At 56.7% G+C, this 115,343-nt stretch carries 104 protein-coding genes, 1 tRNA gene and 1 other RNA gene (2 of these 106 cut by a window edge); 42 read left to right on the forward strand and 64 right to left on the reverse strand.

Annotated features, from left to right (window positions below):
* The 3 genes in view from PGH32_RS13785 to PGH32_RS13795 are tightly spaced (each overlapping or abutting the next) and all read right to left on the reverse strand, a layout consistent with a single transcriptional unit that may run on beyond the window.
* Positions 1–380, reverse strand: the 5' portion of a protein-coding gene (locus PGH32_RS13785) for a DUF2509 family protein (RefSeq protein ID WP_337894331.1). 43 nt of this gene lie to the left of the window's left edge; 380 of the gene's 423 nt are visible here — the first part of the coding sequence; its start codon is at positions 378–380; its stop codon lies beyond the left edge, outside the window.
* On the reverse strand, positions 377–925 hold the full coding sequence (locus PGH32_RS13790) for a prepilin peptidase-dependent protein (protein WP_314425957.1): 549 nt from the start codon (positions 923–925) through the stop codon (positions 377–379). The genes PGH32_RS13785 and PGH32_RS13790 overlap by 4 nt, the downstream gene beginning before the upstream one ends.
* Positions 916–1,383, reverse strand: a complete 468-nt coding sequence (locus PGH32_RS13795; protein ID WP_314425954.1) for a prepilin peptidase-dependent protein — start codon at positions 1,381–1,383, stop codon at positions 916–918. Before PGH32_RS13795 ends, PGH32_RS13790 begins: the two co-directional genes overlap by 10 nt.
* Before the next feature lie 269 nt (positions 1,384–1,652).
* Here PGH32_RS13795 and ddpX point away from each other — a divergent pair, with 269 nt between their 5' ends.
* Positions 1,653–2,222, forward strand: a complete 570-nt coding sequence (gene ddpX / locus PGH32_RS13800; protein ID WP_337894332.1) for a D-alanyl-D-alanine dipeptidase — start codon at positions 1,653–1,655, stop codon at positions 2,220–2,222.
* A gap of 38 nt (positions 2,223–2,260) precedes the next feature.
* On the opposite strand, the gene thyA is transcribed toward ddpX, so the two are convergent.
* The 4 genes from thyA to rppH form a co-directional block, all read right to left on the reverse strand.
* Complete coding sequence (gene thyA, locus PGH32_RS13805) at positions 2,261–3,055, reverse strand: thymidylate synthase (RefSeq protein WP_337894333.1); 795 nt, start codon at positions 3,053–3,055, stop codon at positions 2,261–2,263.
* Positions 3,052–3,930, reverse strand: a complete 879-nt coding sequence (lgt, locus tag PGH32_RS13810) for a prolipoprotein diacylglyceryl transferase (RefSeq protein ID WP_314425946.1) — start codon at positions 3,928–3,930, stop codon at positions 3,052–3,054. Before lgt ends, thyA begins: the two co-directional genes overlap by 4 nt.
* Positions 3,931–4,085: 155 nt before the next feature.
* Complete coding sequence (gene ptsP / locus PGH32_RS13815) at positions 4,086–6,332, reverse strand: phosphoenolpyruvate--protein phosphotransferase (protein ID WP_314425943.1); 2,247 nt, start codon at positions 6,330–6,332, stop codon at positions 4,086–4,088.
* Positions 6,333–6,344: 12 nt separating this feature from the next.
* Positions 6,345–6,872, reverse strand: a complete 528-nt coding sequence (gene rppH / locus PGH32_RS13820) for an RNA pyrophosphohydrolase (RefSeq protein ID WP_314425942.1) — start codon at positions 6,870–6,872, stop codon at positions 6,345–6,347.
* A gap of 684 nt (positions 6,873–7,556) precedes the next feature.
* On the opposite strand from rppH, the gene mutH reads away from it, so the two are divergent.
* From mutH to PGH32_RS13835, 3 genes are all read left to right on the forward strand, one after another.
* Positions 7,557–8,243, forward strand: a complete 687-nt coding sequence (gene mutH, locus PGH32_RS13825; protein ID WP_337894334.1) for a DNA mismatch repair endonuclease MutH — start codon at positions 7,557–7,559, stop codon at positions 8,241–8,243.
* A gap of 144 nt (positions 8,244–8,387) precedes the next feature.
* A complete protein-coding gene (locus tag PGH32_RS13830; RefSeq protein ID WP_314425936.1) occupies positions 8,388–8,603 on the forward strand; it encodes a YgdI/YgdR family lipoprotein in 216 nt (71 codons plus the stop codon).
* A gap of 220 nt (positions 8,604–8,823) precedes the next feature.
* The gene (locus tag PGH32_RS13835; protein ID WP_314425934.1) at positions 8,824–9,864 is read left to right on the forward strand and encodes an NADP(H)-dependent aldo-keto reductase; all 1,041 of its coding nucleotides are present in this window, start codon (positions 8,824–8,826) and stop codon (positions 9,862–9,864) included.
* Positions 9,865–10,006: 142 nt separating this feature from the next.
* Here PGH32_RS13835 and lplT read toward each other — a convergent pair whose 3' ends face one another.
* Together lplT and aas are read right to left on the reverse strand one after the other, a co-directional pair.
* Positions 10,007–11,224, reverse strand: coding sequence for a lysophospholipid transporter LplT (gene lplT, locus PGH32_RS13840; RefSeq protein WP_337894335.1), 1,218 nt, complete (start codon positions 11,222–11,224; stop codon positions 10,007–10,009).
* Positions 11,217–13,343 (reverse strand): bifunctional acyl-ACP--phospholipid O-acyltransferase/long-chain-fatty-acid--ACP ligase, encoded by a 2,127-nt coding sequence (aas, locus tag PGH32_RS13845; protein WP_337894336.1) that lies wholly within the window; start codon positions 13,341–13,343, stop codon positions 11,217–11,219. Before aas ends, lplT begins: the two co-directional genes overlap by 8 nt.
* A gap of 342 nt (positions 13,344–13,685) precedes the next feature.
* Here aas and PGH32_RS13850 point away from each other — a divergent pair, with 342 nt between their 5' ends.
* Positions 13,686–13,952: a hypothetical protein gene (locus PGH32_RS13850; protein WP_314425928.1), complete on the forward strand. Its 267-nt coding sequence runs from the start codon at positions 13,686–13,688 to the stop codon at positions 13,950–13,952.
* A gap of 173 nt (positions 13,953–14,125) precedes the next feature.
* Positions 14,126–14,365: a hypothetical protein gene (locus PGH32_RS13855; protein WP_337894337.1), complete on the forward strand. Its 240-nt coding sequence runs from the start codon at positions 14,126–14,128 to the stop codon at positions 14,363–14,365.
* Positions 14,366–14,483: 118 nt separating this feature from the next.
* Here the strand turns inward: PGH32_RS13855 and PGH32_RS13860 are convergent, their stop codons facing one another.
* From PGH32_RS13860 to PGH32_RS13885, 6 genes are all read right to left on the reverse strand, one after another.
* Positions 14,484–15,887: an efflux transporter outer membrane subunit gene (locus tag PGH32_RS13860; protein WP_443112780.1), complete on the reverse strand. Its 1,404-nt coding sequence runs from the start codon at positions 15,885–15,887 to the stop codon at positions 14,484–14,486.
* Positions 15,877–19,005 (reverse strand): efflux RND transporter permease subunit, encoded by a 3,129-nt coding sequence (locus PGH32_RS13865; RefSeq protein WP_337894338.1) that lies wholly within the window; start codon positions 19,003–19,005, stop codon positions 15,877–15,879. The genes PGH32_RS13860 and PGH32_RS13865 overlap by 11 nt, the downstream gene beginning before the upstream one ends.
* Positions 19,006–19,014: 9 nt before the next feature.
* Positions 19,015–20,139, reverse strand: coding sequence for an efflux RND transporter periplasmic adaptor subunit (locus PGH32_RS13870; RefSeq protein WP_443112781.1), 1,125 nt, complete (start codon positions 20,137–20,139; stop codon positions 19,015–19,017).
* Between the two features lie 195 nt (positions 20,140–20,334).
* The gene (locus PGH32_RS13875) at positions 20,335–20,523 is read right to left on the reverse strand and encodes a toxin-antitoxin system HicB family antitoxin (RefSeq protein ID WP_314425923.1); all 189 of its coding nucleotides are present in this window, start codon (positions 20,521–20,523) and stop codon (positions 20,335–20,337) included.
* Between the two features lie 439 nt (positions 20,524–20,962).
* Complete coding sequence (locus tag PGH32_RS13880; protein WP_337894339.1) at positions 20,963–22,678, reverse strand: penicillin-binding transpeptidase domain-containing protein; 1,716 nt, start codon at positions 22,676–22,678, stop codon at positions 20,963–20,965.
* Between the two features lie 394 nt (positions 22,679–23,072).
* Complete coding sequence (locus PGH32_RS13885) at positions 23,073–25,346, reverse strand: molybdopterin guanine dinucleotide-containing S/N-oxide reductase (RefSeq protein ID WP_314425918.1); 2,274 nt, start codon at positions 25,344–25,346, stop codon at positions 23,073–23,075.
* A gap of 227 nt (positions 25,347–25,573) precedes the next feature.
* Here PGH32_RS13885 and galR point away from each other — a divergent pair, with 227 nt between their 5' ends.
* Complete coding sequence (gene galR, locus PGH32_RS13890; RefSeq protein ID WP_314425916.1) at positions 25,574–26,575, forward strand: HTH-type transcriptional regulator GalR; 1,002 nt, start codon at positions 25,574–25,576, stop codon at positions 26,573–26,575.
* A 122-nt stretch (positions 26,576–26,697) separates the two neighbouring features.
* On the opposite strand, the gene PGH32_RS13895 is transcribed toward galR, so the two are convergent.
* Both PGH32_RS13895 and lysA read right to left on the reverse strand, forming a co-directional pair.
* Positions 26,698–27,183 (reverse strand): GNAT family N-acetyltransferase, encoded by a 486-nt coding sequence (locus PGH32_RS13895; protein WP_314426372.1) that lies wholly within the window; start codon positions 27,181–27,183, stop codon positions 26,698–26,700.
* Between the two features lie 723 nt (positions 27,184–27,906).
* Positions 27,907–29,160 carry a diaminopimelate decarboxylase gene (lysA, locus tag PGH32_RS13900; RefSeq protein WP_337894340.1) on the reverse strand — a complete coding sequence of 418 codons (1,254 nt, stop codon included), beginning with the start codon at positions 29,158–29,160 and terminating at the stop codon, positions 27,907–27,909.
* A 126-nt stretch (positions 29,161–29,286) separates the two neighbouring features.
* Between lysA and PGH32_RS13905 the strand changes: the two genes are divergently transcribed.
* Positions 29,287–30,207 carry a LysR family transcriptional regulator gene (locus PGH32_RS13905; RefSeq protein ID WP_314426366.1) on the forward strand — a complete coding sequence of 307 codons (921 nt, stop codon included), beginning with the start codon at positions 29,287–29,289 and terminating at the stop codon, positions 30,205–30,207.
* Here the strand turns inward: PGH32_RS13905 and PGH32_RS13910 are convergent.
* On the reverse strand, positions 30,204–31,367 hold the full coding sequence (locus tag PGH32_RS13910; protein ID WP_337894341.1) for an MFS transporter: 1,164 nt from the start codon (positions 31,365–31,367) through the stop codon (positions 30,204–30,206). The two genes, PGH32_RS13905 and PGH32_RS13910, sit on opposite strands and share 4 nt — an antisense overlap.
* 464 nt (positions 31,368–31,831) lie before the next feature.
* On the opposite strand from PGH32_RS13910, the gene PGH32_RS13915 reads away from it, so the two are divergent.
* Complete coding sequence (locus tag PGH32_RS13915; RefSeq protein WP_337894342.1) at positions 31,832–32,458, forward strand: serine protease; 627 nt, start codon at positions 31,832–31,834, stop codon at positions 32,456–32,458.
* A 16-nt stretch (positions 32,459–32,474) separates the two neighbouring features.
* Here the strand turns inward: PGH32_RS13915 and PGH32_RS13920 are convergent, their stop codons facing one another.
* The 9 genes from PGH32_RS13920 to prfB all read right to left on the reverse strand — a co-directional run bounded on the left by PGH32_RS13920 (position 32,475) and on the right by prfB (position 43,817).
* Complete coding sequence (locus PGH32_RS13920; protein ID WP_314426359.1) at positions 32,475–33,167, reverse strand: amino acid racemase; 693 nt, start codon at positions 33,165–33,167, stop codon at positions 32,475–32,477.
* An 18-nt stretch (positions 33,168–33,185) separates the two neighbouring features.
* Complete coding sequence (gene fbpC / locus PGH32_RS13925; RefSeq protein ID WP_337894343.1) at positions 33,186–34,256, reverse strand: ferric ABC transporter ATP-binding protein; 1,071 nt, start codon at positions 34,254–34,256, stop codon at positions 33,186–33,188.
* An 11-nt stretch (positions 34,257–34,267) separates the two neighbouring features.
* The gene (locus PGH32_RS13930) at positions 34,268–36,337 is read right to left on the reverse strand and encodes an ABC transporter permease (protein ID WP_314426355.1); all 2,070 of its coding nucleotides are present in this window, start codon (positions 36,335–36,337) and stop codon (positions 34,268–34,270) included.
* Positions 36,338–36,399: 62 nt separating this feature from the next.
* A complete protein-coding gene (locus tag PGH32_RS13935) occupies positions 36,400–37,431 on the reverse strand; it encodes an ABC transporter substrate-binding protein (RefSeq protein WP_337894344.1) in 1,032 nt (343 codons plus the stop codon).
* A gap of 40 nt (positions 37,432–37,471) precedes the next feature.
* Positions 37,472–38,779: an MFS transporter family glucose-6-phosphate receptor UhpC gene (uhpC, locus tag PGH32_RS13940; RefSeq protein WP_314426351.1), complete on the reverse strand. Its 1,308-nt coding sequence runs from the start codon at positions 38,777–38,779 to the stop codon at positions 37,472–37,474.
* Positions 38,780–38,869: 90 nt separating this feature from the next.
* Positions 38,870–40,408: an MASE1 domain-containing sensor histidine kinase gene (locus PGH32_RS13945; RefSeq protein WP_314426348.1), complete on the reverse strand. Its 1,539-nt coding sequence runs from the start codon at positions 40,406–40,408 to the stop codon at positions 38,870–38,872.
* Entirely contained in the window at positions 40,408–41,037 is a 630-nt protein-coding gene (locus PGH32_RS13950) for a response regulator transcription factor (RefSeq protein WP_337894345.1), read from the reverse strand. Before PGH32_RS13950 ends, PGH32_RS13945 begins: the two co-directional genes overlap by 1 nt.
* Before the next feature lie 151 nt (positions 41,038–41,188).
* On the reverse strand, positions 41,189–42,709 hold the full coding sequence (lysS, locus tag PGH32_RS13955) for a lysine--tRNA ligase (protein WP_314426344.1): 1,521 nt from the start codon (positions 42,707–42,709) through the stop codon (positions 41,189–41,191).
* 9 nt (positions 42,710–42,718) lie between these two features.
* A protein-coding gene (gene prfB / locus PGH32_RS13960) for a peptide chain release factor 2 (protein WP_314426341.1) occupies positions 42,719–43,817 on the reverse strand; the annotation gives its coding sequence in 2 pieces (ribosomal slippage) (positions 42,719–43,741 and positions 43,743–43,817; 1,098 coding nt in all).
* Positions 43,818–43,954: 137 nt separating this feature from the next.
* Between prfB and PGH32_RS13965 the strand changes: the two genes are divergently transcribed.
* Complete coding sequence (locus PGH32_RS13965; RefSeq protein ID WP_314426339.1) at positions 43,955–44,578, forward strand: LysE family translocator; 624 nt, start codon at positions 43,955–43,957, stop codon at positions 44,576–44,578.
* A 561-nt stretch (positions 44,579–45,139) separates the two neighbouring features.
* Here the strand turns inward: PGH32_RS13965 and recJ are convergent.
* Genes recJ through xerD form a run of 3 tightly spaced genes read right to left on the reverse strand, consistent with a single transcriptional unit; the run spans position 45,140 to position 48,504 of the window.
* The gene (gene recJ, locus PGH32_RS13970; protein WP_337894346.1) at positions 45,140–46,861 is read right to left on the reverse strand and encodes a single-stranded-DNA-specific exonuclease RecJ; all 1,722 of its coding nucleotides are present in this window, start codon (positions 46,859–46,861) and stop codon (positions 45,140–45,142) included.
* Between the two features lie 2 nt (positions 46,862–46,863).
* Entirely contained in the window at positions 46,864–47,565 is a 702-nt protein-coding gene (gene dsbC / locus PGH32_RS13975) for a bifunctional protein-disulfide isomerase/oxidoreductase DsbC (RefSeq protein ID WP_314426334.1), read from the reverse strand.
* 45 nt (positions 47,566–47,610) lie between these two features.
* Positions 47,611–48,504, reverse strand: a complete 894-nt coding sequence (gene xerD, locus PGH32_RS13980) for a site-specific tyrosine recombinase XerD (RefSeq protein WP_314426332.1) — start codon at positions 48,502–48,504, stop codon at positions 47,611–47,613.
* Between the two features lie 100 nt (positions 48,505–48,604).
* Between xerD and fldB the strand changes: the two genes are divergently transcribed.
* The gene (gene fldB, locus PGH32_RS13985; RefSeq protein WP_314426382.1) at positions 48,605–49,123 is read left to right on the forward strand and encodes a flavodoxin FldB; all 519 of its coding nucleotides are present in this window, start codon (positions 48,605–48,607) and stop codon (positions 49,121–49,123) included.
* Positions 49,124–49,205: 82 nt separating this feature from the next.
* Here fldB and PGH32_RS13990 read toward each other — a convergent pair whose 3' ends face one another.
* Entirely contained in the window at positions 49,206–49,619 is a 414-nt protein-coding gene (locus PGH32_RS13990) for a protein YgfX (RefSeq protein WP_314426329.1), read from the reverse strand.
* A complete protein-coding gene (sdhE, locus tag PGH32_RS13995) occupies positions 49,600–49,866 on the reverse strand; it encodes an FAD assembly factor SdhE (protein ID WP_314426327.1) in 267 nt (88 codons plus the stop codon). Before sdhE ends, PGH32_RS13990 begins: the two co-directional genes overlap by 20 nt.
* 210 nt (positions 49,867–50,076) lie before the next feature.
* On the opposite strand from sdhE, the gene ygfZ reads away from it, so the two are divergent.
* Positions 50,077–51,063, forward strand: a complete 987-nt coding sequence (gene ygfZ / locus PGH32_RS14000) for a tRNA-modifying protein YgfZ (protein WP_314426324.1) — start codon at positions 50,077–50,079, stop codon at positions 51,061–51,063.
* A gap of 35 nt (positions 51,064–51,098) precedes the next feature.
* Here the strand turns inward: ygfZ and trhA are convergent, their stop codons facing one another.
* Positions 51,099–51,752, reverse strand: a complete 654-nt coding sequence (gene trhA / locus PGH32_RS14005) for a PAQR family membrane homeostasis protein TrhA (RefSeq protein ID WP_314426322.1) — start codon at positions 51,750–51,752, stop codon at positions 51,099–51,101.
* 210 nt (positions 51,753–51,962) lie between these two features.
* On the opposite strand from trhA, the gene PGH32_RS14010 reads away from it, so the two are divergent.
* Complete coding sequence (locus PGH32_RS14010; RefSeq protein ID WP_314426319.1) at positions 51,963–52,571, forward strand: HD domain-containing protein; 609 nt, start codon at positions 51,963–51,965, stop codon at positions 52,569–52,571.
* Between the two features lie 25 nt (positions 52,572–52,596).
* On the opposite strand, the gene PGH32_RS14015 is transcribed toward PGH32_RS14010, so the two are convergent.
* The 8 genes from PGH32_RS14015 to PGH32_RS14050 all read right to left on the reverse strand — a co-directional run bounded on the left by PGH32_RS14015 (position 52,597) and on the right by PGH32_RS14050 (position 63,456).
* A complete protein-coding gene (locus PGH32_RS14015) occupies positions 52,597–53,340 on the reverse strand; it encodes an SDR family oxidoreductase (protein ID WP_337894347.1) in 744 nt (247 codons plus the stop codon).
* A gap of 69 nt (positions 53,341–53,409) precedes the next feature.
* Complete coding sequence (gene gcvP / locus PGH32_RS14020) at positions 53,410–56,283, reverse strand: aminomethyl-transferring glycine dehydrogenase (RefSeq protein ID WP_337894348.1); 2,874 nt, start codon at positions 56,281–56,283, stop codon at positions 53,410–53,412.
* A gap of 117 nt (positions 56,284–56,400) precedes the next feature.
* Positions 56,401–56,787, reverse strand: coding sequence for a glycine cleavage system protein GcvH (gene gcvH / locus PGH32_RS14025; RefSeq protein ID WP_123331097.1), 387 nt, complete (start codon positions 56,785–56,787; stop codon positions 56,401–56,403).
* Positions 56,788–56,883: 96 nt separating this feature from the next.
* Positions 56,884–57,981: a glycine cleavage system aminomethyltransferase GcvT gene (gene gcvT, locus PGH32_RS14030; RefSeq protein ID WP_314426311.1), complete on the reverse strand. Its 1,098-nt coding sequence runs from the start codon at positions 57,979–57,981 to the stop codon at positions 56,884–56,886.
* A gap of 1,133 nt (positions 57,982–59,114) precedes the next feature.
* Positions 59,115–60,317, reverse strand: a complete 1,203-nt coding sequence (ubiI, locus tag PGH32_RS14035; protein ID WP_337894349.1) for an FAD-dependent 2-octaprenylphenol hydroxylase — start codon at positions 60,315–60,317, stop codon at positions 59,115–59,117.
* Between the two features lie 13 nt (positions 60,318–60,330).
* Positions 60,331–61,509 carry a 2-octaprenyl-6-methoxyphenyl hydroxylase gene (ubiH, locus tag PGH32_RS14040; RefSeq protein WP_337894350.1) on the reverse strand — a complete coding sequence of 393 codons (1,179 nt, stop codon included), beginning with the start codon at positions 61,507–61,509 and terminating at the stop codon, positions 60,331–60,333.
* Complete coding sequence (gene pepP, locus PGH32_RS14045) at positions 61,506–62,822, reverse strand: Xaa-Pro aminopeptidase (protein ID WP_314426305.1); 1,317 nt, start codon at positions 62,820–62,822, stop codon at positions 61,506–61,508. The genes ubiH and pepP overlap by 4 nt, the downstream gene beginning before the upstream one ends.
* Before the next feature lie 55 nt (positions 62,823–62,877).
* On the reverse strand, positions 62,878–63,456 hold the full coding sequence (locus PGH32_RS14050; protein ID WP_314426302.1) for a YecA/YgfB family protein: 579 nt from the start codon (positions 63,454–63,456) through the stop codon (positions 62,878–62,880).
* 172 nt (positions 63,457–63,628) lie between these two features.
* On the opposite strand from PGH32_RS14050, the gene zapA reads away from it, so the two are divergent.
* The 3 genes from zapA (at position 63,629) to PGH32_RS14065 (ending at position 64,865) form a co-directional block, all read left to right on the forward strand.
* Positions 63,629–63,958: a cell division protein ZapA gene (gene zapA, locus PGH32_RS14055; protein WP_105592351.1), complete on the forward strand. Its 330-nt coding sequence runs from the start codon at positions 63,629–63,631 to the stop codon at positions 63,956–63,958.
* 42 nt (positions 63,959–64,000) lie between these two features.
* A non-coding RNA gene (gene ssrS / locus PGH32_RS14060) (6S RNA) lies at positions 64,001–64,185 on the forward strand.
* Positions 64,186–64,277: 92 nt separating this feature from the next.
* On the forward strand, positions 64,278–64,865 hold the full coding sequence (locus PGH32_RS14065; protein WP_337894352.1) for a 5-formyltetrahydrofolate cyclo-ligase: 588 nt from the start codon (positions 64,278–64,280) through the stop codon (positions 64,863–64,865).
* Positions 64,866–64,947: 82 nt separating this feature from the next.
* Here PGH32_RS14065 and serA read toward each other — a convergent pair whose 3' ends face one another.
* Both serA and rpiA read right to left on the reverse strand, forming a co-directional pair.
* Positions 64,948–66,186, reverse strand: coding sequence for a phosphoglycerate dehydrogenase (serA, locus tag PGH32_RS14070; protein ID WP_123331111.1), 1,239 nt, complete (start codon positions 66,184–66,186; stop codon positions 64,948–64,950).
* A gap of 345 nt (positions 66,187–66,531) precedes the next feature.
* On the reverse strand, positions 66,532–67,191 hold the full coding sequence (gene rpiA, locus PGH32_RS14075; protein WP_337894354.1) for a ribose-5-phosphate isomerase RpiA: 660 nt from the start codon (positions 67,189–67,191) through the stop codon (positions 66,532–66,534).
* A 201-nt stretch (positions 67,192–67,392) separates the two neighbouring features.
* On the opposite strand from rpiA, the gene PGH32_RS14080 reads away from it, so the two are divergent.
* Positions 67,393–68,292 carry a LysR family transcriptional regulator ArgP gene (locus tag PGH32_RS14080; RefSeq protein WP_314426296.1) on the forward strand — a complete coding sequence of 300 codons (900 nt, stop codon included), beginning with the start codon at positions 67,393–67,395 and terminating at the stop codon, positions 68,290–68,292.
* Between the two features lie 65 nt (positions 68,293–68,357).
* On the opposite strand, the gene PGH32_RS14085 is transcribed toward PGH32_RS14080, so the two are convergent.
* The 7 genes from PGH32_RS14085 to tkt form a co-directional block, all read right to left on the reverse strand.
* Positions 68,358–69,095, reverse strand: a complete 738-nt coding sequence (locus PGH32_RS14085; protein ID WP_314426379.1) for an oxidative stress defense protein — start codon at positions 69,093–69,095, stop codon at positions 68,358–68,360.
* A 137-nt stretch (positions 69,096–69,232) separates the two neighbouring features.
* Positions 69,233–69,853: an arginine exporter ArgO gene (gene argO, locus PGH32_RS14090; RefSeq protein WP_314426294.1), complete on the reverse strand. Its 621-nt coding sequence runs from the start codon at positions 69,851–69,853 to the stop codon at positions 69,233–69,235.
* A 243-nt stretch (positions 69,854–70,096) separates the two neighbouring features.
* A complete protein-coding gene (gene mscS / locus PGH32_RS14095; RefSeq protein ID WP_337894355.1) occupies positions 70,097–70,969 on the reverse strand; it encodes a small-conductance mechanosensitive channel MscS in 873 nt (290 codons plus the stop codon).
* Between the two features lie 181 nt (positions 70,970–71,150).
* On the reverse strand, positions 71,151–72,230 hold the full coding sequence (gene fbaA, locus PGH32_RS14100) for a class II fructose-bisphosphate aldolase (protein ID WP_123331122.1): 1,080 nt from the start codon (positions 72,228–72,230) through the stop codon (positions 71,151–71,153).
* A gap of 82 nt (positions 72,231–72,312) precedes the next feature.
* Positions 72,313–73,476 carry a phosphoglycerate kinase gene (gene pgk / locus PGH32_RS14105; protein WP_337894356.1) on the reverse strand — a complete coding sequence of 388 codons (1,164 nt, stop codon included), beginning with the start codon at positions 73,474–73,476 and terminating at the stop codon, positions 72,313–72,315.
* A 21-nt stretch (positions 73,477–73,497) separates the two neighbouring features.
* On the reverse strand, positions 73,498–74,544 hold the full coding sequence (epd, locus tag PGH32_RS14110) for an erythrose-4-phosphate dehydrogenase (protein WP_314426286.1): 1,047 nt from the start codon (positions 74,542–74,544) through the stop codon (positions 73,498–73,500).
* Between the two features lie 555 nt (positions 74,545–75,099).
* The gene (tkt, locus tag PGH32_RS14115) at positions 75,100–77,091 is read right to left on the reverse strand and encodes a transketolase (protein ID WP_314426284.1); all 1,992 of its coding nucleotides are present in this window, start codon (positions 77,089–77,091) and stop codon (positions 75,100–75,102) included.
* A gap of 289 nt (positions 77,092–77,380) precedes the next feature.
* Here tkt and PGH32_RS14120 point away from each other — a divergent pair, with 289 nt between their 5' ends.
* Positions 77,381–78,139, forward strand: a complete 759-nt coding sequence (locus tag PGH32_RS14120; protein WP_337894357.1) for a M48 family metallopeptidase — start codon at positions 77,381–77,383, stop codon at positions 78,137–78,139.
* 406 nt (positions 78,140–78,545) lie between these two features.
* Positions 78,546–79,817: an OprD family outer membrane porin gene (locus tag PGH32_RS14125; RefSeq protein ID WP_337894358.1), complete on the forward strand. Its 1,272-nt coding sequence runs from the start codon at positions 78,546–78,548 to the stop codon at positions 79,815–79,817.
* A gap of 75 nt (positions 79,818–79,892) precedes the next feature.
* Here the strand turns inward: PGH32_RS14125 and speB are convergent, their stop codons facing one another.
* Positions 79,893–80,813, reverse strand: coding sequence for an agmatinase (gene speB / locus PGH32_RS14130; protein WP_123331133.1), 921 nt, complete (start codon positions 80,811–80,813; stop codon positions 79,893–79,895).
* Between the two features lie 279 nt (positions 80,814–81,092).
* Between speB and PGH32_RS14135 the strand changes: the two genes are divergently transcribed.
* From PGH32_RS14135 to PGH32_RS14145, 3 genes are read left to right on the forward strand one after another with little or no spacing between them, the layout of a single operon-like run.
* Entirely contained in the window at positions 81,093–81,395 is a 303-nt protein-coding gene (locus PGH32_RS14135; protein ID WP_337894359.1) for a DUF4258 domain-containing protein, read from the forward strand.
* Positions 81,373–81,795, forward strand: coding sequence for a hypothetical protein (locus tag PGH32_RS14140; protein WP_314426273.1), 423 nt, complete (start codon positions 81,373–81,375; stop codon positions 81,793–81,795). Before PGH32_RS14135 ends, PGH32_RS14140 begins: the two co-directional genes overlap by 23 nt.
* A 1-nt stretch (position 81,796) precedes the next feature.
* Positions 81,797–82,165, forward strand: a complete 369-nt coding sequence (locus PGH32_RS14145; protein WP_314426271.1) for a hypothetical protein — start codon at positions 81,797–81,799, stop codon at positions 82,163–82,165.
* A 137-nt stretch (positions 82,166–82,302) separates the two neighbouring features.
* Here PGH32_RS14145 and speA read toward each other — a convergent pair whose 3' ends face one another.
* Positions 82,303–84,279 carry a biosynthetic arginine decarboxylase gene (speA, locus tag PGH32_RS14150; protein WP_314426268.1) on the reverse strand — a complete coding sequence of 659 codons (1,977 nt, stop codon included), beginning with the start codon at positions 84,277–84,279 and terminating at the stop codon, positions 82,303–82,305.
* 863 nt (positions 84,280–85,142) lie between these two features.
* Here speA and metK point away from each other — a divergent pair.
* Positions 85,143–86,297, forward strand: a complete 1,155-nt coding sequence (gene metK, locus PGH32_RS14155; RefSeq protein WP_123331139.1) for a methionine adenosyltransferase — start codon at positions 85,143–85,145, stop codon at positions 86,295–86,297.
* An 826-nt stretch (positions 86,298–87,123) separates the two neighbouring features.
* Here the strand turns inward: metK and PGH32_RS14160 are convergent.
* On the reverse strand, positions 87,124–87,375 hold the full coding sequence (locus tag PGH32_RS14160; protein WP_337894360.1) for a hypothetical protein: 252 nt from the start codon (positions 87,373–87,375) through the stop codon (positions 87,124–87,126).
* Positions 87,376–87,766: 391 nt separating this feature from the next.
* On the opposite strand from PGH32_RS14160, the gene PGH32_RS14165 reads away from it, so the two are divergent.
* The 7 genes from PGH32_RS14165 (at position 87,767) to ruvX (ending at position 93,530) form a co-directional block, all read left to right on the forward strand.
* Positions 87,767–89,164, forward strand: coding sequence for a sugar porter family MFS transporter (locus tag PGH32_RS14165; RefSeq protein WP_314426265.1), 1,398 nt, complete (start codon positions 87,767–87,769; stop codon positions 89,162–89,164).
* A 69-nt stretch (positions 89,165–89,233) separates the two neighbouring features.
* Positions 89,234–89,746, forward strand: coding sequence for a SprT family zinc-dependent metalloprotease (locus PGH32_RS14170; RefSeq protein WP_314426262.1), 513 nt, complete (start codon positions 89,234–89,236; stop codon positions 89,744–89,746).
* Between the two features lie 120 nt (positions 89,747–89,866).
* On the forward strand, positions 89,867–90,580 hold the full coding sequence (gene endA, locus PGH32_RS14175) for a deoxyribonuclease I (protein WP_337894361.1): 714 nt from the start codon (positions 89,867–89,869) through the stop codon (positions 90,578–90,580).
* Between the two features lie 82 nt (positions 90,581–90,662).
* Positions 90,663–91,394 carry a 16S rRNA (uracil(1498)-N(3))-methyltransferase gene (gene rsmE / locus PGH32_RS14180; RefSeq protein ID WP_337894362.1) on the forward strand — a complete coding sequence of 244 codons (732 nt, stop codon included), beginning with the start codon at positions 90,663–90,665 and terminating at the stop codon, positions 91,392–91,394.
* 118 nt (positions 91,395–91,512) lie between these two features.
* Positions 91,513–92,457, forward strand: coding sequence for a glutathione synthase (gene gshB, locus PGH32_RS14185; RefSeq protein ID WP_314426255.1), 945 nt, complete (start codon positions 91,513–91,515; stop codon positions 92,455–92,457).
* A 90-nt stretch (positions 92,458–92,547) separates the two neighbouring features.
* Positions 92,548–93,111, forward strand: a complete 564-nt coding sequence (locus tag PGH32_RS14190; protein WP_314426252.1) for a YqgE/AlgH family protein — start codon at positions 92,548–92,550, stop codon at positions 93,109–93,111.
* A complete protein-coding gene (ruvX, locus tag PGH32_RS14195) occupies positions 93,111–93,530 on the forward strand; it encodes a Holliday junction resolvase RuvX (RefSeq protein ID WP_123331151.1) in 420 nt (139 codons plus the stop codon). The genes PGH32_RS14190 and ruvX overlap by 1 nt, the downstream gene beginning before the upstream one ends.
* 141 nt (positions 93,531–93,671) lie before the next feature.
* On the opposite strand, the gene PGH32_RS14200 is transcribed toward ruvX, so the two are convergent.
* Positions 93,672–94,664 carry a type IV pilus twitching motility protein PilT gene (locus tag PGH32_RS14200; RefSeq protein ID WP_337894363.1) on the reverse strand — a complete coding sequence of 331 codons (993 nt, stop codon included), beginning with the start codon at positions 94,662–94,664 and terminating at the stop codon, positions 93,672–93,674.
* 15 nt (positions 94,665–94,679) lie between these two features.
* On the opposite strand from PGH32_RS14200, the gene PGH32_RS14205 reads away from it, so the two are divergent.
* The 4 genes from PGH32_RS14205 to hemW all read left to right on the forward strand — a co-directional run bounded on the left by PGH32_RS14205 (position 94,680) and on the right by hemW (position 97,745).
* A complete protein-coding gene (locus PGH32_RS14205; protein ID WP_314426244.1) occupies positions 94,680–95,378 on the forward strand; it encodes a YggS family pyridoxal phosphate-dependent enzyme in 699 nt (232 codons plus the stop codon).
* A gap of 18 nt (positions 95,379–95,396) precedes the next feature.
* On the forward strand, positions 95,397–95,936 hold the full coding sequence (locus tag PGH32_RS14210; RefSeq protein ID WP_314426241.1) for a YggT family protein: 540 nt from the start codon (positions 95,397–95,399) through the stop codon (positions 95,934–95,936).
* A gap of 86 nt (positions 95,937–96,022) precedes the next feature.
* Entirely contained in the window at positions 96,023–96,616 is a 594-nt protein-coding gene (locus tag PGH32_RS14215; RefSeq protein ID WP_337894364.1) for an XTP/dITP diphosphatase, read from the forward strand.
* Entirely contained in the window at positions 96,609–97,745 is a 1,137-nt protein-coding gene (gene hemW, locus PGH32_RS14220; RefSeq protein WP_314426237.1) for a radical SAM family heme chaperone HemW, read from the forward strand. The genes PGH32_RS14215 and hemW overlap by 8 nt, the downstream gene beginning before the upstream one ends.
* Positions 97,746–97,842: 97 nt before the next feature.
* Here hemW and PGH32_RS14225 read toward each other — a convergent pair whose 3' ends face one another.
* The 3 genes from PGH32_RS14225 to trmB form a co-directional block, all read right to left on the reverse strand.
* Complete coding sequence (locus PGH32_RS14225; RefSeq protein WP_337894365.1) at positions 97,843–98,559, reverse strand: DUF2884 domain-containing protein; 717 nt, start codon at positions 98,557–98,559, stop codon at positions 97,843–97,845.
* A 100-nt stretch (positions 98,560–98,659) separates the two neighbouring features.
* Positions 98,660–98,986, reverse strand: a complete 327-nt coding sequence (locus PGH32_RS14230; protein ID WP_314426233.1) for a YggL family protein — start codon at positions 98,984–98,986, stop codon at positions 98,660–98,662.
* Complete coding sequence (trmB, locus tag PGH32_RS14235) at positions 98,986–99,705, reverse strand: tRNA (guanosine(46)-N7)-methyltransferase TrmB (protein WP_314426230.1); 720 nt, start codon at positions 99,703–99,705, stop codon at positions 98,986–98,988. Before trmB ends, PGH32_RS14230 begins: the two co-directional genes overlap by 1 nt.
* Before the next feature lie 296 nt (positions 99,706–100,001).
* Between trmB and mutY the strand changes: the two genes are divergently transcribed.
* The 3 genes from mutY (at position 100,002) to mltC (ending at position 102,535) form a co-directional block, all read left to right on the forward strand.
* Positions 100,002–101,093 (forward strand): A/G-specific adenine glycosylase, encoded by a 1,092-nt coding sequence (mutY, locus tag PGH32_RS14240; RefSeq protein ID WP_314426227.1) that lies wholly within the window; start codon positions 100,002–100,004, stop codon positions 101,091–101,093.
* The gene (locus tag PGH32_RS14245; RefSeq protein WP_314426224.1) at positions 101,093–101,365 is read left to right on the forward strand and encodes an oxidative damage protection protein; all 273 of its coding nucleotides are present in this window, start codon (positions 101,093–101,095) and stop codon (positions 101,363–101,365) included. The genes mutY and PGH32_RS14245 overlap by 1 nt, the downstream gene beginning before the upstream one ends.
* 90 nt (positions 101,366–101,455) lie before the next feature.
* Entirely contained in the window at positions 101,456–102,535 is a 1,080-nt protein-coding gene (mltC, locus tag PGH32_RS14250) for a membrane-bound lytic murein transglycosylase MltC (protein WP_314426222.1), read from the forward strand.
* A gap of 55 nt (positions 102,536–102,590) precedes the next feature.
* Here the strand turns inward: mltC and PGH32_RS14255 are convergent, their stop codons facing one another.
* Positions 102,591–103,421, reverse strand: a complete 831-nt coding sequence (locus tag PGH32_RS14255; RefSeq protein WP_314426220.1) for a phosphoenolpyruvate hydrolase family protein — start codon at positions 103,419–103,421, stop codon at positions 102,591–102,593.
* Positions 103,422–103,426: 5 nt separating this feature from the next.
* The gene (locus PGH32_RS14260) at positions 103,427–104,632 is read right to left on the reverse strand and encodes a Tm-1-like ATP-binding domain-containing protein (protein WP_443112782.1); all 1,206 of its coding nucleotides are present in this window, start codon (positions 104,630–104,632) and stop codon (positions 103,427–103,429) included.
* 316 nt (positions 104,633–104,948) lie between these two features.
* On the opposite strand from PGH32_RS14260, the gene PGH32_RS14265 reads away from it, so the two are divergent.
* On the forward strand, positions 104,949–105,557 hold the full coding sequence (locus tag PGH32_RS14265) for a TetR/AcrR family transcriptional regulator (RefSeq protein ID WP_314426215.1): 609 nt from the start codon (positions 104,949–104,951) through the stop codon (positions 105,555–105,557).
* A 45-nt stretch (positions 105,558–105,602) separates the two neighbouring features.
* Here the strand turns inward: PGH32_RS14265 and PGH32_RS14270 are convergent, their stop codons facing one another.
* The gene (locus PGH32_RS14270) at positions 105,603–107,753 is read right to left on the reverse strand and encodes an ornithine decarboxylase (RefSeq protein ID WP_337894367.1); all 2,151 of its coding nucleotides are present in this window, start codon (positions 107,751–107,753) and stop codon (positions 105,603–105,605) included.
* Positions 107,754–108,441: 688 nt separating this feature from the next.
* Here PGH32_RS14270 and PGH32_RS14275 point away from each other — a divergent pair.
* Positions 108,442–108,517, forward strand: a tRNA-Phe gene (locus PGH32_RS14275).
* A 124-nt stretch (positions 108,518–108,641) separates the two neighbouring features.
* Here PGH32_RS14275 and PGH32_RS14280 read toward each other — a convergent pair.
* The 4 genes from PGH32_RS14280 to PGH32_RS14295 all read right to left on the reverse strand — a co-directional run bounded on the left by PGH32_RS14280 (position 108,642) and on the right by PGH32_RS14295 (position 111,878).
* Complete coding sequence (locus tag PGH32_RS14280) at positions 108,642–109,571, reverse strand: alpha/beta fold hydrolase (RefSeq protein WP_337894368.1); 930 nt, start codon at positions 109,569–109,571, stop codon at positions 108,642–108,644.
* An 82-nt stretch (positions 109,572–109,653) separates the two neighbouring features.
* Positions 109,654–110,265, reverse strand: a complete 612-nt coding sequence (locus tag PGH32_RS14285) for a TetR/AcrR family transcriptional regulator (RefSeq protein ID WP_337894369.1) — start codon at positions 110,263–110,265, stop codon at positions 109,654–109,656.
* A 173-nt stretch (positions 110,266–110,438) separates the two neighbouring features.
* Positions 110,439–111,065 (reverse strand): helix-turn-helix domain-containing protein, encoded by a 627-nt coding sequence (locus PGH32_RS14290; RefSeq protein ID WP_337894370.1) that lies wholly within the window; start codon positions 111,063–111,065, stop codon positions 110,439–110,441.
* 87 nt (positions 111,066–111,152) lie between these two features.
* The gene (locus PGH32_RS14295; RefSeq protein WP_337894371.1) at positions 111,153–111,878 is read right to left on the reverse strand and encodes a LuxR family transcriptional regulator; all 726 of its coding nucleotides are present in this window, start codon (positions 111,876–111,878) and stop codon (positions 111,153–111,155) included.
* A gap of 655 nt (positions 111,879–112,533) precedes the next feature.
* Here PGH32_RS14295 and PGH32_RS14300 point away from each other — a divergent pair.
* The 3 genes in view from PGH32_RS14300 to PGH32_RS14310 are tightly spaced (at most 57 nt apart) and all read left to right on the forward strand, a layout consistent with a single transcriptional unit that may run on beyond the window.
* On the forward strand, positions 112,534–114,129 hold the full coding sequence (locus tag PGH32_RS14300; RefSeq protein ID WP_337894372.1) for an ABC transporter substrate-binding protein: 1,596 nt from the start codon (positions 112,534–112,536) through the stop codon (positions 114,127–114,129).
* Between the two features lie 57 nt (positions 114,130–114,186).
* Positions 114,187–115,152, forward strand: a complete 966-nt coding sequence (locus PGH32_RS14305) for an ABC transporter permease (protein WP_337894373.1) — start codon at positions 114,187–114,189, stop codon at positions 115,150–115,152.
* Positions 115,149–115,343, forward strand: the start of a protein-coding gene (locus PGH32_RS14310) for an ABC transporter permease (protein WP_314426169.1). Its footprint extends 720 nt past the window's final position; the window shows 195 of its 915 coding nt (coding positions 1–195); it begins with the start codon at positions 115,149–115,151; the stop codon falls past the right edge of the window. The genes PGH32_RS14305 and PGH32_RS14310 overlap by 4 nt, the downstream gene beginning before the upstream one ends.

Genomic DNA, 115,343 nt, shown 5'->3' on the forward strand with positions numbered 1-115,343 from the left:
CAGTAATCCAGCCAGCCATGCGGGATGGCGCTAACTTTGCCACCGGCAAGGCGGCTCACCCAGCGGAACAGAGAGAGGGTTCCGCTACCGCGGTCACCGCGCAGCAGCGTTCCTGACGGGTGGTTGAGTACGCAGGCTCGCCAGGCGTACTGCGGCTCACGCTGGCAGAACCAGCCATCCATACTGGGCCAGGCCAGGCGTGATCCCCACGCCAGTGCGGAGGTGGCATCGGTGTACTCCAGAATATAGTGCCGTTCATCGCTGACCAGGCTGAGGTTATCGCTCAGCTGTCGCCGCGTAGCATGCAGCATAACCGTCCCCATCAGCAGAATAATAATCACCATCAGCAGCGCGCCGCTGCCCCGCTGTGAATGCATCATAAATTCTCCGCCGCCAGCCAGTGCTCGGTGCGCTGAACCATCGCGGGCCAGGCGCTGGAATGCCCCTCCAGCAGCAGGCGGACCTGCTGCCGGTTACGAACCACCCGAAACTCATCAATAGCGATAACGCGGGGATCGTTCAGCTTTTCCCAACCGCCGCCTTCACAGCGATCGACGCCACGCTGCATTTCCAGATTTCCTGCTCTCAAACGAAAGCCGTAGTAATCGCTGTCTTCCCTTCCGGTGCTTTCCCACTGCCCGTTGCTGTTTTCATCCCAACGGACCAGCAGACAGCGACCACCGTTATGAATCTGCATCGCGCTTCCGCTACAGCGACCGTGGCAGTAACCCGCCCGCCGTGCCGCTTTCTCCAGCGTGTGCATTATCTGCTGCAGTTCTTCGTTTAGCTGAACCTGCATCTGCAGGCGCAGATTTTGCTGCTGCAAAAGCGGCAGCGTTCGCGCGGCTCCCAGCATCATTACGCTGCCGATGGCCATGGCCAGCAGCGTTTCAAGCAGAGTGAAGCCACCCGCATTCATCGACATCCGTCCTCCGACACGGAACAAATTCGCACCCGGCCCCGGGATGAGACGATGATCCTCCGCTCGCCGGAATCGCTGACAATGGTGATATTTCCGGGCCGGGCGGTATTTTTCACGCCGTAAAACCCCATTTCCGCCGTCACCGAACGAATGCTGACGCCGGGCCAGGGAGCCAGCAGGGTCAGCCGGGCCTGTTCGCGACACCGGTCGGGCATTCTCTCCGCACCCATGCACCAGCGCGGCCCCGGTTTCAGCCATACCAGCCGATCGGCGTTATGCCACCAGGCGTCGCTGCGCAGTCGCAGCAGCAGGCGCTGGATTTGCTGCGCGCTGTCATTAAGCTGGCGCAGCTGTTGCCAGTGCTGCCAGCCCTGCCACGATCCCAGGCTTAACACGGCGATAAGCGCGATCGCTATCATCATTTCCAGCAGGGTAAATCCTGCCGATTGCGTTATTTTCATCAGCCCAGTGTGGCGCCTGTTTCTCCTGCTCTGCCAGCGGCTTCTCGCCGGTGTGCGCGGCATCTTCCAGACAAATGCATCTGTTTCATCGGCATTCATTGGCGTTACGTGGGGCTGCGCATTTTCATCATTGAGAACACTACGCTCGCCGGATTTGCTTAGCTCCGGCGGAAAGAAAGACTAAGATGCATGGATGAATTGAGAACGTCACGGTAGAAAGCACCGGAAAAGATTAAGCATGTCAGCGCCGAACAGAACCAGGAGAAAAAATGGATGATATTCAACTGACCGACATTGCCACCTCGCTGCCGCAGGTGCAGATCGATTTAAAATATGCCACGGCGGACAACATTACCGGCCAGCCGATTTACTGTGAGCACCGCTGTCTGCTGCATCCGGATGCCGCCGCTGCGCTGGCGCGAAGTGCACATATCGCGGCCATTGCGGGCTTTACCCTGCTGATTTATGACGCATATCGACCGCAGAAAGCGCAGATGAATTTGTGGCAGGCCTGCCCCGATCCTGACTATGTTATTCCCGTAACCCAGGGGTCGAATCACTCCCGCGGGACCGCGGTGGACGTCACGCTGATTGATGAACAGGGCAATATTGTGGATATGGGCAGCGGCTTTGACGAGATGCATGAACGTTCACATCCCTGGCATCCTTCCGTCCCGGCGCGGGCATTGCGTCACCGGCTGATGCTGAGCGCGATTATGCTTGAGGGGGGATTTAAGGGAATTGCGACAGAATGGTGGCACTTTGAGCTGCCGGGAGCGGCAGAATATCCGCTACTGACGGATATTTTTGACTGCTATCCGCCACCGTCTGCGGCGTAAAACATTCCCCGGCATTATTCATACCGGGGATCGCGTTTTTACACGGCTACCGGCGCTTTGATTGCCGGATGTGGATCGTAGCCAACGATTTCGAAGTCATCGAAGCGATAGTCGAAAATAGAAGCGGGCTTGCGTTTGATTACCAGCTGCGGCAGCGCACGCGGCTCGCGGCTCAGCTGCAGGCGGGTCTGCTCAAGGTGGTTGCTGTACAGGTGAGTATCGCCACCGGTCCAGACGAAGTCCCCCACTTCCAGGTCGCACTGCTGCGCCATCATATGCACCAGTAGCGCGTAGCTGGCGATATTAAACGGCAGACCGAGGAAAATGTCGCAGGAACGCTGATACAGCTGGCAGGAAAGCTTGCCGTCTGCCACGTAAAACTGGAAGAAAGCGTGGCACGGCGCCAGCGCCATCTCGTCCAGCTCACCCACGTTCCAGGCGGAAACGATGATGCGGCGGGAGTCAGGATCGGTTTTAAGCTGCTCAACAACCTTGCTCAGCTGATCGATCTGACGACCATCCGGTGCGCCCCAGCTACGCCACTGCTTACCGTAGACCGGGCCAAGATCGCCATTTTCATCCGCCCACTCGTCCCAGATTGAAACGTTGTTTTCCTTCAAATACGCGATGTTCGTATCACCGTTGAGGAACCACAGCAGCTCGTGAATGATCGAGCGCAGATGACATTTCTTGGTGGTAACCAGCGGAAACCCGTCCTGCAGGTTGAAACGCATCTGGTGGCCGAAGACCGAAAGCGTACCCGTTCCGGTACGATCGTTCTTCGGTGTGCCCTGTTCCAGGACATGCTGCATTAATTCCAGATACTGTTTCATTTTTCCTCACGAAGCTGCTGCTGCGGGCGACGACGATACGCCCAAATCATCATAATCACGCCGGCCAGAATCATTGGCACAGAGAGGATTTGCCCCATGCTGATGCCGCTAAACAGGCCAAGCTGCTGATCGGGCTGACGGAAGAACTCAATAATAATACGGAAAGCGCCATAGCCAATCAGGAACAGGCCGGAGACGGCTCCCATCGGGCGCGATTTGCGGATAAATACATTCAGAATAATAAACAGCACGATCCCTTCCAGAATCAGCTCATAGAGCTGTGAAGGGTGGCGCGGCAGTACGCCGTAGGTCGCCAGCAGGGACTGCCATTCCGGGTGGGTGGCAACCAGCGCGATATCTTCGCTGCGTGAGCCCGGGAACAGCATCGCCCACGGCAGATTGGGATCCACGCGACCCCACAGTTCGCCGTTGATAAAGTTGCCGAGACGGCCGGCACCCAGCCCAAACGGGATCAGCGGAGCCATAAAGTCTGAAACCTGGAAGAAAGTACGTTTGGTGCGGCGGGCGAAGATCAGCATCACCACGATCACCCCAATCAGGCCGCCGTGGAATGACATGCCGCCATCCCAGACTTTAAACAGATACAGCGGGTTTTCGAGGAACAGCGGCATGTTGTAAAACAACACGTAGCCAATACGGCCACCGAGGAACACGCCGAGGAAGCCTGCATAAAGCAGATTTTCCACTTCCTCTTTTTTCCAGCCGCTGCCCGGCTTATTAGCCCGGCGAACGGCCAGCCACATAGCGAATATAAAGCCAACCAGATACATCAGCCCATACCAGTGTAGAGACACCGGGCCAACAGAGAAAATCACCGGATCAAATTGGGGGAAAGCCAGATAGCCGTTATTCATCTTTCACCATTTTAAAATTCTGTCCTGACGAGCAGGCGACGGAATATAGAGATGCGTGCGCACGCGGCGCCTGCCTGAGGCTGCGCATCATAGCATAACGTGAATTATTACGGCCCGGCGCAACTGTAAACTTTGTTAAGTACCGGGCCTGGTGTTTATTTTCCGCCCCGAATCAGGCCGCCCAGCCCTCTGCGCTCCATAAACGCGGCAATCAGGTGGCGCACGTCGCTGGTGTGAGGCGCTTCCAGACCGCGCAGTGCGAGTTCCTGAGCTTCTTCCCTGTCGATATGGCGCAGTAAATACTTTACGCGCGCTACGTTACGACCGTTCATGCTGAGGTGGTAATAGCCCATGCCAATCAGCATCACCACGCACATTGGATCGCCTGCCATTTCACCGCACAGGCACAGCTCGACGCCCGCGCGCGCCGCTTCCTGGCCGATACTGTGCAGGGCGCGCAGTACGGCCGGATGCAGGCTGTCGTAAAGGCTGGCCACCCGGGTATTGTTGCGATCCACCGCCAGCAGATACTGGGTCAGATCGTTCGTCCCCACCGAGACAAAATCCACGCGATCCCGCAGGTGGCTGAGCATAAAGATCATCGAGGGGACTTCGATCATCACCCCCAGACGCGGCCGCGGGATTGTATAGCCCAGCATTTCCTCGACCTCGCGCCCCGCTCTGTCGATCAGACGACGCGCCTCATCGATTTCATCCAGGCTGGTAATCATCGGCAGCAGGATGCTGAGATTACTGCTGGCAACGTTCGCCCGCAGCATCGCGCGCAGCTGGACGAGAAAGATCTCGGGCTGATCGAGCGTCAGGCGAATGCCCCGCCATCCCAGCGAGGGGTTTTCTTCACTAATCGGCATATACGGCAGCTGCTTGTCTGCACCGATATCGAGCGTGCGCAGCGTGACCGGCTTGTCGAGAAACAGCTGTAGCATCCCCTGATACTGGGCAACCTGCTCTTCTTCCGAAGGAAAACCACTCTGCAACATAAACGGAATTTCGGTACGGTACAGGCCCACGCCGTCGACCCGGCTGCCGAGAGTATGCTCATGCTCGGCGCTCAGGCCGGCATTCAGCATCACCTTGACCTGTTCTCCGCTTTTTAAGGCGCCGGGCTGCTCAACCAGATCCTCCGCCAGCTGGCTTAACTCGTTTTCTTCGCTGATAAGCCGCTGATACTCCTGTACCAGCACCGGCTCCGGATCGACCAGCAGCTCACCGCGATAACCATCAACGATAAGCAGACGGCCCTTCATCAGGTCCGGCTGAATATCAGCGCCCATCACCGTTGGAATACCCATGGCGCGAACCATAATCGCCGCATGGGAGTTCGCGGCGCCGTCGCGCACAACGACGCCCGCCAGCCGCTCATGCGGCAGCTCTGCCAGGGTTGTCGCCGTCAGCTCGTCGGCCACCAGAACAAAACGTTCCGGCCAGGTATTGGTCCCCTGAACGGTATCGTCGAGGTGAAACAGCAGGCGCTGGCCCAGCACGCGCAAATCACCGGCACGCTCGCGCAGGTAGCTGTCCTGCAGGCTGGCAAACTGCGCGGCAAACTTCTCAATGACCTTTTTTACCGCCCACTCGGCCACGGAGCCGGCATCAATTTCGGCCAGCAGATCTTTCTTCAGCCGCGCATCGCTGAGCAGGTGGGAATAGAGGTCGAAAATGGCCGCGCTTTCTTTGTGCATACTGGCGGTAAAGCGCTTACTGTAACGGCGGAATTCATTTGATGCTTCGGCCATCGCCAGCGCCAGCCGTTCGCGTTCGCGCACCGAATCCAGCGTTGAAGCCGCGGAAACCTGATCCAGTGAAGGCTGTGAAGAATCGACCCAGCCTTCAGCCACCGCCACGCCGGGAGCCGCCGCCAGCGCCTTAATGCGCGTCTGCCGGTACTGCCCGAACAGAACATTAAGCTGCGACTGAGAAAGGATCGCCGCCATTTGCGTGGCGAGCGTGACCAGGAAGGACTCTTCGCTCTCATCAAACTGGCGGTGTTCGCGCTGCTGAACGACCAGCACGCCCTGGAGCTGGCGACGGCTGATAATGGGTACGCCCAGAAACGAACGAAAACGCTCTTCTTTTACGGAGGGGATAAACTTAAAGCTGGGGTGCTTTTGCGCATCGGCAAGGTTAATGGGTTCAGCAAGGCGACCCACCAGTCCGACGATGCCCTCATCAAATGCCAGGGCGACAGTACGCCCACGCGGCTTTTTCAGCCCACGCGTAGCCATAAGGTAGTAGCAGCGACGTTCATGATCGGCCAGGTAGACTGAGCAAACCTCGATATCCATGGCCAGACAAATTTCGTTAACCAGAATATCCAGCGCCTCGGTAAGCCGGGGCGCTGCCGCCACTTTCTCAACTATTTCGCGTAGTTGTGTGAGCATAATCTACGTGGCTTAACCTCTCTTCCTTCGAAAGCCTTGCGTATTTCTCTGTGTGGTATTTTCCTGCAGGGGCATAACGACACCGGCAAACTCTTTCATCACGCGGCGATAAACATCACGTTTAAAAGAGACGACCTGGCGCACCGGATACCAGAAGCTGACCCAGCGCCAGCCGTCAAATTCCGGCGTACTGCTGGTTTGCATATTGATATCCGCGTCATTGCACATCAGCTGCAGAAGAAACCACTTCTGTTTTTGGCCGATACAAACCGGCTTTGTGTCCCAACGCACCAAACGTTTTGGCAATTTATATCGTAACCAGTTACGGGTGGATGCCAGGATGCGAACATCCTTACGGCTCAAACCGACTTCCTCGAAAAGTTCGCGGTACATCGCCTGTTCCGCCGTCTCGCCAGGATTAATCCCTCCCTGAGGAAACTGCCAGGAGTGTTGGCCATAGCGCCTTGCCCACACAACCTGTCCCTGCCTGTTACAAATTACGATACCAACATTCGGGCGGTAGCCATCATCATCGATCACCGGACTACCTCAAACTAAAACTGGATGTTCTGATTGTTTCACACTCCTTAAAGGCGGTAAACCACTGGTTTTGGCCCGAGAGTTCGCGCGTAACTGGGATAACTCATCCCGTAAGGCAAAGTTATAAACAGAAACCGGGGTAAAAAGGCGATCTTATTCACGTTTTCTGTGGATAGCTTTGTGCAGAACTCTGTTAACAGGTGGGGAAAACTTTCAGCGGCGCTTAAAGCCCCTTTCTAAAAAAAATAAATAACTCTATATTAATCATCATCTTTATCGCATTTTTTACGCTAATCCCAGCCCTGTCATGCTGTTGTCACAGCCGGGCACTTAGCAACTGGTGAAAGATCGAGCACCTTAAAGCTTATCCACAGAATATGTTGATTAGTTGGGCGAGAAAGGGGCTAAAGTTGCCAAATTCCCCTGCGTCAAGGCTGTAAATCGAAACAGTATTATATTTAAAAGCGAGTTATCCCATTTTTCTGTGGATAACTACGTATAAGATCCTGTTCATTGTCGGTGACAAGCCGGGTAAAACTTGCGGAAGGGTCAGCAGGCCGGGTCTTCCTGGACGATAAAAAACATGATTTATCATGCTATTATTAGGCTTACCCCCAGAAACAGCGTGATGCGACAGTACGCTAAAATCAAACGGTTATTTTTTACACAGATCTGGATATCACAATGACAGGCGATCCCTTCCTTGTTCCCCCTCCCGCCGACGAAACCGAACTGATGGCCAGAGCCGACGCGCTCGCCGGCTATACGCTGGGTGAACTTGCCCGACGAATAGACCTCCCGATCCCGCGCGATCTGAAACGAGACAAAGGATGGGTCGGGATGCTGCTGGAACGTTATCTTGGAGCCAGCGCGGGCAGTAAACCCGAACAGGATTTCGCTGAGATTGGCGTAGAGCTCAAAACGATTCCCGTCGATGCCGCAGGCCGCCCGCTGGAAACGACTTTTGTGTGTGTTGCTCCCCTGACCGGCAACAGTGGCGTCACCTGGCAGAACAGTCACGTTCGCCACAAGCTTGAACGCGTGCTGTGGATACCGGTTGAAGGCGATCGTGCTATTCCGCTGGCAGAGCGCCACGTCGGCGCGCCGCTGCTGTGGAGCCCGAATGAGGAAGAGGAGCTTCAGCTCCAGCGCGACTGGGAGGAGCTGATGGACATGATTGTGCTGGGTCAGGTTGAGCAGATTACCGCCCGCCACGGCGAGGTGCTGCAGCTCCGCCCCAAGGCGGCAAACAGTAAAGCGTTAACCCAGGGGATTGGTCGTCATGGGCAGCCCATCATGACCCTGCCGCGCGGTTTTTATCTGAAGAAAACCTTCACGACGGCGCTGCTCTCACGTCATTTTTTACTGTAATTTCCGTTTGAATTGCGGGAAATGACTGAAAAGTCAATAATACGCGCCAGCGATCGTCCATTTTCAGACTGATGAAATTATCACTACAGGGAAAATAGTTTATTACTACACTCAACACAGTAATAAACGTTAAGGGAGACAGGTATGAAGTGGATGTTAAGTATTGCGGTGGTGGGCATGGCTTTACTGCTCGGCGGCTGCAGTAGCGATTACGTCATGGCAACCAAAGACGGTAAAATGATCATGACAGAGGGGAAACCCAGCATCGATAAAGAAACCGGACTGGTGAAATACGTTGATGAATCCGGCCATGAAATACAGATTAACGGTGATGAAATCTCCTCCATCGTTGAGCGCTAATCGCAGATTTGCCATCTGGCTCTGATATTTCAGATGGCAAACGATATGCTTTCCTCTCTCTCACGGGTAATCCCCCTTCCCCCTCTCGCGTCTGACGGTTATAGTCGAAAACCGGGTTCTGATTCTGTCAGCGCAGACGTCGCAGTCTATTGCCAGGATCCCCTGTTGCGGACGCAGCTGATGTCCCTGACCTTTTAATAATGAAAAAAGGAAGCCTGCTATGCATTATCACCGTATCCCCCACAGCACACTTGAAGTCAGTTCTCTTGGCCTGGGTACCATGACGTTCGGGGAACAAAATAGCGAAGCCGACGCCCATGCTCAGCTCGATTTGGCGCTCAGCCGCGGCATTAACCTGATAGACACAGCAGAAATGTATCCGGTGCCGCCACGCCCGGAAACCCAGGGCCTGACAGAAAAATACATTGGCAGCTGGCTGAAAGCGCGCGGCTGTCGTGACAAAATTGTACTGGCGTCAAAAGTTGCCGGCCCGGTTCGCGGGGCTGATGCTTCTATCCGACCGAATCAGGCGCTGGATCGTAAGAATATTCGTGAAGCGCTGGATGCCAGCCTGAAAAGACTGAACACGGACTATATCGATTTATACCAGCTGCACTGGCCTCAACGTCAGACCAACTATTTCGGCAAGCTGAATTATCAGTACACCGATAACACCGCGCCGGTGACGCTACTGGAAACGCTGGAAGCGCTGACCGAGCAGGTGCGCGCCGGGAAAATCCGTTACATCGGCGTATCCAACGAAACGCCATGGGGCGTGATGCGCTACCTGCAGCTGGCGGAAAAACATGAGCTACCGCGTATCGTCAGCATTCAGAACCCCTACAGCCTGTTGAACCGCAGCTTTGAACTGGGGCTGGCGGAAATCAGCCAGCATGAGGGCGTGGAACTGCTGGCTTATTCCAGCCTGGCATTCGGTACGCTGAGCGGAAAATATCTGAATGGCGCGAAGCCGGCGGGTGCGCGCAATACGCTGTTCAGCCGCTTTACGCGCTACAGCGGTGAGCAGGCGCAGCTGGCAATCGGTGAATATGTTGCGCTGGCACAGCGCCACGGGCTGGATCCCTCGCAAATGGCACTGGCATTTGTCCGCCAGCAGCCATTTGTTGCCAGCACGCTGCTGGGCGCAACAACGCTGGAACAGCTCACCATCAATATCGACAGCTACGATCTGACGCTCGATGCAGAGATCGTCGACGAGCTGGAAGCAATTCATCGCCGTTATACTTATCCGGCGCCGTAATAAATCTGCACAAGTGTGTGCGGGGCCAGTCGGCCCCGCACATCCGCACATCCGCACATCAGCACATCAGCACATCAGCACATCAGCACATCACCACATCACCACATCACCACATCACCACATCATCATCGCAACACAGCAGTCATGGCGCAGCAACGGCCTTACGTTTCTGCGCCAGCTGCCAGCCCCAGAGCACGGCGATGGCCAACGCGAACAGGGCACCGAACCCCACCCCGGTTGGCACCGGCGGCGCTCCCAGTTTAATCGCCAGGGAATAAAGCCCCAGCATCACCAGCATCGCCGTATTTTCACCCAGGTTCTGCACCGCAATCGCGTTGCCCGCCCCCACGGTCTGCTTTCCGCGCATTTGCAGCAGCGCATTCAGCGGCACCACGAAGAAACCACCCAGCATGCCGATAATCGCCAGCAGCACGTAGGCGTGTAACGCCGTATGCTGAAGTGAGAAAGCCACCACGGCAACGCCGATCAATACGCCGGCAGGCATACAGCGCCCGACGGTTTTCAACGTAACCAGCTTCGCGGCGGCGGCAGCACCAAATACAATGCCCACGGCAACCATCGCATTCAGCATCGTCGGGGTTTTGTTATCGGTAATGCCCAGCGCCACCGGCACCCACAGCACCAGCAGGAAGCGCAGCGTGACCCCGGCTCCCCAGAACAGGCTGGTGCCCACCAGCGAGAAGCGGGTTTCGCCATCGCGCCACAGCACACGGCAGGCACGGAAGAAGCTGGCGGACATGGCGGCAGGCCGCCACGATTGCCCGCTGCGGGCGGCGGCCAGTTTCGGGATCATCAGGTTAGCAACCACGGCAAGCGCATAGGCTCCTACGCAGGCCAGCAGCGCGCTGGTCAGGTTGAGGTCGGCAAGATAGCCCCCCGCTACGGACCCAAGCAGAATCGCGGCAATGGTTGATGACTCCATCAGGCCGTTGGCTTTAACCAGCGTTTCACCGTCGGTCAGCTCACCGAGAATGCCATACTTCGCCGGAGAATAGGCCGCGGCGCCAATGCCGACCAGGCCGTAGCCGAGGAACGGATCCAGCCCCACGCAAATCGTCAGTGCACCCAGCAGCTTCAGGCCGTTGGCAAACATCATTACCCGGCCCTTGGCAAAACTGTCGGCCACCTGGCCCACAAAAGGGGCCAGAATGATGTAAGTGGCAACAAATACCATCTGTAACACCGGCTGGCTCCAGTCGGGATACACCAGCTGCTTCAGCACCGCCAGGGTGGCGAACAGCAGGGCATTATCGCCAAACGCGGAGAGAAACTGGGCGGCAATCACCGCCATCATTCCCTTCGACATTAACGGCTTTGTTCCGGCAGTCGGGCTATTCATGAGTTTCCTCTGGCCGCTCGGCCATTTCGCGCAGGGTAACAAAATCCGGTTTTCCGCTGCCCAGCATCGGTAGCTGTTTCAGCACCCGAATATCACGCGGGACGGCCAGCTCAGGGCTGCCCAGCTCCCGCGCCGCGCGCTGGAGCTTTTCGCGCGTCAGCTCGCTATCCGTCGTAAACAGCACCAGCGCTTCACCGCGATTGCCGTCCGGCCTCATGGTGGCCGCATGCTGCTTCTCATCCGAGGCCTTCAGCGCGATCAGCTCTACGCTTTCCAGCGATACCATTTCACCGGCGATTTTGGCAAAGCGCTTCACCCGCCCCTGGATCTGACAGAAGCCCGCCTCGTCGAAGCGGACGATATCACCGGTGTCGTACCAGCCGTTTTCCATCCGGCCTTCACCGTTATCTGCCTGCGGCGCTTCAAGAACCCCAGGACGCTCGACGCGCAGATATCCCTTCATGATATTCGGACCACAGAGCTGCAGCAGCCCGCCCTCTTCTATGCCCGGTACGGAGATCAGGCGAGAATCCATCCCCGGCAGGATGCGGCCCACGGTATGCGATCTCGCCGCCATGGGCACGTTGATAGCCACCACCGGCGCGCACTCGGTCACGCCGTACCCCTCAAGAATTCGAATGCCAAACTTCTCGAACCAGGCATCACGCGTGCTCTGCTGCAGTTTCTCAGCGCCGGCGACGACATAGCGCAGGCGGGCAAAATCATACGGCTGCGCAAAGCGGGCATAGTTACCGAGGAACGTTGAGGTACCAAACAGAACGGTGCAGTTACGATCGTAGACCAGTTCCGGCACGATGCGATAATGCAGCGGGCTGGGATAGAGGAACACCTGAGCGCCGGTCATCAGTGGCGTAAACAGCCCTACGGTCAGGCCAAAGGCGTGGAACAGCGGCAGGGCCGACATAAAGCGATCGCGCGGAGTAAAGTCGGCAATCGTGCGGATCTGCTCTACGTTCGCCAGCAGGCTTTTATGGGAGTGGACCACGCCCTTAGGATGGCCTTCAGAACCGGAGGTGAACAGGACCATCGCGGCATCTTCAGGCTGCTGCTTCACTTCTGCCAGTGAAGGTATCAGCAACCGGCTGAGGATCCACAGTTTGTCCTTCAGGGTGACCGTGTCTTTCAGATCCTCAAGGAATATCCACTTCACGCCCGGGATCCCTTCCGGCAGGTGCCACAGTTTGCCTTTATCAAGGAACTGTCGAGAGGTAAAGACGGTTTGTACCTGCGCCGCCGTCAGCGCGCTGGTTAGCCCCTTCACACCGGCGGTGTAGTTCAACATGGCAGGGATACGACCGCGCAGGGTGGCCCCGAGGATGGCCGCCGCGGTGACGGTGGCGTTGGGCAGCAACAGGCCAACATATTCGCCCTGCCGGGTGTAACGCTGCAGGATCCTGCCAACCCCTAACGATTTTTTCAGCAGGCTGGTGTAGCTGTCCGGTTTAAAGTTCACGTCTTCAATACAGGGCTTAAAGTAGCCGTAACGCACACGTGCCGCGAGAAAAGCCTGATAAAGGGTCTGGCGTGGACGAACCGCCATCCTTGCTTCCATCATAATGTGGTGCAGATGCTCACCTGCCAGTCGTCGACGGTCGCGGGCACGGGGGGCGTCCGGCATCGGTATTGTTGTGGCGGGTAAGACGGTAAGCGATATTTTTGGAAACAAACGGCGCTTGAATACCCCGGCCAGGCGGCCAAACGGCGTATATTCGGCACCTTCAATGCGCACCGGCACCACCGTCGCCTGCGATTTGGCCGCGACAAAACCTGCACCGTCATAAATTTTCATTAATGAACCGGTAACGGTGATCCGCCCCTCCGGGAAGATCACCACCGGGCGTCCTTGAGCAATCAGCTTCACCAGATGCTTAATCGACATGGGCTTGGTCGGGTCGAGCGGAACAAAATCAATAAAGCGGCTCAGCCAGCGCATATACCACTGTTCGCTGATTGAAGAATAAACGGCAAACACCGGTTTAACCGGCAGAAAAACGGCCAGCAGTACCCCATCAAGGAAGGACATGTGGTTCGGGGTGATTAACACCTTCTGTTGGTATAACCCCGAGAGGTCGCCCGTTAGTTGGGTCCGAAAGATCATTCGGAACAGTAATTTAAGCAAATTGATCAAGTTGCCGGCTCCGTGCAGGTTTCAAGTTGAGTGTAACAATGCAAGATATGGCAGCGTAACTCAACAAGTAACATGAAATCGATGCATGACTCCTGGAAGTTTCACCGTGCAAAGCTGTCAAAAAAAAGAATCAAACACCCCAGCCAAATAAAACAACAGGGGCCAGAAATTAATAAATAGCCCAATAAACTCCAGGAAAAACATAAAGGTATTATGATTAAAAAAACCTTTACTTACTTTCATAAGCAGCGATAAGATTAATTTGCTGCCACGCAGCAAAAATCAAAGGAATATTTAACAAGGAGATTTAAAATGAAAGAACTATATCAGAATGAAATGAATAATGTATCCGGTGCGGGTACGGGTGCTGGCGAAATTGACTGGTATCAGGCCACTAACTACGCCAATTATGAAAACTTTGGTGATTATTTGCAGTTCATGCAGGATCATCATATGAAAGCACTTGGCCTTGTTGATGTTCAAACCGATCTGCCAGTCAGAGGCTTAATGCCCGCATTTAATAAATGGTGTACTAGCCAGGGTTTATCAACAGAAGAAATGGCAAAAAACTACCTATAATGCAGTTAAACCTTGCCAGCAGCAGGTTCAATGCTGCCGATCTTTCGGAGATGGCAACACAACCTCTACTCACTCTGGCAGTAAAAAACCGCGACATAATTGATTACTATTAATACAGCAATCAAATAGCATGGATATATGCGGCCTTAAATGCAGCTAAAAAAGGGAATTAAATGAAAACATTAAACCAGCAACAAATGGATCACGTTTCAGGCGCAGGTTCAGAAGGAATCGGCTCAATAAACTACAAAGACTATGATAATTTCACAGACTATCTGATCTCTATGAAAAATAATAACATGGACGCATTAAGCGTTAACGTTCCAGGTTTGCGTTCCGCTTACCAAAACTGGTGCAAGGAGAATAGAGTCAGTGCTTGTTATACGGCATTAAAAAATGGCTGGCGCTATTAATTCCTGACCGATAGTAAAGACCCGGCTTATCTTAACGGATAAGCCGGGTCTTTTTTATCCTTCATCCTCAGGGAGATTCAGATATATATACGTTGGCGACTGAGGCCCGATATATTCATCATGACTTCCACCCCCCACCTAACGCTTTATAAAGCATGACCTGCTGGGTCAACTGGCCGAGCCGGGTTGTAATCAGCAGCTGCTGCGCACTGTATAGCGAGCGTTGCGCGACCAGAACATTGAGAAAATTATCCACGCCTTCACGATAACGAACGTTGGCTAAATCATAGTTTTTCTGACTGGCCAGTTCATCCAGCTGGCGTGCATTAAGCTCATCCTGATAAGTTTCCTGCCCGGCGAGAGCATCCCCTACCTCTTTAAATGCCGTCTGGATTGTTTTCTCATAGTCCGCAATTTCAATCCGTTTCTGCAATTTAGCAATATTCAGATTGGCAACATTCTGCCCACCGCGAAAAACAGGTAAATCCAGGGAAGGACTGACCGCCCACGCCGCAGTACCACCGGAAAGAAGATCGCTCAGTCTGCCTGATGTTGAGCCTCCCATGGCGGTCAGGCTGATACTGGGAAAAAATGCCGCTCGCGCTGCGCCAATATTTGCGTTCGCGGCTTTAAGCGTATGCTCCGCCGCAATAATATCCGGGCGGTTAGTCAGCAGGTCGGAGGGCAAACCGGCCGGTGTTGCGGGGAAATGCCACGTTTTTTGCACGCTGGCATTAGCCATCAGGCTGGCCGGCAAATCACGCCCAACCAGCAGCATCAGCGCGTTGGTATCCTGTCGAACCTGGCGACTGTAGGTGGCAACATCAGCCTGAGCAGTCCGTACCAGCGTTTCTGCCTGCACCAGATCCTGCTCGCTGCTGACGCCACCGTCATAGCTGCGTTTTGTCAGATCGTACGACTTTTGCTGGCTTTCCGCCGTATCACTTGCCAGATGGAGCAATTCATTATCGGCACACAGTGACAGGTAGCTCACGGCAACCTGTGAAATGAGGCTAATTCGCGCTGCGCGCTGTGTTGCATCCATGGCAAGATAGCGCTCAAGGGCACTGTGGCTCATGCTGCGCAGTCGGCCAAAGAAATCCAGCTCCCATGCGGTCACGCCAAAATTGGCGTCAAACTGATGATAAGTCACGCCGCCGCCGGGCCGGGTATTATAAAGATTGCCCGGCATATGGGCCGCCGTTTCACCCGCGTTGAGATCGACGGAGGGGAACAGCGCAGAACGGGAAACGGTAACCTGAGAGCGTGCCACTTCCACATTCAGCGCCGCAACCCGCAGATCGCGGTTATTTTTGAGCGCCAGTGAGATCAGCTGATGCATCATGGGTTCGGTGAAAAAATTCTGCCAGCGAATATCAGCACCGTTTCCCGCCAGATGTGGCCCCTGCTGGACAAAGCCGCTGTCCACCGGCAGCGACGGACGCTGATAATCAGGCTCCATGGTACAACCCACCAGCACCAGTACCGGAAGCAGCCCGATAGTTAAGGGTTTATGCATCATGGTTCTGCTCCTTTTGCTGATTTTTTTTCCTGGCGGAGAAAAACTGCGATACCACAACGTAAAACATCGGGACAAAGTAAATCGCCAGGAAAGTTGCGGTCAGCATACCGCCGACTACCGCAGTCCCGATTGAATGCTGGCTCCCTGCGCCTGCACCATTTGAGATGGTCAACGGCATCACACCGAGCACAAATGCCATTGACGTCATGATGATGGGGCGGATACGCAGCTTGGCGGCCTCCATCGCGGCATCAACCAGCGACATCCCGTCTTTTTCGTGCAGGTCTTTGGCAAATTCGACGATCAGAATCGCATTTTTTGCCGCCAGCCCCACGGTGGTCAGTAGCCCTACCTGGAAGAAAACATCGTTTTGCAGCCCACGCAGCAGCACGGCCATGACCGTACCGAGTACGCCAAGTGGCACAACCAGAATCACCGAGAACGGGATTGACCAGCTTTCGTATAAAGCCGCAAGGCAGAGGAAAACAACGATAAGTGATATTGTGTACAACGCTGGGGTTTGCGAACCGGACATTTGCTCCTCATACGAGAGCCCGTGCCAGTCAACGATAAACCCTGCCGGCAGTTTGGCGGCAATCTCCTTAACGGCTTTCACCGCATCCCCGGAGCTGTAGCCTGCCCCCGGCGACCCCATAATTTCAACCGCAGAAATGCCGTTAAAACGCTCATAGCGAGGAGAACCGTACTGCCACTCCCCTCGCCCAAACGCGGAAAACGGTACCATCGTTCCGCTACTGTTGCGGAAGTACCATTTATTTAAATCTTCCGGCGTCACGCGCGATCCGGCATTCCCCTGCACGTAGACCTTCTTCACGCGACCGTTGTAGGTGAACTGATTGATATAGCTCGACCCCCAGGCGATCGAGAGCGTATCGTTGATATCGCCAAGGCTGATGCCCAGTGCGCGGGCGCGTTCATCATCAATGATGAGATGGTATTGCGGTTCATCTTCCATACCATTGGGTCGGGTCGCAAACAGGCGCTTGTCTTTAGCGGCCATCGCCAGGAACTTATTACGTGCCGCCATCAGCGCCGCATGGCCTTTGTTCTGCGAATCCTGCAGGAAAAAGTCAAAGCCGGTAGCGTTACCTAATTCCATTACGGCAGGTGGGACCAGCGCATACACCTTCGCTCCTTTCAGGTTGGCAAAGTGCGCCATCGTGCGGGCGGCGAGTTTCTGTACGGACTGATCGCTGTTACGCTCGCTCCACGGTTTCAGCAGTACGAACGACATCGCCGTATTTTCACCGCGGCCAGAGAAGCTAAAACCGTTAGGTGAAAACACCGACAAAACTTCAGGCTCATTTTTCAGTAACCAGTCCTCAATTTCATTGATGACCTGCTGGGTACGATCCGTTGAAGCATTACTGGGCAGCGTGATCTGCATCATCATCACGCCCTGATCTTCATCAGGAAGAAATGAGGTGGGGACGCGCGTAAAAAGCACGCCGGTCAGGATAACCATCCCCAGATAGACCAGCAGGAAGAATTTACGGCGGGTAATAACTTTGCTCACGCTTTGGGTATATTTTATCGTGCCGGAATCAAATTTACGGTTGAACCAGCCCGCCAGCCCTTTCGCTTTATGATCTGAAGACGCGGGTTTTAACAACGTCGCGCACAGCGCGGGCGTGAAGATCATCGCCATTAATACAGAGAGCACCATCGCAGACACAATGGTGATGGAGAACTGGCGATAGATAACCCCGGTTGAACCGGCGAAGAATGCCATCGGCAGCAGCACCGCTGACAGCACCATGGCGATACCGAAAAGCGCGCCCTGAATCTGCTCCATCGATTTGATAGTGGCATTTTTCGGGTCAAGCCCCTCTTCATGCATTACGCGCTCAACGTTTTCGACCACGACGATTGCGTCATCCACCAGCAGACCTATGGCCAGCACCATACCAAACATCGTCAGCGTATTAATGGTATAGCCACAGGCGGCGAGAATGCCGAAGGTCCCCAACAGCACAACCGGCACCACCATCGTCGTAATCAGCGTGGCGCGCAGATTCTGCAGGAAGATCAGCATGACAATAAAGACCAGCCCAATGGCCTCGAAAAGCGTTTTCACCACCTCTTCAATCGAGGCGCTGACCACCGGCGAGGTATCATAAGGGTACTTCACCACCACGCCCGGAGGGAGGGAGGCTTTAATACCGTCTACCGTGGCTCGAACTCCGTCAATGGCGTCCAGTACGTTCGCGCCGCTGGCCAGGCGAAGAGCAATACCGGCGGAAGGCTTGCCGTTATAGGTTGCGGAGATGCTGTAATCCTGCGGGCCAAGATCGATACTGCCGACATCGCGCAGACGAACCTGTGAACCATCGGGGTTAACCTTAAGCAGGATATTTTCAAACTGAGAGACTTTCTGTAAGCGGGTCTTCCCGATGACCGTCGCACTGAATTTTGCCCCGGCAACGGTCGGCAAGCCGGCCAGTTTACCGCTCGAGACCTGAACGTTTTGCTTAGCGATCGCGCTGGATATATCACTTGGAATCAGCTGATACTGATACAGTTTGGCCGGGTCCAGCCAGACGCGCATACCGTATTCTGACCCCATCACGATAAAGTCACCCACGCCTTTAGTACGTGCGATCGCATCCTGTAGTTTCGACACCAGCAGATCGGCCAGGTCACCATTACTCATCTGACCGCTGTTGGCTATCAGGCTGACCACCAGCATAAAATTAGCCTGGTATTTACGGACGTTGATCCCCTGTTTCACCACTTCATCGGGCAGCTGTGACTCTGCTAAAGAGACTTTGTTCTGCACCTGAACCTGGGCGATATCCGGATCGGTTCCCTGATCGAACGTCACGATAATCGTGGCGCTGCCGTCGCTGTTACTTTGCGATTCAATGTAGCGCAGGTTATCGATACCATTCAGCTGCTGTTCGATGACCTGCACTGCGGTATTTTGTGCCGTTTCAGCACTGGCCCCCGGATAAACGATCTGCACTGAAATCGCGGGTGGTGAGATATTCGGGTACTGGTTAATAGGGAGAGTGAAAATGGCCATTCCCCCAATAAGCATCACCAGAATCGCCACCACCCAGGCAAAAATGGGGCGTTCAATAAAAAACTTAGACATCGTGAATCCTTACTGAGCAGAAGGGTCTGCAGTGGTTAAATTGACTTTTGCCATCACAACGGGCTGATGTTCTTTCGCTATGACCTTGCTTCCGTCATGCACCAGCTGCAGCCCGTCGACGATCACCCGATCGCCGGGTTTAAGCCCTTCCGTCACCAGCCACTGGCTCTTCACCATTTCTCCGGTCTTAATGTCCTGCTGGATCACCGTATTCTCGGCACTGACCTTAAAGACATAAGGACGGCCCTTATTGTCGTGCATGATCGCTTCCTGAGGAGCCAGCAGCCCCTTGTGGGAAACGCCCTGAGGAAGAATGGCATGGACAAACATTCCGGGGAGCAGCTCCCGGTCGGGGTTAGGAAACGATGCCCGCATGGTGATGCTGCCGGTGGTCTCATCAACCGTGACTTCAGAAAACTCTAACCGTCCCTTTTGGGCATAGTTTGAGCCATCTTCCAGCGCGAGCTTCACGGCGGCGGCATTTTCCCCCACCGTCTGTAGCCTGCCCTCGGCCAGTGCACGCCGCTGGCGAATCAGAGCCAGTGACGATTCACTGACGTCCACATAGATGGGATCCAACTGCTGAATAGTGGTGAGGTAATTGGCCTGTCCGTTGGTCACCAGAGCGCCTTCCGTATACAGCGAGCGGCCAATACGCCCGGTAATCGGTGCCCGAACGTTGGTATAGTTGAGGTTAACCTGCGCTACTTCTAAATCTGCTTTCGCCTGTTTTTCCGCGGCAACCGCATCGTCATAGCTTTGCTTACTGATGGCTCTGGCTGCGACAAGGGGCCTGTAGCGAACGGCCAGCCGGTGGGCGTTCTCAAATGTTGCCAGCGCTCTGTCGTAGGTGGCTTTATAGCTGGCAGGGTCGATCAGATACAGCGGCTGCCCGACCTTCACATCGCTGCCTTCAGTAAACAGGCGTTTCAAAATAATCCCGCTAACCTGCGGACGGACCTCTGCCGTTCTGACCGCCGTTGTACGACCCGGTAACTGGGTGAAGAGCGTCACGGAATCACTTTTTAATGTGGTCACGCCGACATCCGCCGGTTTAATCGTGGTGACGGTGCTTCCCCGATCGCAGGCGGTAAGCATAAGAACTAAACAAAGGGGAAAGATCCTTGTTTCCATAATTTAATCTCTTGTGATAACTTTGAAATAATAACGAGAGTGATTACTCTCAAAAAGCAAAAGCAGATTCCAATGAAGAGCGAAACATCATCAGAGGCACATTTTGCTGCACGCGTTCTCAAAATCTTCTAGCTGCATCAGAAACCGCGCACCCGGCCTGCCGTGAATCTGACGGTACCTTCAGAACGATCTCTGTCAGCCTCTGGGCTCAATTCCCCGCCGGCGCAACTCTCGTCGGGCCAGTTCCTTCAGCCAGCAGGCAAGCGTAATGTTGTCATCATCGGTTAACGACTTTATCTGAGCATGAAGCTCAGGATTTATGCGCATCTGAAATGCTGCAGAGCGTCCACCGACTTTAGGCGTCCTGTCTTTAAGCTTCGGCATATCAATCAGCTCCCTCGAAATGAGAACGCCCCCTGCAGCGCTACCAACACCATCAAGGGGCTGACACGACTGACGGAATGCAAGCCAGCCGTGCTTGGGGCAGCTTAGCTCTGATGCAATAATTTCTTTGGTGGATTAAGGGGAAAGATGTGAATAAATTATGGAAAGTTGTGAGCGTTTTTAAGGATTGAAACAAAACGTAAAACACCGGGAGCGCAGGTAAAAAAAAACCCACGCATCCGCGTGGGTTGGTGCAACTGAACAGGGTGCAGTCCGCCGGGAGCAGACTGTATTCACACCAATCAATACCTCTGGGACTGCCATTGTCACCAGAAGGCGATCCTGAAACCAGCAAACAAACGCAAATGAATGGCGCTAAATGAAACCAGTCATGATCGTTCGCTCATTTCTTTACATACTGAACAAACAGCCTTTTTTCTCAGCCAGGATTGTAAAGCGCATCCGGCGCGATATTCATATGTTTGAGCACCGGGCCAATGATATTGCCAAATACCGGAGCCGCCACCGAGCCACCAAAGTGATCGCCGGCGGTGGGATGGTTGATCATAATCACCAGCGCCACCTGCGGATTACTGGCGGGAGCCACCCCGGCGGTATAGTTGATGTAACCACCGTCGTATTTGCCGCTATCGCCCATTTTTTCCGCCGTACCGGTTTTAATCGCCAGCCGGTAGCCCGGAACCGCCGCCCGCACCCCACTGCCGCCGGGCAGTGCATCGCTCTCCATCATATGCACCACCGTCCTGACCGTATCTTCATCGGCCACCCGCGTCCCCAGCACCGGCGGAGTCACTTTGGTGATCGACAGAGGGCGATAAATACCGAAGGAACCCAGCGTGGCGTATTCGCGGGCAATCTGCAGCGGCGTGACGCGCAGCCCGTAGCCGAAGGAGAACGTAGCACGTTCGATATCCGCCCAGCGCTGGCGATGCAGCGGGAAATAGCCGACGCTTTCCCCGGTCAGCCCCAGGCCGGTCGGTTTACCCAGGCCAAAGGACCGATAGGTGTTCACCAGCACCTCCGCCGGCATCGCCAGCGCGATATGCGACACGCCGATATCACTCGATTTCTGCAGGATGCCGGTCATCGTTAACCGCGACCAGTGGCCAACATCGCGGATCAGGTGGCCGTTAACGCGATAAGGCGTGGTATCCAGCACCGAGTCTGGCCGCACCAGCTTGCGGATCAGCCCTTCCATCACCACCAGCGGTTTTACCGTTGACCCCGGCTCGTAGCTGTCATTGATGGCCGTGTTACGCATCTGCGCCGGTGACACCTTGGCGAAGTTGTTGGGGTTAAAGGAGGGATAGGAGGCCATACCGAGGATCTCCCCGGTATCGATCTTAATCAGCACCGCCGCGCCGGAGTCGGCCTTATTCAGCAGCACGCCATCGCGCAGCTTGCTGTAAAGCGTGTACTGGTCAAACTTATCAATACTCAGCTGTACCGTCGGCGGCTGCTGGGGTGGCTCATAGTTAATCATTGCCACGATATTACCGTTGGCATCCTGGCGGTACTTCTCCACCCCGGGCGTACCCTGCAGGACTTTATCGAAGCCCTTCTCCAGCCCGGTCAGCCCGTTACTGTCAGCCCCAACGATACCGATCAGCGGCGCGGTAGCCTCGCTCATAGGATAAAAACGGCTGTCGTCATAGACCGTTGAGATGCCTGTCAGATGAAGTTTGGAGATATCTTTAGCAATACCCAGCTCGACTTTGCGCCCCAGATAGAGGAAACGACGATTCGGGTTGGCATTGATTTGCGCCGCGATCTCCTCCGGCCGCTGCTCCAGCGCATTGGCAAGATAGGCCCATTTGTCGCTGGTGAAATCAGGATGTGCTTCCAGCACGCGCTGCGGGTCGGCAATGACATCGCGCGACGGCACGCTCAGCGCCAGCGCTTCCCCGTTTCTGTCCTGCAGAGTTCCACGGTTAGTCGGCAGCGTCACCGTGCGCAGCGAGCGCTCATCCGCCTCTTTTTCCAGCATCGGATGATTAATCAACTGCAGGTCGGCCACCCGCGCCAGCAGAACGCCGAGGCAGGTCAGCACGCCCACGCAGACAAGGCGGAACCGTATAGGATTAAACGTCGGGGCCGGCTGGGATTTCGCCAGCGATCTTTTCAAGGGAGGCATGTATTTTCCAGTACAGGGTGCGTGATAACTCTCTGGCGTTTATACAAAAAATGATTCGGAGTTAACAGGCAAACAGTGTTTCAGATCGTGATTGACCCGGGAGACAAGAGGCAGCAGCAGAGCAAGAAAAAAGATGATAATAATCAGTAAATTGTAAGGAAATTCTTAGATAGCAGGCAAAAAAAACCTGCGCATCTGCGCAGGTTGGTGAAACAAAGCGATAAATACTTTTTGATGTTCACCCATCAATACCTCTGGGATCTGAACTGTAGCAATCCCCCGCATCCGGTCGCTACTCAGGAATCGCAACAGTTACCCGCAAAATGTAACCAGCTATGTGATTTGTAGGGGTTTTAGCAATGTATCGCCAACATTTCCGCTCCCCCTCGCTCCGTCAGACCGTCTCCACCATTTTTCGAATCTCGACCAGACAGCTCATGGCGTTTGGCCCCTGGGTCAGGGACGAGGTGCCGATATCCAGCGTCAGTACGTTTGGATTACCGGCACGATCGTAGGGACGCCATGCTTTACCAAAGCCCGGATCGAACCAGGCGCCGGTGGAAATCAGCACCACATTCTGGCTGACGCCTTCGGTCAGACGCACGCCCGCCTGAATGCAGCCGCGATCGTTACTGACCTCAATGACGTTGCCGTCGCTGATACCGCGCTGCGCGGCATCCAGCGGATGCATCCACAGCGTTTCGCGCCCGGCGGTTTTGTTAGCCTGTACCGTTGGCGTGGCATCCAGCTGGCTGTGTAAACGGTCACCGGGCTGAATCGAAATCATATGCAGCGGGAAACGCTGTTTGATTTCCGACCCCAGCCACTCGGCCGGCTCGCGCCATTCGGGATGCGGACCGAAATCAGCCAGCTGGTAGCCTTCAATCGTTTCCGAAAACAGTTCAATTTTACCGCTGGCGGTTTTGATCGGACTGGCTACCGGGTCCGCGCGGAAATCGGCCATAAAGACCCAGTCGTCCTTCGGCAGCGGGATCTCCACGTGCCCTTCCTGCCAGAATGTTTCAAATTCCGGGAAGTCGATACCCTTGTGATGGTGGGCCACGGCGCAGCGCTGATAGAGATGCTTAATCCACTCCATCTCATTGCGGTTTTCGGTAAAGGTGTCGCGATAGCCCAGCCGCTCTGCCAGATCGGCAAAGATATCAAAGTCGTTACGCGCCTGATGCTGCGGTGCAACGGCCTGATGCATCGCCAGCACGAAGCGATCCTTGGACGACCCGCCGATATCATTACGCTCCAGGGTGGTGGTCACCGGCAGAACGATATCCGCCATCTGCGCCGCTGGGGTCCAGACGATATCCTGCACTATCACCGTATCCGGGCGCTGCCAGCCCTCAACCAGCCGGTTGAGCTGCTGATGGTGGTGGAACGGATTGCCGCCCGCCCAGTGGATCAGATGAATATCGGGGTAGGTATGCGTTTCCCCCTGGAAGGTGTATTCCTCGCCCGGATGGAGCAGCATGTCGCTGATGCGGGCAACCGGTATCGCCCGGTGCGCAATCGGGTTAACGCCGGTGGACATCAGCGGAGACGGGCCTTCAATACGCGGATTGCCGACGCTGTTCATTGAGCCGTGGCCGAACGAGAAACCCGCCCCCGGCAGGCCCGGTTGCCCCAGCATGGACGACAGCGCAATCATCATCCAGTACGGCTGCTCGCCGCGATGGGCGCGCTGAACGGAGTAGGAGCAGGTAATAAAGCTGCGCTTGCCGCACAGCTGCTGCGCCAGCAGCGCGATGCGTGCAGCCGGAATACCGGTAATCTCGCTGGCCCACTGCGGCGTTTTCGGCTGACCGTCGCTTTCACCCAGCAAATAACGTTTAAGCTGCGGATAGCCCACGCAGTGGGACTGCAGGAAGGCGTTATCCACCGCGCCCAGCCGCTCAATTTCAAATCCTAACGCCAGCATCAGCGCCACGTCGGTGTTCGGGCGGATCGGGATCCACTCGGCATTAACGAACGCCGGGCAGTCATCGCGCATCGGGCTGATGTTGATAACCGGCGTGCCTTTTGCCGCCAGCTGCTGCAACGCGGGTTTCAGGCTGTGCTCCCCTGCCCCACCGGAGGCTACCTGCGCATTTTTCAGCGCCAGCCCGCCAAAAGCGATAAAAATCTCACAGTGTTTGACCACATCAGGCCAGTCGGTCACGCGACCGGTGAGCGGCATATAGGTACCGATCACATAAGGTAAAAAGAACTGGGCGGCCCCCCAGCTGTAGTTGCCCTGCTGGTCAATACCGCCGCCGCCGAGGTTATAGAAACGGCGCACCAGCGTGCGGGCATGGTTAACGCGCCCCGCCGATGACCAGCCGTAAGAACCGTCGAAGATCCCGCTGGCACCGTAGCGGTCCCGCACCCGGCGGTTTTCTTCAGCCACCAGGTCAAGTGCAGTTTCCCAGTCCACGGCGACGAAGTCCTCACGCCCGCGCAGGGTACGATCGCTTTTCTCACGCGACTTCAGCCACGAGCGGCGCACCATCGGCTGACGAATACGCTTATCCGAATAGACCAGTTCCGGAATGGTGTTGAGCATCGGCGACGGATCCTGGTCAGCGAAGAACGGGTCACAGCGCAGCAGTTTGCCATTTTCAACAACGGCACTGAAGGCTCCCCAGTGGGCAAGGTGAGGGAATTTTTTTAACGTCATTAGCGGATCCGGCCATGGTGTCGGTTTTCTGGAAACTCAGAATAGCATCGCTCATTAACGGAGTGAAACCGTGTTCACTTCAACAGACGAACTGCCGGTAATCGGTGAGCCATGAAGAGGAAAATCCTCAGCTTTGCGACGCCCGGCGCATTCTGCAGGCTTGCAGTCACTGCGGCTTTCCGCAACACTACTGCAATGTAAACGTTTACCCTGAAAGGTTGGACCCTATGGCTACCATAAAGGACGTCGCCAGACTCGCGGGGGTATCGGTCGCAACCGTTTCTCGCGTTATCAATAATTCGCCTAAAGCCAGTGAGAACTCACGTCTGGCGGTCACTCAGGCAATGGAATCGCTGAAGTACCATCCGAATGCCAATGCCCGCGCGCTCGCGCAGCAGTCTACGGAAACCATTGGTCTGGTCGTAGGTGATGTCTCCGATCCCTTTTTCGGCGCGATGGTGAAGTCGGTGGATGAGGTGGCGTGGAATACCGGTAATTTCCTGCTGATCGGCAACGGCTACCATAACGAGCAAAAAGAGCGCCAGGCGATTGAGCAGCTGATCCGTCATCGCTGTGCGGCACTGGTGGTGCATGCGAAAAAAGTCCCCGACGACGAACTGATCGGCCTGATGAAGCAAATCCCCGGGATGGTGCTGCTGAATCGCGTGTTGCCCGGCTATGAACAGCGCTGCATCGCACTGGACGACCGCTACGGCTCCTGGCTTGCCACCCGCCATCTGATCCAGCAGGGCCACAAAAATATCGCTTTTATCTGCTCTAACCATTCTATCTCTGACTCCAGTGACCGTCTTCAGGGCTACTACGATGCGCTGAAGGAGCACGGCCTGCCCTGTAACGATCGGCTGGTGGCCTTTGGTGAACCGGATGAGATTGGTGGTGAAACGGCAATGACCGAGCTGCTTGGCCAGGGTAAAACCTTTAGCGCGGTAGCCTGCTATAACGACTCGATGGCGGCGGGTGCGCTGGCGGTGCTGAGCGACAACGGCGTGCGGGTGCCGGAAGAAATTTCGCTGATTGGTTTCGACGACGTGCTGGTATCACGTTACGTCCGGCCGCGCCTGACCACCGTGCGCTACCCTATTGTCACCATGGCTCAGCAGGCCGCCCTGCTGGCGCTGGCGCTGGCTCACGGTCAGCCCCTGCCGGAGGTGACACATCTGTTCAGCCCTACGCTGGTTCGCCGCCATTCGGTCGGTACGCCCGCCTGACCCGAAGGCATCTGCGGCTCAGCGGCTCAGCGGCTCAGCGGCTCAGCGGCTCAGCGGCTCAGCGGCTCAGCGGCTCAGCGGCTCAGCGGCTCAGCGGCTCAGCGGCTCAGCGGCTCAGCGGCTCAGCGGCTCAGCGGCTCAGGGTATAGTGACAAAGGTTTATGGTAAAGGTGCACGGTGGTGGCAGGATAATCCAGCGCGTCGCCGATATAGCGCCAGCCGAATTTTTCGTAATAGCCCATGCAGGCGGAGTAGAGGTAAAGATCCTCGTCACCGCGCTGCCTGCAGCAGTCGATAATCACCTGCTGCAGCCGCTCGCTTAATCCGCGCCCACGCCAGCTTTCCTCGATATAGAGTGCCGCCAGCCAGGGGAACAGGTCCTGGCGGCTTACCAGATCGCAGCGCCATAATCCTACGGTGCCCACCGGGCGATCCCCCTCCAGCGCAACAAACGTCAGCGGCAGGTCAGCACCGCTCAGGCTGCTGTCGATTACGCTGGCAAAAAAATCCCGGCTGTTATCCGTGCCAAAAGCGTTCCAAAGCCAGTCGGTGATGATTTCGCGATGTTCGGTGGCGTCGGTGAGCGGGACGATGCGCAGGGTGGTCATGGGAAGGTTCCGGGATGAGGGTTTTGAGTTCAGTAAATTACCACAGGGAACGGGATTCGGCTTCTTTGGCTGCGGGGATCGGGGTTCAGAGGACAGTCTCTGCGGCTACCGGGGTTCAGGGATCGGGGGACAGTCTCTGCGGATGACGGGCGGTCCTCGCGCCGCTTTGCGGTGCCTTCGGCTACGGATTGCCCGTCATCCGCAGAGACTGTCCCCCCCTTCTTACACTTGAAGTCGCTATCTACTAAAAGCTACAGGCGAGTTTGGCAATTTCCTGCCAATTAAAGACACCGCTAAACCGGCGGCACAGAAGGGCTAATCCGGTCGAAGCATTCAAAAAGTCTTTGCCCCTCCCGGACACTTGAAACCGCTGTTTTCTAAATGCTGCACGCGAAACGAAGAGTTTAGCCACAGACAACCCTAAGCTAATGGCACAGACGGGTGGCCACCCCGATCGGAGCATCCGCAGCGCTGAACGTAATGAGGAAGCCAGGATTCGGCCACACGGATGTGGCCGAAAGGCACAGCCGGGCAGGACGCCCGTCTGGGCCGTTCCGTCAGGCTGACGAATGCAGTGAGGGCACCGCGCAGGCGGCGCGAGGACCGCCCGAACGGGGTAGCCACCCGTCTGCGTAAACACCGTTACGTCAGACAACATGGGGTAGCCACCGTCGGCGCGTTCACCATCGCGCCAGACCGCGCCAGCATGATTTTAACGACGGATTACAGCTCCAGCGCCAGCAGCTCTGCGACGGTCTGCGCGCGGCGGATCTGCCGTGGCTGACCGTTCTCAAACAGCACCTCCGGCAGCAGCGGGCGGCTGTTGTAGTTCGAAGACATCGACGCACCGTAGGCACCGGTATCGTGGAACACCAGATAATCCCCGACCTTCACCGCCGGCAGCGCGCGGGTTTCCACCTTGCCGCCTTCCTGCTGAGTGAATACATCGCCCGACTCGCACAACGGACCTGCCACCACCGTCTCCACGGTATTCTGCTCGTCCAGCTGACGGCCGTCACCGGCAATCGCGGAAATATGGTGATAGCTGCCGTACATTGACGGACGCATCAGATCATTAAAGCCCGCGTCCACCAGCACAAAGTGACGGCTGCCCATCTCTTTCACTACCCGCACCTGACTGACCAGCACGCCCGACTCGGCGACCAGGAAACGGCCCGGCTCGATCTCCAGCTTCACCGGATGCCCCAGATGTTTTGCCACGCGCTGGCGGGCGGCATCCCACAGGCCGAAATAGTGATCGGTATCGATCGCCTCTTCACCAAAACGATACGGAATCGACAGACCGCCGCCGGCAGAAATCGCTTCCAGATCCTGACCGAAGCTGACCACCTGATTCACCATCGCGTCGCACACCTGCTCCAGATGGCTGTAATCAACGCCCGAACCGATATGCATGTGAATCCCCACCAGCTTAAGCTGATAGCGCTGAACCGCTTCCAGCGCCAGCGCCATATCGCCGAACCAGATACCGTGCTTGCTGTTCTCGCCGCCGGTGTTGGTTTTCTGGCTGTGGCCGTGGCCGAAGCCCGGGTTAACGCGTAGCCAGACCGGATGCCCGGCTGATACCGCACCCAGCTGGTGCAGCATGTCAACGGAACCGGCATTCACAGGCACCTTCAGCTCCGCGACGCGGGCCAGAGTCGGCTCATCCAGCAGATCGGCGGTAAAGACGATCTCGTCGCCGCCCGTCTGATAGCCCGCCGCCAGGGCGCGCTCAATCTCACCCAGCGACACGGAATCCACCTTCACGCCCGCGGCGCGCATCAGGCGCAGAATATGAATATTCGAACAGGCCTTCTGGGCAAAACGCACCACGTCAAACTGCTGCAGCTGGGCGATACGCTGCTGAATAATGCTGGCGTCGTAGGCCCAGACCGGGCCACCCGTCTGACGGGCAAGGGCTAAAAGATTGTCCTGATTCAGGGCGGTGGTGGTGTCGTTCAGCAGGCGTGGCATAAGGGTTCTCCATAAGTGATTAACGCTATTACGCCACATCTCTTTTCGGGATAAAAATATCTGTTTTATCGCAGTCTATTCATTCATGATATGGATTTACTGAACTGAATTTCCGTGGAGAAAGCGATGGCCGGAGTCTCCCTGCGCCACATTGAGATTTTTCATGCCGTGATCACCACCGGCAATCTCACCGAAGCGGCAGCGATGCTGCACACCTCACAGCCGACCGTCAGCCGCGAGCTCGCACGCTTTGAAAAGCTGATTGGATTACAGCTGTTTGAACGGGTGCGCGGACGCCTGCAGCCCACGGTCCAGGGCCTGCGGCTGTTCGAGGAGGTGCAGCGATCGTGGTACGGGCTGGACAGAATTATCAGCGCCGCCGAGGGGCTGCGGCAGTTTCGTCAGGGCGAGCTTTCCATCGCCTGCCTGCCGGTTTTCTCCCAGTCGCTGCTGCCGCTGCTGTGTCAGCCGTTTATGCAGCACTACCCGGAAGTCAGCCTGAATATCATCCCACAGGAGTCGCCGCTGCTGGAGGAGTGGCTGTCGGCCCAGCGCTATGATTTGGGGCTGACCGAAACCAGCCATGCGCCTGCCGGAACCGAACGCAGCGCGCTGTTTACGCAAAATGAAGTCTGCGTACTGCCGCAGGACCACCCGCTGGCCCGTCGCGACTGCCTGACGCCGCAGGATTTTTCCGGTGAGAATTACATCAGCCTGTCGCGTACCGACAGCTATCGCCAGCTGCTGGATAATCTGTTTAGCGAACAGGGGGTACAGCGAAGGATGGTGATGGAAACGCACAGCGCGGCGTCGGTGTGTGCGATGGTCAGAGCGGGCGTGGGCGTATCGATTGTGAATCCGCTGACGGCGCTGGACTACGCCGACAGCGGAGTGGTGATGCGGCGCTTCAGCGTGGACGTGCCGTTCACCGTCAGTTTAATCAGGCCGCGCCACCGGCCCGCGTCGGCGCTGGTTGATGCCTTCAGCCAGCATCTGCAGCAGCATATCGGCCTGTTCAGCCAGCGCCTGGAACGGCAGCTGAATTAAGCGTTAACCGGCTGACCCTGCGCGCGGGAACCACGGAAGGTGATCAGGCAGATAATCAGGCCGATTACCGCCAGCACCGCCGCAGAAACCGGAACCGCCGTCAGGCCGTAGCCGCCGCCGATCACCGCTCCGCCCACCCAGGCACCGAGCGCATTACCGACGTTAAACGCCGAGATATTCAGCGTCGACACCAGATTCGGCGCATCCTTACCGTGGCGAACCACGTTAATCTGCAGCGCTGGCACGGTGGCAAAGGTCGCCATCGCCCACAGGAACAGGGTGATTTCCGCCAGCCACAGCGCGTGAGAGGTCCAGCTGAACAGCAGTGAGAACACCGCAATCAGTGAGAAGCTGAGGATCAGACTGAACGACACGCGCCAGTCCGCCAGCTTGCCGCCCAGGGTGTTCCCCACCGTCAGGCCGGCACCGATCAGGAACAGCGTCCAGCTGACGCCGCGATCGGTGATTCCGGTCACTTCCAGCAGCAGCGGTGCGATATAGCTGAACAGCGCAAACATCGCGGCTGCAAAGAACACCGTCATCAGCAGCGACAGCCACAGCTTGCCGCTGCTCAGCGCGCTGAATTCGCTGGCCAGATCCACCGGCTTTTCATTGCGGTTGGTCGGCAGGCTGACAATCAGGCCGATAAACGCCAGTACGCCAATCACCGACACGCCCCAGAAGGTGGCACGCCAGCCGAACAGCTGACCGAACCAGGTACCCAGCGGTACGCCGAGCACGTTGGCAAGAGTCAAGCCGGTAAACATCAGCGCCACAGCGGATGCCTGCTTGCCCGGCGCCACCAGGCTTGCCGCCACCACGGCACCGATACCGAAGAACGCGCCGTGACACAGGGCAGTCACCACCCGCGCCAGCATTAGCAGGTTGTAGCTGTAGGCCAGCGCACACAGAATATTACCAATGATAAAAATCACCATCAGCAGAATCAGCGTACGTTTACGCGGCAGCTTCGCCGTCAGCAGTGCCATAATCGGCGCACCAATGGCCACGCCCAGCGCATAGCCGCTGATCAGCCAGCCCGCAGACGGGATCGATACCTGCAGATCGCGCGCGACCTCCGGCAACAGCCCCATAATCACGAACTCAGTGGTACCGATAGCAAAGGCGCTCAGCGCCAGTGCCAGTAATGAAACAGGCATTTCACACACTCCCAGGATTATAAGAATTCAGCCCCCTACATGGAGAGCCATTATCGTCAGGTGAATATTTTTTACGCGATACGCGACGAAGGTCACAGAAAGCCATTAAAACACAGGCGGGGAATCGCTTACAGCACATCGAAGGCAAGGGTGTATTGCCAAAAAAGCAATAATTAGCGTCAGAAAACCGGTTTCCGCCATGGGCGAAAAAAACGCCGGATATGAATAACATGGCGAAATAATCATCCGGAGTAAGCGAACACATAACACCAGCTAATGTTTTTTCCTGCGGAAAACTCCTGGTTTTTGGAAATTTCATACCAATCCATTGCGATCTCCCCCGTTGCCGTTAGGCTTACTGAGATCGTTAACAATATGAAATTACTGCTGTGGATAGCCGACGGCGTTATGCAGAAACGCTCACTTCACCGGCTATTTTTTCAACTAATCATTGGGGATTGTCGATGAGAGTGGTTATTTGCCTGCTAGCCGCCTGTCTGGGCGGGTGTTCAGTAGGGAAGTATCAGTACAGCAGTGAAGCTGAAAAACGGGTCGATATGACGGTAACCGGCATTCCCACCATTTTGGGGGCCGGGGCACTGGGAACCACCATTCCGCTGACGGCAAACTACAGCCTGACGGCGGCTCACGTCGCGAAGCTGTCGATGTACGAGGTGAAATCTTATCACCCGGAGTGCGATCTGGCGGTGATTTACCATAAAAATGAGGGTCTGAAGCAGGAACCGCGCTTTCGTAACGGTCAGATCGGCGACAAGGTGAATATGTACGGCTACAGCTTTATCTCGGCGCTGCCGATGGCCTCCAGCGGAGTCAATCTGATTAATACCGGCCTGGTCAATGAATGGAATAAAAAGCCCTGCGTGGTGGTCGCTAGCAACGCCGGGGTGGTGCAGGGAATGTCGGGCGGCGCGGTGTATAACGCCTCCGACGATTCGATTGGTGGAGTGATTGTGGGCTACACCGACAGCGTCAACGATCTGAAAACCGGCAAGCCGCGCTATCGCGATGTCTCGCTGTATGTTCCCTACTCTCGCTTTAAAGACTGGCTGAATGATGCAGTGAAGTCCTGATCCGCCAGTCAGGAGCTCACCGCAGCATAAACTCTACCGCCGCCTGTGCATGGATGGCGGTGGTATCAAACACCGGGACCGGGCAGTCGCTGGCTTTCAGCAACAGCCCGATTTCCGTACAGCCGAAAATCACGCCCTGCGCGCCACGGGCGACCAGGTCATCGATAATCGCCAGATAGCGCGATTTGGACTCGGCGGTAAACCGCCCCTGGCACAGCTCATCGAAGATGATGCGGTTGATCTGCTGACGATCGGCTTCATCGGGAACCAGCGTGGTAATGCCGTGCTGCGCCAGCATCGGTCCGCGATAAAAATCCTGCTCCATGGTGTAGCGCGTTCCCAGCAGCGCGACCTGCGACATGCCCGCCCGCTTAATCGCCGCCGCGGTGCCATCGGCGATATGCAGGAACGGCAGGCCGCTCTGGTCAATAATCGGCTGCGCCACTTTATGCATGGTATTGGTACAGAGCACGATCCCCTCCGCCCCTGCCCGCTTCAGCGCCACCGCGGCATCCGCCAGCATCTGCCCGGCTTTCTCCCAGTCGCCGCTGGCCTGGCAGGCCTCTATCTCGTAGAAGTCCACGCTATACAGCACCAGCTTCGCCGAGTGTAGCCCGCCAAGCTCCCGCTTAATCCCTTCGTTGATCGCCCGGTAGTACGGCAGCGTGGATTCCCAGCTCATGCCGCCGATCAGTCCCAGTGTTTTCATTACGTTTCTCAGTCCGTGTTAGTCATCCTGTAACACAAACATACCAAACGGATGGATCTGGAGATAGAACTCATCGCCCGGCGATGGCTGCAGTTCGGTGGCGTTGACCTGCAACAGCAGCTGCTGCCCCTGCCACTCCAGCAGCACCTCGTACTGCGGCCCCATATAGGCGACTTTTTTAATCGTGCAGCGCTGGCTGGCATCGCCCTGCAGGCCCAGGGTGATCGCCTCCGGGCGCACGCCGACGGTACAGTGCTGCAGGCCTGGGGCAAACCCTTCCGGGCGCGGGATAGCGTAACCGAAGATCTCCACGCGGTTGCCGCTAATTTGCGCCTCGAAAATGTTGGCATCGCCCATAAAGCTGGCCATAAAGCGTGAAGCCGGGAAGCGATAGAGCCGCTGCGGTTCACCAATCTGCATAATCTGCCCTTTGTTCATCACCAGCACGGTATCGGAAACCGCAAAGGCTTCACTTTGATCGTGGGTCACGTACAGCGAGGTGATATTGAACTGCTGCTGCAGCTCGCGGATCTTCTCGCGCATGCTGCGGCGTAGGTTGGCATCCAGGTTACTCAGCGGCTCGTCGAACAGCAGCACCTTCGGCTTGAGGATCAGCGCACGGGCCAGCGCCACACGCTGCTGCTGCCCGCCGGAGATCTGATCGACATAGCGATCGGCGAAACCGGCCAGATCCACCAGCTCCAGCGCCTCTTCCACGCGGTCGCGGATCTCACCTTTCGGTTTGCCCAGCATCTTCAGCCCGTAACCGATGTTCTCTCCCAGCGACATATGCGGGAACAGGGCGTAGGACTGGAACACCATGCAGATATCGCGGTGCTGGATCGAACGATGGGTCACGTCTTCTCCGTCGATGAAAATCTGCCCGTCGCTGGGTTTCTCCAGCCCGGCCACCATTCTCAACACGGTGGTTTTGCCGCAGCCCGAAGGGCCGAGCAGCGTCACCATCTCGCCTTTCGGGATCGCCAGGCTGAGGTTCTCAATGACCGAGTTGCTGCCGAAACGTTTGGCCACGTTACGCAGTTCTACGAAGCTTTTCTTTTCCTGGGGTTGTGCGAAGTTAGTATTCATATGCACCTTAATTAACGGGTTTTCGCCCGCGAGCGGGCCACGCGCGCTTCACCCACCAGCGCATCGAAAATAAAGATAATTGCCAGCATCACCACGATCAGGATCGAACCGTAGGCGATCGCCATCCCGTATTCCCCGTCCTCAACGCGGTTAAGGATGTAGGACGTCGCCACGCGGGTATCCGGCGTAACAAGGAAGATAATGGCGCTGACGGTAGTGATCGCGCGGACAAAGCTGTAGATCAGCGCCGAAAGGATAGCCGGGCGCAGCAGCGGCAGAATGATATACAGCACGGTGCGCAGCGATCCGGCACGCAGGCTGAGCGAGGCTTCATCCAGCGATTTGTCCAGCTGGCCCAGCCCGGCAATCCCGGCACGGATCCCCACCGGCACGTTACGCATCACCATCGAGATAATCACGATCGCCGCGGTCCCGGTCAGATAAACCGGCGCGCCGTTAAAGGCGAGGATGTAGGAAACGCCCGCCACGGTGCCCGGAACGGCAAAGCACAGCATGGTGGAAAACTCGATAACCTTCTTACCGCGGAACTGCTGGCGAACGACGACGTAGGCAATCAGCAGGCCGAAAATCGCGGTAATCGGCGCGGCAATACCGGCGTACAGCAGGGTGTCGAGCAGCGATGGCCATGCGCCGTCACTGAATCCCTGACCAAACAGCTTGCTGAAGTTATCCAGCGTCAGGGTGTAATCAACGCCCCAGTTAACGGTAAAGCTACCGAAGAAGATGCTGCCGTACAGCAACACGTTAAAGGCGATCCACACCCACAGCATTGCCGTCACCGACCACACCAGCGATACCGGCAGCGGCTGCACGTCGCCGCGGGAAGATTTGCCCGAAATCGTGACGTAGGAACGTTTACCAATCCACAGATACTGCACGCAGAACACCAGCAGCGAGAACAGCAGCAGGATCACACCCAGCGTACTGGCCGAGGTATAGTCCAGCTGCGCACCGGTGATGTAGAAGTAGATCTGCGTGGCCAGCACGTCAAAGTTGCCGCCCAGCACCAGCGGATTACTGAAGTCCGCCAGCGACTGGACGATAACGATCAGGAACGAGTTGGCCAGCGCCGGTTTCAGCAGCGGCAGGAAGACGCGGCGGAAGGTTTGCAGACGGCTGGCGCGCAGCGTGTAAGAGGCCTCTTCCAGCGACGGGTGCAGCGTTTTTATCGCGCCGTCGAGGATCATAAAGGACATCGGGGTAAAGGCCAGTACCTGCGCCAGCCAGATGCCGGTAAAGCCGTACAGCCAGTTGGTGTTGGTCAGACCGAGGTAGTTGACCATAAACTCCGTGACGTAGCCGGAGCGGCCCATCATCAGGGTAACGCCCAGGCCCACCACAAACGGCGGCGTGACAATCGGCAGGATCGAGAACACCCGCCCCAGCAGAGCCGAACGTTTGGCGATACGCGTGGTGTAAATCGCCAGCACCATGCCGAAGAAGGTACAGCCAATGCCGACCGCCGCACTCAGCAGGAAGGAGTTCCAGATCACCTGCAGGATATGCTTCTGCCCCAGCACGGCCATAAACTGCAGCGGGGCAAAGGTGCCGTCATCGGCGGTGATCATTGGTTTAAAGATCGCCAGGCTCGGCCAGATAATAAACAGACCAATCAGCGCGACGATAGCGATCAGCGAGCCTAAAACGAAGCGGTCACCGCCCAGCCATTCCAGCCGCGACAGCGCAACGGTCATCACCCCGCCCAGCGCGCAGAAGATGACGATGGTGCCGTAGCCCAGGCCGCGTTCGAGCCAGGCGGCGCTGACCACCATAAAGACGGCGCAGCAGAGTGCCCATGCGGCATCGAAACGGTGGCGCCCGCGAGAGGCCGTGCCGCGAACCGGCCGCAGCAGCAGAACCAGCGGCAGCAGCAGCCACGCCTGGCTGATGTTGACACCGGACCAGCCGTAGGCGGCAACAATCTCGTCAGCCGTGGATTCCAGCAGGCCGTAGTCAAGGCTGAAGACCGGCAGCAGCAGATAGCCCGCCACCAGAATCGCCAGCCAGATAAAAACAGTATCCCGTCCCTGCGGCATGCGCAGAGCTGTGGCATCACTCATAGTGTTCCCCGGAGGTTGAAGCGTAAGCGATAGCGCGCCAGGCGGCGCGCCAAAGTGAGGGGTTACTGCCCCATTTTCACGTCGTTAACCCACTTGTTGATCAGATGCTTACGCATATCAGTGGCGCCGTATTTATCCATGTCGTAGTCGATCAGCTTCAGGTCATCCAGCTTGAGCGAGTTTGGTGAGGTTTCTGCGGTGGTGTTGGTCAGGATCTGGTAAGACTGCCCCTGTTTCCACGCCAGCTCCTGCGCTTCTTTCGACAGCGCCCAGTCAACGAACAGACGGGCATTTTCCATATTGCGCGCTTTCTTCAGGATGCTGACGCCGCCGACTTCATAGCCGGAACCTTCACACGGGGAAACCAGAGTCAGCGGTGCGCCCTTATCCTTTTCCAGCGAGTAGTCGTGCAGGAAGCCGATGCCGATAGCGGTTTCACCACGGGCGGCGTTACGCGCCGGGGCAATACCGGATTTGGTGTACTGGGAAACGTTAGCGTTAAGCTTTTTCAGATAATCGAAGGCCTGATCTTCGCCCCACAGCTGGGTAAAGGTGGCCAGTGCGGTATAGGCGGTGCCGGAGCTTTGCGGATCGGCAATCTGGATCTCGCCCTTGTAGATCGGGTTGGTCAGATCCTTCCAGCATTTCGGCTCCGGCAGGTTTTTCTGCTTCAGGCGATCGGTGTTAACGCCAAAGCCGAGGATGCCGATGTAGATCGCCGAAGAGTAGTTGCCCTTCACTTTGGCCGGGTCGCGGAACTGCGGCATGATCTGATCCAGCACCGGAGATTTATAGGCCTCCAGCAGCCCCATTTCACCGGCCTGAGACTGCGGATCGAGCGTGCCGCCATACCAGACATCGGCCTGCGGGTTATTCTTCTCGGCATCGACCTTCGCCAGCGTGCTGCCGGAGCCGTTGCGGATAAAGCTGGTTTTCACATCGTATTTCTCACCAAAGGCTTTCGCTTCGGTTTCACACATGGCGTTGGTGGCGCTGCAGTAGATGACCAGGCGGCCTTTTGCCTGCGCCGCACCGGACATCGCGCTCACTGCCAGCCCGGCAGCGATCAGGGTAGAGAGGGCTAAACGTTTCATCAGGTTATCCTTATCGTCGAGGGTCGTCAGACCCCGTCGGTTACGGAGCCTGTTTAAATCTTTGCCGGTTAAGCCCGGCAATCAGCAGCGGCATCAGCAGCACGCCGATACAGCCTGCGGCAGCGGTCAGCAGGGCAAAAAAGCCCGACCAGCCGTAATACTGCATCACCTGCGCCAGCGGCCAGCCCGCCAGCGCGGCCCCCAGGTAAGCAAACAGGCCGAGGAATCCGGTCACGGTCCCCGGCGCGGCCTTATGGCTGTATTCCACCGCCGCCAGGCCAATCAGCATCTGCGGGCCAAAAACAAAAAATCCCAGGCTGAAAAAGCACACCGACAGCAGCGCCCGGTGGTGCACCGGCGCCAGCCACAGCGCCGCCATGCTGAGGAACAGGCCGAAGGCAAACAGCAGGATCATCGGGGCGCGCTGGCCGCGAAACAGCAGATCCGATCCCCATCCGGCGAACAGCGCGCCGATCACCCCGCCCAGTTCAAACAGCGTCAGCGTGGTGTTGGCGCTCAGCAGGTTGATGCCGTGGGCCTCGGTCAGCCATAAATTGCCCCAGTCGTTCAGCGCGATGCGGATCAGGTACACCAGCACGTAAGAGACGCCCAACAGCCAGATCGTGCGATTGGCCAGAATCTGCTGGCGCAAAATATCGCGCATCGGCATCGCCGGGCTGTGCTCCTGCTGCCACAGCTCCAGCGGATCGCGCCGCCATTCCCCAACCGTCGGCAGCCCCTGCGCGGCGGGCGTATCGCACAGCCGCCAGCAGAGCCAGATGCCGATCAGAATGCCCATCACCCCCGGCAGCAGCAGCGCCGCCTGCCAGCCCCAGCGCATCGCCAGCCAGCCCGACAGCAGCGGTACCAGCGCGCCGCCAAGGTTGATCGAGGTGTTCCAGCATCCCCACCAGAAACCGCGCTCGTTGCGTGAATACCAGTGGGTGAGCAATTTGGCACACGGCGGCCAGCCCCAGCCCTGGAAAAATCCGTTCAGCGTCCAGACCAGCAGCAGCGCACTCCATGAGCCGCAGAAGGTAAACGCGATATTCAGCACCCCGGTAGCGATCAGCCCGCCGCCCATAAACCACTGTGCGGGCGTGCGGTCACTGATCATGCCGGACAAAAATTTTGATGCGCCGTAAACCAGATAGAACAGCGTACCCAGCAGACCGATATCGGCTTTATCCAGCCCCAGCTCCAGCTGCATCACCGGCATGACCTGGCTGATGCTGCGCCGCGTCAGATAAAACGCGGCATAGCCGATCACCATGGTGAACAGCAGTCGCGGTCGCCAGTCACGATAGCGCTGGCTAATCTGCTCTGGCGTCAGGGTGGCGGCAGCCATGTAAACCTCCGGGTCATCACGGGCTAATATAGGGAAGGCATTACGCCGGGGCATGAGACAAAGTTGGAATGAACCAGGAATTATTCCTGGTCAGGGCGCAGTTTCGCGCGATTTTGTGGGCAAGTTAACAGTTATGCAGGTTCCCGGCGGCGGCAACAGCTGCCAGTCGCCGCCGAGCGCCCGCACCCGCTCCTCGATTCCGCGCAGGCCAAAGCCGCTGCCGATAGGTTCGGTGATGCCGATACCGTCATCGCGGACGCTGAGGCTCAGCAGGCCGGGCTGCTCTTCCAGCGTCACCACTACCTGCCGCGCGCCCGCATGCTTGCTGATGTTGTTCAGCAGCTCCTGCACCACGCGATAGAGCGTGAAGGTCAGGGTTTCATCCGTGGGAGAGGCGCTGAGCCGGTAATGGAGCTGGAAATCAATGCCGCGATCGGCGAAGGAGAACTCGGCGGCCAGATGCTGCAGCGCCTTATCCAGCGCCATCTCGTCCAGCACCGGCGGACGGATCTGCCGCAGCAGCTGCCGGGTGGTGTGATGAATGCGCCGCGACAGGTCACTAATCTGCCCCGCCGCCTGCCTGGCCGCCGGCGCGTCGCTGCCGCGCTCCACCAGCATCGCCTGGATCTGGATGGCGGTAATATTCTGGCCGATCTCATCGTGCAGCTCGCGGGCGATGACTTTGCGCACCTGCTCCTCGGTGTCCACCAGCTGAGCCATCAGCCGGTGCCGGGCCTGCAGCTCCTTCTCCAGCTGCTGGCGATAGCGCTGCAGATGCTGGGCCAGCTGCTGCTGGCGGCTGACGGCAATCCCCAGCCCGATGCCGAGCAGCGCCTGGGTGGAGAGAAACAGCTCCAGCTCGCGCAGATCGTGAAACGCGCCGCTGGCCTGCCGGGTCAGCGTGATCAGCACGCTGCCGACGATCGCCGACAGCACCCCGCCCTGCCAGCCAAAGCGGTAAGCCATCACCACGTTGGGCAGGAACACAAAGATCAGCAGCAGGCGCTCCATTTCCGGCGCAATCGACACCTGCACGCAGACGCCGATGGCAAAAATCACCGAACACCAAATCAGCAGCGAGGTACGCAGCGGTGGATCGGGCATGCGCTGTGCCAGCATATCGCTGAGATGCTGCTGTTTAAGGTATTCATAAATCAGGTAGATAAACGGCGTCAGCAGCACGCCGCCGGTAAAGCTGGCCAGCAGGGTCTGGGTGATCGCTTCCTCCAGCCAGGGGCCGATTATCACGCCCTGCAGCAGCGTGTTCAGGGTAACCGCCGCCAGCAGCAGGATCAGCCGCTGCCAGTAGAGCGTGTAGCGGTGCCACAGGGACTGACTTGCCCAGGCGGGCAGCACGCTCAGCAGGGGCGACAGCAGCATCACCGGCCGGACGATCAGCAGTTCCAGCTGTAGCCAGCCGATCAGCATCGCTTCCACCAGCAGCAGCGCCGCCCAGTAACGTTTCGGCAGCAGGATCAGCAGTGCCAGATGCAGCCCGGCAGGCAGCAGCAGCACTGCCTGCTGGCCGTTCTGGCTCAGCCACAGGCCAATGGTCCACAGCGCCAGCCAGCCGAGAGCGAAAAACAGCGCCAGCATCAGCGATAAAACAATATGGCGCGCCTGCGGCATCAGGTATGGCTCAGCAGCTGATGCTGAAGGGCAAAGTGCACCAGCTCCACGGTGGTCTGGCAGTTCAGTTTGCCCAGCACGTTGGCGCGATGCACATGAACGGTTTTATGGCTGAGCGCCAGCTGGTCGGCAATGGCCTTCACGCTGATGCCGTTAATCAGCAGATCGAATACCTGCTTCTCTCTTGGCGTCAGCGAGGTCAGCTCTTTGGGCACGGGCCGGGTCTGGCGCAGCGCACGCAGCGCGTCGGCACACAGGTAAAGCCCGCCGACGCTGACCGAACGCACCGCCTGCACCAGCTCCTCCGGTCCGCAGCGCTTTGTCAGGTAGCCGCTGGCCCCCGCATCCACCGCGCTTTGCACAAAAGCGCTGGTGTCATAAATACTGAGAATAATCGCCCGAAAGCCCGGACGCTGCTGGCGCAGGCGGGTCAGCAGGCTCAGCCCGCTTTCATCCGGCATGGCGATATCCAGCACCGCCACGTCGAAGGGTTCGCGCAGCAGATGCGGCCAGGCCTCGGCGGCGGAGGCAAACTGGCCGGTAACCTGAATATCGATTTCCAGTGAAAGAAGCTGGGCAAAACCGGAACGCACCACGATATGGTCGTCAATCAGGGCTACGTTAATCATGATGGATAAACCTGCTAAAAATTTTGTGCATGATGCCCGTCAAACGGGGCGTTGAGCAAATGCAGGCGGGGAAAATGCTGGGGGGTTAACAGTTTAGTGATCGGGGGAAATAAAAACGGCCAGCAGTGCTGGCCGTTGGCAGAGAAGAAACTTACTTGCTGCCCGGGCGCAGAGCCGGGAACAGGATCACGTCGCGGATGGTGTGGCTGTCGGTAAACAGCATTACCATACGGTCGATACCAATGCCCAGACCGGCCGTTGGCGGCAGGCCGTGCTCCAGCGCGGTAACGTAGTCTTCGTCGTAGAACATCGCTTCGTCATCACCGGCGTCTTTAGCGTTAACCTGCTGCAGGAAACGCTCGGCCTGATCTTCTGCATCGTTCAGCTCCGAGAAGCCGTTACCGATTTCGCGGCCGCCGATAAAGAATTCGAAGCGGTCGGTGATTTCCGGGTTCTCGTCGTTGCGGCGCGCCAGCGGTGACACTTCAGCCGGATATTCGGTGATGAAGGTCGGCTGGATCAGGTGCGCTTCGGCGGTTTCTTCGAAGATCTCGGTGACCAGACGGCCCAGACCCCAGCTCTTCTCAACTTTGATGCCGATGGACTGCGCAATCGCCACCGACTTATCGAAGTCGTCGAGATCGGCCAGATTGGTTTCCGGACGATATTTCAGAATCGCTTCTCTCATCGTCAGTTTTTCAAACGGCTTGCCGAAATCAAACTCCTGCTCGCCGTATTTCACTACGGTGGTGCCGAGGACGTCCTGCGCCAGGGTGCGGAACAGGCTTTCGGTCAGCTCGATCAGATCTTTGTAGTCCGCGTAGGCCATATAGAGTTCCATCATGGTGAACTCTGGGTTATGGCGCGGCGAGATACCTTCGTTACGGAAGTTACGGTTGATCTCGAAGACGCGATCGAAGCCGCCCACCACCAGACGCTTCAGGTACAGCTCTGGCGCAATACGCAGGTACATATCGATGTCCAGCGCATTGTGATGGGTGATAAACGGACGGGCAGATGCGCCGCCGGGGATCACCTGCATCATCGGGGTTTCCACTTCCATAAAGTCGCGGTTAACCATGAAGCTGCGGATGCCCGCCATGATTTTAGAACGCACGATGAAGGTGTTGCGGGAGTCATCGTTGCTGATCAGATCGAGGTAGCGCTGACGGTAACGGGTTTCCTGATCGGCCAGGCCGTGGAACTTGTCCGGCAGCGGGCGCAGGGCTTTGGTCAGCAGGCGCAGTTCGCTACAGTGGATCGACAGTTCGCCGGTCTTGGTCTTAAACAACTTACCGCGAGCGCCGACGATATCGCCGAGATCCCACTTCTTGAACTGTTCGTTGTAGATGCCTTCAGCCAGATCGTCACGAGAGACGTACAGCTGAATGCGGCCACCGACGTCCTGCAGCGTCAGGAAAGAGGCTTTACCCATGATGCGGCGGGTCATCATACGGCCAGCGACGCTGACCTCAACGCCCAGCGCTTCCAGCTCTTCGTTTTCCTTGTCGTCAAACTCGGCGTGCAGCGTGTCCGAGGTGCGATCGCGGCGGAAGTCGTTCGGGAACGCCACGCCGGTTTCACGCAGCGCGCTGAGCTTTTCGCGACGCGCTTTCAGTTCGTTATTAAGCTCAAGTGCGGCATCAGCGGCCTGCGGTTGTTGTTCAGACATGTGAGTTCCTTATAACCCTGCTTTCAAACTTGCTTCGATAAAACGATCCAGATCGCCGTCCAGAACCGCCTGCGTGTTCCGCGTTTCTACGCTGGTGCGCAGATCTTTAATGCGTGAATCATCCAGTACGTAAGAACGGATTTGACTGCCCCAGCCGATGTCAGACTTGTTGTCTTCCGCCGCCTGCTTGTCAGCATTTTTCTTCTGCATCTCGTATTCATACAGCTTGGCTCGCAGCTGTTTGAATGCCTGATCTTTGTTCTTATGCTGAGAACGGTCGTTCTGGCACTGTACGACAATGTTGGTCGGTAAGTGGGTAATACGCACCGCTGATTCAGTTTTGTTGACGTGCTGACCACCGGCACCGGAGGCGCGGTAAACGTCGATACGCAGGTCGGCCGGGTTGATTTCGATATCGATATCGTCTTCAACTTCCGGGTAGATAAAGACCGAACTGAACGAGGTGTGGCGGCGGCCGCCGGAGTCGAACGGGCTTTTACGCACCAGGCGATGAACGCCGGTTTCAGTACGTAACCAGCCGTAGGCATAGTCGCCGATAATTTTGATGGTGGCGGATTTCGTACCGGCCACTTCACCGTCGGACTCTTCGATGATTTCGGTTTTGAAGCCTTTAGCCTCTGCCCAGCGCAGATACATGCGCAGCAGCATGCTGGCCCAGTCCTGCGCTTCCGTACCGCCGGAACCAGCCTGGATATCCATGTAGCAGTCGGCGCTGTCGTACTGGCCGGAGAACATGCGGCGGAATTCCAGCTCGGCGAGCTTCTTATCCAGGCCATCCAGCTCGGATACGGCTTCGTTGAAGGTCTCTTCGTCGTCGGCTTCGACCGCCAGCTCCAGCAGGCCGGACACATCTTCCAGCCCCTGCGCCATCTGGTCGAGGGTTTGAACAATGGCTTCTAATGAGGAACGTTCTTTACCCAGCGCCTGGGCGCGATCGGGCTCATTCCAGACATCAGGCTGTTCGAGTTCAGCATTTACTTCTTCAAGACGCTCTTTCTTGGCATCATAGTCAAAGATACCCCCGAAGAACGCCGCTGCGCTCAGTGAGATCCTGAATTCGGTTCTTTACCGGATTAATTTCAAACATGGTTTTAGAATCTTTTTAGGTGATCGAAAAGGACGTGAATGTAACAAAGCAGTTTAACTGAAATAGCGCGCGGTTTGTAGCATTGAACACGTTTTGACTGAGCATTACCCCTTCACCGGATTGAAATGGAGAAAGCAATGACCGTAACCGATGCCCTGATGGCATTTACCTTTGCCGCCACGCTGTTAACCCTGACTCCCGGCCTGGATACCGCACTCATTCTGCGCACCTCCACCGTGGAGGGAACGCGCAAAGCGATTCAGGCTCAGATGGGGATTAACGCGGGCTGCCTGGCCTGGGCGGCGATGCTGGCGTTTGGTCTGGGGGCGTTGCTTGCCGTTTCCGAGCTTGCATACAATCTGCTGAAGTGGTGCGGGGCCGCCTATTTGGCCTGGCTGGGCGCACAGATGCTGTTGCACCCGCGGCAGAAGATGGGCGAAGCGGATATTTCCCGCGGTACGCAGAACTGGTTTATGCGCGGCTTCTTTGGCAATTTGCTGAATCCGAAAGTGGGGATTTTCTACGTGTCGTTTCTGCCGCAGTTTATACCCACCGGCCACTCGCTGGTGCTGTGGACCTTCGGCCTGGTGATGATTCACGTGGTGATTGGTACGCTGTGGTCCGCCCTGCTGATTGGCTCTACGCGCAGGCTTTCCGGAATTTTGCAGCGCGAGAAGGTGGTGAAGTGGCTGGATCGCACCACCGGGACGGTGTTTTTACTGTTTGCCGCGAAGCTGGCGGTGAGCCATCGTCCGGGGTGACGGGGCTATGGGTTTCGTGACGGGGCGACCGTAACAGGGCCCATTCTGTGTCGCATTTTTCTCGCTTCAGGTGCTGTGCCCCGGCGACCGTCAGGGGGCAGAACGCCGGGTCGCCGTAAACACGTCCGTGTGGGCTTGTCTGCCCCCTGACGTTCACCTTCCGAAGTACCGTATCGCTTTGAGCTTGCCCCGTTACGTTCACCTTTTCAGATATCGTATCGCTTCGGGTTTGGCCCATGACGTTCACCCGTCGATATTCCCGTCACGGTCTTAATAAATTGATTCTATGGTTTTTATTTGCAGCGAAACAACTGTAGGTAAGCAATCGGTGACGGGCGGGTTCGCGGACCGTTGAGCGCAGGGATGCGCGAACCGAGCCCACATGGACGTGTTCACGGCGCGTCCGCGAACCCGCCCGTCACCGATACGCCGGACACAGAATCAGCCGCGACCAAACCCGCTCATCACCGATACGCCAGGCCCAGAATCAGCCGCGACCAAACCCGCCAAACACCGATACGCCAGACCCAGAATCAACCGCGACCAGCCCCCCCATCCCGTCTATAACGCCCAGAGATGATCGATAATCAACTGCACATTACGGTTGCCGCGAAACTCATTCACATCCAGCTTATAGGCCAGCTCAACGTGCCGCACGCTCGGATCCGGCCACAGAGCGGTATCGATATTAAACGCAATACCGTCCAGCAGCGGACCGCCGCCCATCGGTTCCAGCATGACCTTGAGATGACGCTCGCCCACCAGCTTTTGCTGCAGCAGCTTGAACTTGCCGTCAAACGTCGGCTCGGGGAACGCCTGGCCCCATGGACCCGCGTCGCGCAGCAGCTCGGCGGTCGGCAGCGTCAGCTCCTGCGCCATCAGCTCACCGTCGCTCCATACAACGCCCTGCAGCGACTCCGCATCAAGCAGATCGGCAACCAGGTCGGCAAAACGCTGGCGGAATTCGTCAAACTTCGCTTCTTCCAGCGACAGGCCGGCAGCCATCGCGTGCCCGCCAAATTTGATAATCAGACCCGGATTTAACGTATCCAGCCGCTCAAGCACGTCGCGCATATGCAGCCCGGCGATCGAACGCCCGGACCCTTTTAACGTGCCGTCGCCCGCTGGAGCAAACGCAATCACCGGGCGGTGGAAGCGCTCTTTCAGACGAGAAGCCAGAATGCCGACCACGCCCTGATGCCACTCCGGGTGATACATGGCGATGCCCAGCGGCAGCGCATCACTGCTTTGTTCCAGGCTATTGCACAGCGCCAGCGCTTCGGACTGCATGCCCTGCTCGATCTCTTTGCGCGTCTGATTCAGCGCATCCAGCTCCCCGGCCAGCATCCGCGCCTGGCCGAGATCTTCGCTCAGCAACAGGGCAACGCCGACCGACATATCATCCAGCCTTCCGGCAGCATTTAACCGTGGACCCAGCGCAAAGCCTAAATCACTGGCCGCGAGCTGACGCGCATCACGATTGGCGATTTCCAGCAGCGCACGAATTCCGGGGCGGCATTTACCGGCGCGAATGCGGCTCAGCCCCTGCCAGACCAGGATGCGGTTATTGGCATCCAGCGGCACCACGTCGGCAACCGTGCCCAGCGCCACCAGGTCCAGCCACTCGGCCAGATTCGGCAGCGTTGCCACGCCGCTATCACGCAACCGGGCGCGCAGGGCCAGCATCAGGTAGAAAGCCACGCCAACGCCCGCCAGCGCACGCGATGGGAATTCACAGTCACTGAGATTAGGATTGACGATAGCATCCGCCGCAGGGAGCGATTCACCCGGCAGGTGGTGATCGGTCACGATCACCGGGATCCCCTTCTGATGCGCAAGCTCAACGCCCGCGTGGGAGGAGATACCGTTATCCACGGTCACAATCAGCTGCGCGCCGCGCGTCGCGGCCTGTTCGACCACTTCCGGGCTGAGGCCGTAACCGTCATCAAAACGGTTCGGCACCAGATACTTGATATGACGCCCGCCCATGCCCCGCAGCGCCAGCACCGTCAGCGCCGTGCTGGTTGCGCCATCGGCATCGAAATCGCCCACGATCATAATGCACAGATCGTCAGCCAGCGCCTGGCGAAGAATATCAACGGCACGATCGATGCCGCTCAAGGAATGGAATGAGTGCAGATTTTTAGCGCCGCGCTCCAGCGCGACGGCGTCTGTCACACCACGTTGGGCATAGAGGCGGCGCAGTAACGGATGTAAATCGGCAGGGAGTGCGGCAGCATCCGCCGCCTGACGGCGACGGAGTTCGGTTTTAGCTTTGTGCAAAATCAGCCACCGTTTTTCTGGCTGTCGAGGAATTTCTTCATGTCCTGCGGGCCCTGATAGCCCGGGATCATCGTGCCATTCTGCAGCAGGATTGCCGGCGTGCCCTGAATGCCAAACAGGATGCCAAGCTTGTACTGCTGGCCGATATCCACTTTGCAATCCGCAGGCTGCACCTCTTCCCCTTTCATCGCCGCATCAAACGATTTACGGCGATCGGCGGTACACCAGATGGACTTCATCTCTTTCGCCACCTGCCCGTTCATCCCTTCACGTGGGAACGCCAGATAACGAACGGTAATACCCAGTGCGTTGTAGTCCGCCATCTGCTCATGTAGCTTACGGCAGTAGCCACAGGTAATATCGGTAAATACGGTGATCACGTGCTGCTCTTTCGCCGCCTTGTAAACGATCATGTCCTTGCTCAACGCTTCAACTTTCTTTTCCAGCAGCTGGTTAGTAACGTTGACCGGCTGCGCGCCGCTGACGTCATACAGTGGACCCTGCATAAAGTGCTTACCGTCCTCGGTGACGTACAGTACGCCGCTTTCCGACAGCACGGTTTTGAATCCCGGCAGCGGTGATGGCTGGATTTCCGTTTGCTGCAGGCCAAGGCGATTCAGCGACTGCTGGATTGCCGCATCGTCGGCGTGGGCCAGTCCAGCGATCGAGGCGACCAGGAAAGAAAGTAACAGGCGGGTCTTCATTTTATATCCTTATAGGCTCTCGGAAGGGCCATATTTTTAAATCATTCATGCACGCGGATGATGCTGCTGATGCAGCTGACGCAGACGTTCTGTCGCCACGTGCGTATAAATCTGGGTCGTCGAAAGATCGCTGTGTCCCAGTAACATCTGTACGACACGCAAATCCGCGCCGTGGTTCAGAAGGTGGGTCGCAAAAGCATGACGCAGAACGTGCGGCGACAGCTTTTCGCTGTCGATATCCGCCAGTGTGGCGTAATGTTTGATACGATGCCAGAAGGTTTGTCGGGTCATATGCTGCGCGCGGTTGCTGGGGAAAAGCACATCCAGCGCCTGTCCGTTCAGCAGCCACGGGCGACCGTATTCAATAAACCGTTCTATCCAGTATATCGCCTCTTCGCCCATCGGCACCAGCCGCTCCTTGTTACCTTTACCGATCACCCGCACGACGCCCTGCCGCAGGCTGACGTCACTCAGCGTCAGGCCCACCAGTTCACTGACGCGCAGCCCGGTAGCGTAAAGCAGCTCCAGCATGGCTTTATCACGCTGCTCGATAGGCTGTTCTTCACCGGGTGCCTGAAGCAGCCGCTCAACCTGCGCCTCTGAGAGATCCTTAGGCAAACGCTGCGGCAGTTTGGGGGAAGAGAGCAACGCGCTCGGGTCGTCCGCGCGCAGTTTTTCCCGGTAAAGGTACTGAAACAGACGGCGCATTGCGCTCAGCAAACGTGCCGAACTGCTGGCCTTATACCCCCCTTCCAGCCTTTCGGCCAGGAAGCTTTGCAGGTTAACGCTGTCCGCGTCCAGCAGCGTCAGCTGATGATGCGCGAGCCAGTCGGTCATCAATCGCAGATCGAGCCGATAGGAGATGACGGTATTTTTCGCCAGATTGCGCTCGATCCATAAGGCATCAAGAAACTGTTCAATCAGATCGCTGTCCTGCACGCTATTTCCTCCAGGTCAGGGTTTACGGCGATTATGCCTTATTGTTACCCATATCTGGTATTATCGCTGCCATGCCTGAAGAAAAATGAGTTTTACTTCCATGAATATTGGTCTGTTTTACGGCTCCAGCACCTGTTACACCGAAATGGCGGCCGAGAAAATTCGCGATTTTATCGGCGATGATTTGGTGACGTTGCATAACCTGAAAGATGACTCGCCGCGCCTGATGGAGCAGTATGATTTGTTAATTCTGGGGATCCCCACCTGGGATTTTGGTGAGCTGCAGGAGGACTGGGAAGCGATCTGGACCGATCTGCCCGATCTCAATTTACGCGGTAAAATCGTCGCGCTGTACGGCATGGGCGATCAGGGCGAATACAGCGAATGGTTCCTTGATGCGCTCGGCATGCTGCATGAGGTCCTGGCACCGATTGGCGTCCAGTTTGTTGGCCGCTGGCCGATTGAAGGCTACGAGTTTACCAGCAAGAAGCCGCTGACCGCGGACGGACAGCAGTTTGTCGGCCTGGCGCTGGATGATGTTAACCAGTTTGAGCAGACCGATGAGCGTATTGCTCAATGGTGCGAACAGATCCTGACCGAGATGGCCGAGCTGCTTTAACGACCGACGGGCAAATCGTATTCACGTTTTGCCCATAACAATCCGCAGGACGAATGGGTGGGTGTCGCTTTTATTTGCGCTGCTATACATCATCCGGCTTCCCGGGCATCAGCAGATGCTGCCTCAGCAGACGCCATTCCGCATTTTCCATGCTGTCGCTTCCCAGCCACAGCCACTCGCGTTTTCCGTCAACAGATCGCAAGGGCAATAAGATCGCCCAGCGGCCAATCCACGGTTTTGAAACGAGAAACCACCGCCGCTGCCGCCAGCGGAACTGCCCCGAAGACAGCAGCTCGATGGGCCCGGCGCGCGAGAGGATCCGCCGCTGACTGCGAATGCTCTCCATGAGCACCAGCGTCAAAAGCACTATCCAGAACAGGGTATAGCTACCGGGCCAGGGGATCAGTAACAGCAGCAGAATAATCGCGCCGTGTATCAGCAGGGACTGCCACTGTGCAGCCCAGGATACTCTCAGTTCACATCGCCACAGGACCACGTTGCTGATTTCTCTCCTGAATCAGTGCCACCATTCGCCTGAGCTCAGGATCGGCCGGCGCTCCATGGTTCATCAGCCAGTTAAACAAATCGGGATCGTCACTCTCCAGCAGACGAACGAACACCTTTTTGTCACTCTCGCTCAGCGAATCAAACTCGTATTCAAAAAACGGCATGATCGAAATATCGAGTTCCCGCATGCCGCGACGGCATGCCCAGTGAATGCGTGATTTATTGGTAATATCCATGTTACTCAGCGTCAGTTAATCAAACAGGGCCACAGTGTACCCCTTTTTTATCCCGCTGTTGATGCAGCGTTTGTAGCTTGCGAGGCATCACGCAAAGCTTGCAGGGTTATCACGCCTTTTGTGCCGCTTTTACCGGAAACAGGTTGCAAAGCGAAGCCGCTCTCTTAACATGAGAAGTATTGTTACTTTCTTTCAATTCAGGACAGAACCATGCCAAGTATTACGTTTCCGTCTCGCCAGCCGCAGGCCTCCGCACAGCTTCCGCTAACGCTGATTTCGCTGGAAGAGTGGGCGCTGGTAACCGCTACGGGTCAGGATCGGGTGAGCTATCTTCAGGGGCAGGTCACGCTGGATGTGGCGGCGCTCGGCAACGATCGCCATCTGCCTGCTGCCCACTGTGATGCGAAGGGAAAAATGTGGAGTACGCTCCGCCTGTTCCATCGCGGAGAGGGGCTGGCCTATATTGTCCGCCGCAGTTTGCGTGATAATCAGCTGACTGAATTAAAGAAATATGCCGTATTCGCTAAAGTTACCCTCGCCGCCGATGATGAATCGGTGCTGCTGGGTGTGGCCGGTGCGCAGGCCCGCGAAGCGCTGGCGGAAATTTTCCCCATCCTGCCGGATGCCGACGCCCCGGTCGTTCAGCAGGACGCCACCTCGCTGCTGTGGTTCGACCTGCCCGCCGAGCGCTTTCTGCTGGTTACCAGTGAAGAGAAAGCCGCCGAGATCCAGCAGAAGCTGGCCGACAAAGCCGCGCTGAACAACAGCGACCAGTGGCTGGCGCTGGATATAGAGGCCGGTTTTCCCATTATCGATGCTGCCACCAGCGCGCAGCTGATCCCGCAGGCGACCAACGTTCAGGCCCTGAACGGCATCAGCTTCAAAAAAGGCTGCTATACCGGTCAGGAGATGGTGGCACGCGCCAAGTTCCGCGGGGCGAATAAGCGCGCCCTCTTCTGGCTGGCGGGCCAGGCAGGCAGCGTTCCGGCTGCGGACAGCGCGCTGGAAATGCAGATGGGCGAAAACTGGCGTCGAACGGGGACAATTCTGGCCGCCTGCCAGCTGGAAACGGGCGAGGTCTGGGTGCAGGCGGTACTGAACAACGATCTTGAAGCCGATACGATTCTGCGCGTGCAGGGTGATGAAGGCGGCAAACTGACCATTCAGCCGCTGCCTTACGAAATTACCGCCGGCTGATGTTCAGGCTGACCGGCGTGCCGGTCAGCCTGTGATTACATCACGTAGAGGTAGATCGCGAAGAAGTGGCACAGGCTGCCGCCCAGCACAAACCCGTGCCAGATCGCGTGGTTGTAGGGTATGCGTTTCGACACGTAGAAAATCACCCCCAGAGAATAAATCACGCCCCCTGCCGCTAACAGCCACACGCTGCCCGCGGGCAGTTTGGTCACCATTTGATAGAGCACAATCAGTGACAGCCATCCCATCAGCAGGTAGGTCACCAGCGACAGGGCTTCAAAGCGATGGGCAAAAGCCAGCTTAAAGACAATACCCGCCAGCGCCAGGCTCCAGATCACCGCCATCAGGCCGTGAGCCAGAGGCGACTTCAGCCCCACCAGCAGAAACGGCGTGTAGGTCCCCGCAATCAGCAGATAAATCGCCGCATGGTCGAGTTTTTTCAGCCAGTATTTGGCCCGCTGATGCGGAATAGCGTGGTAAAGGGTGGAGGCCAGAAACAGCAGGATCATACTGCCGCCGTAAAGGCTGTAGCTGGTAATGGCCAGCGCGCCGGCGCGGCTTTCAATGGCCTGGGTCAGGAGTAAAACCAGACCGATAATGCCAAATAAACAGCCCACACCGTGGCTGATGCTGTTGGCAATTTCTTCGGCCAGCGAATAGCCGCGCGTCAGTATTTTCTGATGAACCATCTTAGATCGTTCTCTCCCGGTAATAAGCATGCAGCGACAGGATATGTCGTGGACAATAAAGCATCACCAGCCTAACTGAGAATAATTTCAGAGTACACATGTAAGCTTAAATAATTCTGTGAAACCATGTAACACACATTCTCCCGTGTACCAGGCAAACGTTTCCCTTAAACTGGTCGCGAACTTTTATCAGAAAATAAGCGAGTCATTATGTCTGACAGGGTAGCAGCCTTAGATTTCGGTGCGATGACGGAAGTCGTGCAGTTTTTAATGGAATTGGACAAGCTTAAAAGCGTCGAGCGCCGCACCCGGTTGCTTGATAATGCGCGGCATGAAAACTCCGCGGAGCACAGCTGGCATCTGGCGATGGCCGCCATGAGCCTGGCGCCTTTCGCCACCGAAGCCATTAACGTGCCGCACGCGGTACAGCTGGCGCTGGTGCATGATGTGGTGGAAATCGATGCCGGGGACGTACTGGTGTATGATCTCGCCGCACGTGAAGCCGTACAGGAACAGGAAATGGCGGCCGCCGAGCGCATTTTCGGCATGCTGCCCGCGCCACAGGGCCAGCAGTTCCGCGCGCTGTGGAACGAATATGAAGACGCAGAGACGGCTGAATCACGCTTCGCAAATATGCTCGACCGGGCGCTGCCGATCATGCTCAACCTGCACAATGAAGGACAGAGCTGGAAAGAGAACGGCATCCGTCTTGAACAGGTAAAAGCGCGTAATGTGAAGCTCGCCGAGCAGTGGCCGGAACTGTGGAGCCACCTGCAGCAGCACCTCGATAACGCGCACGCCAGAGGCTGGCTGCTGTAGGCATTCAGCAGGAGATTGCCCGTAACTACCTGCCCCCGGCTGCATCGACAATCGTCCCGGTCACATAGGACGCATCGTCACTTAACAGCCAGGCGATAATTCGGGCGATCTCCTCCGGCTGCCCGCCGCGCTGCATCGGAATAGCCGATGCCACGCGATCGACCCGCCCCGGCTCGCCGCCGTCGGCGTGCATCTCGGTGTAGATAAATCCCGGCCTCACGCCGTTCACCCGCACCCCCTGTGCCGCCACCTCAAGGGACAGCCCTTTCGTCAGCGTATCCATCGCCCCTTTCGAGGCGGCATAATCCACATATTCACCTGGCGACCCCGTGCGCGCCGCGGCAGAAGATACATTGACGATCCCTCCGCCCTGCCCACCATGATGAAAGGCCATGCGCTTCACGGCCTCGCGACAGCAGAGAAAACTGCCGGTGACATTGGTGGCAAATACCCGATTGATGCGCTCTGCCGTCAGCTGTTCGAGGGTGGCCTGCTGAAACAGGATCCCCGCATTGTTAACCAGCGCGGTTAACTGGCCCGGGTGACGATCGATTTCAGCAAACATCGCCATCACCTGCGCTTCATCGGATATATCGGCCTGAATGGCAAACGCTCTGCCGCCCTGCCGGGTAATCTGTTCCACCACGTCCTCGGCGGCATCAGCGCGCCGGGCGTAGTTAACCGCCACCTGCCAGCCCAGAGTGGCCAGCAGCAAAGAGGTCGAGCGGCCAATCCCGCGGCTGCCGCCGGTAACCAGAGCAATATTCATTCAACCTCCGAAAAGCAAAAGGGACGACTTCGCGTCGTCCCTCAAGGCTATCACATCAGACCTTCAGCCTTATTCGTATTCGCTCATCGGGACGCAGGAGCAGAACAGGTTGCGGTCGCCGTAAACATCGTCCAGGCGCTTGACAGTCGGCCAGTATTTGTTGGCGCTGCCCGCCGGGAACACGGCCAGCTCGCGGCTGTAGGCATGCTCCCAGCTGCCCACGATCTCCATCTGGGTGTGCGGCGCATTAACCAGAGGATTATCCTCGGCGGGCCACTCACCGGCCGCCACGCGATCGATCTCGCCACGAATGGCCAGCATCGCATCAATAAAGCGGTCGAGTTCAACTTTACCTTCTGACTCCGTTGGCTCCACCATCAGCGTTCCCGCTACCGGGAATGACATGGTTGGCGCGTGGAAGCCGTAGTCAATCAGGCGCTTGGCAATATCCAGCTCGCTGATGCCGGTCTGCTCTTTGAGCGGCCGGATATCCAGAATACATTCGTGGGCGACATGGCCATCGCGCCCGGTATACAGGATCGGATAGGCAGATTTCAGACGGGTGGCAATGTAGTTGGCGTTAAGTATCGCGACCGAACTGGCCTGCTTCAGCCCTTCCGCCCCCATCATGCGGATGTACATCCAGCTGATGGGCAGAATTGAAGCGCTGCCAAACGGCGCGGCGGATACCGCGCCCTGCTCGGTCAGCATCCCTTCGATCTGCACCACACTGTGGCCGGGCACGAACGGGGCCAGATGCGCCTTGACGCCGATCGGTCCCATACCTGGCCCACCGCCGCCGTGCGGAATACAGAAAGTTTTATGCAGGTTGAGGTGGGACACATCCGCGCCGATGTAGCCAGGCGTAGTGATACCCACCTGCGCGTTCATATTGGCGCCGTCCAGATAAACCTGGCCGCCAAACTGATGAACGATCTGACAGACTTCACGAATGGTTTCCTCGTACACGCCATGCGTCGACGGGTAGGTCACCATAATGCAGGAGAGCGACTCGCCCGCCTGTTCGGCCTTAATGCGCAGATCGTGCAGGTCGATATTACCCTGGCGATCGCAGGCCACAACGACCACATCCATACCGGCCATCTGCGCAGAGGCCGGGTTGGTTCCGTGCGCGGAACTGGGGATCAGGCAGATATTTCGGCCGCCTTCGTTACGGCTTTCATGATAGCGACGGATCGCCAGCAGTCCGGCGTATTCACCCTGCGCACCCGAGTTCGGCTGCATGCACAGCGCATCGTAGCCGGTCAGCTGTACCAGCCACTGGGATAGCTGGCCGATCATCTGCAGATAACCGGTTGCCTGCTCGGCCGGGCAGAACGGATGCAGTTCGGCAAACTCCGGCCATGTAATCGGGATCATCTCAGCGGCCGCGTTCAGCTTCATGGTGCAGGAGCCCAGCGGGATCATCGCCTGATTCAGCGCCAGATCTTTCCGCTCCAGGCTGTGCATGTAGCGCATCATCTCCGTTTCGCTGTGATAACGGTTGAATACCGGATGCGTCAGAATCGCGTCTTCACGGAGCATGCCCGCCGGAACAGAACCGCTGTCGCCGCTGACCTCAGCATCCAGGGCATTGATGTCCAACCCGTGATCTTCGCCCAGCAGGATGGCGAAGAGCGCGGCAACATCTTCACGGCCGGTGGTTTCATCCAGCGTGATGCCTACCGCGTGTAGCGTATCGGTGCGCAGATTCACGCCGAAGCTCAGCGCGCGCTCCAGCACCGCGGCTTTATCGGCCACTTCCACCGTCAGCGTGTCGAACCAGCTGTGATGGCGCAGGGTCAGACCGCCTTTTTGCAGTCCGGCGGCCAGAATATCGGTCAGGCGATGGATGCGCCCGGCAATGCGCTTCAGGCCTGCCGGGCCATGGAACACCGCGTACAGGCTGGCGATATTGGCCAACAGCACCTGCGAAGTACAGATATTGGAGTTCGCTTTCTCACGGCGAATATGCTGCTCGCGCGTCTGCATCGCCATACGCAGGGCGGTGTTCCCGGCGGCATCGCGGGAAACGCCGATAATACGACCGGGCATGGAACGTTTGTGTTCGTCACGGGCGGCAAAGAAGGCCGCATGCGGGCCGCCGTAGCCCATCGGCACGCCGAAGCGCTGGGCGGAGCCGAAGACGATGTCCGCGCCCTGCTTACCCGGTGCCTGCAGCAGGACCAGGCTCATAAAGTCGGCGGCTACGCTGACCACGATTTTCTTACTTTTCAGTTCACCGATCAGGCTGCCGTAGTCATGCACTTCACCACCGGTACCGACCTGCTGCAGCAGCACGCCGAAGACATCCTGCAGCTCAAGCACTTTTTCCGCTTTATCGACCAGCACCTCAAAACCAAAGGTTTCCGCGCGGGTACGTACCACATCCAGCGTCTGCGGATGCACGTCATCGGCCACGAAGAAGCGGTTGGCGTTTTTCAGCTTGCTGACGCGTTTTGCCATCGCCATCGCTTCCGCAGCGGCGGTGGCTTCATCCAGCAGTGAGGCGGAGGCAATGTCCAGCCCGGTCAGATCCAGCGTGAGCTGCTGGAAGTTAAGCAGCGCTTCAAGGCGGCCCTGAGAAACTTCCGGCTGATAAGGGGTGTAGGCGGTGTACCAGCCCGGGTTTTCCAGCATGTTACGCAGGATCACCGGCGGCGTCAGGACGGGGGTGTAGCCCATTCCGATGTAGGATTTATAACGCTGGTTCTGCGCGGCAATCGCCTTCAGCTCGGCCAGAGCCTGATGTTCGGTCAGCGCATCGCCAATCGGCGGCGGGCTGGGAAGCTGAATATCGGCGGGAACAATTGACGCGATCAGGTCGGTCAGTGATCCCGCGCCAACAGTATCCAGCATGGCGGCCTGCTGCTCCGGCGAAGGTCCGATATGGCGTTCAATAAACGCGCCGTGATGTTCAAGCTGGCTGAGAGTCTGGGTCATAAGCGGTAAATCCTGCTGCGGGCATGTTGCGACAAAAGGGTTACCGGTGAACGCTCACCGGCGTTGTCAGCGGCGAAGGCAGAAATCATTCCGCCTCCGCGGTGACCGGTTAAGGCATTACTCTTCGATCGACGCCTGATAGTCGGCGGCGCTGAGCAAGTCATCCAGTTCGGAGGCATTGCTGGCTTTGATTTTGAACAGCCAGCCGTCGCTGTACGGGTCGCTGTTCACCAGCTCCGGCGAAGATTCCAGCTCGCTGTTAACGGCGATGATTTCACCGCTCAGTGGCGCATAGATATCAGACGCCGCCTTGACGGACTCCGCAACCGCGCAGTCGTCGCCCTGGGCGTAGGTATTCCCCACCTCCGGCAGGTCGACAAAGACCATGTCACCCAGCAGCTCCTGGGCATGCTCGGTAATCCCTACGGTATAGCTGCCATCGGCTTCTTTACGCACCCATTCATGGCTGTCACGGTATTTCAGATCGGTTGGTACATTGCTCATCGACGCTCTCCAAAAAAGATAATTCCGCTATACGTTTATGCCGCCGGCGCGTTTTACAGCCCCTGTCCGGCATCAACAGGACGGGTAGATTCAGATTTATTTTGTTACCGGTTTACCGGCGCGGACAAAAACGGGTTTGGTCACCTGCACCGGCACTTCGCGGTTGCGAATCTGCACGATGGCCTGTTCGCCGATGCCGGCAGGAACCCGCGCCAGCGCAATGCTGTAGCCCAGCGTCGGGGAAAACGATCCGCTGGTGATAACCCCTTCACGCGGGTTGCCGTCGGCGTCGGTGAAACGCACCGGCAGTTCGTTGCGCAGCACGCCTTTTTCGGTCATCACCAGCCCCACCAGCTGCTCGGTGCCGCTCTTACGCTGGGATTCCAGCGCTTCACGCCCAATAAATTCGCGGTCGGCCGGTTCCCAGGCGATGGTCCAGCCCATATTGGCCGCCAGCGGAGAGACGCCTTCATCCATCTCCTGCCCATACAGATTCATGCCCGCTTCCAGCCTGAGCGTGTCGCGTGCTCCCAGACCCGCGGGCTTGACGCCCGCCGCCAGCAGCCGTTGCCAGAACGACACAACCTGGTCGGACGGCAGGGCAATTTCATAGCCCGCTTCGCCGGTGTAACCGGTAGTGGCAATAAACAAATCGCCCGCCTGCACGCCGAAGAACGGCTTCATACCGCTGACCGCCGCACGCTGCGCGTCATCAAAAAGCGTCTGCGCTTTCTGCTGAGCATTCGGCCCCTGCACCGCCACCAGCGCTAAATCATCACGCTCGTGGATATCGATGCCGTAAGGTGCCGCATGTTCGGTAATCCACGCCAGATCCTTCTCGCGCGTGGCGGAGTTCACCACCAGGCGGAAAAAGTCTTCGCTCATAAAGTAAACAATCAGATCGTCAATGACGCCAGCGGAGGCGTTCAGCATGCCGGTATAAAGCGCTTTACCCGGCTGAGTCAGCTTTGCCACGTCGTTCGCCAGCAGATAGCGCAGGAACTCCCGCGTGCGGGCGCCGTGCAGATCGACAATGGTCATATGCGAAACGTCGAACATCCCGGCATCGGTGCGTACCGCGTGATGTTCATCAATCTGCGACCCATAATGCAGCGGCATCATCCAGCCGTGAAAGTCCACCATGCGCGCACCGCAGGCTTGATGCTGTTCGAACAACGGGGTTTGCTGAGTCATAGTCTTCCTGTGCTGTCTGTCCGCCATCCTTGTGGATGCAGGGTGATTGACGCGCCCGTTTACCGCTCGTTAGCGGCCTGACGCAAACGTTATCTTGGCTTTGAACTTACCACCGAAAATGGCAATTAACCATAAGTTAAACGGGGTCGAAATCACAGTTCGGCAATAAAGCCCCTGAACTCACTGCCAGTATCTATCGCTGGATTTCTGGAAAAACGCACACAAAACCCGCAATAAATCGGCTTAAACGCAGATGAATCACAAAGATTCCGCATTCGATGTATAAAAAACAACTTCCTGAATTTTGTTATCGCATTATTAAAAATAATGCGAATGGGCGCGTGAAATTAGAATAATTCAAACGAAGCACAATGATGGGGCGGCGGGTGCACCATTGGTGCAAGGGAAGATAAAACGGTGAAAAATTACGGGAAAACAACTGACAATTAGGGCTGAGTTAGTTGCGGGTATCTCATGCGATTGATGTTGATGCGCTGGCAATTCTGCGCCCGCTGACCCGCCGCTACGCCTGCCGGTCGGTCCTCGCGCCACGCTTCGCGTGGTGCCTTCGGTTACGGCATCCAGCCTGCCGGACCGGCTAAGACGGGCGTCCTGCCCGGCTTAGCCTGACGCCAGCTTCCCTGCTGGCGTCTCCTGGCCTGATGCCTCCACCTCAGCGCTGCGGATTGCCCGTCTGGCGCAGCGGCGGGTCATCTTTACGGCTATGTGATGGCTTTTTTAATCAGGAATAAAACGAAGATGGCCCATTGGGGCAAATCAAAGTCTCAACCCATTAAACGAATGTGCCGGACTTTTTCAGGCGACGCAGAAGTCACTAAGCGAACCGGCGGCTCCCTCGAGCGGGCAATCCACAGCGCTGAACGGAGTGAGGAAGCTCGTATGAGCCAGCAGGACGCTGGCGAAAGAGGCGGCCGGGGCAGGACGCCCCGTCTGCCCCGCTACGAAGGCTGGCGAGTGAAGTGAAGGCATCGCGCAAAGCGCGACGCGAGGACCGCCCGGACGAGGGAGCCGCCGGTTAGCGTGCGCACCGCATCCAGAAAACAACCAGGTTAAAGCGCTCACACAGCATTCAGCTCACGGCCCACATCAGAACAAATCAAAGTCCCGCCCCGTCAACGCAGCCACTCGGGCAAATCATGCAGCCCCATCGCCTGCTTCAGCAGCTTAGGCTTCACGCCCGGCAGCTTATCCGCCAGCGCCAGCCCGACATCACGCAACAGCTTCTTCGCCGGATTATTACCGTTAAACAGCTCGCGGAACCCCTGCATGCTGGCCAGCATCAGCGCCGCACTGTGCTTGCGGCTGCGCTCGTAGCGCCTGAGATACAGATGCTCGCCGATATCCCTGCCCTGCAGATGCAGGCGGCGGATCTCACCGATCAGCTCCGCGGCATCCATAAAGCCAAGGTTCACACCCTGCCCCGCCAGCGGATGAATGGTGTGGGCGGCATCGCCCACCAGCGCCAGACGGTGAGCGGCAAAACTGCGTGCAAAGCGCCCCATCAGCGGGAATACCTGGCGATCGCTTTCCAGCTTGCAAAGCCCCAGGCGCAGATCAAAATGCACCGATAGCTGCTGGTTGAACACCTCTTCCGGCATCGACTGCAGCCGCGTGGCTTCCTGCGGCGGCAGCGACCAGACGATTGAACACAAATGCGGATCGCTCAACGGCAGGAAGGCCAGAATACCTTCACCGTGGAACACCTGCCGGGCCACCGCATCGTGCGGTTTCTCGGTGCGGATATTGGCCACCAGCGCATGATGCTGATAATCCCAGAAGGTGAGCGGGATATCTGCTTTATTCCGCAGCCACGAGTTCGCACCGTCGGCGGCCACCAGCAGACGCGCGGTCATCATGCTGCCGTCTTTCAGCGTCACAAACGCTTCGTTATCGCCAAAGGCAACCTGCTGCAGTTCAGCAGGGGAAATCAGGGTAATATCACTCAGGCTCTCTGCCCGCTGCCACAGCGCCTGATGGATCACGCGGTTTTCAATAATATGCCCGAGGTGCGACAGGTCCTGCTGCTCATCGTCAAAGGCAATATGACCAAAGCTGTCGCGATCCCACACTTCCATGCCGTGATAGGCGCTGGCACGCGTGGCCAGGATAGTGCTCCAGACGCCAAGATGCTGTAACAGGCGCTCACTGGCGGCGTTAATCGCCGAAACGCGCAGCGCGTGGGGTGCATCCGCAGCCGCAGCAACCGGCGCTTCGCGCTCCAGCACCGCGACACGCAGGCCGCTTCCCTGCAGACCACAGGCCACCGCAAGTCCGACCATACCGCCACCGGCGACGATGACATCAAATGTTTGCATTACTGCTTTCTCCTCAACGCTTGACCCAGCCTAACGTGCGCTCGGCCAGCAAATTACGTAACGGCGGCAGATGATCCATCGCCAGCAGCCCCAGATTGCGCCCTACCGTCAGCGGCAGGTAGCGGTTGGCAAACAGCCGGACCAGGCCATCGGTCACGCCAATCGTGGCCTGCACGTCCGGCTGGCGGCGCTGCTGATAGTGATGCAGAGTCACGTACTCGCCCACGCCCTGCCCGCTGCGCCAGGCGGCAGCCACCGTCTCGGCCAGCGACATCACATCGCGAATGCCCAAATTGAATCCCTGCCCGGCGATGGGATGCAGCGTCTGAGCGGCATTGCCCACCAGCGCAAGGCGGTGAGAAATATGCTGTGCGGCCGTTTGCAGCTGGAGCGGATAGCTGTGGCGCTGGCCGACCTGGGTGAACCGCCCCAGACGCCAGCCGAAGGCGCGCTGCAGCTCGCTGAGAAAGCGCTCATCGCTCCAACCGTCCACCGCGCTTTTCTGCGCCAGCGGGTGGCACCACACCAGCGAGCAACGGCCGCCGGACATCGGCAGCAGCGCCAGCGGACCGTGTTCGGTAAATCGCTCAAATGCCTGACCACCGTGGGGTATCTGGGTGGACACATTGGCAATCACCGCTACCTGCCGGTAATCCTCACTGCGCCACTGCATCCCACAGGCCGCCGCGACACGGGAACGTGTGCCGTCGGCGGCGACCAGTAAGTCGGCATCCAGCACCTCACCGTTGTCCAGGGTCACGCTGACCTGCTGCCGGGTACGCACCACGTCCGCCACGGTGTTCGGGCAGCGCAGCGTGATGCCGGGTGCCTGCTTCAGTCGGGCAAACAGCCGCTGCCCAACGTCGTGCAGTTCCACCACGTGACCCAGTGCCGGAAGGCCATAGTCGGCAGCATCCAGTGAAACAAAACTGGCATGACCGCGATCGCTAACGTGAACGCGGGTAATCGGGGTGGCGCAGGACTGCAGCGCCGACCATAAATCTATTGCCGCCAGCTGTTGGCTTGTGCCTTCAGCAAGGGCAATCGCCCGCCCGTCAAAACCGGGATGCGTCCGGCTTTCAGGTTCCCTGGCTTCAACCAGCGTGACCGCCAGCTGTCCCTGAGTCAGATGAGAGATCGCCAGAGCCAGCGTTGCGCCGGCCATTCCTCCCCCTGCAATTATTATGCTCATTGCTGCTTCGCTGCCGCCATCAGTGCTTCGATTTCATCGGCATCTTTTACCACCGTATCGGTCAGGTTTTCGTTGCCGTCCGTGGTGATAATGATGTCATCCTCAATACGAATGCCGATACCGCGATACTGAGCGGGAACATCGGCATCCGGCGCGATATACAGACCCGGTTCAATAGTCAGTACCATACCCGGCTCAAGAAGACGGTCGCGATCCACGCCGTAGTGGCCGACGTCATGCACGTCCAGCCCCAGCCAGTGGCTCAGGCCATGCATAAAGAACGGACGGTGCGCCTGTTCCGCAATCAGCGTATCGACATCACCGTGCAGAATGCCCAGCTCCACCAGGCCGCTGACCATAATCGACACCACTTCCGCCGTCACTTCGCGGATGCTGGTGCCGGGGCGATACAGCTCCAGCGCTTTGTACAGCGATGCCAGTACGATGTCGTAGATCTCACGCTGCGCAGCGGTGAATTTGCCGCCGACCGGGAAGGTACGGGTAATATCACCGGCGTAGCCCTGGTACTCGCAGCCGGCATCGATCAGCACCAGCTGACCCTCGCGCATCTGACTTTCATTTTCGGTGTAGTGCAGAATACAGCCGTTTTCACCGGCACCGACAATGGTGTTATAGGATGGGAAGCGCGCCCCGTGGCGGTTAAATTCATGATGAATTTCGCCTTCCAGCTGGTATTCGTACATCCCGGGGCGCGACTGCTGCATGGCCCGCGTGTGCGCCAGCGCGCTGATGCGGCCAGCCTCGCGCAGCACCGCCTGCTCTTCGGCTGATTTAATCAGGCGCATCTCATGTACCCACGGACGCCAGTCGGTCAGCGTTGCCGGAGCGGAAAGATTCTGACGCGAACCACGGCGCAGTTTTTCGAGGGCGCTGAACACAATCTCATCCATCTGCCCATACTGGCCCTGGGCGTGATACACCACGTCCAGCCCGTTAAGCAGCAGATGCAGCTGCTCGCCCATCTCGCCCCACGGCAGTGCACGATCGACGCCAAGCGCCTGCGGTGCCGCATCCTGACCCAGCCGACGACCAAACCAGATCTCAGCGGTGAGATCGCGCACGCGGTTAAACAGCACGCTGTGGTTATGGCTCTCGTCGCTTTTAATCAGGATCAGTACCGCTTCCGGCTCGTTAAATCCGGTGAAGTACCAGAAATCACTGTTTTGCCGATAAGGATATTCGCTGTCGTTACTGCGCGTCGCTTCCGGCGCGGCAAAAATCAGTGCCGCACTGCCGGGGGCCATTTTCGCTAACAGCGCCTGGCGACGGCGTAAAAATTCCTGCTGGGTCATTTGCTCTCCTTAGTTACGGATCCACCGCATGCCGGCCTTCAGGGCACGCTTTTGCTTAATGCAGGGTTGGCTTTTGCACGACCACGTTGGTGGGTACAGAACGGGTGAAGGTATCGTGGCACAGCAGCGCGGCAACGCGCACGTACTCGATAACCTCTTCCAGCGACTGCTCCAGCTCGTCCTGATCTTCATCTTCGTCGTAGCCCAACTGAGCAATGGTACGCAGATCGTCAATGGCTTCGCCAGTTTCACCCTTCACTTTATCCAGCTTCGGCTGGGTCACGCCCAGGCCCAGCAGGAAATGGTTCACCCATCCCGCCAGCGCGTCGGCGCGATCGAAGACGGTGATGTCTTCATCGTCAGGCAGGTAAAGCTGGAACAGGAAACCGTCCTCTTCAAGCGAATCACCAATCGCCTGATGAAGCTCCTGCAGCGGCAGCGACAGCGACTGGGAGAAAGCCATGCCTTCATTGGTCAGGTCATGAACCAGCGCCTGCCAGCTGCTGTCCTGGTTGCCGCCGCACAGAAGACCGCTGATCAGACCGTGCATTTCGGCGGGGGTCATACCCACGCCCTGCTGTGTAAGTGCTGAAGCCAGAGTGTTGTATCCCGGCATTACGTTAGATAGTGACATTCGTTTTCGTCATCGTTGGCTGAATAAGTTCGTGTTATGCTACCACCAGGTACCTCAAGGATTCCATTAAAGGGGTTGTTTCTTCTCTCAGGGGTAGTTTATAGTGTCGCCCCTCCCGGCCCATTGCGTGGTAAGGGTGTTTGCGGGCGCAGTATTCAGTCAGGAAGGTGGCATGTCTGCACAACCGGTAGATCTTCAAATTTTTGGCCGTTCATTAAGAGTAAATTGTCCGCCCGAACAGCAAGATGCGCTGAATCTGGCTGCCGAAGACCTCAATCAACGGTTGCAAGACTTAAAAGTTCGCACTAGAGTCACAAATACAGAGCAGCTGGTATTTATTGCGGCACTGAATATTTGCCATGAACTGGCGCAGGAAAAAGTCAAAACACGCGACTATGCGTCTAACATGGAGCAGCGTATTCGCATGCTGCAGCAGACCATTGAGCAGGCATTACTTGAGCAAGGTCGCATTACTGAACGTACAGGTGCGAAGTTCGAATAACACTTTGGCGTTACCTGTGATAGAGTGACGGTGAAGTACAAAATTTCTCTGAGATGTTTGCAAGCGGGCCAGTCCCCTGAGCCGATATTTCATACCAAACAGAGTGTGGCGCTCTGTAACCTGTGAGCATGCCCGGCTCGTCCGGGAAGCCTGATGGTTACGACGGCATACTCACCTTGAACCAAGGGTTCAAGGGTTACAGCCTGCGGCGGCATCTCGGAGATTCCCACTTTTTATCTGCTTTACTCTTCCTTCTGCACGGTTTCTTTTCTACGCTAACGGCACTCAATGGCATCGTTCAACGGAGTCAGCCCACGCGATGAGCCTTAATCTTCTCGACCGTCAGGATATCCGTACCCACGTTCGCCATCTTCGTCGCGGCCTCAGCGATGAGCAACAGCAGCTGGCTGCGGTTCAGGCAGCGGAACACGCGCTCAGCTTTGCACCGCTGGCGCGGGCTAAAAATATCGCGCTGTTCCTTTCCGTTGACGGTGAACTGAATACCCGGCCGCTGATTGCCAAACTGTGGCAGCGAAAGCAGCAGGTTTACCTCCCCGTACTGCACCCCTTCTCTCCCGGAAACCTGCTGTTCATCCGCTATGACGAACAGACCGAACTGAAAAAAAACCGTCTGCGCATCCCTGAGCCGCCGCTGGATATCCGCAACCTGCTGCCGCTGAGCGAGCTGGACGTGCTGCTGGTGCCGCTGGTGGCGTTTGATGCAGAGGGCCAGCGCCTCGGCATGGGCGGCGGGTTCTACGACCGCACGCTGCAGAACTGGCAGCAGCATGGCTTTTTACCGGTGGGGCTGGCACACGACTGCCAGCAGGTGGAAAAAATCCCGACGGCAGCGTGGGATATCCCGCTCCCAGCGCTGATTACACCGTCGAAAATCTGGCAGTGGTGAGATAAAAAAAGGCGACCCGAAGGTCGCCTTTATTGCGTTTGCTGCCTCAATCTACGGCGAACCCTGCGGCCCGCCAGCGGGATCAGTACAGCAGGCGCGCGCGGATAGTACCTGGAATCGCCTTCATCAGCTGCAGGGCTTTATCAGCGACTTCCTGCGTGGCATCAACGTCGATTACCACGTAGCCCATCAGCGGAGTGGTTTGCAGATACTGGGCTGAAATGTTGATACCCTGATCGGCAAAGATCAGGTTGATCGCGGTCAGCACACCAGGGCGGTTTTCATGGATATGCAGCAGGCGGCTGACGCTGGCACCGTGCATCGGCAGCGAGGCTTCCGGGAAGTTAACCGCAGACAGCGTTGAACCGTTGTCAGAGTATTTCGCCAGCTTACCGGCCACTTCAATACCGATGTTTTCCTGCGCTTCCTGAGTTGAACCCCCAATGTGTGGAGTCAGGATAACGTTGTCGAACTCGCACAGCGGTGAGTTAAATGGATCGCTGTTGGTCGCCGGCTCTTCCGGGAAGACGTCAATGGCCGCACCCGCCAGGTGTTTATCCGCCAGCACTTTGCACAGCGCAGGGATATCCACCACCGTACCGCGCGAGGCGTTGATCAGCAGTGAACCCGGCTTCATCAGCGCCAGCTCTTCCGCACCCATCATGTTCTGCGTGGACTGCGTTTCAGGCACGTGCAGGCTCACCACATCGCTCATGTTCAGCAGATCGGAAAGGTGCTGGACCTGAGTCGCATTACCCAGCGGCAGCTTGCTTTCGATATCGTAGAAGAACACGTGCATGCCCAGGCTTTCAGCCAGCACGCCCAGCTGCATACCGATGTGGCCATAGCCGATGATACCCAGCTTTTTGCCACGCGCTTCAAACGAACCTACCGCCAGTTTGTGCCAAACGCCACGGTGCGCCTTGGCGTTTGCCGCCGGCACGCCGCGCAGCATCAGCAGCAGCTCGCCGATAACCAGTTCAGCTACGGATCGGGTATTGGAGAAAGGTGCATTAAACACCGGGATACCGCGAATTGCAGCGGCATGCAGGTCAACCTGGTTGGTTCCGATACAGAAGCAGCCTACGGCGACCAGCTTTTCAGCGGCGGCGAAGATCTCTTCGGTAAGCTGAGTACGGGAACGCAACCCGATAAAGTGTGCATCGCGAATGGACTCTTTCAGCGCCTCGCTATCCAGTGCACCTTTGTGAAATTCAATGTTGGTGTAACCTGCAGCGCGGAGATTATCGACCGCACTCTGATGTACGCCTTCCACCAGCAAGAACTTAATCTTGTCTTTCTCCAGTGATACTTTTGCCATTTCCCGACCTTTATTTAGCAGACTTCAGATGTGGCTGAATCCCTTTTGCCGTTCACTTTACCGCAGCGGCATCGCGCAGCAGGGTGAAACGTGACGGGGATATAAGATTGCCTTCTGTCAAAATAACAAAATTTTCGCCGGCAGCAATACAAACGATTGCCTGCCCCGCAGCACGGCGGTGCCTTCTGTCAGAACAAACCGATAGAAAATCATGATGCGTTGCATTGCTTCAGGAGGATCGCACGGCGGAGTCATCTACTGTGACATAAGTCACTAAATTTTGACCGTAAAAGAAAAGATGTTTTTTAGATCAAAATAACAGGCACCGCACGGGTGCCTGACAGATCATTTGGTAATAGTCTTCACGCCGTCGGCGGTGCCGATTAACGCCACGTCCGCGCCCCGGGCAGCAAACAGGCCAACGGTCACCACGCCAGGCAGCGCGTTGATGGCCACTTCCAGCGCGATCGGGTCGAGGATCTTGAAGTTGTAGACATCAAGAATGAGATTACCGTTATCGGTGACCACATCCTGACGATACTCCGGCTGACCGCCAAGCTTCACCAGCTCACGCGCAACGTAGGAGCGCGCCATCGGGATCACTTCAACCGGCAGAGGGAATTTACCCAGAACGTCAACCTGCTTGGAGGCATCGGCGATACAGATAAAACGATCGGCGACGGCCGCAACGATTTTCTCGCGGGTCAGCGCGGCACCTCCGCCTTTAATCATTTGCATCTGGCCGTTGATCTCATCGGCGCCGTCAACATAGATCGCCAGCGAGTCAACTTCGTTCAGATTGAAAACGTGAATACCTAAGCTTTTCAGTTTAGCGGTAGAGGCTTCCGAGCTGGAAACCGCGCCCTCAATCTGGTGTTTAATCGATCCCAGTGCGTCAATAAAATGCGCGGCGGTAGAGCCGGTGCCAACGCCAACGATGGTGCCGGGAGTCACGTAGTCGAGCGCTGCCCAGCCAACGGCTTTTTTCAGTTCATCCTGCGTCATGGTATGTTTAACCCTGTGAGTCACTGTGTGCGCGTAGTATAAAGCAATGACTGCAAAAATAATTGCCCATGAGAGTGACGGATGAGCAGGAATGGAAGCTGGCCCACAAAGTGGTTGATTCACAAAGTGACGTTTGCCCGCGCAAAAGATAAAAACTGTGGCATAGTGCTTAAACCACACCTGAGAAGAGTATAACGATTAATGAAACGTCCCGATTATCGAACGCTTCAGGCGCTGGATGCAGTGATTCGTGAACGCGGCTTTGAACGCGCCGCACAAAAGCTCTGTATTACCCAGTCAGCTGTTTCACAGCGTATCAAGCAGCTGGAAAATATGTTTGGCCAGCCGCTGCTGGTGCGTACCGTCCCGCCCCGCCCGACCGAACAGGGACAGAAACTGCTGGCGCTGTTGCACCAGGTTGAGCTGCTGGAAGAAGAGTGGCTGGGCGATGACAGCGGCGGCACAACGCCACTTTTACTGTCGCTGGCGGTGAACGCCGACAGCCTGGCAACCTGGCTGTTACCGGCGCTGAAAACCGTGCTGACCGACTCTCCGGTGCGGCTAAATATTCAGGTAGAAGATGAAACCCGAACCCAGGAACGCCTGCGTCGCGGTGAGGTAGTAGGCGCCATCAGTATTCAGCCGCAGCCGCTGCCAAGCTGCCTTGTCGATCGGCTGGGTGCGCTGGACTACCTGTTTGTAGGATCGAAGGAGTTTGCCGCGCGCTACTTCCCGAACGGCGTCACCCGCTCCGCGCTGCTGAAAGCGCCGGCGGTAGCGTTTGACCATCTGGATGATATGCATCAGGCCTTCCTGCAGCAGAACTTCGACCTGTCACCGGGCAGCGTGCCCTGCCACATCGTGAACTCGTCGGAAGCCTTCGTACAGCTGGCCCGTCAGGGCACCACCTGCTGTATGATCCCGCATCTGCAGATTGAACGCGAGCTGGCGGAAGGTGAACTGATCGATTTGACCCCGGGCCTGCTGCAGCGCCGCATGCTTTACTGGCACCGTTTTGCACCGGAAAGCCGCCTGATGCGCAAAGTGACCGATGCGCTGCTGGCTCACGGCCATCGCGTGCTGCGTCAGGATGCGGTTTAGGCAGGAAGGGTTTTGAGTTAACGGGGGGCGGGCCGATTTTCGGGCCGCCCCCCGTTCGTTACGGCTTACTGATTACGCTGCAGCTCAAACACCACATCCACCTGATCGTCGAAGTGAATGCTCTGCTGTTCGTAGGTCTGCGCCGCTGAGGTCATCGGCGCTGCGTCAGCCGCTTTATACATCCGCGCCATTGGCATCGGCTGATAGTTGGCGACGTGATAGCGCACGCTGTAAACCGGGCCAAGCTTGCTGCCAAAGCCCTGAGCCAGTTCTCCCGCCTGCTTAATCGCATCATCGATAGCCGCTTTACGCGCCTTCTGACGATACTGTTCAGGATCGGCCACGCCCAGCTCAACCGAGCGGATTTCATTCAGTCCGTTTTTCAGCGCGCCGTCCAGCAGCTCGTTGAGCTTATCCAGCTGGCGCAGCGTGACCTGTACCTGACGTACGGCGCGATAGCCCTTCAGCACCGACTTGCCGTCTTTCAGGTAGTCATACTCGGGCTGGGTACGCAGGTTGGCCGCGTTGATATCTTTCTTCTCAATGCCGCTTTTGTTCAGAAAATCAAAATACTGCTGCACGCGGGTATCGGCCTGCTTTTTTGCTTCAGCGGCATCTTTCGCGGTGATATTAACTTCAATCGCCAGGGTGGCAATATCCGGCGCGGCATCCACGCTCGACTGGCCGGAAGTGACCACGTGCGGGCCGGCAGGCAGTTCATCAGCCTGTGTTACCAGCGGTAAACTACCCAAAACAATCATTGCGGCCAGAGCCAGTTTAGTGAGCTTCACTGCGTCCTCCATGGGGGTCATAGGCATCGGATCGGACGCTGCCGGAGCCGGTTGCTGCGGCAGCGTAATATTCCGTTTGTTCATCACGATACAGTGTAGAGCGCCGTATCCCGTCACGCTATGACCTGAATTCTGGAAGTGAGTTCAGATCAGTAAAAATCCATTGCCTGCATCGCCAGCTTGAGTGCAATCACCCACATCACTCCACCCACCAGCAGATTGATAATCCTCTGCGCGCGCGGGGTATTCAGCACCGGAGCCAGCCAGGCGGCTAGCATCGCCAGCCCGAAGAACCAGACAATTGAGGTACTGATTGAACCGAAGGCAAACCAGCGGCGCGCCTCTTCCGGCAGCTGCCCTCCCAGGCTCCCCAGCAGCACAAAGGTATCGATGTAAACATGAGGATTAAGCCAGGTCACGGCAATCATGGTAACGATAATTCGCCAGCGGCTTTGCTTCATCGCCCCGGCGGCGGCCAGCTGCACATCGCCGCTGAAGGCCGTGCGCAGCGCCCCCCAGCCGTACCACAGCAGGAACGCCACGCCCGCCCAGGTCACCAGATTCAGCAGCAGAACCGACTGGCTGAGCAGCGCACTGCCGCCAAAAATACCGCCGCAGATCAGCAGAATATCGCTGAGCGTACAGAGCGCGGCGGTCATCAGATGATACTGCCGGCGCACGCCCTGATTCATCACAAACGCATTCTGCGGCCCCAGCGGCAGGATCAGCGCCGCGCCCATTGCAACACCCTGAAAATAAACGGATAACATAATGAAAGACCTCATCTACACACGATTTTCGGCAAGTGTATAGCGATGCCATCATTAGGTATAACATTATAATTTAATGAACCATCATTTTCTCTAATGGTCGGTAACGGTGGATGACAAAACGGGATGAGGGTGTAAGGCCGCAATTGAGGTCGTCACGTTCCAGGGGGCAATCAGCTGCGTGGCGTTGTGGCAAAAAAAAGCCCCCTGCCCGCAGGGGCAGAGGGCATATCGCCTGGCGGGTTACGCCGGTTTAGTCAGATCGACTTCGGGCGCTTTGGTCTGATGCAGGTGAACATCCATCTGCGGATAAGGGATGCCGATTTCTTTCGCATCCAGGGCGTTTTTAAATTCCTTCATCAGATCCCAGTAAACCTGCTGCAGGTCACCGGCCTTGCTCCAGCAGCGCACCACGAAGTTCAGTGACGACGGGGCCATCTCGTTCAGGCCAATCTGCACGCCGCGATCCTGCAGTACGCGCGGTTCTGCCTCAACAATGCCGCGCAGCAGAGTAATCACTTCCTCAACGTCAGCATCGTAGGCTACGCCAATAATGAACTCATTACGGCGCTCCGGCTCGCGGGAGAAGTTAGTGATATTCCCGGCAATGATTTTACCATTCGGCACCACGACGATTTTGCCGTCGGCGGTTTTTAAGGTGGTAGAGAAAATCTGCACGTTCTGCACCGTTCCCATCACGCCGATATCAATAAATTCACCGGTGCGGAACGGGCGGAAGGTCACCAGCAGCACGCCGGCCGCCAGGTTAGAAAGCGAGCCCTGCAGCGCCAGGCCAATTGCCAGACCGGCGGCACCGAGTACGGCAATCACCGAGGCGGTCTGCACACCCACGCGTCCCAGCGCGGCAATCAGCGTGAAGGCGATAATGCCGTAACGCACCAGCGCAGAAAGGAAATCAGCTACCGTCGCATCAAGATGACGGGCGCGCATCAGGCGATTGATAGTATTGGAAACAATACGCGCAACGAGCATCCCGATAATAATGATCGCTATCGCTGCCACAATATTTACCGCGTAGCTCAGCAGCAGAGCCTGGTTGCGCACCAGCCAGTTCCCCGCATTGCTGATACCACCGACCACGTTCAAATCTTCCATTTTCCCATCCTGTTGTTTGCCCAAAAGAGGCGTTCAAAACTCTGCCGCCCGGCGGCAGCCTGAACACTAAGGGTAAGCAACCACGCGCGAATCTGCCAGGTTTCTGGCGTAATCAGCTGGAATTTATGGGAAAGTTGCATAAAAAAAGGCCCTTTCGGGCCTTTTTTGCACAGCGGACAAATTACAGAACGTCGATTGCGTTCAGTTCTTTGAAAGCCTGCTCCAGACGCACAACCATTGACGCCTGGGCAGAACGCAGCCACACGCGCGGGTCGTAGTATTTCTTGTTCGGGCTGTCTACGCCATTTGGGTTACCCAGCTGGCCCTGCAGATAGTCTTCGTTCTTTTTGTAGAACTGCAGAATACCGTCCCAAGTTGCCCACTGGGTATCGGTATCGATGTTCATTTTGATCACGCCGTAGCCGATTGATTCTTCGATTTCAGCAGCTGAAGAACCGGAACCACCGTGGAACACGAAGTCCAGGGAGTTGTGCGGCAGGTTGTGTTTCTTGCTGACGTAATCCTGAGAGTCACGCAGGATAGTTGGGGTCAGCTTCACGTTGCCCGGCTTGTACACGCCGTGTACGTTACCGAAAGAGGCAGCGATGGTGAAACGCGGGCTGATTTTGCTCAGCTCGGTGTAGGCGTAATCCACGTCTTCCGGCTGGGTGTACAGAGCAGATGCGTCCATATGGCTGTTGTCCACGCCATCTTCTTCACCGCCGGTGCAACCCAGTTCGATTTCCAGAGTCATGTCGAGTTTCGCCATGCGCGCCAGATACTTGCTGGAGATCTCGATGTTCTCTTCCAGAGACTCTTCGGACAGGTCAATCATGTGAGAAGAGAACAGTGGCTTACCGGTTTTGGCGAAGTGAGCTTCACCCGCGTCCAGCAGACCGTCGATCCACGGCAGCAGTTTCTTCGCGCAGTGGTCGGTATGCAGGATAACCGGCACGCCGTAGTGCTCTGCCATCAGATGTACGTGGTGAGCACCTGCGATCGCACCCAGGATTGCAGCAGCCTGTGGCTTGTCAGACTTCAGGCCTTTACCAGCGATAAAAGCAGCACCGCCGTTAGAGAACTGAACGATGACCGGAGATTTTACTTTTGCAGCAGCTTCCAGCACGGCGTTGATTGAGTCGGTACCGACGCAGTTAACGGCTGGCAGAGCGAATTTGTTCTCTTTCGCTACTTTGAAGATCTTCTGCACGTCATCACCGGTGACAACGCCTGGTTTTACGAAATCAAAAATTTTAGACATGTTAGCTTGTCCTGTTTCTTCGGTCGTATTAAAGGATTCTGTTCTCACGCGGGGCCTTACGCGGCCCCGCCCCGAGGTTTAATTACTGCTTAGCACGTTCTTGCAGCATGGCGACTGCTGGCAGGGTTTTGCCTTCCACGAATTCCAGGAAAGCACCGCCGCCGGTAGAGATATAGGAAATCTTATCTTCGATACCGAACAGGTCGATAGCGGCCAGCGTATCGCCACCGCCAGCGATGGAGAATGCGTCGCTGTCTGCGATCGCTTTCGCAACGATTTCAGTACCTTTACGGAAGTTCGGGAACTCAAACACGCCAACCGGGCCGTTCCACAGAATGGTTTTGGCATCTTTCAGCAGTTTAGCCATCGCCAGTGCGGTTTCGTCGCCGAAGTCCATGATCTCTTCGTTGTCCTGAACTTCGCTCACTTTCTTCACGGTTGAAGGGGCGGTTTCAGAGAACTCGGTGCCCACGCGTGAATCGGTAGGCACCGGGATTTTGAACTCGTCGCGCAGCTTTTTCGCGGCTTCTACGAAATCTGGCTCATACAGAGACTTACCAACGTTGTTGTCGATAGCCACGAAGGTGTTAGCGATACCGCCACCGACGATCACAGTGTCGGCAATTTTCACCAGCGAGTTCAGCACGTCAAACTTGGTGGACACTTTAGAGCCACCCACAACGGCAACCATTGGGCGCGCCGGGTTAGAAAGGGCTTTACCTAATGCTTCCAGCTCGGCGGACAGCAGCGGGCCTGCACAGGCAATCGGAGCAAACTTGCCCACGCCGTGGGTCGAGGCCTGAGCGCGGTGTGCGGTGCCGAAGGCATCCATCACGAAGATGTCGCACAGCGCGGCGTATTTTTTAGAGAGGGCTTCGTCGTCTTTCTTCTCGCCTTTGTTAAAGCGAACGTTTTCCAGCACCACCAGCTTGCCGGCTTCCAGCTCAACGCCGTCCAGGTAATCTTTTGCCAGGGATACGTTGTCCGCGCCCAGTTTATCTTTCAGGTAGTTAACAACCGGCAGCAGAGAAAACTCTTCGTTGTATTCACCTTCAACAGGACGGCCCAGGTGGGAGGTAACCATCACTTTTGCGCCCTGCTTCAGAGCCGCTTCGATAGTCGGCAGAGAAGCACGGATACGTGCATCCGACGTCACTTTCCCTTCTTTTACCGGCACGTTCAGATCGGCACGGATCAGAACACGTTTACCAGCAAGATCCAGATCGGTCATCTTAATTACAGACATGGTGAACCCTCTCGTTGATTCTCAAAGTTTTACAGACGCAGCCGCGTCCTGACTGAAACCGATATCGGCCATCGCTAACGTGGTGTCGATCATTCTGTTAGCAAAGCCCCATTCGTTATCACACCAGACTAAGGTCTTAATCAGGTGCTGGCCACTGACCCGCGTCTGCGTACCGTCAACGATGGCACTGTGCGGGTCGTGATTAAAATCAATAGAGACTAACGGTAATTCCGTGTAGTCAACTATACCACTAAAAGCCCCTTCTGACGCACTTTGCAGCAGGGCGTTGACCTCGCAGGCCTTTACCGCATCCCGCACGCTGACGCTGAGGTCAATCGCCGTCACGTTAATCGTTGGCACGCGGACGGCAATCGCTTCGAAACGGTCATTAAATTTCGGAAAAATGCGGGTGATGCCCGCGGCCAGACGCGTATCAACCGGAATAATCGACTGGCTGGCCGCACGGGTGCGACGCAAATCGGGATGATAGGCATCAATCACCTGCTGATCGTGCATAGCGGAGTGGATGGTGGTCACCGTACCCGACTCTATCCCCCACGCATCATCCAGCAGTTTGATAATCGGAATAATACAGTTAGTCGTGCAGGACGCATTCGATACCAGCAGGTGTTCCGGCAGCAGCTCTTGCTCATTCACACCGAAAACGACCGTGGCATCCAGATCGTTGCCTCCCGGATGAGAGAACAGCACCTTCTTTGCACCGGCCTGCAGATGGGCTTCACCATCGGCACGGCTGCCGTAGACGCCGGTACAGTCCAGCACGATATCCACATTCAGCTCACGCCACGGCAGAGAGTCAATATCGGCGTGATGCAGCAGGCGGATCGTATCATCGCCAACCGACAGCAGATCGCGCTCCTGGCGTACATCCCAGGCAAAGCGGCCATGGCTGGTGTCGTATTTCAACAGATGGGCCATCCCCGCGGCATCCGCCAGCTCATTGATGGCAACCACCGTAATTTCAGCACGACGTCCGGTTTCGTACAGCGCACGCAAAACGTTGCGCCCGATGCGACCGAATCCGTTAATGGCAATGCGAACCGTCATATTACTCCTGCATCAGAATTCTCTATGAAATCGGACGATTAGCCTGAGCCAGACGCCGCGATTTGTACAGGAAATTCTTGTGTCATCCCGAGAGCTGGCCGGTGGCTGCCTGCGCGACGACAATCAAACTGAAACGCTTCAGCTAGAATAATAGAAGTCAGGAATAATAGGAATGACCGGGATCAATTGCGGCGCTTAACTTTCGATCTGCGTCACAAAATTACGCAAAAAATGGCACATTCTGGCGTAATTTTCGCCTGCAAGTCGGAAAGAGCGCTGAAAATTTAAACGAATACGCCCGTGGGTTAACCCCCTACGGATTAGCCGCTCAGCCTGAGATCCCATGCCCTGATAACCTTATCGTTGGTAGGGGAATTACCATGCCGGATCGGGATTCAGATAAAGCTGGAATTTTACGTCGCGAATTGCTGAAAGGAGCCGGGACGGGAGCTTGACGAAATCGAACTCCACCGTTGACGACCGGGAAACAAAAAAAGCACCGCAGGGCGGTGCTTTATCGTATAACCGGCCCGCAGAGGAGCCGGTTGCGAAGGATTACAGCAGGCCTTTCGCTTTAGCGACCACGTTATCCACGGTGAAGCCAAACAGATCGAACAGCTGCTCAGCCGGTGCAGACTCACCGAAGCTGGTCATACCGACGATAGCGCCGTTCAGGCCGGTATACTTGAACCAGTAGTCCGCGATACCCGCTTCAATCGCCACGCGTGCACTGACGGCTTTCGGCAGCACGGACTCGCGGTAGGCTGCGTCCTGCTTGTCGAAGGCGTCGGTAGACGGCATAGACACAACGCGAACCTTGTGGCCTTCCGCAGTCAGTTTGTCGAATGCGCCAACCGCCAGCTCAACTTCAGAACCGGTCGCAATCAGGATCACATCAGGGGTGCCCGCGCTGTCTTTCAGCACGTAACCGCCGCGAGCGATGTTAGCCAGTTGCTCAGGCGTACGCTCCTGCTGTGCCAGGTTCTGGCGGGAGAGGATCAGCGCGGTAGGACCGTCGTGACGCTCGATACCGTATTTCCAGGCCACGGCTGATTCAACCTGGTCACATGGACGCCATGCGCTGACGTTTGGTGTAACGCGCAGGCTGGCCAGCTGCTCAACAGGCTGGTGAGTCGGGCCATCTTCGCCCAGACCGATAGAGTCGTGGGTGTAAACCAGCACCTGACGAATTTTCATCAGGGCAGCCATACGCACTGCGTTACGTGCGTATTCCACAAACATCAGGAAGGTCGCGGTGTAAGGCAGGAAGCCACCGTGCAGGGTGATACCGTTAGCGATCGCGGTCATACCGAATTCGCGCACGCCGTAATGGATGTAGTTACCCGCTGCATCTTCGTTGATTGGCTTAGAACCGGACCACATGGTCAGGTTGCTTGGTGCCAGGTCAGCGGAGCCGCCCAGGTATTCCGGCAGCAGTTTACCGAACGCTTCGATCGCATTCTGAGACGCTTTACGGCTGGCGATTTTCGCCGGATTAGCCTGCAGCTGCTCAACAAATTTCTGCGACTCTTCTGCCCAGTTAGCCGGCAGCTCGTTGCTTACGCGGCGTTTGAACTCGGTCGCCAGCTCTGGGAAGGCTTTCGCATAGGCGGCAAATTTCTCATCCCATGCGGATTCTTTCGCCTGGCCTGCTTCTTTCGCATCCCACTGGGCATAAATGTCCTGTGGAATTTCGAACGGCGCGTGGGTCCAGCCCAGCTGCTTACGGGTCAGTTCGATTTCAGCATCGCCCAGCGGCGCGCCGTGGGAATCGTGCGTACCGGCTTTGTTCGGTGAGCCGAAGCCGATGATGGTTTTGCACATCAGCAGTGAAGGCTTGTCGGTCACCGCTTTCGCTTCTTCTACTGCCTTTTTGATCGCATCCGCGTCGTGGCCGTCGATGCCGCGCACCACGTGCCAGCCGTAAGACTCAAAGCGCTTCGCGGTGTCGTCGGTGAACCAGCCTTCAATATGACCATCGATAGAGATACCGTTGTCATCGTAGAACGCGACCAGTTTACCCAGCTTCAGGGTACCCGCCAGCGAGCACACTTCGTGGGAGATACCTTCCATCATGCAGCCATCACCCATGAACACGTAGGTGTTATGGTCAACAACGTCGTGGCCCGGGCGGTTGAACTGTGCGGCCAGCGTGCGCTCGGCAATCGCGAAACCAACGGCGTTAGCAATACCCTGGCCCAGTGGACCGGTGGTGGTTTCTACGCCTGCGGTGTAACCGTACTCTGGATGACCTGGGGTTTTGGAATGCAGCTGACGGAAGTTAGCCAGCTCGCTGATTGGCAGATCGTAGCCGGTGAGGTGCAGCAGGCTGTAAATCAGCATTGAGCCGTGGCCGTTGGAAAGCACGAAGCGGTCACGATCGGCCCACAGCGGGTTAGACGGGTTGTGGTTCAGGAAATCGCGCCACAGCACTTCAGCGATGTCCGCCATACCCATTGGGGCACCCGGGTGGCCGGATTTGGCTTTCTGAACCGCATCCATACTTAATGCGCGAATGGCGTTGGCAAGCTCTTTACGAGAAGACATTTTCTACTCCAGGTCGGATTTAACGCTTCGCCGTACTTAACCTATTGTAATTAATGAGTTATCAGGCAAAGCCGAAGGAAAGTCGCCCATCAATGTACATGAAATATGGGTAACATGTACATGCCGCAGGATGTAAAAATAATCACATAAGTTGCACTTTGGGAATCTCCCGACTAGGCAAAGACGGCGGCAGAGACTATAACTCAACTATCTGGCGGGTCATCAATTCCCCTTTCCCCCGCTAACTTCATGATTTAACTACCTTGTTACTGATGATGGATGAACCAGAATGAAGAAACGTATTTCTTATGCCGCCCTCGCGCTGGCAACCCTTATTTCTGGCTGTCAGAACTTTGACAGTAACGGACTGATGCAGTCCGGCGCGCAGGCGTTTCAGGCCGCCACGCTGAGCGATGCGCAGGTGAAAGAGCTGAGTGATAAATCCTGCCAGCAAATGGACAGCAGCACGCAGATCGCCGATGCCAGCAGCACCTATGCGAAGCGCCTGAGCAAAATCTTTGCCGCACTGGGTGATAACATCAACGGCACGCCGGCTAACTACAAAGTTTACCTCACCAAAGACGTCAACGCGTGGGCGATGGCTAACGGCTGCATCCGCGTTTACAGCGGCCTGATGGACATGATGACCGACAATGAAGTTGAGGCGGTGCTCGGCCATGAAATGGGTCACGTCGCCCTGGGCCACTCGCGCAAAGCCATGCAGGTGGCCTACGCCACGACCGCCGCACGCACCGCCGCTGCGTCTGCCGGTGGCATTGCCGCTTCGCTCTCACAGTCTCAGCTGGGCGATATCGGTGAGAAACTGGTGAATTCACAGTTCTCCCAGCGCCAGGAGTCGGAAGCAGATGATTACTCTTACGATCTGCTGCGCAAGCGCAACATTAATCCGGCAGGCCTAGCCACCAGCTTTGAAAAGCTGGCGAAGCTGGAAGCGGGCCGCCAGAGCTCGATGTTTGACGATCACCCGGCCTCGGAAGCGCGGGCACAGCATATCCGCGAGCGTATGGCTGCAGACGGTATTAAGTAAGCCAGGGCAAGCTGATCGTTTTCCCTCGCGTGGGCGATCTCCTGCGCGGGGCACCCACAGCGATGAACGGTATGAAAGCCAGCCTGCGCCCACAGGGAGGTGGCCGAAAACAGAGGAAGATATCGCGCAACGCCCGCTCAGCAACGCGGTGAAGCGCGATGCAATTAACGCACAATATTTATTATAAAATTATCAATTCAATGATAAAAAAAGCATAAATTGATAATTAAACAGCACACCAGGTTAATTATTCCAATTCACCTATGCATCCCGCCATCAGAAAATATTGCGAAGCTCGGCTCACTGAATATAACCGCCACATAATGATTGCAAACATTCAGCAATACGGTAAATATCGATTGTGCAGTCCTTCAATCTTATTTTATTAGCCAGAGAATTCCCTCAAGTGAAAAAAGAATTATCATTAATTGCATTCAGCTTATTTGCGGCAATCCCTGCCGTTGCCAGCCAGCAGTCAGACAGCAAAGGGCTTATTGAAGACAGCCATTTAGACCTGCTGTTACGCAACGCCTATATCAGCCGTGATTATCACAACGGGATGCAGGATAAGGCCGAATGGGGTCAGGGTTTTATCACCACCTTCGAGTCAGGCTTCACCCAGGGACCGGTTGGCTTCGGTGTTGACGGCATTGCCCAATATGCCGTGCGTCTTGACGGTGGACGGGGGCGCAGCGGTGCCGGCGGTATTGATTTTTTCAAGCAGGGTAATGACGGAGGCCGGGCTAAACCGGACCTGGCCAAATTTGGCGCCACCGCCAAAATGCGCATCTCAAATACCGTGCTGAGCTACGGCAATCAGCGCCCTGCGCTGCCGATCATTAATGCCGATAACTCCCGCCTTCTGCTTGAAAGCTATACCGGAACAATGCTGACCTCGAAAGAGATTACCGGGCTGGAGATTAATGCCGGTTATTTCACCGACGAGCAGCGGAAAAGCGACGACCGCCATAACAGCGGTTTAAAAAGTCTTTCATTCGGTGGCGCAAGCTATCAGTTCAACGATCGTTTCAGCGGTGCCGTCTACGCATCGGATGTGAAAGACGTGCTGAATAAACAGTATCTGGGCATGAACTTTAACCAGCCGTTCAGCGGTGACCAGCGCCTGGTTGTCGATTTCAACGGCTATAACTCGCGCCTGGATCCCGACTACGCCCGCAAACTCGATACCGGCCGCAGCAACACCATCTGGAGCCTGGCTACCAGTTACATCTGGGACGTTCATACCTTCAAACTGGCTTACCAGCAGAACAGCGGCAGCACCGGCTATCACTACGGTGGATATCGCAACGCGGATGGCACAGGCGATGGGGGAAACACCATCTGGCTGGCCAACTCATACTGGTCTGATTTTAATGGTGAAGACGAGCGCTCATGGCAGGCGTCTTATGGCTTAGATTTTTCCGGGATGGGGTTACCGGGGCTGAGCTGGACCACCGCTTACGTTCGCGGGGATAACATCAAAACGTCGGAAACCAGCAACGGCAAAGAACACGAATGGTTTAATCAGGTCCAGTACCAGGTACAAAACGGCCCGGCGAAAGATCTGACGCTGAAACTGCGCTATTCCGTGCTGCGGGTATCCGGTAACGCCAGCGATTACAACGTGGGAGGTGATGAAATCCGCGCCTTCGTCGAGTATCCGTTTAGCGCATTCTGACGGTGTTGGCCCCCGGCTCAACCCGGTGAGAAATGACGACTGCCGCACGCGATAGTGCGGCAGTCGTTGTCAGGATCAGCCTTTATTAGCCGCCTGAACGTGCAGCATATCTAACGCCAGCGTCGCCGCCGCCAGTGCGGTGATATCCGACTGGTCATAGCCAGGCGCAACCTCAACCAGGTCCATCCCCACGATGTTCATTCCCTGCAGGCCGCGGATCAGCTTGGTCGCTTTGTCGCTGGTCAGCCCACCGATAACCGGCGTCCCGGTCCCCGGTGCGTGTGCCGGATCGAGGCAGTCAATGTCGAAGGTCAGATAGATCGGCAGATCGCCAACGATCTGCTTCACCTGGGCAAGGATATCGTCAACGCTGCGATCGTTAACCTGCGCCGCATCCAGCACGTTAAAGCCCAGAGACTTATCAAACTCGGTACGGATACCGATCTGCACGGAATGTTCCGGCGAGATCAGGCCTTCTTTCGGCGCGGTATGGAACATGGTGCCGTGGTCAAAGGTTGGACCGTTATCGTAGGTGTCGGTATGGGCATCGAAATGCACCAGCGCCATCTTGCCGAAGGTTTTCGCGTGCGCGCGCAGCAGCGGCAGAGAGATATAGTGATCGCCACCAAAGGTCAGCATGCGCTTGCCGTTGGCCAGCAGTTTTTCCGCGTGCGCCTGCAGTTTATCGCTCAGATCCTGCGAATCACCGAAAGCGTAAACCAGATCGCCGCAGTCAATGACGTTAAGGCGCTCACGCAGATTAAATTCCCACGGCCAGCGGCACCCTTCCCACGCCAGGTTAGTCGAAATCTGGCGAATAGCACCCGGCCCCAGGCGGCTCCCCGGACGGCCGGAGGTCGCAGCATCGAAAGGCACACCGGTGATCACCCACTCGGCGTCGCTGTCGTACGGCTGGAAGTTAACCGGGAAACGCATAAATCCAAATGCGTTTGAAACCAGAGAGTTATCGTACTGATTACCCAGGGTGTTATGCATAACGACTCCTTAGTTTACTGTTCAGTCGGCGCTAACCGCCCGCTACAGATGAAAAAAAATCCCTGCCGCGTCGTTAGGCCCGACGAGAAAGGGATTTGATGCTGGTCCGTGAAACATCACGCCAGATGATGCCCTGATTTTAGCATGTTCAGGGGGAGGCGTGTGAAGCGCGTGCCCCATTCCATCCTAAAAAAACAAACTCCGGATAAAATAGTCAAAATATGACTATTGACGAAGGCCAGAAATGACTTCATACTCGTTTCATCACCTGGAGGCACGATGAATCTGACACGACATGCTTACAAACGAATGAGCGAGAGACACATCCAGCAGGCTTTAATTGATATCGCACTTAATTTTGGTTCAGATTCTGGCGATGGTGAAAAAGTCATTCTGGATAAAAAAACGATTACCGTCATGATGAGCAGATTATCCGGCATGCTACAGCAGCTGGAGAAGCTGAAAGGACGCGGTGGACTCACGGTTGTTGAAGTGAATGAGCTGCTTGTCACGGCTTACTATAATAATTCGTTCGATGTTAAAAAGAGAAAAAACAACAATGAAAAACATTACGATCAATGAAGAGCATTTTGGGTCGGGTTCTTTAGGTCAGACTAAAAATGCGCCAGCAAAACTGAATATCAAAATAAACAAGGTTGACCTGGCGGTTCTGGATGAGCTTGCCGTACTGACCGACGATACGCGTTCTCAGGTCGTTAATGCCGCAATCGAAGCGCTGGTTTATAAATTCTTCAATCAGGATGTGGAAAATTTCGATACCCGCTACCTGCTGGCGTCAGAAGCGGATAAACGTAACCCTGAACTTAAAGATTCCCTGGCCATTGATAAAAGCTGGCTGTACGAAATCGATCCCAATGGACAGGTCGGGCAGGTAGAAAATAACTATTATCAGCAGCAGAATTTTTACTCACAAGAACATGATGATATTAAATCTATCCTTTCCTCCAGCGTGAGAAAATAAAATGAAAAAACTCTCTCAGGTTATTAATGAACGTCTTGCCACCAGCAACAGCAGTGAATATGTCACTATCAGCTATCGACCCAATCATAAAGTCGCAGCCATGATCGATGTGATGTGTGATATTTACGGTCAGAACAAAGCAAATTTATTTCATGATAAAATCAGCGAACTGCTGGCAGAGTACCTCCTGACGTCAAAGGAGAGCATCCCACTGATTAAACAAATTGCCGAAACCTACAGCGAAGACGAACTTTCCCGCTCCTGCATGGCAGATTTAATTGCACGAGATATCCTTTCTGTTTCCTGGTCAGCAGATGGGAAATTTAAAAAAGATCTGTCAGACAGGCTGAATACCGATAAGAAGTCATGATTTCACGCCAGACTCGATAAGCCTGACTGAACAGGAATGCAGGCGGCAGGATAAGATCCTGTTGAAGGAACGGCCTGCAAGCAACAGGCCCAGAATTCAGACCGGACGCGATACCCGCGCCCGGTCTTCAGTCTTAATTACTCGTCTTCTAAATAGGTGTAACCGTACAGACCCGCTTCGAACTCTTCCAGGAACTGCGCGCGCAGGTCGTCGTCGAGATCGCTTTCTTTAATCTGATTGCGGAAATGCGTCAGCAGCTCGTCAGGATTCAGCTGCACGTACTCCAGCATATCCGCCACGGTATCCCCTTCATCGGACAGCTGAACTTCCACGCTGCCGTCGGAGAAGGCAAACACGTCCACCGCTTCGGTATCACCGAACAGGTTGTGCATGTTGCCGAGGATCTCCTGATATGCCCCCACCATAAAGAAGCCCAGCATCGGTGGATTATCCACGTCGTACTGCGGCATCGGCATGGTGGTGGCAATACCGTCACCGTCCACGTAGTGATCGATGGTGCCGTCCGAGTCACAGGTGATATCCAGCAGCACCGCACGGCGCTCCGGCACCTTGTTCAGCCCTTCCAGCGGCATCACCGGGAACAGCTGATCGATACCCCACGCGTCCGGCATTGACTGGAACAGTGAGAAATTGACGTAAATCTTATCCGCCATCCGCTCCTGCAGCTCATCGATAATCGGACGGTGCGCACGGTTGCTCGGGTCCAAATGCAGCTGAATATAGTTACAGATGCTGAGATACAGCTGCTCCGCCCAGGCGCGCTGGGTCAGATCGTAGGTTCCCTGCGAATAACCGGTATGGATATCGTGCAGATCCATCTGGCTGTCGTGCAGCCACTCGCGCAGCGAACGACGGTTATTCGGCTCGTGCATTTCCAGCCAGGTATCCCACATGCTGACGATCGGACGCGGGGCATCTTCGGCAGGCGGCTGCGGGGTACTGAACTCGTTGCGCTCCACGCCGATGATATTGGAAACCAGCACGGTATGGTGCGCGGTTACCGCACGACCGGACTCGGTGATCACCGTCGGGTGCGGCAGGTTGTGCTCTTCACAGGCATCACCAATCGCCCAGATAACGTTGTTGGCGTATTCGTTCAGGCCGTAGTTCACCGAGCAGTCGCTCTGGGAGCGCGTGCCTTCATAGTCAACGCCCAGACCACCGCCAACGTCAAAGCACTGAATATTTACGCCAAGCTTCGCCAGCTCAACGTAGAAACGTGCCGATTCGCGCACGCCGGTGGCAATATCACGGATATTGGCCATCTGCGATCCCAGATGGAAGTGCAGCAGCTGCAGGCTTTCCATCCGACCCGCTTCACGCATGATCTCCACCAGCTTCAGCACCTGGGTCGCCGACAGACCAAACTTCGATTTCTCACCGCCGCTTGACTGCCACTTACCGGAGCCCTGTGAAGCCAGACGTGCACGAATACCGAGGCGCGGCACCACGTTCAGGCGTTCCGCCTCTTCCAGCACCAGCTGAACTTCGGTCATTTTTTCCAGCACCAGATAGACCTTGTGGCCCATCTTTTCGCCGATCAGCGCAAGGCGGATATATTCACGGTCTTTATAGCCGTTACAGACGATCACTGAACGGGTCATCCCCGCGTGCGCCAGTACCGCCATCAGTTCGGCCTTGGAGCCGGCTTCCAGCCCCAGCGGTTCGCCGGAATTGATCAGTGATTCAATGACGCGCTTATGCTGGTTTACCTTAATCGGATAAACCAGGAAGTAGTCGCCGCGATAGCCATAGGACTCACGCGCGCGCTTGAACGCCGCGTTAATGGAACGCAGACGATGTTGCAGAATTTGGGGAAAGCAGAACAGCGCCGGTAAACGCTGGCCGTTGGCTTCGCGCTCTTTTACCAGCTTCGCCAGGTCAACGCGCGCTTCAGGGACATCCGGATCCGGGCAAACGCTGATATGGCCCAGTTCGTTGACGTCATAGTAGTTATTACCCCACCAGGCAATATTGTAAGTACGCAGCATTTTGCTGGCTTCTTGATCGCTCATAGCCACCTCCTGCATGGAGCGGAGAACACCCTGTTCGCCCGCTGACGAACCCATTACATTCTTTATGTCGTCAGACATTGCGAACCTCAAATTGTAGTAGTGCAAAACAGCAAGCCGCCGCAGAATGCGTCTGCGACGATAATCCATCAATTACCGGGGTGTTCAGTCTGGCAGACTGAAGTGCCGCTAAAATCGGTTTCTGAAGTATAACATCGTAAAACACGTCGCGGACTCCGTATAACGGGTCAAAAAACCAATAGAGACAACTCTCAGGTAAATCTGAGAGAACCTGGTCACAACGTCAGAAGCAGATTAGCCGGCGCTGGTGTCGGGATTATTACCAACACGCACAAAACTTCGGCGAACTGTACAGGGAGTCGTACCGCATGAGGGGAAATTGAACACGCCGGGATGGCGTAACTGAACGAGTGAAACACCGTGGTTCATTACTGTTGTCACCTCCACACACACCGACCGGCGCGTGGAAAAACCAAAACTGCGGGTGAATGCCAGCGCGTATTTTTTCATTGCTGGCGGGTCAGTTGCGTGCCTCAAAACATGCTTAAAGGCAGCGCCGTTTTATACAGCGACGTGACTAAAATTGCAAAATCTAAATGTGGCGGTTGGGATATCTGTCAGGATAATTTTCCACTTTTTACAAATGATAAAACTCTCACCGGTAAAAAATGCTGGCAATCCGCTTAACGTGTAACCTAAAATAGCCATCCAGATGTTAATCCATCTATACTGGTTAACTTCTAAGCGTCTTTGATTTACCCCCGTAACTACGGGGACGATATCCCTGAAAAGGATACTCACTGCTCATGGCTTTGCCTGAGGGGGGCGCTAAGAACAGATATATGCCCTGAATTTCAGGCTCATCTCCAGTTTTTGCGCTATGCAGTCGATCTTCAACCCGTATTAGTAAGGTAAAGAATATAATGGCTAAACACCTGTTTACTTCCGAGTCCGTATCAGAAGGACATCCTGATAAAATCGCCGACCAGATTTCCGATGCCGTGCTCGATGCAATTCTCGAGCAGGATCCGAAAGCACGCGTGGCCTGCGAAACCTATGTAAAAACCGGCATGGTGCTGGTTGGTGGTGAAATTACCACCAGTGCATGGGTTGATATCGAAGAGATCACCCGTCAAACCGTGCGCGATATCGGCTATGTTCATTCCGATATGGGCTTTGATGCCAACTCCTGCGCGGTACTGAGCGCAATTGGCAAACAGTCGCCTGACATTAACCAGGGCGTTGACCGTACCGACCCGCTGGAGCAGGGTGCCGGCGACCAGGGCCTGATGTTTGGCTATGCGACTAACGAAACCGACGTACTGATGCCCGCCCCGGTGACTTATGCGCACCGTCTGGTTCAGCGTCAGTCAGAAGTGCGTAAAAGCGGCAGCCTGCCGTGGCTGCGCCCGGATGCGAAAAGCCAGATCACCTTCCAGTACGATGACGGCAAAATTGTCGGTATCGATGCGGTTGTGCTTTCTACTCAGCATTCTGAAGACATCTCGCAGAAAGACCTGCAGGAAGCGGTGATGGAAGAGATCATCAAGCCGGTTCTGCCCGCTGAGTGGATCAACGCCAGCACCAAATACCACATCAACCCGACCGGCCGTTTCGTTATCGGTGGCCCGATGGGTGACTGTGGCCTGACCGGTCGTAAAATCATCGTTGATACCTACGGCGGCATGGCACGTCACGGCGGCGGTGCGTTTTCCGGTAAAGATCCATCAAAAGTTGACCGTTCAGCGGCATACGCGGCGCGTTACGTAGCGAAAAACATCGTCGCTGCCGGCCTGGCCGACCGCTGTGAGATTCAGGTTTCCTATGCTATCGGCGTTGCAGAGCCAACCTCAATCATGGTGGAAACGTTCGGGACTGAGAAAGTCTCTACCGAGCAGCTGACGCTGCTGGTGCGCGAGTTCTTCGATCTGCGCCCATATGGTCTGATTCAGATGCTGGATCTGCTGCACCCGATCTACCGCGAAACCGCGGCATACGGTCACTTTGGTCGTGAGCATTTCCCATGGGAAAAAACCGACAAAGCTGCCGTGCTGCGTGATGCTGCCGGTCTGAAATAAGTCTTTCTTCGTTACGCTGAGGGTGCTTTCGGGTTAGCCCTCCAGTGAGATAAAGCCGCCGTCTTGTAGATGGCGGTTTTTTTTGGCCTGTGCGGGGGTGAGCAGCCTCTGCTGCAGGAACCGGGCGTTCCTGATATCGATTTTTGGTGCCTTTGCGGGTGACCAGCCTCTGCCGCGGGTACCGGGCGGTCCTGAAATCCTTTTTGGTGCCTTCGCTGTATCGTTTGTGCAGGTGCCCAGCCTCTGCGGCGGGTACCGGGCGGTCCTCGCGCCACGCTTCGCGTGGTGCCTTCGGCTTCAGCATCCGGCCTGCCGGACCGGCGAAGACGGGCGTCCTGCCCGGCTTCGCCTGACGCCAGCATCCCTGCTGGCGTCTCCTGGCCTGCTGCCTACGCCTTTGCGCTGCGTATTGCCCGGTACCCGCCGCAGAGGCTGTTCCCCTTTTTCTTCCGGATCGCGGTTATAAAAAACATTATTCGTGGGTTGAAATGGCGGGGGCTCCAGAATTTTCCTGTCCATAATCTATAGAAACGATCATCTATCAGCTTTAGCGATGAGCTGTTTTAAGCAGCCTTCAGCTGACATCAGAAAACGCACTAAAGGTACCTTTGACAGACAACAATGCAATCACCACGCAGACTGGCAGTTTCACCGAACGGGCAATCCACATCGCTGAATGCAGAGTGAACGCAGGGATTCAAATCACCTACGCTTCTTTTATCAGAACGTTTATCTCTTGCGTTCAGACATATCTGGACTTCAACCTGCCCCCTCCATCAAGCATCGTGCTCGCTGTCTATCGCATCTGACATGCATTGCAGAAGCATCACAGCAGGCTGGCTGGTCCCCCGCCCGGATAATCCGCAGCGCTGAGCGAAGAGAGGAAGCCAGGATTCGGCCGCATGGACGCGGCCGAAAGACAAAGTCGGGCCATGGACGGCCCGTCTTTGGCGGTCCGGCAGGCTGACGAACGCAGGGAGGGCACCACGCAAAGCGTGGCGTGAGGACCATCCGGGCGGGGGACCAGCCAGCCAGCGTCATCGCCATAGCAACAAACACACATCAGCAATGTTCCCATCCCGCAACCCGCAACCCGCAACCCGCAACCCGCAACCAAAAATTAACACCCACACAACCAATCAGACTAAAAGTAATCCCACACGCTAAATTGGTACCGATTACACAAATAAAAACCCTATATTTCTGACATTTAAGACATCAACCGATTGCTTAAAATGTACAAATTATTATATTTTCAGAAACATCTGGCAAAGATTAATCACAGCGAGACTAAACACGACAAAACATCGTTAAATACTGATTAAATGGCCGGTTTATGCACCCTGCCTAAGCTTTAACCCACCACAACAAGTGTAACCGATTACACTGATGTGACCTAACGCACAGTCTGATGGAAGCAGGTTGTCTAACATTGACAGCAACAATAAGCAGTCATTAATGGAGGCATCATGCCTGGAAAAAAAACTCACAGCAGAACATCGAACAAGGCTATGACCCTGTTCGTCTGTTTCCTTGCTGCTCTGGCCGGCCTGCTGTTTGGCCTGGATATTGGCGTGATCGCCGGTGCCCTGCCCTTTATCTCGAAAGATTTTAACGTCACCCCACATCAGCAGGAGTGGATCGTCAGCTCTATGATGTTTGGTGCCGCCATTGGTGCCATCGGCAGCGGCTGGCTGTCGTCTTATCTTGGCCGTAAAAAAAGCCTGATGATCGGCGCGGTGCTGTTTGTTATCGGTTCGCTCTGGTCTGCCTTTGCGCCTAATCCGGAAATGCTGATTGTCGCCCGCGTTCTGCTCGGTCTGGCGGTTGGCGTGGCGTCCTACACCGCGCCACTGTATCTGTCTGAGATCGCCCCGGAAAAAATTCGTGGCAGCATGATTTCGCTGTACCAGCTGATGATTACCATCGGTATTCTGGGCGCATACCTCTCCGATACCGCCTTCAGCTACAGCGGCGAATGGCGCTGGATGCTCGGCGTGATCACCATCCCAGCACTGCTGCTGCTGGTGGGCGTGTTCTTTCTGCCGAACAGCCCACGCTGGCTGGCGGCGAAAGGCAACTTCCGCGATGCCCAGCGCGTGCTGGATCGCCTGCGCGATACCAGCGAGCAGGCAAAACGTGAGCTGGATGAAATCCGCGAAAGCCTGAAGATCAAGCAGTCCGGCTGGGAGCTGTTTAAAGACAACAGCAACTTCCGCCGTGCGGTGTGGCTCGGTATTCTGCTGCAGGTGATGCAGCAGTTCACCGGCATGAACGTGATCATGTACTATGCGCCAAAAATCTTTGAAATTGCCGGTTTTGCCAACACCACGCAGCAGATGTGGGGTACGGTCATCGTCGGTCTGGTTAACGTACTGGCGACGTTTATCGCTATCGGTCTGGTGGACCGCTGGGGCCGTAAGCCAACGCTCATCCTCGGCTTTATGGTGATGGCGCTGGGCATGGGTATTCTCGGCACCATGCTGCACATCGGTATCAACTCCCCGACGGCGCAGTACTTCGCTATCGGTATGCTGCTGATGTTTATCGTTGGTTTTGCTATGAGCGCCGGTCCACTGATCTGGGTACTGTGTTCTGAAATTCAGCCGCTGAAAGGCCGCGATTTCGGCATCACCGTCTCGACCACCACCAACTGGATCGCCAACATGATCGTCGGGGCCACCTTCCTGACCATGCTGAATACGCTGGGTAACGCCAACACCTTCTGGGTGTATGCCGCACTCAACCTGTTCTTTATCGTGCTGACGCTGTGCCTGATCCCGGAAACCAAAGGCGTTTCTCTGGAACACATCGAACGCAATCTGCTGAGCGGTAAAAAACTGCGTGATATCGGTTCCCGCGATTGATAACGCCACGGCCGGAGCAATCCGGCCGTCTTATTGCTTCTCTCTTCCCGCCACCGTATTCTCTGCACTATGAAATCCCAACGACTTCCCATCGCCCTGCAGCAGTCCGTTATGCGCACGCTGCGTGAAAAACTGCGGCTGGCCAATCAGCGTCTGGAACGCGACTATCCCGAACCTCAGCTGGTTTATCAGCAGCGCGGCACGGCGGCAGGGACAGCCTGGCTGCAAAGCTGGGAAATTCGCCTGAATCCGGTGCTGCTGCTGGAAAATCAGCAGGCGTTTATTGATGAAGTGGTTCCACATGAGCTGGCGCATTTGCTGGTCTGGAAGCATTTTGGCCGCGTGGCCCCCCACGGCAAAGAGTGGAAATGGATGATGGAGAGCGTACTGGAGGTTCCGGCCCGCCGCACGCATCAGTTCGCTATCGCTTCCGTGCGCAGCCAGGCTTTCCCCTATCGCTGCCGCTGTCAGCAGCATCAGCTCACCATCCGGCGACATAATCGCGTGGTTCGCGGCGACAGCGAATATCGCTGCCTGCACTGCGGAGACATTTTGCAGCCCGGTGAATTCAAAAGCGCTTAAACGTGCGAAAATCCAGCAAACACCCGGCACTATCAGGTTAATTTATAAGCTAATTATTCGCTATTATTGGAACTTCTGTTACTCTCCGGGCTTTCTCACGGATTACAGAATTTCTGGAATATGTCTCGCAAAATTTTAGCCTCGCTGGCTTTTTCACTGCTGCTTCCCGTCTTTTCTTCCCAGGCGCTGAGCCTCGATAATTATCATCAAAACAATTTCAGTCAGGCGAAAGCCTATGCGGCACAGATCAACGCTGACGCGCCGGGTTCTTTCTACTGCGGTTGTAAAATCAACTGGCAGGGGAAGAAAGGCGTTCCTGACCTCGCCTCCTGTGGCTATCAGGTGCGCAAAAATACCAACCGGGCCGAACGCATTGAGTGGGAACACGTGGTTCCGGCCTGGAGTTTTGGTCACCAGCGCCAGTGCTGGCAGAACGGCGGGCGTAAAAACTGCGCAAAAGATGATGAATATCGCCGGATGGAAACCGATCTGCATAATCTGCAGCCCGCCCTCGGTGAGGTCAACGGCGATCGCGGCAACTTTATGTACGGCCAGTGGAACGGCGGCGAACAGCAGTACGGCCAGTGTGCAATGAAGGTCGACTTCAAAAACAAACTGGCAGAGCCGCCTGCACGCGCCCGTGGTGCCATTGCCCGCACCTGGTTCTATATGCGCGACAGGTACCAGCTACAGATGTCCCGCCAGCAGACGCAGCTGATGACCGCCTGGAGCAAGCTTTATCCGGCCAGCGCGTGGGAATGCGAGCGTGATAACCGTATTGCCCGCGTTCAGGGAAATCACAACCCCTATGTACAGCAGGCTTGCCAGCGGTAAAATCACTGACCTAAACTGCACAACAGCCGTTATTCAGGAGCCGGACCGCGAGGCTCCCACTTTTACAGGATCACTGATTGCTATGCGAGTACCGCGCATTTATCACCCCGAGCCGCTACAGGCAGGAAGCGAAATCGCCCTTTGTGAAGATGCGGCGAACCACGTTGGCCGCGTGCTGCGTATGGGGCCGGGCCAGGCCGTGGAGCTTTTTAATGGCACTAATCTGACTTTTTCTGCTGAGATTATTCAGGCAGATAAAAAGAGCGTGCGCGTTAAAATCACCGACAGCCGCGCGGACAGCCGCGAATCCCCGCTGCATCTGCATCTTGGCCAGGTGATGTCGCGCGGCGAGAAGATGGAATTCACCATTCAGAAAGCCGTTGAGCTGGGCGTAAATATCATTACCCCCTTGTTTTCTGAACGCTGTGGCGTAAAGCTGGATGCTGAACGGCTGGCAAAGAAAATTCAGCAGTGGCAGAAAATTGTCATTGCCGCCTGCGAACAGTGTGGTCGCAACAGCGTTCCTGAAGTACGCAATGCGATGACCCTGGAAGCCTGGTGCGCAGAGCAGGATAGCGGGCTGAAGCTGAACCTTCATCCGCGTGCGGAACACAGCATCAATACGCTGCCGCTGCCGGTTGAAAGTGTACGCCTGCTGATCGGGCCGGAAGGCGGTCTTTCCGCTGATGAAATCAGCATGACGACAGGCTATGGCTTTACCGATATTCTGTTAGGGCCGCGCGTGCTGCGCACCGAAACAACCGCCCTGACGGCCATTACCGCGTTACAGGTTCGATTTGGCGATCTGGGCTAAGCCCGTTGTGCTTAACATCGGCGGTACCGAACCCGATATCCTGGCCAGCCTGCGGCGATAATTACGCTGCAGGGCCGAAAACTATGACACGGCACGTTAGCTACCACTGGAGAGAAGAATGATTAAGCTTGGCATCGTGATGGACCCGATCACCTCCATCAACATTAAAAAAGACAGCAGCTTTGCGATGCTGCTGGAAGCACAGCGCCGTGGTTACGAAATTCACTACATGGAGATGAACGATCTCTATCTGCGCGGCGGTGAAGGCCGGGCGCGCACCCGTCTGCTGAGCGTGGAGCAGAACTACGACAAATGGTTTGAGTTCGGCAGCGAACAGGACATCGCCCTGTCCGACCTGAACGTGGTGCTGATGCGTAAAGATCCGCCGTTCGACACCGAATTTATCTACGCGACCTATATCCTTGAGCGCGCGGAAGAGAAAGGCACGCTGATCGTGAATAAACCGCAGAGCCTGCGCGACTGCAACGAGAAGCTGTTTACCGCCTGGTTTGCCGAGCTGACCCCGGACACGCTGGTCACCCGCAACGCCAGCCAGATCCGCGAGTTCTGGCAGCAGCACGGTGATATCATCCTCAAGCCGCTGGACGGCATGGGCGGCGCATCGATTTTCCGCATCAAGAAAGAAGATCCGAACCTGTCGGTAATTATCGAGACGCTGACCGAGCACGGCAATTTCTACTGCATGGCGCAGAACTACCTGCCGGCAATTAAAGACGGCGACAAGCGCGTTCTGGTGGTGGACGGCGAGCCGGTGCCTTACTGCCTGGCCCGTATTCCTAAATCCGGTGAAACCCGCGGCAACCTGGCTGCCGGTGGTCGCGGCGAAGCGCGTCCGCTGACGGAAAGCGACTGGGAAATTGCCCGCCGCGTTGGGCCAATCCTGAAGCAGAAAGGCCTGATTTTTGTCGGTCTGGATATTATCGGCGACAAGCTCACCGAAATTAACGTCACCAGCCCAACCTGCATTCGTGAAATTGAGTCAGCGTTCCCCATTTCGATTACCGGGATGCTGATGGATGCCATTGAAAAGCGTCTGGCCTGACCGCCACGCCGGGGCAGGATGCCCCACGGCTCACCCATTAACCATCCGACAGCAGCAGCGGATGGTTAATCCAATAACAGAAAATAATGTATGAATTTACAGCACCATTTTTTGATTGCCATGCCGGCGTTACAGGATCCTCTGTTTAAGCGATCCGTCGTCTACATCTGCGAGCACAATGATGACGGCGCAATGGGCCTTATCGTCAATAAACCGATGGAAAATCTGACGGTGGATGGCATTTTGCAAAAGCTAAAGATTATGCCGACCCCGCGCGATCCCGAAATCAAACTGGATAAGCCGGTCTTTTCCGGCGGTCCGCTGGCTGAGGATCGCGGCTTTATTCTGCACTCGGCACAGACCACTTTCGCCTCCAGCATTCGCGTTTCCGACAACACCATCATCACCACCTCACGCGATGTGCTGGAAACCCTCGGTACGCCAGAGCAGCCGGAGCAGGTGCTCGTTGCGCTGGGCTACTGCTCGTGGGAAAAGGGCCAGCTTGAAGACGAGCTGCTGGAAAACGCCTGGCTGACCGCTCCGGCCAACAGCAATATCCTGTTCCGCACCCCGATTGCCGAACGCTGGCGCGAAGCGGCCAAAAGTATTGGCATCGATATTCTTAAAATGACCAGCGAAGCGGGACACGCCTGATGAGTACAATGACGCTACTGGCGTTTGACTTCGGTACCAAAAGCATCGGCGTCGCCATTGGGCAGCAGCTCACCGGCACGGCCCGGCCCCTGACCGCGCTGAAAGCGCAGGACGGCATCCCGGACTGGAACAAAATTGAAGCCCTGCTGAAAGAGTGGCAGCCGGACCGCGTTGTCGTCGGCCTGCCGCTGAATATGGACGGTACCGAACAGCCGCTCACCGTCAGAGCGCGCAAGTTTGCCAATCGCCTGCACGGCCGCTTTGGCGTACAGGTGGATCTGCACGATGAGCGCCTCAGCACCGTCGAAGCACGCGCCGAGCTGTTTGAACGCGGTGGCTTCCGCGCGCTGAGCAAGGGCAGCGTGGATTCACTTTCGGCGGTGATCATTTTAGAAAGCTGGTTTGAGAATCAGTATTAACCCGCACGCATAACGCCTGAGTATCAGGCCGGGCAGAGCATCCGGCTGTCGGCCATGCTGATGCAGATGCTGGCTCTGGCTCTGGCTCTGGCTCTGGCTCTGGCTCTGGCTCTGGCTCTGGCTCTGGCTCTGAAGCACACCCTACTCCGGCAGCAGCCCCAGCCGCCGACGCTCCGCCAGGCTCTGTTCAAAGGTTTGCATCCCCAGCTGGCTGCCGGTCTGTAACAGCGCGGGCAGCTGATGCGTTTTCCCCTCACGGATAAGATTCGCCGCCGCCGGGCAGTTGATCATCACCTCAAACAGCCCTGTTCGCCCCCGTTCTGCCGCCACCAGCCGCTGAGCCATCACCGCTTTCAGGCTGCCGGCAAGCTGGCTGCGGATGAGGTTTTTTTCTTCGCCGGGAAACACATCCACCAGCCGCTCAACCGCCTGAGCCGCACCGCGCGCGTGCAGCGTGGCGAGCACCAGATGGCCGGTTTCTGCCGCCGTCAGCGCCAGCCGGATGGTCTCGCTGTCGCGCAGTTCCCCCAGCAGAATCACGTCCGGATCTTCACGCAGCGCTGCCCGCAGTCCGTCGGCAAAGCTGGTGAAATGCTCCCCCAGCTCGCGCTGCTGGATGAGTGAACGACGGCTGTCGTGCAGAAACTCAATGGGATCTTCCAGCGTCAGGATATGCCGCTGCTGCTGCCGATTGATGCCGTCGATCAGCGCCGCCAGGGTGGTGGATTTGCCGCTGCCCGTTGCGCCAGCGATCAGGATCAAGCCCTCGTGCTGCTGTTCCAGCGAGGCAACGACCGCAGGCAGATGCAGCGACGCGGCGCTCGGGAACTCGCTGGCAATCAACCGCAGCGCCAGCGACAGCCCGCTGCGCTGGCGAAACAGGTTGGCACGCAGCCTGACCCCGCCCAGCGTCAGCGCAAAATCCAGCTGGCCGCGCAGGCTAAGCTCCTCCTTTTGCAGCGCGGATAATGTACGATCGGCGAACCGTTCCAGCCAGGCGTTGCCGACCTCGGGCCTGTCGCTGAGCGGCTCCAGCAATCCATGGCGTCGCCAGAATGGCGAATGACCACTACAGAGATGCAGATCTCCTGCATTATGCTTTACACTAAGGGCCACAATTTCTTCAATATCCATATTTTTTCCCTGACTATGACTTCGATTGAGCAAAACTTACAGCAAGTCCGCCAGCGGATCTCAACGGCGGCAGGCCAATGCGGCCGCGGTCCACAGGAAATTACGCTGCTTGCAGTGAGCAAAACCAAACCTGCGAGCGCCGTCGCAGAAGCCGCCGCAGCCGGCCAGCGTTGCTTCGGTGAAAATTACGTACAGGAAGGCGTGGATAAGATCCAGGCGCTGGCGGATCCCTGCCTTGTATGGCACTTTATCGGTCCGCTGCAATCCAACAAGAGCCGGCTGGTGGCGGAGCATTTTGACTGGTGCCACACGGTCGATCGCCTGCGCATTGCTACCCGGCTTAACGAACAGCGGCCCGAAGATGCACAACCGCTGAACGTGCTGATTCAGGTCAACATCAGCGATGAGCACAGTAAATCGGGTATCACGCTGGCGGAGTTACCGGCGCTGGCCCAGGCCGTAGCGCTGCTGCCGCGCCTGCGCCTGCGCGGGCTGATGGCCATCCCCGCGCCGGAAACGGAGTACGATCGCCAGCTGGCGGTATGCCGGCAAATGGCCGCAGCCTTTGAGCAGCTGCAAAAAGATTATCCCGGCGTAGACACGCTTTCTCTGGGAATGAGTGACGACATGGACGCCGCGATTGCGGCGGGCAGTACCATGGTGCGTATTGGCACCGCAATCTTCGGCGCGCGCGATTATGCCAGCCGCCAATGACAACAACTGAGGAACCTCATGCTAGCGTTGATTTTTCTGGTAACAACGGTGATTGCCATCTACATCAAGGTGTTGTTACTGCGCATCTGGATGCAGTGGGCACGATGTGACTTTTATAATCCGTTTTCACAGTTTGTGGTGAAAATCACTCAACCGATCGTTAAGCCGCTGCGGCGCATTATCCCCTCCATCGGGCCGGTTGATACCGCCTCGCTGCTGATTGCCTATATCATCAGCGTACTGCTTGGGCCGCTGGCGCTGCGCATGTTCTTCCCGGATCCGATATTCCTCTATCTGGGCCTGGTTATTCTGGTGAAAGCCGCCGGCGTGCTGGTATTCTGGGTGATTATTATCCGTTCCCTGATGAGCTGGTTCAGCCAGGGCCGCAACCCGGTTGATCTGGTACTGATGCAGCTGACCGAGCCGCTGATGGCCCCGATTCGCCGCTTTATCCCACCGATGGCGGGCATTGATTTCTCGGCAATGGTGGTGATCCTGATTCTGTATGCGCTGAATTTCATCGGCCTGGAATATATCCCGGGCTGGGTACAGTTCTGATTAAGTCTGCCACGCTGATGCTGCACATAACGGGCAGCATCAGCGCCTCCGCTTTGATGATTTCTGATTAATTTTCTGGATGTAATATGCAAAAAGTCGTACTCGCCACCGGCAACCCCGGTAAAGTTCGTGAGCTGGCCCACCTGCTGGCCGAATTCGGCCTTGATATCGTGGCGCAGACGGAACTGGGCGTGGAGTCAGCCGAGGAAACCGGCCTGACCTTTATTGAAAACGCCATTCTCAAGGCGCGCCACGCGGCGGAAATTACCGGGCTTCCGGCGATTGCCGATGACTCCGGGCTGGCGGTTGATGCCCTCGGCGGCGCGCCCGGCATTTATTCCGCGCGCTACGCGGGCCTGGATGCCAGCGACCAGCAAAATCTCGACAAGCTGCTGGCCGCGCTGGAAAACGTGCCGGACGGGCAGCGCCAGGCGCAGTTCCACTGCGTGCTGGTCTACGTGCGCCACGCCGCCGACCCGACGCCGCTGGTATTTCACGGCAGCTGGGCAGGCGAGATCGCACGCAGCGAAGCGGGCCAGGGTGGCTTTGGCTACGATCCGATTTTCTATGTGCCGGAGCTGGGTAAAACGGCAGCGGAACTGAGCAAGGACGAAAAGCGGGCGGTTTCTCATCGCGGAAAAGCGTTGAACCTGCTGCTGGACGCCATGAAGAATGGCTAATCTCCCCCCGCTGAGCCTGTATATTCATATCCCGTGGTGCGTGCAGAAGTGTCCCTACTGTGATTTCAACTCCCATGCGTTAAAGGGCGACGTGCCGCACGAAGAGTACGTGCAGCACCTGCTCAACGATCTGGATGACGATCTGCCGCTCACCTCAGGCCGTGAAGTGAGCACCATCTTTATCGGTGGCGGCACACCCAGCCTGCTGAGCAGCGAAGCGATGCAGATGCTGCTGGACGGCGTGCGTGCGCGCCTGCCGCTGTCGCCGACGGCGGAAATCACCATGGAGGCGAACCCGGGCACCGTCGAGGCCGACCGTTTCAGCGGCTATCAGCGCGCCGGGATTAACCGCATCTCCATTGGCGTGCAGAGCTTCAGTGCGCAGAAGCTGGAGCGGCTGGGGCGCATTCACGGGCCGGACGAAGCCAGACGCGCGGCGAAGCTGGCGGAAGATCTGGGCCTGCGCAGCTTTAATCTTGATCTAATGCACGGCCTGCCGGACCAGTCGCTGGAAGAGGCGCTGGACGACCTGCGCCAGGCGATTGCGCTGAACCCGCCGCACCTGTCGTGGTATCAGCTGACCATCGAGCCGAACACGCTGTTCGCCTCGCGGCCGCCGCGCCTGCCGGACGATGACGATCTGTGGGATATCTTCGAGCAGGGCCACCAGCTGCTCAGCGCGGCGGGCTATCAGCAGTATGAAACCTCGGCCTACGCCAAACCCGGCTATCGCTGCGAGCACAACCTTAACTACTGGCGCTTTGGCGACTACCTGGGGATTGGCTGCGGCGCGCACGGCAAGCTGACCCAGCCGGACGGCACCATTATCCGCACCACCAAAACCCGCCATCCGCGCGGATTTATGGCCGGTAAATATCTGGATAAGCGCCATGACGTGGCCGATGCCGACAAGCCGTTCGAGTTCTTTATGAACCGGTTCCGCCTGCTGGAAGCCGCACCGCGCGCGGAGTATCAGCGCTATACCGGCCTGCCGGAAAGCAGCGTGCGCGCGCAGCTGGATGAGGCGCTGGCGAAAGGCTACCTGACGGAAACGGCGGAATACTGGCAGATCACCGAAAAAGGGAAGCTGTTCCTGAACTCGCTGCTGGAGCTGTTCCTGGCGGAATAAGCCATTCGAAGTGTGCTGGATACCCGCGCACAAGGCGGCGGGTATCCATGCTGATGCTGACCGGGCAGGCACTGCCCGCTGTCCGGTCCGCTATCGGTTAGTTCAGCGCGGCCACCAGCGTTTTGCGCTGCGCTTCCAGACCGGTGACGCGATTACAGACTTCATGGCCGAAGTTCTGGAAATCCTGTTCCTGATTGCTCCATTCGGCCTGAATCGCCTGCTGTAAGCCCCCGAGATTGCCCATAATCGCCTGCAGCGGATTATCGTTGCCGCTGGCCTGCTTGCTGCCCATCTCATTCAGGCTGTCCTGTACCACGCCGCCCATCGCGCTCTGCACCAGCCGTTCGCCGTCCTGGCGCACCTGCGCCACCGCCTGGTGGTGGAAGGTCAGGCCGTCACTGCGATGCTCAATAATGCGGTTCATCTGCTGTTTTAGCTGGCCGTCCAGCGTGGTCAGGCGCTGGCGCACGTTGCTGTTCTGCCCCAGTTTTTCCACAATTACCCGGTCCAGCGCCACGCGGCCTTTCTCCAGACGCTGCTTCGCACCGTTATCAATCCACGGCAGATCGCGGCGCAGCGCGTTCTGGTAATCAATGGCTTTCTGTCGGGTGGGGTTATCCACGCTGACCGCCTGACCATTGCGCTGCACGTCGCCCTTCGGCGTAATCACCAGGTTACCGCTGGCCCCCACCACCTGCACCTGGGCAGGCGAGATAACAACATCATCCTGAGGATTAACGCTGCACTGATAATCCGCCTGCGCCTGACCGGCTGCCAGCAGCAGTAGTGCGCCGCCAATTAGCGTTTTTCGCATGAATTTTGCTCCTTAAATGACAAAGGGCGACCGGTAAACGCGATCGCCCTTGATTCGATGAGCGATGTTATCCGCCCGTCGTTTGGTTAACCCTGATCTTTTAGTCCCACCAGACGTCGAAAAGTTCGGTGACTTTCACGTCATTCAGCTTACGCGCTTCCAGCCAGTTACGAACCAGCTCGCGGTGCTCATCGGTGCATTTGCCGATTTTCTGCAGGCAGATCAGACCTTCCCACTGCAGATAGCCGCTACCGTCAAACGCCAGGCCGTTAGGTTCAATCACTTCTTCGATCAGGGCATCAACGGTGCTGTCGATGCTCTCTTCGCTGGTCCCTTCGGCGAAGCTGAAGCCCACGGAGAAACCTAACTCCTGGAACTCATCAATGTGCATTTTCTTACGAAGACGACGACTGCGTTGTGTAGCCATTATTTAACCCTCTCGAACATCAGATCCCACACACCGTGGCCAAGACGCTGGCCGCGCTGCTCAAATTTAGTTAACGGACGCGACTCCGGGCGTTCCACCCAGTTCGCCGTTTCCGACAGATTTTTATAGCCGTCAATGCTGCTCATCACTTCCAGCATATGCTCGGCGTAGGCTTCCCAGTCGGTTGCCATATGGAACACGCCGCCCAGCTTAAGCTTGCGCATCACGCGCTCGGCAAACGGTACCTGCACGATACGGCGCTTATTGTGGCGCGCTTTATGCCACGGATCCGGGAAGAATAGCTGCACCATGCGCAGGGCATTATCCGGGATCATATTTTCCAGCACTTCCACCGCATCGTGACACATCACCCGCAGGTTCGTCACCCCAGCTTCTTCCGCCGTCGCCAGACAGGCACCCACGCCGGGTGAATGCACTTCGATACCGAGGAAGTTCTGATGTGGGTTACTTGCCGCCATGCTGACCAGCGACGCCCCCATACCGAAACCGATTTCCAGCACGACCGGCGCATCGCGACCAAACAGAGTGGTGAAATCAACAGGTTCCGGCTGATATTCCACGCCCATTACCGGCCACAGCGTATCCAGCGCCTGCTGCTGGCCTTTAGTCAGACGACCCTGGCGACGCACAAAGCTGCGGATACGGCGCATTGCGCGGCCATTTTCATCGAATTCCGGTGAGATAACATCATTTTTCATCGTTCTGCCTGCCGCTGTGCACTTTGGAAAGCGGGCATTATGCCTTTAGCGGGTGAAAACATAAAGATCGCCCTGCCAACGAAACGGTATTGCCCGAATGGCTGCCAGTATAGCTGCTGCCGGCCGTTCGGCCAGTGGCGATCGCCTGCGGAAGGTGCGCCGTTGCGCTTAAGCCTGGCAAAGTGGCATAAAGCCCCCGGCAGATAATAAAATGCAGTGATTATCCGGTTTACACACCCTTTGGTCTGTGCTGGAATTCCTGCCTGATTTTCCTGAAAGAAGAGATCGTGGTTTACATGATGCAAGCATCGCAGTTCGCACAGCAGGTACTGGACTGGTATCAGCTCTATGGCCGCAAAACCCTGCCGTGGCAGCTGGATAAAACCCCCTATACCGTCTGGCTGTCTGAAGTGATGCTGCAACAGACCCAGGTGGCCACGGTGATCCCCTACTTCGAGCGTTTTATCGCGCGCTTCCCCACCGTCAGCGATCTGGCGGCCGCGCCGCTGGATGAAGTTCTGCATCTGTGGACCGGGCTTGGCTACTATGCCCGCGCCCGCAACCTGCACAAGGCGGCGAAAACGGTGGTGGAAAAACACGGCGGCAGCTTCCCGCAGACCTTTGAGGAGGTTGCCGACCTGCCGGGCGTGGGCCGCTCGACCGCCGGTGCCGTTCTCTCCCTGTCGCTGGGCAAACATTTTCCGATCCTCGACGGCAACGTTAAGCGCGTACTGGCCCGCTGCTACGCCGTTGACGGCTGGCCGGGTAAGAAAGAGGTGGAAAAGCGCCTGTGGCAGGTCAGCACCGAAGTGACGCCTGCGGCTGGCGTCAGCCAGTTCAATCAGGCGATGATGGATCTGGGCGCGACGGTCTGCACCCGCTCCAAACCCAAATGCGAGATCTGCCCGCTGAAAAACGGCTGCATCGCCACCGCGCACGGCAGCTGGGCGAAATACCCCGGGAAAAAGCCGAAACAGACCATCCCGGAGCGCACCGGCTGGCTGCTGCTGATGCAGCAGGGCCAGCACGTCTGGCTGGAGCAGCGCCCTCCGGTCGGACTGTGGGGTGGACTATACTGTTTTCCGCAGTTCGCCACTGAAGAAGAACTGCGCAGTGCGCTGCGCCTGCGCGGCATTGACGATCGTCATTTGCGGCAGATGATCGCCTTCCGCCATACCTTCAGCCATTTCCACCTGGATATTGTGCCTATGTGGCTGGATCTGCCATCGCCCCGTGCGGCAATGGATGACGGTCCGGGTCTCTGGTATAACTTAGCGCAGCCGCCCTCCGTGGGGCTGGCCGCGCCGGTAGAGCGCCTGCTACAGCAGCTGCGCCAGCCACAACACATGGTGCTGAGTGCTCGCGCTACAGAAGAAGAGGAAGAGTAATGAGCAGAACTATTTTTTGCACGTTCCTGCAACGTGACGCCGATGGGCAGGATTTCCAGCTTTACCCGGGCGATCTGGGTAAGCGCATCTATAACGAGATTTCGAAAGAAGCCTGGTCAAAATGGATGGCTAAGCAGACCATGCTGATTAATGAAAAGAAACTCAGCATGATGAATCCTGAAGACCGTAAGCAGCTGGAGCAGGAGATGGTCAAGTTCCTGTTCGAAGGTAAAGAAGTCCATATCGACGGTTACACACCGCCAGCAGAATAACCGACGGGTGGTTCACCCGAGCTGGCGAAGCAGGCATACGTTGGGCCTTGATAATGAGGCCCTTCTACATTGTGGGCAATACACTGAAAGATGAATAAAAAACTCCTGAGTTTGCTGATTATCGCACCTCTGCTGATCTCCTGCTCCGGCAAGAAGCAGAATGCCAGCCATGAAGAATGGATAAAGGACACCAACGGCTTTGATATTTTGATGGGACAGTTTGCCCACAACATCGAAAATATCTGGGGCATGAACGAGGTGCTGATCGCCGGTCCAAAAGACTACGTGAAGTACAGCGATCAGTACTACACCCGCAGCCACATCAACTTTGACGCCGGTAGCATTACCATTGAAACCATCGCCGGAACCGATCCGATGGCCAGCCTGCGCCAGGCGATCGTCACCACGCTGTTGATTGGTGAAGACCCGGGTAATGTCGATCTCTACTCCGACGCCAACGATATTCAGATCAGCCGTGAGCCGCTGCTGTACGGTCAGGTACTGGACAACACCGGGCAGCCGATCCGCTGGCAGGGCCGCGCCGGCACCTTCGCGGACTATCTGATCAAGAACAAGCTGCAGCGCCGCACCTCGGGGCTGCACGTTATCTGGTCCGTGACCATTCCGATGGTGCCGAACCACCTCGACAAGCGTGCGCACAAGTACCTGCCGCTGGTCCGTCAGGCCGCTGAGAAATACGGCGTTGACCAGTCGCTGATTCTGGCGATTATGCAGATTGAATCGAGCTTCAACCCCTATGCGGTCAGCCACGCCGATGCGCTGGGGCTGATGCAGGTGGTGCAGCATACCGCGGGCGTTGACGTGTTCCGCATGAAGGGGAAATGGGGCAAACCAAGCCGCAGCTACCTGCTGGATCCGGCCAATAATATCGATGCCGGTACGGCGTATCTGTCGCTGCTGCAGGGCAACTACCTGGCCGGCATCAGCAACCCGACCTCACGCCGCTATGCGGTGATCACCGCCTATAACGGCGGAGCGGGCAGCGTGCTGCGGGTGTTCTCCAGCGATAAAGATACGGCGTTCAGCAAGATTAACAACCTGTCGCCGTCGGACGTGTATCAGCAGCTGACCAACAATCACCCTTCCGCTGAGTCCCGTCGTTATCTGTATAAAGTGAACAACGCGCAGAAGAGCTATCACCGCTACTGATGCGGGATCGGCCGGTGACCGGCGGGGCAATGTCGCCCGCCGGTCACCGACGGTCTTAGCGCGCCAGGCGTTTAAACTGGCGGGTGGTGTCGGTCAGTGCCGTTTCAACAGGCAGCCGCTCCATGGAGCTGGCACCATAAAAACCATCGCACTGCGGGCAGTGACGCAAAATAAACTGCGCATCTTCCGGGCTGGCAATCGGCCCTCCGTGGCAGAGCACAATCACATCACTCCGCTCGGCCTTCGCCGCGGCAGCCCATTCGTTAATCAGCGGAACGCAGTCGGCAAGCTTCAGCGCCGTTTCAGCACCAATGCTGCCGCCGGTGGTCAGCCCCATATGCGGGACGATGATATCCGCCCCGGCCCGGGTCATAGCCACCGCATCTTCGGCGCTGAATACATACGGCGTGGTCAGCATATCTTTGTGGTGCGCCAGACGGATCATCTCCACCTCCAGCGCATAGCCCATGCCGGTTTCCTCAAGATTGGCGCGGAAGTTACCGTCAATCAGCCCCACGGTGGGGAAATTCTGAACGCCGGAAAAGCCCAGCGCTTTCAGCTGGTCGAGGAACTGATCGAACTGGCAGAAAGGATCGGTCCCGTTCACGCCGGCCAGCACCGGGGTATGCTTCACGACGGGAAGCACCTCCTTTGCCATATCGACCACGATCTCGTTGGCGTTGCCATAGGCCAGCAGTCCGGCCAGTGAGCCACGCCCGGCCATGCGATAGCGCCCGGAGTTGTAGATAACGATCAAATCGATCCCTCCGGCCTCCTCACATTTTGCCGACAGTCCGGTTCCGGCACCGCCGCCGATAATCGGCTCGCGGCGGGCAATCATCTGTTGAAATTTTGTCAGCAGCTGCTGACGAGAAAAAGCGGGCATGGTTATCACTCCCTGTTTATCAGCTGGCGGAATTGTTCTACTGCGGCGTTGGCAAAGCGGGGGTCGTTAATATTCCACGGCAGGCGGACGATTTTCCGCCGGGCGGTCTGGATAAGGTCGCTTTCCAGCGTGGTGATAAAGGCCCGGTCGGCTTCGGCTGACCAGAACGGCTGGCCGGGGGCATCCAGCACCGAAAATCCCCCTTCCGGGATCAGGAAACGCACCTCCCCCTCGCAGCGATTGAGTTTTTTCGCTATCCACCGCGCCATCACCGTATTTTCCTCCACCGTTGTGCGCATCAGCGTCACCTGGGGGTTATGGTGGTAGAACGTGCGTCCGGCATATTTCTCCGGCACGGTAGCCGGCGAGCCAAAGTTGATCATATCCAGCGCACCACTGGATATCACGGCAGGAAGGCGGCTGCGCGCCAGGGCATCAAATCGATCCTCACCGCAGGCCAGCACGCCGCCAAACAGCAGATCGCACACTTCGGTGGTGGTCAAATCCAACAGCCCCACCAGCATGCCGCTGTCCGCCAGTTTCTCCATGGCTTTGCCCCCGCTGCCTGTCGCATGGAAAACCAGGCAATCATACTCCTGCTCCAGCGCCTCGCCGACGGCCTCAATGCAGGGGGTGGTCACACCGAACATGGTCAGCCCCAGGGCCGGGTTTTCATCATCAACGACGGGGACAGCGAAGCTGACCGCACCCGCAATCTGATGAGCGGCATTGCCCAACACGCGGCGGGAAATACGATTCAGCCCGGCGATATCGGTGACCGAATACAGCATGGTGATATCACTGGCCCCCACATAGCCCGAGATTTCACCGGATGCCATGGTAGAGACCATCAGCTTAGGAATGCCGACGGGAAGCGCCTGCAGCGCGGGCGCAATCAGCGCGGTGCCGCCCGAGCCGCCAAGCCCTATCACGCCGGCCACATCGCTGCGCTGGCGCAGGAAAAGATCAAACGCCTCGGCCATGGCTGGAATAGCCTCGCTGCGATCGCGAGAAAAAATCCTCGCACCACCCTGAGGATGGCAGGCTGCCACGTCTTCAGCGGAAAAATCGGTCAGTGAGGGACCGGCAGAAAGCCGGGTGGAGAGGTCAACCGTCACCACTTTTACACCCGTTCGGGCAATCAGATCTCGCACATAAAACAGTTCTCTTCCTTTAGTATCTGCCGTTGCCACGGCATAAATGCAATCCATTTCTTTTTTCATTTGCGTTAATGCTGCCTGTTATTTAGATTAATAAGAGATTGATAAAACTCAACTTAACCACATAAATAGTCTGCTATGGTGAAAAAAAGACAGGTTTACCTTAACACTACCATCAACAAGATTGATGAATCAATTAAATGAAATATGAGTCTTATCATGGTCGGATGATGCGCAGTCAGAGAGAAAAAAAACCTCTGTTGACCGCGTTCGCCGACATACGCTGCGGCTTGTCAGCCGATTGGATCAACAGACAGATTTAAACCAATAAGATGAGGTCACCGTGGAGCAAAGGGATTCCGCCGGGATGTCAGGGTTAACATCCACACGCGCCAGAACGCGCCGCTTACTCATTGAAACGGCTATACGGCTATTTGATAGTGGAGCTTTCCCCTCAATTACCGAAGTCGCTCATGAGGCACAGCTGTCGCGAGCAACCGCCTATCGCTACTTTCCAACGCAAAGCGCGCTGGTTTCCGCCATCGTTTCAGAAACGCTGAGCCCGATTAAACACTGGCAGCCCAGCAAAGAAGAGGCCACCGATCGCATCAACGAACTGCTGAGCTTTGCCTTTCCGCAGATGCTGCGCCATGAAGGGACATTACGCGCGGCGCTGCATCTTTCCCTCACCCAGTGGGCGCAGTCCCAGGCCACCGATGCCATCCCGGTCAAAGAGAGGCTGGTGCGCGGCAACCGCAAAGCGATGCTGGCTCAGGTATTAAAACCGCTGAATGACGAGCTGCCGCCGGCGCTGATGGATCGGGTTATTCGATCGCTGTCGCTGGTTTACGGTTCGGAGATTTTCCTGGTGATGAAGGATATCTGGGGCTGCCATAACGACGAGCTGGAGGACATTGGCAAGTGGATTGCCGGGGCCATTGTGCGCCAGGCGCGGGAAGATGCGCAGCTAGCGTGAAGCAGCCAGCCAGGATGAAGTGTCCTGGCTGGCCACGGTCCGCGTTTACTCGGTAATCACATAGCCGTACAGGCGTTTCACGCCGTTTTCATCGGCTTCGGCATAAACACCCTGCAGCTCCGGCGAGAAGCCCGGCAGCAGGTTAAGCCCCTCCTCCAGCGCCAGGAAGTAGCTCTGCACCGCCCCGCCCCACACTTCACCGGGCACCACGCACAGCACGCCCGGCGGATACGGCAGCGCGCCCTCGGCGGCGATACGCCCTTCCGCCTGAGCAATCGGCACCAGCTCAACGTTACCGCGAATAAATTCGATGTTGGCATCCTGCGGATTCATCACCACTTTTGGCAGGCTCTGCTGGCGGAACATCGCCTTCTGCAGATCCTTCACCCCGTAGCTGACGTACAGCTGGTGCATTTCAAGGCACAGGCGACGCAGGGTGTAACCGGCGTAGCGCTTGACGTTTTTACGGTAGATGGTCGGCAGCACGTCGCTGAGCAGCGCATCTTCCTTCACGTGCTGTTCGAACTGCGCCAGCTTGGCCACCAGATGCGCCATCTTCTCCACGCTTTCTGCCGGAGTCAGCAGGAACAGGATCGAGTTCAGGTCGCACTTCTCCGGCACCACGCCGTTTTCACGCAGGTAGTTGGCAAGGATCGTCGCCGGAATGCCAAATGAGGCGTACTGACCGCTGGCGGCGTCGATGCCCGGCGTGGTCAGCAGCAGCTTGCACGGATCGACCAGATACTGATCTTTTTCATAGCCGGCAAAACCGTGCCACTCCGCCCCCGGCGCAAAGCTGAAATAGCGCGGGTCGCGGGCGATGGTTTCGGTTGGCGCATCCTGCCACGGCTTGCCGTCAACGTCATCCGGGATAAACGGGCGGATCATTTCACAGCGCGAGAGGATCGCCTTGCGGGTATCAATCCCCAGCGTGACGCATTCGTGCCACAGACGGCGGCCCGCCTCGCCCTGATGCATTTTGGCGTTGACGTCCAGCGCGGCAAACAGCGGGTAAAACGGGCTGGTTGAGGCATGCAGCATAAACGCATTGTTCAGCCGTTTATGGCTGCAAAAACGCTGCTGGCCGCGGATGTGGTTATCTTTTTTGTGGATCTGCGAGGTCTGCGAGAACCCGGCCTGCTGCTTATGCACCGACTGGGTGACGAAGATCCCCGGATCTTCCGGCTTCAGATCCAGCAGCAGCGGCGAACAGGCTTCCATCACCGGAATAAACTGCTCGTAGCCCACCCACGCCGAGTCAAACAGGATGTAGTCGCACAGATGGCCGATGCTGTCGATCACCTTACGGGCGTTGTAAACGGTGCCGTCGTAGGTGCCCAGCTGGATCACCGCCAGGCGGAACGGACGCTCCTGCTGCGCGCGATCGGGCGCAACCTGGCGGATCTGATTGCGGATATAGGTCTCATCAAAGCAGTGCGCGTCAATGCCGCCGATAAAGCCGAAAGGGTTACGCGCCGTTTCCAGATACACCGGCGTGGCACCGGCCTGGATCAGCGCACCGTGGTGGTTCGACTTGTGGTTGTTGCGGTCAAACAGCACCAGATCGCCGCGCGTCAGCAGCGCGTTGGTGACCACTTTGTTGGCGCTGGACGTGCCGTTTAGCACAAAATAGGTTTTATCGGCGTTGAACACCTTCGCGGCGAACTTCTGCGCGTGCTTGGCCGATCCTTCGTGGATCAGCAGGTCCCCGAGCTTCACATCGGCGTTGCACATATCGGCGCGGAAGACGTTTTCACCGAAGAAGTCGTAGAACTGCCGTCCCGCCGGATGCTTTTTAAAGAACGCCCCGCCCTGATGCCCCGGGCAGGCGAAGGTGCTGTTATCCATCGCCACGTATTTGGTCAGCGTATTAAAGAACGGCGGCAGCAGCCCCATCTGATACTGCGCGGCGGCGGCTTCCAGGCGGATGACATCATCGGCGGCACCGTTAAGAATGCCGGTCACCTCCGGCAGCTCCTGCTCCTGGGCCTGCTCCGGATAATCCAGCGCGATAAACACCGGCAGGTTAAAGCCGGTGTGGCGCAGCAGCGCCAGCATGCCGCTGCGGGAGTCGGCAACGGAGACGACCACGGCCGCCACGTCGGTAAAATCGGTTTTTTCCAGCGTAACGACTTCGCGTCCGGTCTGGAGGTGGATGGCAACGGTGGTACTGGCTGCAATTTTTAATGGTGTCATAACACAAATCCTCAGGCGGCAAGGATGAGTGGGTGCCAGAGGCACACAATAGGAACGCGAGCAGAGCACGGCATTCCCGGCGAAAGGTGTCAGAAAGCTGTCAGCAGAATGGGTATCCGCTTCGACCGCCAGACATCAGTAAAATCAGATCGCACCTGTTTTTACTGATGGCCAAAAGTAAAGCGTATGAAAACCTCACCGCATGGTGAGAGATTTTATCGACAAGGTGTGACAAAGCGGAGATCGGCAGGCGCACGGCATCATCAGATGACGGGGAGCAGTGCTGATATGCAGCAGTGAACCTCTCATGGCGGCGACCTCAAAGTAGAATGGATGCGGCTAACGCAAAATTTGCGCAATAATGGCATCTTTTAGAGGCAGGTACAACCCGCGCCGGGCAGTTAATTATGCATAAAAAGTGAGGAAACATTCACTCACACAAAGCCGTTCGCGATCGCGAAAAATGGCCGATTTACGTGGTAAAAAAGCAGCGGCGGAAAAATAACCATGCGTTAGCCAGGGAAATAGACGCCCGGTCAGCAGAATGAAAACTGGCCTGGCCCGTTGGGCGCTTAATCGCCGGAAAGGTTACATTTTGCCAGGTTTGATGAAAAAGAGTGCAATCAGTCTGATTTCCAACATAAAGCCATTGACGCCACAGGCCGGTTACGGTTTAATGCGCCCCGTTGCCCGAATAGCTCAGTCGGTAGAGCAGGGGATTGAAAATCCCCGTGTCCCTGGTTCGATTCCGGGTTCGGGCACCATATTTAAAGAACCCGCCTCACGGCGGGTTTTTGCTTTCTGGGGTTTGGTGGATTTGGGCTGTAATGAACGTCAATTTCATCATTCTGCTATGCCCTGTGCCTTAAGGCTTAATCTGCTCCCTAATCAAACCCTAAAAAACGCCCCCAGCTCACGAGCAATCCTCGGCCCGGCTTCTTCAGGCAAATAGTGCCCTGCCCCCTCAACGACCACACCGGTAACATCAATACCCAGCGGCTTCAGCGCTGCCAGCATGGTGGCTCCCACGCTGCGCTCTGCGCCAAATACCCTGACCGGCATCGTCAGTTGGGTTTCAGCGCGCTGACGATTGGCTGCCAGCCCTTCGGCACCAAAGGCCGCGCGGTAGTAGCAGCCCGCGGCGCGCAGTATCCCCGGCACCGCCATCTGGCGGGCGTAAAAGGCGATATCTTCGGCGGCGATGGCCGACGTATTCTGCGATTTGGCGCGGAAAAACCACGTCAGGAACGCCTCTTCCCTGCCGGATATCAGTATTTCCGGCAGATCGTTCAGGCGGTTGAAGGCGAAGTGCCAGTTACGCAGGGCGATCTCCTCGGAGGGAAGATCGCTGCGCGGCACCGACAGGCCCGGGATCAGCGCATCAAGCAGCGCGATCTTACGGATATCCTGCGGCCAGTCGGCGGCAAAGGCATAGCCGATCCACGCCCCGACGTCGTGACCGGCAACGTCAATCGGCCCCCGTTCGGTCAGCTTCATCGCGGTCACGAAGCCGTGGATATCCGCGGCCGCCGTGGTCAGGTCGTAGCCGTCCAGCGGCGCATCGCTGTCCCCCATCCCACGCGGATCCAGCGCAATCACCCGGCGCCCGCTCTTTACCAGATCGTCCATCACATAGCGCCAGGTGTACCAGCTCTGCGGCCATCCCGGGATCAGCAGTATCGGCTCGCCTTCACCGCCCTCAACATAGTGCATTTTGACTTCGCCAACGCGGATATGGCCGTGGCGGAACGTCTGCCAGAAGTCGGTGCGGTTGAAAAATTCCTGGCCAACGTGGCGGGGTTTATCCTGTTCCTGCATGCCTGCCTCCAAATGGAAATGATCACTTCCTAATTTAACCAAAATAAACCCCGATGCTGCCATCGAGGCTTAACGGATCGGGTTAACGCTTAAGCAGCGTAATCGCCTTATCGACAATCGCCTGCATTCTCTCTCGCGAGCTGCCGGATTTACCCAGCACCCGCATTCCCTGGGTCATGGCAATCAGCAGGTCGGCGCAGCTGGCGATATCATCCTGCGCGGGCAGCGAGCCGTCGCGATCCGCCTCCTGCAGCAGCGCCGTAAACTGGGCGCGGCGGCTGGCTTCCTGCCGGGCGAGTCGTGCAGCAATCAGCTCATCGCTGGCCGACAGCTCCATAGCCGTTTCAACCACCAGGCAGCCGACCTCGCCGGATTTTCCGCTGCTGATATCGGCATAGTGCCCAAGCAGCGCCTCAAGCTTTGCCAGACCGTTGGGCGCAGCGCTGAGTAGCTGCCCCACCGCCGCCGAGCGCAGTTCTATATAGCGTTCCAGGGCGGCCATCAGCAGCCCGTGCTTGTCGCCCCAGGCTTTATAAATGCTGCCGGTGGTCAGCCCCAGCGCCGCGTTCAGGTCGCTGATTGAGGATCCATGATAGCCATGGACGCTGAAATGCTGGATGGCGCTCTCCAGTGCGAGGTCGGTGTTGAACTCGCGCGGGCGGCCAGAAGCAATGGATCGGGATTTTTTTTGCATAGCACATCATAGGAAACAATCGTTCCCTAATCAACGCTAAATTTTCGTTGCTACGAGGAAACCTACAACGTGGAATATTGCAGGATATGTTCAGAAACAGGCACACCAACAGGGCTGCCGATTTCCGATTAACTCAGCCAGGCCCTGGTTAAGGTCGCAAAAACGTTGAGCGATCAGCCCGCCCGATACACCGGCACCCGCCGCAGCGTGCCGGTCAGGCTGTCAAACACCTCGGTTTCCGCCGTCGCAATCCTCATGCCGCTCTTTCTCAGCCGCTGAATATCCGCCGCCATGCGCTGGATGCCGAACCAGAACATGCCATCAAGCACCGTCACCTGCAGCCCGCTTTCCAGCGCGATTTTCAGGCGATCGCGCGGCGCTTTAGCCTCTTTGGCGATCTGCTGGTAGGGTGCGGCGGAACCGCCGCCGGCATCCACCCGTCGAACGCGGTTGGATAAGCGGTAATGAAATTCATCCGGGATATCGCTGAGGTCGGTGTTCAGACTGTAGACGCAGCCGAAGCGCTTGCCGTTGAACAGAACATTTTTCTGGCGAAGCGGCAGCTCATTGCGCACGCCGGCAATGAGCTGCGGGGCGCGGATCAGCAGCAGGCGGAAAGGCAGTTCAAAGCTGGTGACGTAATCAACGTTTTGCAGCGCAGTACGGAGGCGCTCCTCAACTCCGGCGTGCATCTGCTGGCATTTTTCCAGCACCGCAGCCCACTGCCGGGTAAGATGCGCGGGTTCATTTAGCTCGGTGAAGCTGTACTTTTCAATCTGATAGTCAATTCTTCCGGTCACCCTGACTTCCCTTCTGGCTACGTTTCAGCATCTGTTGCTCACTTTACCAACAGCGGGAAATAAGCGGAAGCCCAACGAAGGTTTTCGCTACCTGGCCGCCGATGCCGCCGGCCTGATAAGATCCAGTTCAACACCCAGCCGTATTGCCTGACGGCAATTACTTACCCCCAGCTTTGTAATGACATTTTTGATATGAAACTTCACCGTGCTGACCGAAATTCCGGTAATAAACGCGATTTCAACATAAGTCTTTCCCATGCTCGACCAATAGAGCACCTCGTTCTCTCTCAGGGTAAACATGGTTCTGTTGTTATTTTCGAATCCTCTCTGCGGGAGATACATTTGCTTATTAAAATCAATTAACAGCATTTGCAGTTCACCCTCAACGTCTGACATCCGGCGTTCCACTGCTCCCCGATCGTCATCATCAATAATCAGTGACAGCAGCGCGAGATTATTCATATGATCGTGCAGTACGAAGGTGAAGCCGTTTACAATGTTGTACTGCTTAGACAGCGAGAATATTTTGGTGAATTTGAGGTCGGACATCAGGGTGATGTTCTCATCCCAGGCAAAGGGCGACGATCGTTTAAAAGCGTTAAGGATTACCGGATCCGTCAGCTGGAAATTATTCGCCCGGTACAGGTTCACCCACGCATCGGGATAGCTGGAAATAATTAGCGCCTCTGAAGGATTTTTCTTGCTGACAACGGTATAGGCATAGGTAGGGTTGCCAAACGGCGAGAGTTTTCTCTGGATGTAGGTCTCAAGGGTATCCCTTACCGTCTGGTTTTCATTAAAGAAAGAAAACATTCAAGCTCCCTGCAAATTCTGACTCAATATGAGAACAGGTCCTGTACTAAAGTACAGCCAGCACTACACTTAAGAACAAATTACAAATTACCCTTAAGAGGTTACACTCATTCCCGTTGTTAAAGAATGAGAAAGCCAGCCCCATTGGGCACGGCCCGTTATAACAGCCAACACCAGGTCACACCATCCGGTCAGACGAGACACCAAAAAAAGTCATCGCTGGCCGGATACCTCAAGCGCCACTCCCTGTACTTCCCAGTATCACCCCGACTAGCACGCCTCGCTCATGAGCAGCGGATCGGCATCGTTTATCAGACTCTGGCCATCAACATAATTCCCTGCCCGGCACATCGTTGCCTGGTCAACAGAATATCGGGCACGTCGCGCCCTCCGACAAAAAATATCATTAGCTTTACGTTTTTCAAAACGGCCGGGCGGAAAAATGCTGCTGCGACATTTTAACATCTAACTCATTATTCAGATAATTTAATTCATTATCGGCATTTGCCTGCGCACAGTACATCTGTTACGTTTCAGGAAATATCATTTTTATATATTTAAATCAGAGAGTTGAAATAGCAGATTAATAATCCGCTCACCAACGCGGCTAAACCTTTAATTAAAATAAAAATCACTTTTCCTGGGAACGCGATCAATGAAAGTATTATCTCACGCCGTTTTTCTTGCCGCCGTCGGCATCAGTGCTGCGGTTTCCACTTCCGCAGGCGCTGCGGATAATAGCGTTATTCGCTATGCCATTTGGAGTAATCCGAACGGCACCTTTAACCCGACGCTCTATTTTACCGACTACGACCGCGCGATAATTTTCAACGTCTTTGGTCGCCTGTTCACGCTGGATGAAAAACAGAATCCGCAGCCGTCTCTGGCTGAACGCTACGACTATTCTGACGAGGGTAAAACCCTGACGCTGCATCTGCGTCAGGGCGTGAAGTGGCACGACGGTAAACCGTTCACCGCCGAGGATGTGGCCTTCACCTATGGCTCCGAGGCCGCCCCTGATTTCCCGCGCGACCAGCCGGATTTCGTCAAGCATCTGGTGGGCTATGAGGATTATCACAGCGGTAAAAGTGCCGAACTGGCGGGCATCAAGGTGATCGATTCGCAAACGGTCAGCTTCTCCTTTACCGCGCCGTACGCCGCCGCCTTTGCCCATTTCGCCGACCGTCCGGTGCTGGCGAAACACATCTGGAATACCATTCCGGTGAAAGCGTGGAATACCGCCACTCAACTGCTGCGTAATCCGGTCGGCACCGGGCCGTATAAGTTCGTGGAGTTCGTCTCCGATCAGTACGTGAAACTGGAACGTAACGACGACTATTTCGGCGGTGCGCCAAAGATTAAAACCTTTATCTTTAAGGTATCCAGCGCCCAGACGGTACAGAATGAATTAATTAACGGGGATGTGGATATCGCCGAGCTGTCCTCGTGGAATAAGCGCGATGTGGAAACTTATCAAAAAGCCGGGATTCGTATTGTTGAACAGCCCGGCGTCACCGCACAGTATTTAAGCCTGGATACGCGTAATCCTAACCTCAGCGACCCGCGCGTGCGCCAGGCGCTGGTTTACGGCATCGACCGTCAGCTGATCGTGGATAAATTACTGTTCGGCCACGGCCTGGTATTTAATACCAAGGATCATCCGCAGAGCCAGTATTACCCGAAAGATCTCAACGCCTACGCTTACGATCCGCAAAAGGCGCAGGCACTGTTAAAAGAAGCGGGCTGGAGCGACAGCAACGGTGACGGCATTGTTGATAAGAACGGCCAGAACCTGACCTTTACCCTGAACTACCCTACCGGCAACCGCACCCGGGAGTTAACCGCGCCGATTATTCAGCAGAACCTGAAAAAAATCGGCATCGATGTGGTGCTCAACGTGGCGGATTTTAACGCCACCCTCGCCATCCTGCAGGATAAAAATAAAGTCTACGACGGCGTGCTGATGGGCGGAACCTTCAGGCCGGGGCTGTATGAAAACAACTTCTGGTGGGAGCGCTTCTCCACGCCACAACTCGATGCCCTCGCCGGGCAGTTTAATACCACCGTGGAGCCGGAAAAGCTGAAAACCAGCATCGGCGGCTGGCTGAAAGAGGTGAACCAGCAGGTGCCGCACGTCTGGCTCTATATTCCGAATCAGGGCTACGCGCTCAGCAAGCGGGTCAGCCACTACAGCGCCTACCCCTATGAGCCGTTTGCCGATGTCACGCAGTGGACGGTAAACCCGCAATAGCTCCCGCTCCGCCGTGGCGTTGATGCGTCACGGCCCGATTGTGAATCAGGACTGACCATGCTGCGCTATGTCTTACATCGAATACTGATCCTTATTCCCGTGCTGATCGGGATTTCGATCGTGGTGTTCTTCCTAATCAAACTCCAGCCGGGCGATCCGTTCGTCGGCATGATCGCCCCTGAAACCACCCCGGAGCAGAAGCAGGAGCTGCTGCGCCAGGCGGGCTATCTCGACCCGATCTGGATGCAGTATCTGCGCTGGGCATCGCACGCCTTTGTCGGTGATTTCGGCTACTCAACCCAGAGCGGCGCGCCGGTGCTGATGCTGATTCAGGAGCGGGTGGTGAATACGGTGTTGCTGGCGGTCAGCTCACTGTTTATTGCCCTGCTGGCGGCCTTTCCGCTGGGGATTTACCTCGGGCTGCATCGCGGTGGCCCGGTGGATACCGTCGTTTCCCTGGTTTATTTTGTAGTGGTGTCCATTCCGGTGTTTTTCATCGCCATCCTGCTGGTTAAGGTTTTTGCCATGAACCTGCAGTGGCTGCCGGTTTCAGGGGCGACAACGCTCGGTAGCAATCACCGTGGGCTGGCGCATCTGCTTGACGTGTTCAGCCATCTTTTCCTGCCCGCGCTGGCGCTGGCGGTGGCGAATATCGGTATCTTCAGCCGCTATCTGCGTTCCGGCATCAGCGAGTTAATCAATCAGCACTTCGTTAAGGCGCTGTTTGCGCGTGGCGTGGGCCGCTCGCGGGTGATTTTTCCCCACCTGGTCAAAAACGCCGCCAGGCCGATGATTACCGTGGTTGGCATGGAGATCCCTTCCCTGCTGTCCGCCACGCTGCTGACGGAAATCATCTTTAACTGGCCCGGGATCGGTCGTCTGAGCTTTGACGCCATTCAGGCGCGTGACTATCCGCTGCTGATGGGCATCGTGCTGTTCCTGGCGGTGATTACCCTGGTGACCAACTTCCTGGTCGACATCCTTTATGCGCTGGTCGATCCCCGCGTAAGGCTCAGCCAGTGACCACGCGCGATACCCTTAACCTGGCCGTACGCCGCTCGGGCCATCCCCTGCTGCGCGACCGCTATTTTCTCACCGGGCTGGCAATCCTGCTGCTGCTGACGCTTGCGGCACTGAGCGCCCCGTGGCTGGCCGCCTTCCATCCCGATGATATTGACCTGATGGCTATTGAAGCACCGCCGGGTGACGGGCAT

The sequence above is a fragment of the Erwinia sp. SLM-02 genome, from assembly GCF_037450285.1.
GTDB lineage: Bacteria > Pseudomonadota > Gammaproteobacteria > Enterobacterales > Enterobacteriaceae > Erwinia.

Excerpts from the sequence above, each read along its gene's own strand:
- PGH32_RS13790 (WP_314425957.1), bottom strand. The coding sequence starts at position 925 with ATGTCGATGAATGCGGGTGGCTTCACTCTGCTTGAAACGCTGCTGGCC.
- PGH32_RS13795 (WP_314425954.1), bottom strand. The coding sequence starts at position 1,383 with ATGAAAATAACGCAATCGGCAGGATTTACCCTGCTGGAAATGATGATA.
- ddpX (WP_337894332.1), top strand. The coding sequence starts at position 1,653 with ATGGATGATATTCAACTGACCGACATTGCCACCTCGCTGCCGCAGGTG.
- thyA (WP_337894333.1), bottom strand. The coding sequence starts at position 3,055 with ATGAAACAGTATCTGGAATTAATGCAGCATGTCCTGGAACAGGGCACA.
- lgt (WP_314425946.1), bottom strand. The coding sequence starts at position 3,930 with ATGAATAACGGCTATCTGGCTTTCCCCCAATTTGATCCGGTGATTTTC.
- ptsP (WP_314425943.1), bottom strand. The coding sequence starts at position 6,332 with ATGCTCACACAACTACGCGAAATAGTTGAGAAAGTGGCGGCAGCGCCC.
- mutH (WP_337894334.1), top strand. The coding sequence starts at position 7,557 with ATGACAGGCGATCCCTTCCTTGTTCCCCCTCCCGCCGACGAAACCGAA.
- PGH32_RS13830 (WP_314425936.1), top strand. The coding sequence starts at position 8,388 with ATGAAGTGGATGTTAAGTATTGCGGTGGTGGGCATGGCTTTACTGCTC.
- PGH32_RS13835 (WP_314425934.1), top strand. The coding sequence starts at position 8,824 with ATGCATTATCACCGTATCCCCCACAGCACACTTGAAGTCAGTTCTCTT.
- lplT (WP_337894335.1), bottom strand. The coding sequence starts at position 11,224 with ATGAATAGCCCGACTGCCGGAACAAAGCCGTTAATGTCGAAGGGAATG.
- aas (WP_337894336.1), bottom strand. The coding sequence starts at position 13,343 with ATGATCTTTCGGACCCAACTAACGGGCGACCTCTCGGGGTTATACCAA.
- PGH32_RS13850 (WP_314425928.1), top strand. The coding sequence starts at position 13,686 with ATGAAAGAACTATATCAGAATGAAATGAATAATGTATCCGGTGCGGGT.
- PGH32_RS13855 (WP_337894337.1), top strand. The coding sequence starts at position 14,126 with ATGAAAACATTAAACCAGCAACAAATGGATCACGTTTCAGGCGCAGGT.
- PGH32_RS13860 (WP_443112780.1), bottom strand. The coding sequence starts at position 15,887 with ATGATGCATAAACCCTTAACTATCGGGCTGCTTCCGGTACTGGTGCTG.
- PGH32_RS13865 (WP_337894338.1), bottom strand. The coding sequence starts at position 19,005 with ATGTCTAAGTTTTTTATTGAACGCCCCATTTTTGCCTGGGTGGTGGCG.
- PGH32_RS13870 (WP_443112781.1), bottom strand. The coding sequence starts at position 20,139 with ATGGAAACAAGGATCTTTCCCCTTTGTTTAGTTCTTATGCTTACCGCC.
- PGH32_RS13875 (WP_314425923.1), bottom strand. The coding sequence starts at position 20,523 with ATGCCGAAGCTTAAAGACAGGACGCCTAAAGTCGGTGGACGCTCTGCA.
- PGH32_RS13880 (WP_337894339.1), bottom strand. The coding sequence starts at position 22,678 with ATGCCTCCCTTGAAAAGATCGCTGGCGAAATCCCAGCCGGCCCCGACG.
- PGH32_RS13885 (WP_314425918.1), bottom strand. The coding sequence starts at position 25,346 with ATGACGTTAAAAAAATTCCCTCACCTTGCCCACTGGGGAGCCTTCAGT.
- galR (WP_314425916.1), top strand. The coding sequence starts at position 25,574 with ATGGCTACCATAAAGGACGTCGCCAGACTCGCGGGGGTATCGGTCGCA.
- PGH32_RS13895 (WP_314426372.1), bottom strand. The coding sequence starts at position 27,183 with ATGACCACCCTGCGCATCGTCCCGCTCACCGACGCCACCGAACATCGC.
- lysA (WP_337894340.1), bottom strand. The coding sequence starts at position 29,160 with ATGCCACGCCTGCTGAACGACACCACCACCGCCCTGAATCAGGACAAT.
- PGH32_RS13905 (WP_314426366.1), top strand. The coding sequence starts at position 29,287 with ATGGCCGGAGTCTCCCTGCGCCACATTGAGATTTTTCATGCCGTGATC.
- PGH32_RS13910 (WP_337894341.1), bottom strand. The coding sequence starts at position 31,367 with ATGCCTGTTTCATTACTGGCACTGGCGCTGAGCGCCTTTGCTATCGGT.
- PGH32_RS13915 (WP_337894342.1), top strand. The coding sequence starts at position 31,832 with ATGAGAGTGGTTATTTGCCTGCTAGCCGCCTGTCTGGGCGGGTGTTCA.
- PGH32_RS13920 (WP_314426359.1), bottom strand. The coding sequence starts at position 33,167 with ATGAAAACACTGGGACTGATCGGCGGCATGAGCTGGGAATCCACGCTG.
- fbpC (WP_337894343.1), bottom strand. The coding sequence starts at position 34,256 with ATGAATACTAACTTCGCACAACCCCAGGAAAAGAAAAGCTTCGTAGAA.
- PGH32_RS13930 (WP_314426355.1), bottom strand. The coding sequence starts at position 36,337 with ATGAGTGATGCCACAGCTCTGCGCATGCCGCAGGGACGGGATACTGTT.
- PGH32_RS13935 (WP_337894344.1), bottom strand. The coding sequence starts at position 37,431 with ATGAAACGTTTAGCCCTCTCTACCCTGATCGCTGCCGGGCTGGCAGTG.
- uhpC (WP_314426351.1), bottom strand. The coding sequence starts at position 38,779 with ATGGCTGCCGCCACCCTGACGCCAGAGCAGATTAGCCAGCGCTATCGT.
- PGH32_RS13945 (WP_314426348.1), bottom strand. The coding sequence starts at position 40,408 with ATGCCGCAGGCGCGCCATATTGTTTTATCGCTGATGCTGGCGCTGTTT.
- PGH32_RS13950 (WP_337894345.1), bottom strand. The coding sequence starts at position 41,037 with ATGATTAACGTAGCCCTGATTGACGACCATATCGTGGTGCGTTCCGGT.
- lysS (WP_314426344.1), bottom strand. The coding sequence starts at position 42,709 with ATGTCTGAACAACAACCGCAGGCCGCTGATGCCGCACTTGAGCTTAAT.
- PGH32_RS13965 (WP_314426339.1), top strand. The coding sequence starts at position 43,955 with ATGACCGTAACCGATGCCCTGATGGCATTTACCTTTGCCGCCACGCTG.
- dsbC (WP_314426334.1), bottom strand. The coding sequence starts at position 47,565 with ATGAAGACCCGCCTGTTACTTTCTTTCCTGGTCGCCTCGATCGCTGGA.
- fldB (WP_314426382.1), top strand. The coding sequence starts at position 48,605 with ATGAATATTGGTCTGTTTTACGGCTCCAGCACCTGTTACACCGAAATG.
- sdhE (WP_314426327.1), bottom strand. The coding sequence starts at position 49,866 with ATGGATATTACCAATAAATCACGCATTCACTGGGCATGCCGTCGCGGC.
- ygfZ (WP_314426324.1), top strand. The coding sequence starts at position 50,077 with ATGCCAAGTATTACGTTTCCGTCTCGCCAGCCGCAGGCCTCCGCACAG.
- trhA (WP_314426322.1), bottom strand. The coding sequence starts at position 51,752 with ATGGTTCATCAGAAAATACTGACGCGCGGCTATTCGCTGGCCGAAGAA.
- PGH32_RS14010 (WP_314426319.1), top strand. The coding sequence starts at position 51,963 with ATGTCTGACAGGGTAGCAGCCTTAGATTTCGGTGCGATGACGGAAGTC.
- PGH32_RS14015 (WP_337894347.1), bottom strand. The coding sequence starts at position 53,340 with ATGAATATTGCTCTGGTTACCGGCGGCAGCCGCGGGATTGGCCGCTCG.
- gcvP (WP_337894348.1), bottom strand. The coding sequence starts at position 56,283 with ATGACCCAGACTCTCAGCCAGCTTGAACATCACGGCGCGTTTATTGAA.
- gcvH (WP_123331097.1), bottom strand. The coding sequence starts at position 56,787 with ATGAGCAATGTACCAACCGATCTGAAATACCGTGACAGCCATGAATGG.
- gcvT (WP_314426311.1), bottom strand. The coding sequence starts at position 57,981 with ATGACTCAGCAAACCCCGTTGTTCGAACAGCATCAAGCCTGCGGTGCG.
- ubiI (WP_337894349.1), bottom strand. The coding sequence starts at position 60,317 with ATGCAAACATTTGATGTCATCGTCGCCGGTGGCGGTATGGTCGGACTT.
- ubiH (WP_337894350.1), bottom strand. The coding sequence starts at position 61,509 with ATGAGCATAATAATTGCAGGGGGAGGAATGGCCGGCGCAACGCTGGCT.
- pepP (WP_314426305.1), bottom strand. The coding sequence starts at position 62,822 with ATGACCCAGCAGGAATTTTTACGCCGTCGCCAGGCGCTGTTAGCGAAA.
- PGH32_RS14050 (WP_314426302.1), bottom strand. The coding sequence starts at position 63,456 with ATGTCACTATCTAACGTAATGCCGGGATACAACACTCTGGCTTCAGCA.
- zapA (WP_105592351.1), top strand. The coding sequence starts at position 63,629 with ATGTCTGCACAACCGGTAGATCTTCAAATTTTTGGCCGTTCATTAAGA.
- PGH32_RS14065 (WP_337894352.1), top strand. The coding sequence starts at position 64,278 with ATGAGCCTTAATCTTCTCGACCGTCAGGATATCCGTACCCACGTTCGC.
- serA (WP_123331111.1), bottom strand. The coding sequence starts at position 66,186 with ATGGCAAAAGTATCACTGGAGAAAGACAAGATTAAGTTCTTGCTGGTG.
- rpiA (WP_337894354.1), bottom strand. The coding sequence starts at position 67,191 with ATGACGCAGGATGAACTGAAAAAAGCCGTTGGCTGGGCAGCGCTCGAC.
- PGH32_RS14080 (WP_314426296.1), top strand. The coding sequence starts at position 67,393 with ATGAAACGTCCCGATTATCGAACGCTTCAGGCGCTGGATGCAGTGATT.
- PGH32_RS14085 (WP_314426379.1), bottom strand. The coding sequence starts at position 69,095 with ATGGAGGACGCAGTGAAGCTCACTAAACTGGCTCTGGCCGCAATGATT.
- argO (WP_314426294.1), bottom strand. The coding sequence starts at position 69,853 with ATGTTATCCGTTTATTTTCAGGGTGTTGCAATGGGCGCGGCGCTGATC.
- mscS (WP_337894355.1), bottom strand. The coding sequence starts at position 70,969 with ATGGAAGATTTGAACGTGGTCGGTGGTATCAGCAATGCGGGGAACTGG.
- fbaA (WP_123331122.1), bottom strand. The coding sequence starts at position 72,230 with ATGTCTAAAATTTTTGATTTCGTAAAACCAGGCGTTGTCACCGGTGAT.
- pgk (WP_337894356.1), bottom strand. The coding sequence starts at position 73,476 with ATGTCTGTAATTAAGATGACCGATCTGGATCTTGCTGGTAAACGTGTT.
- epd (WP_314426286.1), bottom strand. The coding sequence starts at position 74,544 with ATGACGGTTCGCATTGCCATTAACGGATTCGGTCGCATCGGGCGCAAC.
- tkt (WP_314426284.1), bottom strand. The coding sequence starts at position 77,091 with ATGTCTTCTCGTAAAGAGCTTGCCAACGCCATTCGCGCATTAAGTATG.
- PGH32_RS14120 (WP_337894357.1), top strand. The coding sequence starts at position 77,381 with ATGAAGAAACGTATTTCTTATGCCGCCCTCGCGCTGGCAACCCTTATT.
- speB (WP_123331133.1), bottom strand. The coding sequence starts at position 80,813 with ATGCATAACACCCTGGGTAATCAGTACGATAACTCTCTGGTTTCAAAC.
- PGH32_RS14135 (WP_337894359.1), top strand. The coding sequence starts at position 81,093 with ATGAATCTGACACGACATGCTTACAAACGAATGAGCGAGAGACACATC.
- PGH32_RS14140 (WP_314426273.1), top strand. The coding sequence starts at position 81,373 with ATGAAAAACATTACGATCAATGAAGAGCATTTTGGGTCGGGTTCTTTA.
- PGH32_RS14145 (WP_314426271.1), top strand. The coding sequence starts at position 81,797 with ATGAAAAAACTCTCTCAGGTTATTAATGAACGTCTTGCCACCAGCAAC.
- speA (WP_314426268.1), bottom strand. The coding sequence starts at position 84,279 with ATGTCTGACGACATAAAGAATGTAATGGGTTCGTCAGCGGGCGAACAG.
- metK (WP_123331139.1), top strand. The coding sequence starts at position 85,143 with ATGGCTAAACACCTGTTTACTTCCGAGTCCGTATCAGAAGGACATCCT.
- PGH32_RS14160 (WP_337894360.1), bottom strand. The coding sequence starts at position 87,375 with ATGGGAACATTGCTGATGTGTGTTTGTTGCTATGGCGATGACGCTGGC.
- PGH32_RS14165 (WP_314426265.1), top strand. The coding sequence starts at position 87,767 with ATGCCTGGAAAAAAAACTCACAGCAGAACATCGAACAAGGCTATGACC.
- PGH32_RS14170 (WP_314426262.1), top strand. The coding sequence starts at position 89,234 with ATGAAATCCCAACGACTTCCCATCGCCCTGCAGCAGTCCGTTATGCGC.
- endA (WP_337894361.1), top strand. The coding sequence starts at position 89,867 with ATGTCTCGCAAAATTTTAGCCTCGCTGGCTTTTTCACTGCTGCTTCCC.
- rsmE (WP_337894362.1), top strand. The coding sequence starts at position 90,663 with ATGCGAGTACCGCGCATTTATCACCCCGAGCCGCTACAGGCAGGAAGC.
- gshB (WP_314426255.1), top strand. The coding sequence starts at position 91,513 with ATGATTAAGCTTGGCATCGTGATGGACCCGATCACCTCCATCAACATT.
- PGH32_RS14190 (WP_314426252.1), top strand. The coding sequence starts at position 92,548 with ATGAATTTACAGCACCATTTTTTGATTGCCATGCCGGCGTTACAGGAT.
- ruvX (WP_123331151.1), top strand. The coding sequence starts at position 93,111 with ATGAGTACAATGACGCTACTGGCGTTTGACTTCGGTACCAAAAGCATC.
- PGH32_RS14200 (WP_337894363.1), bottom strand. The coding sequence starts at position 94,664 with ATGGATATTGAAGAAATTGTGGCCCTTAGTGTAAAGCATAATGCAGGA.
- PGH32_RS14205 (WP_314426244.1), top strand. The coding sequence starts at position 94,680 with ATGACTTCGATTGAGCAAAACTTACAGCAAGTCCGCCAGCGGATCTCA.
- PGH32_RS14210 (WP_314426241.1), top strand. The coding sequence starts at position 95,397 with ATGCTAGCGTTGATTTTTCTGGTAACAACGGTGATTGCCATCTACATC.
- PGH32_RS14215 (WP_337894364.1), top strand. The coding sequence starts at position 96,023 with ATGCAAAAAGTCGTACTCGCCACCGGCAACCCCGGTAAAGTTCGTGAG.
- hemW (WP_314426237.1), top strand. The coding sequence starts at position 96,609 with ATGGCTAATCTCCCCCCGCTGAGCCTGTATATTCATATCCCGTGGTGC.
- PGH32_RS14225 (WP_337894365.1), bottom strand. The coding sequence starts at position 98,559 with ATGCGAAAAACGCTAATTGGCGGCGCACTACTGCTGCTGGCAGCCGGT.
- PGH32_RS14230 (WP_314426233.1), bottom strand. The coding sequence starts at position 98,986 with ATGGCTACACAACGCAGTCGTCGTCTTCGTAAGAAAATGCACATTGAT.
- trmB (WP_314426230.1), bottom strand. The coding sequence starts at position 99,705 with ATGAAAAATGATGTTATCTCACCGGAATTCGATGAAAATGGCCGCGCA.
- mutY (WP_314426227.1), top strand. The coding sequence starts at position 100,002 with ATGATGCAAGCATCGCAGTTCGCACAGCAGGTACTGGACTGGTATCAG.
- PGH32_RS14245 (WP_314426224.1), top strand. The coding sequence starts at position 101,093 with ATGAGCAGAACTATTTTTTGCACGTTCCTGCAACGTGACGCCGATGGG.
- mltC (WP_314426222.1), top strand. The coding sequence starts at position 101,456 with ATGAATAAAAAACTCCTGAGTTTGCTGATTATCGCACCTCTGCTGATC.
- PGH32_RS14255 (WP_314426220.1), bottom strand. The coding sequence starts at position 103,421 with ATGCCCGCTTTTTCTCGTCAGCAGCTGCTGACAAAATTTCAACAGATG.
- PGH32_RS14260 (WP_443112782.1), bottom strand. The coding sequence starts at position 104,632 with ATGGATTGCATTTATGCCGTGGCAACGGCAGATACTAAAGGAAGAGAA.
- PGH32_RS14265 (WP_314426215.1), top strand. The coding sequence starts at position 104,949 with ATGTCAGGGTTAACATCCACACGCGCCAGAACGCGCCGCTTACTCATT.
- PGH32_RS14270 (WP_337894367.1), bottom strand. The coding sequence starts at position 107,753 with ATGACACCATTAAAAATTGCAGCCAGTACCACCGTTGCCATCCACCTC.
- PGH32_RS14280 (WP_337894368.1), bottom strand. The coding sequence starts at position 109,571 with ATGCAGGAACAGGATAAACCCCGCCACGTTGGCCAGGAATTTTTCAAC.
- PGH32_RS14285 (WP_337894369.1), bottom strand. The coding sequence starts at position 110,265 with ATGCAAAAAAAATCCCGATCCATTGCTTCTGGCCGCCCGCGCGAGTTC.
- PGH32_RS14295 (WP_337894371.1), bottom strand. The coding sequence starts at position 111,878 with ATGTTTTCTTTCTTTAATGAAAACCAGACGGTAAGGGATACCCTTGAG.
- PGH32_RS14300 (WP_337894372.1), top strand. The coding sequence starts at position 112,534 with ATGAAAGTATTATCTCACGCCGTTTTTCTTGCCGCCGTCGGCATCAGT.
- PGH32_RS14305 (WP_337894373.1), top strand. The coding sequence starts at position 114,187 with ATGCTGCGCTATGTCTTACATCGAATACTGATCCTTATTCCCGTGCTG.